Annotated in this window: 104 protein-coding genes, 2 tRNA genes, 2 rRNA genes and 1 pseudogene (1 of these 109 running past the window's edge); 30 read left to right on the top strand and 79 right to left on the bottom strand. The window is 55.5% G+C overall.

Translation table 11 applies throughout. The features are described 5' to 3' along the window. The 4 genes from proB to gpt all read right to left on the bottom strand — a co-directional run. Positions 1 to 481 carry the 5' end (the start) of a glutamate 5-kinase gene (proB, locus tag ACTJJ1_RS13970; RefSeq protein ID WP_006323805.1) on the bottom strand. 623 nt of this gene lie to the left of the window's left edge, so the window shows 481 of its 1,104 coding nt (coding positions 1-481); it begins with the start codon at positions 479 to 481; its stop codon lies off the left edge, out of view. A 240-nt stretch (positions 482 to 721) separates the two neighbouring features. After that, positions 722 to 1,123 carry a sigma factor-binding protein Crl gene (gene crl, locus ACTJJ1_RS13965; protein ID WP_004949084.1) on the bottom strand — a complete coding sequence of 134 codons (402 nt, stop codon included), beginning with the start codon at positions 1,121 to 1,123 and terminating at the stop codon, positions 722 to 724. 60 nt (positions 1,124 to 1,183) lie between these two features. Next, positions 1,184 to 2,431 carry an esterase FrsA gene (frsA, locus tag ACTJJ1_RS13960; RefSeq protein ID WP_004949083.1) on the bottom strand — a complete coding sequence of 416 codons (1,248 nt, stop codon included), beginning with the start codon at positions 2,429 to 2,431 and terminating at the stop codon, positions 1,184 to 1,186. 141 nt (positions 2,432 to 2,572) lie between these two features. Next, on the bottom strand, positions 2,573 to 3,031 hold the full coding sequence (gene gpt, locus ACTJJ1_RS13955; protein ID WP_004949082.1) for a xanthine phosphoribosyltransferase: 459 nt from the start codon (positions 3,029 to 3,031) through the stop codon (positions 2,573 to 2,575). Positions 3,032 to 3,355: 324 nt separating this feature from the next. Here gpt and pepD point away from each other — a divergent pair, with 324 nt between their 5' ends. After that, positions 3,356 to 4,816 (top strand): beta-Ala-His dipeptidase, encoded by a 1,461-nt coding sequence (gene pepD, locus ACTJJ1_RS13950; RefSeq protein WP_440834114.1) that lies wholly within the window; start codon positions 3,356 to 3,358, stop codon positions 4,814 to 4,816. 891 nt (positions 4,817 to 5,707) lie between these two features. On the opposite strand, the gene ACTJJ1_RS13945 is transcribed toward pepD, so the two are convergent. From ACTJJ1_RS13945 to tssH, 20 genes are all read right to left on the bottom strand, one after another. Beyond that, complete coding sequence (locus ACTJJ1_RS13945) at positions 5,708 to 8,647, bottom strand: autotransporter outer membrane beta-barrel domain-containing protein (protein WP_440834112.1); 2,940 nt, start codon at positions 8,645 to 8,647, stop codon at positions 5,708 to 5,710. Between the two features lie 25 nt (positions 8,648 to 8,672). Beyond that, positions 8,673 to 9,293: a LuxR C-terminal-related transcriptional regulator gene (locus ACTJJ1_RS13940; RefSeq protein ID WP_440834110.1), complete on the bottom strand. Its 621-nt coding sequence runs from the start codon at positions 9,291 to 9,293 to the stop codon at positions 8,673 to 8,675. Positions 9,294 to 10,517: 1,224 nt separating this feature from the next. Then, positions 10,518 to 11,003 (bottom strand): type VI secretion system baseplate subunit TssE, encoded by a 486-nt coding sequence (locus ACTJJ1_RS13935; RefSeq protein ID WP_440834400.1) that lies wholly within the window; start codon positions 11,001 to 11,003, stop codon positions 10,518 to 10,520. Positions 11,004 to 11,007: 4 nt separating this feature from the next. Continuing rightward, positions 11,008 to 11,805 (bottom strand): type VI secretion system accessory protein TagJ, encoded by a 798-nt coding sequence (locus ACTJJ1_RS13930; protein ID WP_440834108.1) that lies wholly within the window; start codon positions 11,803 to 11,805, stop codon positions 11,008 to 11,010. A gap of 17 nt (positions 11,806 to 11,822) precedes the next feature. Beyond that, on the bottom strand, positions 11,823 to 12,662 hold the full coding sequence (locus tag ACTJJ1_RS13925; RefSeq protein ID WP_440834107.1) for a TagK domain-containing protein: 840 nt from the start codon (positions 12,660 to 12,662) through the stop codon (positions 11,823 to 11,825). Positions 12,663 to 12,666: 4 nt separating this feature from the next. Then, positions 12,667 to 12,930, bottom strand: a complete 264-nt coding sequence (locus tag ACTJJ1_RS13920) for a PAAR domain-containing protein (RefSeq protein ID WP_440834105.1) — start codon at positions 12,928 to 12,930, stop codon at positions 12,667 to 12,669. 70 nt (positions 12,931 to 13,000) lie between these two features. Next, complete coding sequence (locus ACTJJ1_RS13915; protein ID WP_440834398.1) at positions 13,001 to 15,337, bottom strand: type VI secretion system Vgr family protein; 2,337 nt, start codon at positions 15,335 to 15,337, stop codon at positions 13,001 to 13,003. A 60-nt stretch (positions 15,338 to 15,397) separates the two neighbouring features. After that, complete coding sequence (locus ACTJJ1_RS13910; protein WP_440834103.1) at positions 15,398 to 16,090, bottom strand: T6SS protein Cts1T; 693 nt, start codon at positions 16,088 to 16,090, stop codon at positions 15,398 to 15,400. A 29-nt stretch (positions 16,091 to 16,119) separates the two neighbouring features. Next, positions 16,120 to 19,947, bottom strand: a complete 3,828-nt coding sequence (gene tssM / locus ACTJJ1_RS13905; protein ID WP_440834101.1) for a type VI secretion system membrane subunit TssM — start codon at positions 19,945 to 19,947, stop codon at positions 16,120 to 16,122. 11 nt (positions 19,948 to 19,958) lie between these two features. Further along, the gene (gene tssL, locus ACTJJ1_RS13900; RefSeq protein ID WP_440834099.1) at positions 19,959 to 21,326 is read right to left on the bottom strand and encodes a type VI secretion system protein TssL, long form; all 1,368 of its coding nucleotides are present in this window, start codon (positions 21,324 to 21,326) and stop codon (positions 19,959 to 19,961) included. Further along, positions 21,326 to 22,672, bottom strand: coding sequence for a type VI secretion system baseplate subunit TssK (tssK, locus tag ACTJJ1_RS13895; RefSeq protein ID WP_062789736.1), 1,347 nt, complete (start codon positions 22,670 to 22,672; stop codon positions 21,326 to 21,328). Before tssK ends, tssL begins: the two co-directional genes overlap by 1 nt. Positions 22,673 to 22,675: 3 nt before the next feature. After that, positions 22,676 to 23,212, bottom strand: coding sequence for a type VI secretion system lipoprotein TssJ (gene tssJ, locus ACTJJ1_RS13890; RefSeq protein ID WP_440834097.1), 537 nt, complete (start codon positions 23,210 to 23,212; stop codon positions 22,676 to 22,678). Between the two features lie 145 nt (positions 23,213 to 23,357). Beyond that, positions 23,358 to 23,843, bottom strand: coding sequence for an Hcp family type VI secretion system effector (locus ACTJJ1_RS13885; RefSeq protein ID WP_440834095.1), 486 nt, complete (start codon positions 23,841 to 23,843; stop codon positions 23,358 to 23,360). A gap of 187 nt (positions 23,844 to 24,030) precedes the next feature. Continuing rightward, a complete protein-coding gene (tssC, locus tag ACTJJ1_RS13880; RefSeq protein ID WP_440834396.1) occupies positions 24,031 to 25,530 on the bottom strand; it encodes a type VI secretion system contractile sheath large subunit in 1,500 nt (499 codons plus the stop codon). Between the two features lie 15 nt (positions 25,531 to 25,545). Continuing rightward, on the bottom strand, positions 25,546 to 26,070 hold the full coding sequence (gene tssB, locus ACTJJ1_RS13875) for a type VI secretion system contractile sheath small subunit (RefSeq protein ID WP_062789730.1): 525 nt from the start codon (positions 26,068 to 26,070) through the stop codon (positions 25,546 to 25,548). 91 nt (positions 26,071 to 26,161) lie between these two features. Next, complete coding sequence (locus tag ACTJJ1_RS13870; protein ID WP_440834092.1) at positions 26,162 to 26,749, bottom strand: fimbrial protein; 588 nt, start codon at positions 26,747 to 26,749, stop codon at positions 26,162 to 26,164. Beyond that, positions 26,740 to 29,382 (bottom strand): fimbria/pilus outer membrane usher protein, encoded by a 2,643-nt coding sequence (locus ACTJJ1_RS13865; RefSeq protein ID WP_440834090.1) that lies wholly within the window; start codon positions 29,380 to 29,382, stop codon positions 26,740 to 26,742. The genes ACTJJ1_RS13870 and ACTJJ1_RS13865 overlap by 10 nt, the downstream gene beginning before the upstream one ends. 86 nt (positions 29,383 to 29,468) lie before the next feature. After that, positions 29,469 to 30,215 carry a fimbria/pilus periplasmic chaperone gene (locus tag ACTJJ1_RS13860; RefSeq protein ID WP_440834394.1) on the bottom strand — a complete coding sequence of 249 codons (747 nt, stop codon included), beginning with the start codon at positions 30,213 to 30,215 and terminating at the stop codon, positions 29,469 to 29,471. Positions 30,216 to 30,340: 125 nt separating this feature from the next. Further along, positions 30,341 to 30,883, bottom strand: a complete 543-nt coding sequence (locus ACTJJ1_RS13855; protein WP_440834088.1) for a fimbrial protein — start codon at positions 30,881 to 30,883, stop codon at positions 30,341 to 30,343. Between the two features lie 77 nt (positions 30,884 to 30,960). After that, complete coding sequence (gene tssH, locus ACTJJ1_RS13850; RefSeq protein ID WP_440834392.1) at positions 30,961 to 33,657, bottom strand: type VI secretion system ATPase TssH; 2,697 nt, start codon at positions 33,655 to 33,657, stop codon at positions 30,961 to 30,963. Between the two features lie 436 nt (positions 33,658 to 34,093). Here tssH and tssF point away from each other — a divergent pair, with 436 nt between their 5' ends. Genes tssF through ACTJJ1_RS13815 form a run of 7 tightly spaced genes read left to right on the top strand, consistent with a single transcriptional unit; the run spans position 34,094 to position 42,832 of the window. After that, entirely contained in the window at positions 34,094 to 35,974 is a 1,881-nt protein-coding gene (tssF, locus tag ACTJJ1_RS13845; protein ID WP_440834086.1) for a type VI secretion system baseplate subunit TssF, read from the top strand. Then, positions 35,971 to 36,999 (top strand): type VI secretion system baseplate subunit TssG, encoded by a 1,029-nt coding sequence (gene tssG, locus ACTJJ1_RS13840; protein WP_440834084.1) that lies wholly within the window; start codon positions 35,971 to 35,973, stop codon positions 36,997 to 36,999. Before tssF ends, tssG begins: the two co-directional genes overlap by 4 nt. A 53-nt stretch (positions 37,000 to 37,052) precedes the next feature. Next, positions 37,053 to 38,138, top strand: coding sequence for an ImpA family type VI secretion system protein (locus tag ACTJJ1_RS13835; RefSeq protein WP_440834390.1), 1,086 nt, complete (start codon positions 37,053 to 37,055; stop codon positions 38,136 to 38,138). Between the two features lie 23 nt (positions 38,139 to 38,161). Next, positions 38,162 to 39,130 carry a fimbrial protein gene (locus ACTJJ1_RS13830; RefSeq protein WP_440834082.1) on the top strand — a complete coding sequence of 323 codons (969 nt, stop codon included), beginning with the start codon at positions 38,162 to 38,164 and terminating at the stop codon, positions 39,128 to 39,130. Positions 39,131 to 39,157: 27 nt separating this feature from the next. Beyond that, the gene (locus ACTJJ1_RS13825) at positions 39,158 to 40,504 is read left to right on the top strand and encodes a GlcNAc-transferase family protein (RefSeq protein ID WP_440834080.1); all 1,347 of its coding nucleotides are present in this window, start codon (positions 39,158 to 39,160) and stop codon (positions 40,502 to 40,504) included. Beyond that, positions 40,498 to 42,327, top strand: a complete 1,830-nt coding sequence (locus ACTJJ1_RS13820) for an OmpA family protein (protein WP_440834079.1) — start codon at positions 40,498 to 40,500, stop codon at positions 42,325 to 42,327. Before ACTJJ1_RS13825 ends, ACTJJ1_RS13820 begins: the two co-directional genes overlap by 7 nt. A 13-nt stretch (positions 42,328 to 42,340) precedes the next feature. Next, a complete protein-coding gene (locus tag ACTJJ1_RS13815) occupies positions 42,341 to 42,832 on the top strand; it encodes a DcrB-related protein (protein ID WP_062789714.1) in 492 nt (163 codons plus the stop codon). Between the two features lie 133 nt (positions 42,833 to 42,965). On the opposite strand, the gene dinB is transcribed toward ACTJJ1_RS13815, so the two are convergent. Beyond that, positions 42,966 to 44,027, bottom strand: coding sequence for a DNA polymerase IV (gene dinB / locus ACTJJ1_RS13810; protein WP_440834077.1), 1,062 nt, complete (start codon positions 44,025 to 44,027; stop codon positions 42,966 to 42,968). Between the two features lie 237 nt (positions 44,028 to 44,264). Between dinB and ACTJJ1_RS13805 the strand changes: the two genes are divergently transcribed. After that, positions 44,265 to 45,161, top strand: coding sequence for a glycerophosphodiester phosphodiesterase family protein (locus tag ACTJJ1_RS13805; protein WP_440834075.1), 897 nt, complete (start codon positions 44,265 to 44,267; stop codon positions 45,159 to 45,161). Between the two features lie 37 nt (positions 45,162 to 45,198). Here the strand turns inward: ACTJJ1_RS13805 and nqrM are convergent, their stop codons facing one another. The 8 genes from nqrM to ACTJJ1_RS13765 are packed head-to-tail and all read right to left on the bottom strand — an operon-like array spanning position 45,199 to position 52,308. Further along, entirely contained in the window at positions 45,199 to 45,426 is a 228-nt protein-coding gene (gene nqrM / locus ACTJJ1_RS13800; protein WP_004949075.1) for a (Na+)-NQR maturation NqrM, read from the bottom strand. Between the two features lie 7 nt (positions 45,427 to 45,433). Continuing rightward, entirely contained in the window at positions 45,434 to 46,465 is a 1,032-nt protein-coding gene (locus ACTJJ1_RS13795; protein WP_037430295.1) for an FAD:protein FMN transferase, read from the bottom strand. Continuing rightward, positions 46,466 to 47,689, bottom strand: coding sequence for an NADH:ubiquinone reductase (Na(+)-transporting) subunit F (nqrF, locus tag ACTJJ1_RS13790; protein ID WP_440834072.1), 1,224 nt, complete (start codon positions 47,687 to 47,689; stop codon positions 46,466 to 46,468). A 15-nt stretch (positions 47,690 to 47,704) separates the two neighbouring features. Next, the gene (gene nqrE / locus ACTJJ1_RS13785) at positions 47,705 to 48,301 is read right to left on the bottom strand and encodes an NADH:ubiquinone reductase (Na(+)-transporting) subunit E (RefSeq protein ID WP_004949072.1); all 597 of its coding nucleotides are present in this window, start codon (positions 48,299 to 48,301) and stop codon (positions 47,705 to 47,707) included. Between the two features lie 6 nt (positions 48,302 to 48,307). Beyond that, a complete protein-coding gene (locus ACTJJ1_RS13780) occupies positions 48,308 to 48,937 on the bottom strand; it encodes an NADH:ubiquinone reductase (Na(+)-transporting) subunit D (RefSeq protein ID WP_004949071.1) in 630 nt (209 codons plus the stop codon). After that, a complete protein-coding gene (locus ACTJJ1_RS13775) occupies positions 48,930 to 49,724 on the bottom strand; it encodes a Na(+)-translocating NADH-quinone reductase subunit C (protein WP_122288753.1) in 795 nt (264 codons plus the stop codon). Before ACTJJ1_RS13775 ends, ACTJJ1_RS13780 begins: the two co-directional genes overlap by 8 nt. Then, a complete protein-coding gene (locus tag ACTJJ1_RS13770) occupies positions 49,714 to 50,955 on the bottom strand; it encodes an NADH:ubiquinone reductase (Na(+)-transporting) subunit B (protein ID WP_006323795.1) in 1,242 nt (413 codons plus the stop codon). Before ACTJJ1_RS13770 ends, ACTJJ1_RS13775 begins: the two co-directional genes overlap by 11 nt. Positions 50,956 to 50,958: 3 nt before the next feature. Further along, the gene (locus tag ACTJJ1_RS13765) at positions 50,959 to 52,308 is read right to left on the bottom strand and encodes a Na(+)-translocating NADH-quinone reductase subunit A (protein ID WP_440834068.1); all 1,350 of its coding nucleotides are present in this window, start codon (positions 52,306 to 52,308) and stop codon (positions 50,959 to 50,961) included. Between the two features lie 595 nt (positions 52,309 to 52,903). Here ACTJJ1_RS13765 and dpaA point away from each other — a divergent pair. Beyond that, on the top strand, positions 52,904 to 53,671 hold the full coding sequence (gene dpaA / locus ACTJJ1_RS13760) for a peptidoglycan meso-diaminopimelic acid protein amidase (RefSeq protein ID WP_004949063.1): 768 nt from the start codon (positions 52,904 to 52,906) through the stop codon (positions 53,669 to 53,671). Here dpaA and ACTJJ1_RS13755 read toward each other — a convergent pair. Together ACTJJ1_RS13755 and lpcA are read right to left on the bottom strand one after the other, a co-directional pair. Further along, positions 53,606 to 54,409, bottom strand: coding sequence for a class II glutamine amidotransferase (locus ACTJJ1_RS13755; protein WP_004949060.1), 804 nt, complete (start codon positions 54,407 to 54,409; stop codon positions 53,606 to 53,608). The genes dpaA and ACTJJ1_RS13755 overlap by 66 nt on opposite strands. Before the next feature lie 96 nt (positions 54,410 to 54,505). Further along, the gene (gene lpcA / locus ACTJJ1_RS13750; RefSeq protein ID WP_004949058.1) at positions 54,506 to 55,087 is read right to left on the bottom strand and encodes a D-sedoheptulose 7-phosphate isomerase; all 582 of its coding nucleotides are present in this window, start codon (positions 55,085 to 55,087) and stop codon (positions 54,506 to 54,508) included. A gap of 245 nt (positions 55,088 to 55,332) precedes the next feature. On the opposite strand from lpcA, the gene fadE reads away from it, so the two are divergent. Together fadE and ACTJJ1_RS13740 are read left to right on the top strand one after the other, a co-directional pair. Beyond that, the gene (gene fadE, locus ACTJJ1_RS13745) at positions 55,333 to 57,789 is read left to right on the top strand and encodes an acyl-CoA dehydrogenase FadE (RefSeq protein ID WP_041416764.1); all 2,457 of its coding nucleotides are present in this window, start codon (positions 55,333 to 55,335) and stop codon (positions 57,787 to 57,789) included. 288 nt (positions 57,790 to 58,077) lie between these two features. After that, a complete protein-coding gene (locus ACTJJ1_RS13740) occupies positions 58,078 to 58,230 on the top strand; it encodes a Hok/Gef family protein (protein ID WP_004949052.1) in 153 nt (50 codons plus the stop codon). Between the two features lie 91 nt (positions 58,231 to 58,321). Here ACTJJ1_RS13740 and mtnK read toward each other — a convergent pair whose 3' ends face one another. After that, positions 58,322 to 59,521, bottom strand: coding sequence for an S-methyl-5-thioribose kinase (gene mtnK, locus ACTJJ1_RS13735; protein WP_004949050.1), 1,200 nt, complete (start codon positions 59,519 to 59,521; stop codon positions 58,322 to 58,324). 144 nt (positions 59,522 to 59,665) lie between these two features. Here mtnK and mtnA point away from each other — a divergent pair, with 144 nt between their 5' ends. After that, entirely contained in the window at positions 59,666 to 60,694 is a 1,029-nt protein-coding gene (gene mtnA / locus ACTJJ1_RS13730) for an S-methyl-5-thioribose-1-phosphate isomerase (RefSeq protein ID WP_006323790.1), read from the top strand. Between the two features lie 35 nt (positions 60,695 to 60,729). On the opposite strand, the gene ACTJJ1_RS13725 is transcribed toward mtnA, so the two are convergent. Genes ACTJJ1_RS13725 through ACTJJ1_RS13715 form a run of 3 tightly spaced genes read right to left on the bottom strand, consistent with a single transcriptional unit; the run spans position 60,730 to position 62,569 of the window. Next, the gene (locus ACTJJ1_RS13725) at positions 60,730 to 61,272 is read right to left on the bottom strand and encodes a 1,2-dihydroxy-3-keto-5-methylthiopentene dioxygenase (protein WP_004949046.1); all 543 of its coding nucleotides are present in this window, start codon (positions 61,270 to 61,272) and stop codon (positions 60,730 to 60,732) included. Further along, positions 61,269 to 61,958 carry an acireductone synthase gene (gene mtnC, locus ACTJJ1_RS13720; RefSeq protein ID WP_004949041.1) on the bottom strand — a complete coding sequence of 230 codons (690 nt, stop codon included), beginning with the start codon at positions 61,956 to 61,958 and terminating at the stop codon, positions 61,269 to 61,271. Before mtnC ends, ACTJJ1_RS13725 begins: the two co-directional genes overlap by 4 nt. Then, positions 61,955 to 62,569, bottom strand: a complete 615-nt coding sequence (locus ACTJJ1_RS13715) for a methylthioribulose 1-phosphate dehydratase (protein ID WP_004949040.1) — start codon at positions 62,567 to 62,569, stop codon at positions 61,955 to 61,957. The genes mtnC and ACTJJ1_RS13715 overlap by 4 nt, the downstream gene beginning before the upstream one ends. A gap of 162 nt (positions 62,570 to 62,731) precedes the next feature. Between ACTJJ1_RS13715 and ACTJJ1_RS13710 the strand changes: the two genes are divergently transcribed. Further along, positions 62,732 to 63,892, top strand: a complete 1,161-nt coding sequence (locus ACTJJ1_RS13710; protein ID WP_004949036.1) for a pyridoxal phosphate-dependent aminotransferase — start codon at positions 62,732 to 62,734, stop codon at positions 63,890 to 63,892. Then, positions 63,880 to 64,653, top strand: a complete 774-nt coding sequence (locus ACTJJ1_RS13705; protein ID WP_004949034.1) for an amidohydrolase — start codon at positions 63,880 to 63,882, stop codon at positions 64,651 to 64,653. The genes ACTJJ1_RS13710 and ACTJJ1_RS13705 overlap by 13 nt, the downstream gene beginning before the upstream one ends. Before the next feature lie 42 nt (positions 64,654 to 64,695). Here ACTJJ1_RS13705 and ACTJJ1_RS13700 read toward each other — a convergent pair whose 3' ends face one another. The 10 genes from ACTJJ1_RS13700 to ACTJJ1_RS13655 all read right to left on the bottom strand — a co-directional run bounded on the left by ACTJJ1_RS13700 (position 64,696) and on the right by ACTJJ1_RS13655 (position 73,404). Continuing rightward, on the bottom strand, positions 64,696 to 66,048 hold the full coding sequence (locus tag ACTJJ1_RS13700; RefSeq protein WP_004949032.1) for a nucleobase:cation symporter-2 family protein: 1,353 nt from the start codon (positions 66,046 to 66,048) through the stop codon (positions 64,696 to 64,698). Positions 66,049 to 66,123: 75 nt separating this feature from the next. Continuing rightward, on the bottom strand, positions 66,124 to 66,459 hold the full coding sequence (gene uraH / locus ACTJJ1_RS13695) for a hydroxyisourate hydrolase (RefSeq protein ID WP_004949031.1): 336 nt from the start codon (positions 66,457 to 66,459) through the stop codon (positions 66,124 to 66,126). Beyond that, positions 66,452 to 66,952, bottom strand: a complete 501-nt coding sequence (gene uraD, locus ACTJJ1_RS13690) for a 2-oxo-4-hydroxy-4-carboxy-5-ureidoimidazoline decarboxylase (protein ID WP_440834061.1) — start codon at positions 66,950 to 66,952, stop codon at positions 66,452 to 66,454. The genes uraH and uraD overlap by 8 nt, the downstream gene beginning before the upstream one ends. Then, complete coding sequence (gene hpxK / locus ACTJJ1_RS13685; protein WP_062791670.1) at positions 66,952 to 68,208, bottom strand: allantoate amidohydrolase; 1,257 nt, start codon at positions 68,206 to 68,208, stop codon at positions 66,952 to 66,954. The genes uraD and hpxK overlap by 1 nt, the downstream gene beginning before the upstream one ends. Beyond that, positions 68,208 to 69,449 carry a pyridoxal-phosphate-dependent aminotransferase family protein gene (locus ACTJJ1_RS13680; protein ID WP_440834059.1) on the bottom strand — a complete coding sequence of 414 codons (1,242 nt, stop codon included), beginning with the start codon at positions 69,447 to 69,449 and terminating at the stop codon, positions 68,208 to 68,210. The genes hpxK and ACTJJ1_RS13680 overlap by 1 nt, the downstream gene beginning before the upstream one ends. A 46-nt stretch (positions 69,450 to 69,495) precedes the next feature. Next, a complete protein-coding gene (locus tag ACTJJ1_RS13675) occupies positions 69,496 to 70,239 on the bottom strand; it encodes an amino acid ABC transporter ATP-binding protein (RefSeq protein WP_004949026.1) in 744 nt (247 codons plus the stop codon). Beyond that, positions 70,220 to 70,876, bottom strand: coding sequence for an amino acid ABC transporter permease (locus ACTJJ1_RS13670; protein WP_004949024.1), 657 nt, complete (start codon positions 70,874 to 70,876; stop codon positions 70,220 to 70,222). Before ACTJJ1_RS13670 ends, ACTJJ1_RS13675 begins: the two co-directional genes overlap by 20 nt. Further along, the gene (locus tag ACTJJ1_RS13665; RefSeq protein WP_004949021.1) at positions 70,876 to 71,541 is read right to left on the bottom strand and encodes an amino acid ABC transporter permease; all 666 of its coding nucleotides are present in this window, start codon (positions 71,539 to 71,541) and stop codon (positions 70,876 to 70,878) included. The genes ACTJJ1_RS13670 and ACTJJ1_RS13665 overlap by 1 nt, the downstream gene beginning before the upstream one ends. Positions 71,542 to 71,553: 12 nt before the next feature. Further along, positions 71,554 to 72,297 (bottom strand): transporter substrate-binding domain-containing protein, encoded by a 744-nt coding sequence (locus tag ACTJJ1_RS13660; RefSeq protein ID WP_440834388.1) that lies wholly within the window; start codon positions 72,295 to 72,297, stop codon positions 71,554 to 71,556. Between the two features lie 267 nt (positions 72,298 to 72,564). Further along, entirely contained in the window at positions 72,565 to 73,404 is an 840-nt protein-coding gene (locus ACTJJ1_RS13655) for a MurR/RpiR family transcriptional regulator (RefSeq protein ID WP_006323781.1), read from the bottom strand. A 144-nt stretch (positions 73,405 to 73,548) separates the two neighbouring features. On the opposite strand from ACTJJ1_RS13655, the gene ACTJJ1_RS13650 reads away from it, so the two are divergent. The 4 genes from ACTJJ1_RS13650 to hpxZ are packed head-to-tail and all read left to right on the top strand — an operon-like array spanning position 73,549 to position 77,138. Next, positions 73,549 to 75,135, top strand: coding sequence for a gamma-glutamyltransferase family protein (locus tag ACTJJ1_RS13650; protein WP_409442991.1), 1,587 nt, complete (start codon positions 73,549 to 73,551; stop codon positions 75,133 to 75,135). Positions 75,136 to 75,159: 24 nt separating this feature from the next. Continuing rightward, positions 75,160 to 75,351 (top strand): oxalurate catabolism protein HpxX, encoded by a 192-nt coding sequence (hpxX, locus tag ACTJJ1_RS13645; protein WP_006322394.1) that lies wholly within the window; start codon positions 75,160 to 75,162, stop codon positions 75,349 to 75,351. Beyond that, positions 75,348 to 76,748, top strand: a complete 1,401-nt coding sequence (locus tag ACTJJ1_RS13640; RefSeq protein WP_440834055.1) for an AtzE family amidohydrolase — start codon at positions 75,348 to 75,350, stop codon at positions 76,746 to 76,748. Before hpxX ends, ACTJJ1_RS13640 begins: the two co-directional genes overlap by 4 nt. A gap of 3 nt (positions 76,749 to 76,751) precedes the next feature. Further along, positions 76,752 to 77,138: an oxalurate catabolism protein HpxZ gene (gene hpxZ, locus ACTJJ1_RS13635; RefSeq protein ID WP_004949013.1), complete on the top strand. Its 387-nt coding sequence runs from the start codon at positions 76,752 to 76,754 to the stop codon at positions 77,136 to 77,138. A 185-nt stretch (positions 77,139 to 77,323) separates the two neighbouring features. Here the strand turns inward: hpxZ and ACTJJ1_RS13630 are convergent, their stop codons facing one another. Next, positions 77,324 to 78,208: a siderophore-interacting protein gene (locus ACTJJ1_RS13630; RefSeq protein WP_004949011.1), complete on the bottom strand. Its 885-nt coding sequence runs from the start codon at positions 78,206 to 78,208 to the stop codon at positions 77,324 to 77,326. A gap of 5 nt (positions 78,209 to 78,213) precedes the next feature. After that, positions 78,214 to 79,437 (bottom strand): MFS transporter, encoded by a 1,224-nt coding sequence (locus tag ACTJJ1_RS13625; protein ID WP_202291472.1) that lies wholly within the window; start codon positions 79,435 to 79,437, stop codon positions 78,214 to 78,216. A 137-nt stretch (positions 79,438 to 79,574) separates the two neighbouring features. On the opposite strand from ACTJJ1_RS13625, the gene ACTJJ1_RS13620 reads away from it, so the two are divergent. From ACTJJ1_RS13620 to ACTJJ1_RS13600, 5 genes are read left to right on the top strand one after another with little or no spacing between them, the layout of a single operon-like run. Continuing rightward, positions 79,575 to 81,320, top strand: coding sequence for an IucA/IucC family protein (locus ACTJJ1_RS13620; RefSeq protein WP_004949005.1), 1,746 nt, complete (start codon positions 79,575 to 79,577; stop codon positions 81,318 to 81,320). After that, positions 81,317 to 82,267 carry a GNAT family N-acetyltransferase gene (locus ACTJJ1_RS13615; RefSeq protein ID WP_440834052.1) on the top strand — a complete coding sequence of 317 codons (951 nt, stop codon included), beginning with the start codon at positions 81,317 to 81,319 and terminating at the stop codon, positions 82,265 to 82,267. Before ACTJJ1_RS13620 ends, ACTJJ1_RS13615 begins: the two co-directional genes overlap by 4 nt. After that, positions 82,264 to 84,012 carry an aerobactin synthase IucC gene (iucC, locus tag ACTJJ1_RS13610; RefSeq protein WP_440834050.1) on the top strand — a complete coding sequence of 583 codons (1,749 nt, stop codon included), beginning with the start codon at positions 82,264 to 82,266 and terminating at the stop codon, positions 84,010 to 84,012. Before ACTJJ1_RS13615 ends, iucC begins: the two co-directional genes overlap by 4 nt. Further along, complete coding sequence (locus ACTJJ1_RS13605; protein WP_004948999.1) at positions 84,009 to 85,337, top strand: lysine N(6)-hydroxylase/L-ornithine N(5)-oxygenase family protein; 1,329 nt, start codon at positions 84,009 to 84,011, stop codon at positions 85,335 to 85,337. The genes iucC and ACTJJ1_RS13605 overlap by 4 nt, the downstream gene beginning before the upstream one ends. Before the next feature lie 35 nt (positions 85,338 to 85,372). Further along, positions 85,373 to 87,568, top strand: coding sequence for a TonB-dependent siderophore receptor (locus tag ACTJJ1_RS13600; protein WP_041416758.1), 2,196 nt, complete (start codon positions 85,373 to 85,375; stop codon positions 87,566 to 87,568). Positions 87,569 to 87,623: 55 nt separating this feature from the next. On the opposite strand, the gene puuE is transcribed toward ACTJJ1_RS13600, so the two are convergent. Genes puuE through ACTJJ1_RS13585 form a run of 3 tightly spaced genes read right to left on the bottom strand, consistent with a single transcriptional unit; the run spans position 87,624 to position 90,071 of the window. After that, a complete protein-coding gene (puuE, locus tag ACTJJ1_RS13595; RefSeq protein WP_006323769.1) occupies positions 87,624 to 88,562 on the bottom strand; it encodes an allantoinase PuuE in 939 nt (312 codons plus the stop codon). A gap of 19 nt (positions 88,563 to 88,581) precedes the next feature. After that, positions 88,582 to 89,325 (bottom strand): allantoin racemase, encoded by a 744-nt coding sequence (gene hpxA, locus ACTJJ1_RS13590; RefSeq protein ID WP_440834047.1) that lies wholly within the window; start codon positions 89,323 to 89,325, stop codon positions 88,582 to 88,584. After that, complete coding sequence (locus ACTJJ1_RS13585) at positions 89,322 to 90,071, bottom strand: GntR family transcriptional regulator (protein ID WP_004948991.1); 750 nt, start codon at positions 90,069 to 90,071, stop codon at positions 89,322 to 89,324. Before ACTJJ1_RS13585 ends, hpxA begins: the two co-directional genes overlap by 4 nt. Before the next feature lie 166 nt (positions 90,072 to 90,237). Between ACTJJ1_RS13585 and ACTJJ1_RS13580 the strand changes: the two genes are divergently transcribed. Next, complete coding sequence (locus tag ACTJJ1_RS13580; RefSeq protein WP_004948989.1) at positions 90,238 to 91,698, top strand: NCS1 family nucleobase:cation symporter-1; 1,461 nt, start codon at positions 90,238 to 90,240, stop codon at positions 91,696 to 91,698. 45 nt (positions 91,699 to 91,743) lie between these two features. On the opposite strand, the gene ACTJJ1_RS13575 is transcribed toward ACTJJ1_RS13580, so the two are convergent. Both ACTJJ1_RS13575 and dnaQ read right to left on the bottom strand, forming a co-directional pair. Then, positions 91,744 to 91,820, bottom strand: a tRNA-Asp gene (locus tag ACTJJ1_RS13575). Between the two features lie 146 nt (positions 91,821 to 91,966). After that, positions 91,967 to 92,707, bottom strand: a complete 741-nt coding sequence (gene dnaQ, locus ACTJJ1_RS13570) for a DNA polymerase III subunit epsilon (RefSeq protein WP_004948987.1) — start codon at positions 92,705 to 92,707, stop codon at positions 91,967 to 91,969. A gap of 72 nt (positions 92,708 to 92,779) precedes the next feature. On the opposite strand from dnaQ, the gene rnhA reads away from it, so the two are divergent. Then, positions 92,780 to 93,247, top strand: a complete 468-nt coding sequence (gene rnhA, locus ACTJJ1_RS13565) for a ribonuclease HI (RefSeq protein WP_006323762.1) — start codon at positions 92,780 to 92,782, stop codon at positions 93,245 to 93,247. Here the strand turns inward: rnhA and ACTJJ1_RS13560 are convergent. Beyond that, positions 93,244 to 93,963, bottom strand: coding sequence for a class I SAM-dependent methyltransferase (locus ACTJJ1_RS13560; protein ID WP_004948984.1), 720 nt, complete (start codon positions 93,961 to 93,963; stop codon positions 93,244 to 93,246). The genes rnhA and ACTJJ1_RS13560 overlap by 4 nt on opposite strands. Before the next feature lie 44 nt (positions 93,964 to 94,007). Between ACTJJ1_RS13560 and gloB the strand changes: the two genes are divergently transcribed. Together gloB and mltD are read left to right on the top strand one after the other, a co-directional pair. Further along, on the top strand, positions 94,008 to 94,763 hold the full coding sequence (gene gloB, locus ACTJJ1_RS13555) for a hydroxyacylglutathione hydrolase (protein ID WP_004948982.1): 756 nt from the start codon (positions 94,008 to 94,010) through the stop codon (positions 94,761 to 94,763). A 71-nt stretch (positions 94,764 to 94,834) separates the two neighbouring features. Beyond that, positions 94,835 to 96,220 carry a murein transglycosylase D gene (gene mltD / locus ACTJJ1_RS13550; protein WP_170865750.1) on the top strand — a complete coding sequence of 462 codons (1,386 nt, stop codon included), beginning with the start codon at positions 94,835 to 94,837 and terminating at the stop codon, positions 96,218 to 96,220. Between the two features lie 63 nt (positions 96,221 to 96,283). On the opposite strand, the gene ACTJJ1_RS13545 is transcribed toward mltD, so the two are convergent. Together ACTJJ1_RS13545 and ACTJJ1_RS13540 are read right to left on the bottom strand one after the other, a co-directional pair. Next, positions 96,284 to 97,078, bottom strand: coding sequence for an endonuclease/exonuclease/phosphatase family protein (locus tag ACTJJ1_RS13545; RefSeq protein WP_013811593.1), 795 nt, complete (start codon positions 97,076 to 97,078; stop codon positions 96,284 to 96,286). Between the two features lie 249 nt (positions 97,079 to 97,327). Continuing rightward, positions 97,328 to 98,503: an MFS transporter gene (locus ACTJJ1_RS13540; RefSeq protein ID WP_004948976.1), complete on the bottom strand. Its 1,176-nt coding sequence runs from the start codon at positions 98,501 to 98,503 to the stop codon at positions 97,328 to 97,330. A gap of 107 nt (positions 98,504 to 98,610) precedes the next feature. On the opposite strand from ACTJJ1_RS13540, the gene yafC reads away from it, so the two are divergent. Further along, complete coding sequence (gene yafC / locus ACTJJ1_RS13535; protein ID WP_004948974.1) at positions 98,611 to 99,498, top strand: DNA-binding transcriptional regulator YafC; 888 nt, start codon at positions 98,611 to 98,613, stop codon at positions 99,496 to 99,498. Positions 99,499 to 99,540: 42 nt separating this feature from the next. Here the strand turns inward: yafC and dkgB are convergent, their stop codons facing one another. The 17 genes from dkgB to ACTJJ1_RS13450 all read right to left on the bottom strand — a co-directional run bounded on the left by dkgB (position 99,541) and on the right by ACTJJ1_RS13450 (position 114,018). After that, positions 99,541 to 100,344, bottom strand: coding sequence for a 2,5-didehydrogluconate reductase DkgB (gene dkgB, locus ACTJJ1_RS13530; RefSeq protein WP_004948973.1), 804 nt, complete (start codon positions 100,342 to 100,344; stop codon positions 99,541 to 99,543). Positions 100,345 to 100,485: 141 nt separating this feature from the next. Beyond that, positions 100,486 to 101,715 (bottom strand): beta-ketoacyl-ACP synthase, encoded by a 1,230-nt coding sequence (locus ACTJJ1_RS13525; protein WP_440834041.1) that lies wholly within the window; start codon positions 101,713 to 101,715, stop codon positions 100,486 to 100,488. Continuing rightward, positions 101,712 to 102,443 carry a 3-ketoacyl-ACP reductase FabG2 gene (locus tag ACTJJ1_RS13520; protein ID WP_122288764.1) on the bottom strand — a complete coding sequence of 244 codons (732 nt, stop codon included), beginning with the start codon at positions 102,441 to 102,443 and terminating at the stop codon, positions 101,712 to 101,714. Before ACTJJ1_RS13520 ends, ACTJJ1_RS13525 begins: the two co-directional genes overlap by 4 nt. Continuing rightward, positions 102,440 to 102,913 carry an ApeP family dehydratase gene (locus ACTJJ1_RS13515; protein ID WP_440834039.1) on the bottom strand — a complete coding sequence of 158 codons (474 nt, stop codon included), beginning with the start codon at positions 102,911 to 102,913 and terminating at the stop codon, positions 102,440 to 102,442. Before ACTJJ1_RS13515 ends, ACTJJ1_RS13520 begins: the two co-directional genes overlap by 4 nt. Beyond that, positions 102,910 to 104,079, bottom strand: coding sequence for a beta-ketoacyl-[acyl-carrier-protein] synthase family protein (locus tag ACTJJ1_RS13510; protein WP_440834037.1), 1,170 nt, complete (start codon positions 104,077 to 104,079; stop codon positions 102,910 to 102,912). Before ACTJJ1_RS13510 ends, ACTJJ1_RS13515 begins: the two co-directional genes overlap by 4 nt. Then, positions 104,079 to 104,651, bottom strand: coding sequence for a DUF3261 domain-containing protein (locus ACTJJ1_RS13505; protein WP_004948962.1), 573 nt, complete (start codon positions 104,649 to 104,651; stop codon positions 104,079 to 104,081). The genes ACTJJ1_RS13510 and ACTJJ1_RS13505 overlap by 1 nt, the downstream gene beginning before the upstream one ends. Beyond that, on the bottom strand, positions 104,651 to 106,972 hold the full coding sequence (locus ACTJJ1_RS13500) for an MMPL family transporter (protein WP_440834035.1): 2,322 nt from the start codon (positions 106,970 to 106,972) through the stop codon (positions 104,651 to 104,653). The genes ACTJJ1_RS13505 and ACTJJ1_RS13500 overlap by 1 nt, the downstream gene beginning before the upstream one ends. Then, on the bottom strand, positions 106,947 to 107,552 hold the full coding sequence (locus ACTJJ1_RS13495; protein WP_004948960.1) for a LolA family protein: 606 nt from the start codon (positions 107,550 to 107,552) through the stop codon (positions 106,947 to 106,949). Before ACTJJ1_RS13495 ends, ACTJJ1_RS13500 begins: the two co-directional genes overlap by 26 nt. Beyond that, a complete protein-coding gene (locus tag ACTJJ1_RS13490; RefSeq protein ID WP_004948959.1) occupies positions 107,549 to 107,977 on the bottom strand; it encodes an acyl-CoA thioesterase in 429 nt (142 codons plus the stop codon). Before ACTJJ1_RS13490 ends, ACTJJ1_RS13495 begins: the two co-directional genes overlap by 4 nt. Beyond that, entirely contained in the window at positions 107,974 to 109,686 is a 1,713-nt protein-coding gene (locus tag ACTJJ1_RS13485) for a glycosyltransferase family 2 protein (protein ID WP_440834032.1), read from the bottom strand. The genes ACTJJ1_RS13490 and ACTJJ1_RS13485 overlap by 4 nt, the downstream gene beginning before the upstream one ends. Beyond that, positions 109,677 to 110,021, bottom strand: coding sequence for an ApeI family dehydratase (locus ACTJJ1_RS13480; RefSeq protein WP_004948957.1), 345 nt, complete (start codon positions 110,019 to 110,021; stop codon positions 109,677 to 109,679). Before ACTJJ1_RS13480 ends, ACTJJ1_RS13485 begins: the two co-directional genes overlap by 10 nt. Next, positions 110,018 to 111,391: an AMP-binding protein gene (locus ACTJJ1_RS13475; protein ID WP_440834029.1), complete on the bottom strand. Its 1,374-nt coding sequence runs from the start codon at positions 111,389 to 111,391 to the stop codon at positions 110,018 to 110,020. The genes ACTJJ1_RS13480 and ACTJJ1_RS13475 overlap by 4 nt, the downstream gene beginning before the upstream one ends. Further along, complete coding sequence (locus tag ACTJJ1_RS13470) at positions 111,358 to 111,942, bottom strand: hypothetical protein (RefSeq protein ID WP_122288771.1); 585 nt, start codon at positions 111,940 to 111,942, stop codon at positions 111,358 to 111,360. The genes ACTJJ1_RS13475 and ACTJJ1_RS13470 overlap by 34 nt, the downstream gene beginning before the upstream one ends. A gap of 15 nt (positions 111,943 to 111,957) precedes the next feature. Next, positions 111,958 to 112,209 (bottom strand): acyl carrier protein, encoded by a 252-nt coding sequence (locus ACTJJ1_RS13465; RefSeq protein WP_004948952.1) that lies wholly within the window; start codon positions 112,207 to 112,209, stop codon positions 111,958 to 111,960. Between the two features lie 9 nt (positions 112,210 to 112,218). After that, a complete protein-coding gene (locus ACTJJ1_RS13460; protein WP_004948950.1) occupies positions 112,219 to 112,479 on the bottom strand; it encodes a phosphopantetheine-binding protein in 261 nt (86 codons plus the stop codon). A gap of 4 nt (positions 112,480 to 112,483) precedes the next feature. Further along, positions 112,484 to 113,302 (bottom strand): lysophospholipid acyltransferase family protein, encoded by an 819-nt coding sequence (locus ACTJJ1_RS13455; protein WP_004948948.1) that lies wholly within the window; start codon positions 113,300 to 113,302, stop codon positions 112,484 to 112,486. Further along, a complete protein-coding gene (locus tag ACTJJ1_RS13450; protein ID WP_409443528.1) occupies positions 113,302 to 114,018 on the bottom strand; it encodes a beta-ketoacyl synthase chain length factor in 717 nt (238 codons plus the stop codon). Before ACTJJ1_RS13450 ends, ACTJJ1_RS13455 begins: the two co-directional genes overlap by 1 nt. A gap of 284 nt (positions 114,019 to 114,302) precedes the next feature. Between ACTJJ1_RS13450 and ACTJJ1_RS13445 the strand changes: the two are divergent. Then, positions 114,303 to 114,675, top strand: a pseudogene (locus tag ACTJJ1_RS13445) (hypothetical protein). Positions 114,676 to 114,866: 191 nt separating this feature from the next. Here the strand turns inward: ACTJJ1_RS13445 and ACTJJ1_RS13440 are convergent. The 3 genes from ACTJJ1_RS13440 to ACTJJ1_RS13430 all read right to left on the bottom strand — a co-directional run. After that, positions 114,867 to 114,943: transfer RNA gene (locus ACTJJ1_RS13440), tRNA-Asp, on the bottom strand. A 95-nt stretch (positions 114,944 to 115,038) separates the two neighbouring features. Continuing rightward, positions 115,039 to 115,154: ribosomal RNA gene (rrf, locus tag ACTJJ1_RS13435) — 5S ribosomal RNA — on the bottom strand. Positions 115,155 to 115,259: 105 nt separating this feature from the next. Continuing rightward, a 23S ribosomal RNA gene (locus ACTJJ1_RS13430) occupies positions 115,260 to 115,343 on the bottom strand; the annotation flags it as partial.

The following is a 115,343-nucleotide window of genomic DNA, read 5'->3' as shown; positions in this document are numbered from 1 at the left end:
CGGCCAGGATCGCCGCCAGCGCCGACAGGTTGTCGTTGTCGCCCACCTTGATTTCTGCGGTCGCTACCGCGTCATTCTCATTGATTACCGGCACGATACGGTTGTCCAGCAGCGCGGTCATGGTGTCACGCGCGTTGAGGAAGCGTTCGCGGTCTTCCAGATCGGCGCGCGTCAGCAGCATCTGCCCGACGTGAATGCCGTAAATGGAGAACAGCTGTTCCCACAGTTGGATCAACCGGCTCTGGCCGACCGCCGCAAGCAGCTGCTTGGAGGCGATGGTGGCGGGGAGTTCGGGGTAGCCCAAATGTTCGCGCCCGGCGGCAATCGCGCCGGAGGTGACGATAACGATGCGGTGACCCGCTGCATGCTGTTGTGCGCACTGGCGTACCAGTTCGACAATATGGGCACGGTTAAGACGCAGCGATCCGCCGGTCAACACGCTGGTGCCCAATTTCACAACCAATGTCTGGCTGCCGTTCATAGTGTTTCTGCCGTGTAATATACCCGTCATCTTTCAAGCTGCAGCGTTGTTGGCTGCTCACACTCACCCCAGTCACTTACCTTAGTAAGCTCTTGGGGATTCCTGCGCTTGCCGCCTAGCTGCAACTCGAAAGCTATAGGGTATGATGAGAATAAGAGTGCAAAGGACTTTGTAACAGGAGAGACGCGTTATGCCAACAGGCACAACGCGAAATCAGCACAATACTGTAGTCAAACGGGGTCAGGCGGAGAGTTTAATCGGTTTTTCTTTGAAATCATCGGCCGGTTCAAGCGCCAGCTCCATCGTCGCCAGCAACTCGCCCAAGCGGCGATGGAAATCACGCAGGGTGGTTTCCAGCTTGGTTTTTACTTCAGTATCTTTAATCTTTTCCGGCGTCCAGCGCCCGTCCTTATCAAACAGACCGAACTGATAAGCATAAGTGAAACGCGCCTCTTCAGCATGCAGCTCGATCCACCATCCCCAGAACTCACGCTTCTCTGGCGCGGGTTTGACATTGACGCAAACGGCTAAACAATCAAAGAAAAAACGGTCGTTCTCGCACTGCCCTTCACGCAGGTACGGCCCCAAGCTGGCAAAACGTTTCATTAGTCGGCTTTTAGGGTGACCACTAGGTAACGTCATTCTTTAACCTCCTCAATGTAGACCACTCTTTTTAACAAATTGTTAAAATTTAGCAACAAATTAACGCATTTTATCTTTCATCCAGTGGGCCATTTGCAGCAAGGCCTTGTGGAAACTGCTATACACCGGTGCACGTGGAATAGCAATTAACTTGCCGTCCATCGAGGACGACGCGATCAGTTGCGCCTCCTCTTTCGGGCTGAGCGGGTCCTGATCCCAGTAACCTGCCAGCATCGGCGTCGGGCAACGGCGGCCCAGCAAACCCTGGGTTTTCAGCGAATAGCTGTTCAGCTCCACTCTCAGCACGTTATCCGAGGCGTTGGCCATCCCCATCCGGCTGGCGAGCACGTCCATATACATGTCCGGCACGTCTCGCTGGCGGCCGGCGTCGCATAACAGGCTGTGGACCACCGGCCCCAGACAGGCCACGCCACGCAACCGCTGCGGCTCCAGATAAGCCAGGCGCACCGCCACGTTGGCGCCGAAACGGAAGCCAAATGCGGTAACGCGCTGATGGTCGATCCAGGGCACCGAAGGCAGTTGGGCCAGCACCTGCTGATGCAGGAAGCTGGAATCCTGCGTCAACTTCCACTTATAAGAAGAACCGATGGAAGGCATATCGATGGTCAGCATGGCGATGCCGTGCGGCGCCAGGTACTCGCGGAACAGGCGGTGGTAGTCGGTCTGCAGAGTATCCAGGCTGCCGCACATCAGCACCGTCGGGAACGGTGCCTCGCCCTTCTCCGGCAGGTGCAGGAAGCCGGTAATACTGCTTCCCCCGTCAATGCGGAACTCCAGCTCCTTGAGCTGATAAGGCAACAGCAGCGCGGCCTCTTCGTAAGCGCGGTTGGCCAGCGTCTCGGCCTGTTCGGCCAGTTCGTCGCCTTTCAGGTGCGGGTAGCCGGCGATGCTGTAAAAGTTGACGGCATTGAGCCAGTACTGGCCGCCGATCAGCGGATCTTGCTGTTCCAATGCCCGCTGCTGCCAGAGCATGCCCTGATGCACCCACTCGTAGATCCAGTTGCCATTACGGTAACCGATCACGGTATCGAGCAGTTTGTCGTTGGTATGTTCCACGTCGGCGACCGCAATACGCGCCAGCACTTCGTTGATTTCGATCGGATCAACGCCGCGCCAGGCCCACAGCAGCGGGTTGAGCATACGATACCAGTTGCTGACGGTGTTGCCTTCCAGCGTGGAGTGCAGATCGGCGCCGGTTTTGTTGCGCGCACGCAGCACCAGCGTCGAGGTCTCGGGGTGTTTAAATGAGGGTTTGAACAGGATTTCAGAAAGGTTGGCTTGTGCCATGGTAACAACAGCCTCCGTAAATCTGGCCGTAGGCCGCAAACAGCCTACTTAACTGGAGGTAGTGTACCTAACTCTGGGACGATAAACCAAAATAACGAAAACGCCCGGCATAACCGGGCGTTTTACTGGCGTGAGCGGGGATTAACGGCCGCCGATCGGTGGCACGAAGGTCACCGCCATGTCCCACGGCTGCTCGATCCAGGTATCCTGCGGGATATCGACCACATAGTCGTCCACCAGCGGGCGACCTGCCGGTTTGGCGAAAATAGTGACGAAATGCGCTTTCGGGTACATGTCGCGGATCGCTTTCGCGGTGCCGCCGGTATCCACCAGATCGTCGACCACGATAAAGCCTTCACCGTCGCCTTCGGCGCGCTTGAGTACCTTCATTTCGCGTTGGTTGTCATGGTCATAGCTGGAAATGCAGACGGTATCCACGTGGCGGATGCCCAATTCGCGCGCCAGTAAGGCCGCCGGCACCAGGCCGCCGCGGCTTACGGCAATAATGCCCGTCCATTGGTCAGCAGGCAGCAGGCGGTGAGCCAGTTTGCGCGCTTGCATTTGCAGCATGTCCCAGGTAACAACGTATTTTTCGCTCATAAAATGGTATCCCAGCCAGCAATGGTGTGGCTTACTCGTGATCAGGGGAAAAAAGGTTGCGCGAGATTATAGAGACTGGTTGAGCCGAATACCAGTTGTACTGTGGAAATCATAAGTATTTCGTCTGGTGATTGATCCTGCATAAACCAACAATCACACGTCAAATATGTGCATTCCCTCCCTTAAACAGTGCAATAGGGTACGCGCGCGCCCCTGAATAAAGTGATATTCTCTGGAGATCGTGCCAAAAACGCACCGATGCCAATCCACCCTAACCGAGCGGCATTCACGCCATGCTGAGAATGCTGTCACAGGAGACCTATAGTGTCTGAATTGTCTCAACTTTCACCACAGCCGCTGTGGGATATTTTTGCCAAAATCTGCTCTATTCCGCATCCTTCTTATCATGAAGAAGCGCTGGCACAGCACATCCTCGCATGGGCCAAAGAGAAGAATCTGCATGCCGAACGCGATCAGGTGGGCAATATCCTGCTGCGCAAGCCGGCCACCAAAGGCATGGAAAACCGTAAACCGGTTGCCCTGCAAGCGCACCTGGATATGGTGCCGCAAAAAAATAACGACACCGTGCACGACTTCGCCAAGGATCCGATTCAGCCGTACATCGACGGCGAGTGGATCAAGGCGCGCGGCACCACGCTGGGCGCCGACAACGGCATCGGCATGGCTTCCGCGCTGGCGGTGCTGGCTGACGACAGCGTCGAACACGGCCCGCTGGAAGTGCTGCTGACCATGACCGAAGAAGCCGGCATGGATGGCGCATTCGGGCTACAGCCTAACTGGCTGCAGGCGGATATCCTGATCAACACCGACTCCGAAGAAGAAGGCGAGATCTACATGGGTTGCGCCGGCGGTATTGATTTCATCACTACCCTGCCGTTGCAGCGCGAAGCGGTACCGGCCGGCTATCAGACGCTGAAACTGACGCTCAAGGGCCTGAAAGGCGGCCACTCCGGCGCCGAGATCCACGTGGGCCTGGGCAATGCCAACAAGCTGCTGACGCGCTTCCTGTTCGCTCATGCCGCAGAACTGAACCTGCGCGTGCTGGATCTGAACGGCGGTACCCTGCGCAACGCTATCCCGCGTGAAGCCTCTGCGGTGGTTGCCGTGCCTGCGGTAAAAGCCGACGCGCTGAAAGCGCTGAGCCAGGCCTTCCTGAGCACGCTGCAAAACGAGCTTTCCGCCAAAGAGAAGAACATCACCGTGCTGCTGGAGCCGGTTACCAGCGCCTCTCAGGCGTTGACCGCCGACAGCCAACAGCGTTTCCTGGCCCTGCTGAACGCTACGCCAAACGGCGTGATCCGCATGAGCGACGCGGTAAAAGGCGTGGTGGAAACCTCACTGAACGTTGGCGTGGTCACCACCAGCGAGAACGAAGCGGAAATCATCTGCCTGATCCGCTCGCTGATCGACAGCGGCAAAGATTACGTGGTCGAGATGCTGACCGCACTGGGCCAGTTGGCCAACGCCAAAGTGGCGCCGAAGGGCGGTTACCCAGGCTGGCAGCCGGACGCGGACTCACCGGTCATGCATCTGGTGCGCGAGATCTATCAGGATCTGTTCAACAAGACGCCGAACATCATGGTGATCCACGCCGGTCTGGAATGCGGTCTGTTCAAAAAACCGTACCCGAACATGGATATGGTGTCGATTGGGCCAACCATCACCGGGCCACATTCGCCGGATGAGCAGGTACATATCGAAAGCGTCGGCCTGTACTGGAAGCTGCTGACCGCGCTGTTGAAAGCGATTCCTGAGCGCGCGTAATTAAAGCGTTACACGCGAGAAAGCCCGTTAGGGACCTAATGCCGATCGGTTAAGGTCGGCTGATCCACTCTTTATACTGCATAAAAATCCGGAAGCGTTTCTGTTTCCGGATTTTTAGATACGGCGAAAAATGCAGTCGCCGTCTGCCACACCACCAACAAAGCCCCCCCAGGGCCCATCGTGAAGACGGTTTTTCACAAGAGGATTTTTCCACCTGTCACTTGCCGGCCATTTCAGCTATAGGCTCGCCAATAAACGAAATTCATCTTATGGTTGCCATATCCACATAACCAGCCCCAACGCAGCCCCCCAGAACATAATGCAGAGCAACACGGAACCAACCCAAATACCCTTACCACTGAACCACCAATCCAGGGACAGCCATTGAGTACTCAACGAACACCAACATCTATAAATATAAGCCCGCATCATTTCTTCTCCTTATGAAATATGTCATTACGCAATGCTAATATCGTCAGAATATGTTAGGTACGAAGAGCGGTATTCTCCGCACCTGCACGGGTTTATAAGGCAATATCGCGCCAAAGCATCCTGGCGGTGGAATCATCCTGCCGCCCCTGGACACATAATAATCTGACATCATGTCGATAGCTTCTGTCAGGTATTCTCGATGTGCATTACACACTACCGAGCATTCCTCATGAATCAACGGCCATGCCGTACCAGCGTTCTCCAGAGCCCCTTCTTTTCATTAAAAAAGCTAAAATAAAATAAGGGGTTAAATAAAAATCATTAATTCCACTCGCAATTTCAAGAATATACCCTGTGCCTAATCCTTAAAAATACGATGACTACACCAATACTTTTCCGTTAACATTCCTGTTAATAGAGAAAGATGTCAGGCAGGCAAACCCACCTGACGGGTTTGACTTAAAAGTGGTATTTCATTCCAAGCATAGCGGTATTGTCGTTATAACCCACATCACCCATTTTCACACTTACGTTGCCCCAAAGATTCAGGCGAGGATTAATTTTCCCTTCCAACCCCACTTTAGCCTCGGCCAGGTTTTTTGTTCCATTCTGGCGAATACGCACGTCATCCATTTTGGTCGCAAAATGGCGCGTATTGTGCAACCAGTTCAGTTCGATATAAGGCTGGAATTCGCGCTGCTTGCCGTTATCTTGCGCGTGATGGCCTTTAAGGTAAGTTTTAATGCCCAGCCGAGTCATGATATTCCCATCCCCCTCACCGCTAACCTGTGTCCCATTGGCTTCCTGAAGGTTGTCAGCTCTTACTCCCATCCATACGACTTGGGCCTGTGGCTGAATAAACCACTCATTCAGCGTGCCATGGCTCCCCAGGAATTGCCCAATTTTCCATGTATAGCCCCCCTCCAGTGAAGCGGTAATCCCATGAGATTTATAGTTCTCATTCGCCAACTTCTCACCGCTAACGTCGTTGTTGAACCAGCTGTACAGTAGCCAACTGTCCAGATAAGCGCCGGCAGGCTTTTCATTGTTCGCATACCAAGTGGCGTAGCTCCCTACACTGTAGCCATCAACGGAACCTTTCGAACCGTAGCCACTTACCTGGTTACGGGAAGCGCTATGGTTATTGCCATAACCCGCCATGAAGCCGATATGCCAGCGATCCAGTCCATCCGTGCTCCAGCGTGCAACATCGCCACCAATTTGAGTCATGTAACGGTTACTCTGGGTTTTCAGTTGCCCGCTGCCATCGCGCCAGGCATTACGCCCGCCGAGCTGACGTAACCACAGGCTGGTCACCTCCGGCTGGCCGGTCAACGCATCAATATATTGGGTTTCCCCCAGGCGATCATGCAGAGTCATCATAAACAGGTTATTAGCCGCCGCCAGGTTGGCCGTGTAACTCCCCCCTTCAGGGCGAACAATCGAAGGCTTTGTCGGCTGCGGATCTGGCATTGGCTCAGGTGCAGGTACGGATTCCGGTTCTGGTATAGGTTCTGGTATAGGTTCTGGTATAGGTTCTGGCGCAGGCTCGGGGTTAACCAGGTTGCTGGTCAAATACCAACTTTGCCCCTTTTTGATCAGATCGTAATCGTAAGCACCGGCAACGATACGATCCGTTTTGACAAAACGGCCCCAAGAGGTGCCACCGACATCGACAATCTTTACTCCCTCAATAGTTTGTGCGCCATGCCCACCAAGATCATTAATGGAAACATTAGTCGCTCCCTGCTGCACATCCCCGGCAACAATAAGTTTATTGGCCGGTGAATCATCGGCGCCCAGCAGGCTATTCATTACCAGTGTTCCATTGTTACCGGTGTAATCCCCCAACACCGTCAAGGTGTCGAATTTGTTCCGATCGGAAAAGACAACAGTACCATTATTGCTGAGTTGTCTAACAACAGAACTGTTATTCATATTCCAGGTGCTACTGCTATCAAGTGCCAGTGATGATGCGTTATTTACTGCACCATTCAGCACGGAGCCAGAGCTGAGATTAACGTTTACCGAATTACCCGGGTTCGCCACCGCGATATCACCGTCTAGCATGCTGTTGCTAGCATTGAGTGATACGTGGCTGTAGATGTTATTGGCCGGCTCGAGGACATCTTCATAGTTGCTGACGGTCATAAGCTGGTTATTTCCGCTGCTAAGAACGGAATCTTTCACCTCCAGCGCCAGATCGGTAGTGTTGACGTCAATCACCTGTGCCAGCTCGCTTTTGAGCAGAACATTATCCAGTAACACGTTATTGCTTAGCGGCGTGGTAGAGGAGTAGCCATTTACGTACAACCCCACAGCGCCTTCGCCTGAGGCAGTAATAAGGCTGTTGCCAATGTTCAGTGAGCCCGCCCTACTCCACAGCCCAAAACCCTCTTTGCCTGCAGTTTCGATTCGCACATTATCCGCGGTTATTTGCGATCCTGGATAGGCCAAGAGGCCCGGAGCAAGCTCGCCGCGTGTAATAATCGTGCTGTTTGTCAGCGTACCCGTCCCGCCAAGCGCGGTGAAAAATCCCGCGCTTCTTGCTCCGGCGGTAGTAACAGACAGTTCATCACCCTGAACCTGTTTTTCTGTATAGAGGCCATAGGCATTTCCCCCCAGCGTTTCAATGGTGCTGTTTGTGATCTTCGCAGCCCCTTGCTGTGCATTGACTGCGATGGCGCGCTCCCCCTTCGTAGTGATAACTGCATTATTCATCATTACCGAAGAATCTTTTGAGGCAATCCACACCGCATCGCTGTACACGCCTTGAGTGGCGAAGCGCCCCCCTTCGACATCAATTTTCGCAGCCATATTAGCGTTTAATGCATAGCTATTATTATCCAAGGTACTGGCGGCGACATTATTTAGCGCCAACTCTCCCGCCATCACCCTAATGGCATCACCTCCGGCGGTAGTAATAGTACTGTCGTTAACCTGAGCTATTGCAATACTCTGAGACGTGGACCAGACACCATCCAGAACCAGCCCCAGCGCACTTTTCTGCCCCTGGACAGTGATGTTGCTCAGTACAGCTTCGCCGTTGTTCGCCAGATAAATGCCGGTACCGGAACTCCCGCTAACGTTAATTTGTAATTCCTGCGCGGTGAATTTACTGTTATCGATCCAGGCGCCGCCGCCACGGCTGCCTGAGCTATTTAACTGTAATCGCGTGGCTGTAAAATCGGCCCCATTCTTTGCCTGAATGATGAAATCACCGTTAGTATTATTTTCGAGTGTCAGGTCATTGATGGAACGGACGGTTCCATTTGCAATAATGGTGTCGTTGTTTGCCGCCCACACATAAGACCCAGAGGCAAGAAACAGGGAGGAAACATACAGCGGACTATATAATAGCAAGCTAATATTCCGTTTTTTTTTAATACAATCATTCATAGTTAACTCCTTTTAAGTAGAATGTTTATAAGCAAAAAGTATTCCGTTCGTCACACTGACACTTTGCAATAAACGAAGCATAGCGATAGAACTCTGCTTGATTCGCCACGCCCATTTTTCGACTCGCGTTTCTATAATGCGTGCCTATTGTTTTTTTCGAGCGATTCAGGATTACTGATATTTCTGTGCTGTTGTATCCCCGACCTATCAATATCATTACATCATTTTCAGTATCAGAGAGCTGCGCGTACTTTTTTAAACCGAAGCTCCAGTACGACTCCTCCTTATTGATAATCATATTATAATCTGCGCGAGCTATCATCAGTATCTTGGAAATCTTCCTGGAAATATCATTTAGGGTTTGGCTTTTGGCCCAAAACGGGACATGGATAGTGATTTTATCAACGTCTTTCTGCTCTGTTTCATTTTTGCCGGGAATATATTTTTTGTCGAAAACATTGATCGTCACCATGTCATCACGGAAGATTATGTTAGCGATATCTCTGTTACTTTCCAGTGAAGGCAATAAGAAACATGCCTCATTTAAACCTTCGTCTTTGAGTTGCTTTAAGATTAAGAAACTCAACCCCGACACCTGGTAAAAGTTAGAATCCATTAATAATATATTTAACATATTCACGCCCATGCACTGCGATCTCCATTCAATTGCAATCTATAACAAAAAACATACCCAGACACCTTTAAGGCTCATTCCTTTAAATGGCATTGATTATTCATCCAGGCTGAGACCTCTCAGCCGTCAATGAAGGTATCTGTTGTTATAAACATGATGTAATCCATCACATCCCGTATAGCGTCGTAACGTTACTCATTCTGTTTTCAAGCTTAATGTTGCAAAGGAGGTTATCTTCATGCCGATAACGTCGATATATCCTGCTGAATACTGCATCCTTTGAACGTGGTGGAACATTACGGAACTCTTCGGCCAGCCTCATCAGCGATAACCAAGTTTGCATGGCCCGATTAATATCGGATATCAGTCAACCGCAGGCACTACTCTGTGACACACTGAGCTGACGGTTTAACTGATTTAGGTACGACAACAACCGGTTTCAGGCGTAAAGACGCTCAGGATAAGTCAGGTATAGCGGCAGATCTGATTCACTGGCGTGCCTGCCTTCTTCCGTTTTACCACCCGGTTATGACGCTACTGATTTTCAGGATCACGAAAGCGAGCGTTTTTAATAATTCTTTGTCGCTTTCAGCTGCCCGGCGTGCTTTCGTCACGTTAAATACAGCGTTGTTTAGATTAATGGTACGTCATGCGGAATGAACCCACTTGACCTCGCGGTGATACTGCCCCCCCTCTCTCTCTGGAGAAAAGGTGAGCCAACCCTCATATTACCTGAACGTTTATGAACGTGGCTTGCTTTAAACATACTCCTAAGACTACCTTTTATTTTAAGGGAGGGAAAGTATCTGGGGGATTCTTAAACAAACATATAGCTTCCAATATGGATATATAGGATACATATAGATAAAAGCGGGGTTTATGTAACTAATCTATAGAAAATATTTAGATTAACACCTGTAACATTACTAAAATAAATAGAACTATTTACCTTCGTTATAGCGACACAGACATTTTTTACCCCACAACACAATCAATACACAGAGAAAAAACAAAAATATCGCAAAGTAAAAAAAAACAGCACAATAGACCAATAAAATAAAGTACACGGCAAATATCAAATAAATTTCAATACAATTTTAATATATAAATTATTTATTTTTTAATAATATGAATTGAATAATGAAATACATTTTTTGGGGTCGCTAGCCGTGGAAATCCGCAGCTAGCTACCCCAAGCTAAAATGTGAATAAAGACGAGATCATTTTACGATCCGCTTACCGCAGTTTTAAATCGACCTTTTCTGACTCAAAGTCATAACGGCCGCTCATGCAAAGATCAACCGGATGGGGTTTCCAGTAAATCAACCCCCTAACTTCGAAGAGAATGACAGCATGTCGAGCCACAGTGTCTTTTTCCTGCAATGAGCGTACAAGTAGAGTTTCGGGAAGAATGCGTGGTTCAAAACGTAAAATTGTGTTACGAATAGCTTTCTCTATAACGCTCCAGTTTTGGTGATTTTCCTGAGTACCAATTAATGCAGGAACACCATAATTAAGCACCGACTCTATGACGTTTTTATAGCGGTATTCATCAAGCGTATCTTCAATATTGGTATGATTAATCAGATCGGCAATATCTTTTTGTACCAGACTGCGCATCCCTTTTATATCAATAGGCCTTGCGCGATCGTTCGGGCTTTTGGGCTCATCGTCTTGTAGACGTTCCAACAAAGTGGGAAGATATTGCCTATTTTTTCCAATGAAATTATCCGAAAACAATGTCGCTAACTTCCATAATTGAATGTTCACTGACATTGGTAGTCAGAACCTTACGTCCACTACCGGTAAAGAGAATATCGGACAATGTCGCCCACTCTGTTTTTAATCCCAGCTTACAATCTTGTGAGTCGCTATTATTGACAGGATAACGTGCCGGAATAAATCCGTGATAGACTTCGCCATCGATTTTAAGAGTTGATGGGATCCACAAGAGATCGAGTAAATCTCCTGGCGTTGATACGCTCAACTGCTGTAGAGAGGAAAAGGGCAGCCAGCGATATCCCCCGGCATAAATAAACTCACAAACCGGCCCAATGCGGCTATCGCTATCCGCTATCCAGGAAAATTCTCCCAGCGTATCGCTTTTTCCGGCGCTTTCAGGCGCAAGTTCGAAGGCTTCCTGACGAGATATTTCCGCCTGCTCTCCTTTCCCCGCATAGTGCTCCGCATTGGCTTGCTGTAATTTTGCCATCCACTCCGGGGTATCTCCCTGCAAGGTTACCGCGGGACGCTTGCCAGTTAATATCTGCATACGCTGCATTTCACTGAACACTAAATTCTTATACAGTTCGGTCTGCTTTTGTAACCCTTCATCCAGCATCGCCAAGGTTTGAAGCTGCAGCAGAGCCTTATCCCAAACGCCTTCAACGCAATACAATTTGAACAGCACTTCCCTTGCTTTCAAATCCTGTGGGTGCTCTTTTACCTGTGCCAGTACCTGTTCGAATATTTCATCCAGCGAGGCGTTTTTTAATGCCTGAGAGAGAAAAGTAAAATCCTGCATACTAATTCTTCCTTAGATTAATAGTGAGAGTCCAAACCAACTTTGTAAAAATCCTGAAATACCAGTTCAGGCACTGTATATTTTCCTTTAGCAGTAATATGTTCTGGGGAGAGGGATTTGAGAAGATCCACTTTTTCCTCTTCGCTGAAGATGTCATCAAAATGGTCACCTGTATCAAGCTCAGACCACACTTTTTCCATAAGAAAATCCCTTGCGACAATGCATTCGGTTAAGGTCTTTTCTTTAATCTTTTCCCTGATAATGTCAAAACGATGATCGGTCTTGATGATATGGTTGACCAGCTCGTTTCCCCCACCGTAGTACCCGCCATCTTGCTCCCACCAGATAAGAAAGCGTTTATACTCCACTTCCAGCGCCTTCAGAACATCCTCCCCCTTGTCCTGAGCCAGTATCACTTCGTTGAAATAGCGCAGGTCATTAATATAATTTCCTCCGTTGGGAAGGATCTCCTCAACTTCAGGAACCTTGTTTGCGGCCTGCCATGATCCATTCGGATAAATAAGCTGATAGAACCCCTGCTCATCCACCTCGTCAGTGCCGCCTGTCATCACCAACTTAAAGTGGCCTACCTGAATTTTGCTTTTATCTCTCAGCGGATGAACGCTTCCGTACTGGAGCTCAACCCCATCCAGCCGGCAAACGAGGTCGGCGCATAAATTCAGGATCACGGGTCTGGCCATATGCCAGTAAAAAGCAACAGTATCCTGCTCGGCCCCATTGCCATGGGGCCCGAAAACCCCACTTGAGACATCTAAAACTGCGGCATTATCTGCCGTCAGGTTTCCGAGCAGTGCGATAGGCTGGCGCGATGGCGGCCACTCAAAATGAATATTCACATCGTCAGCCTATATACACATCGCCGGAGCCTGTCACCACAACCGCACCGCAACCCGTTACATCGCCAATCCGCACTGCGGGAAGGCCGTTAATGTAGACGCTGCCTGAACCTGTCACAACAGGTGCTGCGCCGTGTCCCAGGGCACAAGGCGCAATGCTTGTACCGACCATTGCGGCGGAAAGACCATTAATATAGACATCACCGGAACCAGTGCATATTGCGCCGCCGTGCGCGGTGGCATCACCAACTCGCCCTGCGTTTTGCATGATTAACTTCCCTTGATAAAACATATGGATCGACGACGAATACACTCCGTCGTCGGGTTTAAATGAACCGTTAAGGTTCTATCGTTGCACTACCTGTCGGGGTCGGCGTTGGCGTCACCGTCGGGGTTGGGGTCGGCGTTGGCGTTACCGTCGGGGTTGGCGTTGGCGTCACCGTTGGCGTTGGCGTTGGCGTTGGCGTCACCGTTGGGGTTGGCGTTGGCGTTACCGTCGGCGTTGGCGTTACCGTCGGCGTTGGCGTTGGCGTTGGCGTTGGCGTCACCGTTGGGGTCGGTGTTGGTGGTTTAGGCGTAGGCAGCGGTGGTAGAGGAATAGTTACGCCGAACAGGCCGCGAATCTGCGGCATTCCCGGCAGACCAATCATGCCACCACCGCCGCCGCCGCCGCCACCGCCACAGTTGCTGCCGCAATCGCCCGGGTTGATATCCACCTCGCCGCCCTGGATAACGACCTTACTAGAACCGATAATTTTGATTTTACTCGCAGAGATGATCAACTCACCACCTGCTGTGAAGGTCATCGCACCACCGGCTACCATGGTGCTTGCGCCACCAACGGCAAGAGAGTGGTAGCCACCAACGTTGACCTGGTGGGCGCCGCCAACGGAAAGAGAGTGATATCCCCCTACGGTTGTCATAAATGCGCCGCCCACATTGATCCCTTTGGCTCCGATAACGTTATCGCTCTGGCACCCGCCAACCTGGATAGCCAGCGCCGCCCCAATCATGGCATTGCTGTTACCGACCACGTGAGACATATAGTTCGCACCAACGAACAGTTTTCGCGACACACCAACGTTAACGTTGGAATTCAGACCAATGGTCTGGTCTTCGTTGTGCTTGGTAAGGCGGCTCATATTCCGCTCAGCCTGTTCCCAATACTGCTCAAGGCCCGGCTTATCTTCAAAACGAATGCCGTTAAAATTACTGCGCCCCCCGCCGACGGTGCGGCTAATCAGCCCGCTTTGCGTCGCATTAACGGGCAGATCCCACGGTGGCATAGTGACGTTGTTGTAAAGGCTACCGGTAATCAACGGCCTGTCGGGATCGCCATTGATAAAATCAACAATCACTTCATGCCCGATACGTGGAATGTAAATCCCGCCGAAATTATTCCCCGCCCAGGCCTGGCTGACTCGCAGCCAGCAAGAGTCCGACTCGCGGTTTTTACCGTAGCGATCCCAAAGGAAACGCACTTTTACCCGGCCGTATTCATCCGTCCAGATCTCCTCCCCCGGAGGACCAACGATAATGGCAGTTTGCGGGCCGCTGGTTTTGGGCTTATCCACGCTCATCGGATGGCGGTAAATTTTAGTGGTCGGTTGAACGGTAAAATCGCACTTGTAGCGGAATTCATCCCGCGATGCCAACTGGTCTACTTCCTCTACGACCAGGTGACTGCGCAGCACCATATATTCACGGTTAGCCTTATCAACGGGATAGTTCACCAGTTTGAAATCGCAGCCGCAGGCAATACCACGCAGTTCTCCGGAGCCTTCACAACGTGAACCTAAAGCTCCCCGTTCCTCCATACGAACGCGCGCCAGTTGCTCGCCGATATTTGGCTGTTCATAATCACCTGGCCAGTGGAATATCTCCATCTGGTTAAAACTGGTCTTACGCGGCTTACTGTCCAGTGCCATAATATCCGCGCGTGATTTGGTAAAATCATAGTCATTGGTAACCCATTTCCCGGAAGTGATGGTCTCCTGGAAATGAAACTGACTGATGTATTCCTGATCCATCTTCGGACGATCGGGGGCATACTGAATATCGTGGTAGGCTTCACTCGGGAATCGCTTATGCGCACCAACATTATCAACTAAAATCAGCTTGTGATTTCTTCCGCTGTGCTCGAAAAACCAGTAAATCCCCCACTCTTCCATTAATCGCTCAATGAAATCGAAATCCGTTTCCCCATATTGAACCTGGAAATCGAGCAGGGGATAGCTTCCCGCCAGACGTTTTTCAAAGAGAAAGTTATAATCACCCAGCACTTCGTCAATAATATCCACCACGGATTTTTGTTGGAATATTTTGAAATCTGAAGTTAATTCTGCAAGATGAAGCCAAGGACGAATAATAAACTCATAAAGCGCCTGATAACCGTCACGCCCCACATAACGGGCTTTCTGTACCATGCCAGAAATTTCGCGAACATCTTTGCCAATCCCAACAAGATCGCCCAAGCCATTGCCATCAAGTTCAATTTCAACAGTCATCTCTTTGCCGATCAAAGATTTCAGATCGACATTTGACGCCGCCTGCCAGGGAATAAGTGGATCAGCAGGCGTTTTAGCAGTAATCACATAGGAATAAAGCGAAGAAAGTGACTCTTCACCCTCCAGTTTTGAGATTACCAACGCCGGCACGCCAAGCAAAACCGGCATCGCCGAGCTGCTTAATTTAATAGTACGTGACATATAATCACCTGATGCTTTGTGAATATCTTAGAATGACGCGTTAGGCGATTTAGCCTCAGCGCGTCGTAACGGAATTCTCTGTGAATCCAATATGTTCCTGTGCCGACTTTGCCGCCAAATCCAGATACCCGCCTCCTGCTGAACACAGCCAGGCCAGTTTTTCCACGGCATAACCTCGACACCGTCACTGCTGCGAATGTGAAAGTCTTCCTGTGCTCCCTCCCTGAGTAACACCTGAGAATGATTTTTAAAGCGCCAGGCAGGCGTCAAGGCAAAAGACTCCCAAAAAGGGGAGTAAGCTCGTTTTAATGCTTTGACCCATTGCCATAGCGGCCGCCAGTTTTTTTCTACCAGATCATTTTTCTGCACATTATTTAAAATCCGCGCAGCCCAGAAAGTCAGTGGGAATTCAGCGCACATATTTCTCTGCAGCCACTGATAAGACACTGCGCTATATACAACAGCGAGTGATTCCTCTCCCTGCTCACCGCGAAAGACCATAAACGCACCGGCGTAGTGATATTTACTCCGTAGCGCTGAAGAAGAAATAACAAAGCACCACGGATAGTTTTCTGGTAAATAACCCTCTAGCATTAAGGAGCCTATGTTTGGAAGTATTTGTTGGGTAATAATGGAGCGCACCTCTCGCTGCCTCCTACCCAACCTGCGAAATAGGCCTACACGTGATTCATCAACAAGTAAATACAGGCGTAGCGACATAGTTCCCTCTAGCGTATGGTTGCCACTTTTTAATCATCGCCAGGGCAGCGGAAATCTTTCAGCAAATCCATAGCAAGTCTGTCTTTGAAATTCAATCCGGAGACCTCTATACGCACTCGGCGCAAGTCCAGATCGTAAACCAAGACCGTTTCCCCCGAGTCGGTATAAACAATATCGCTGGCACTATCCAGCCAACGGAATAATGACCACGGGCCACTAAACGTCAGCGCAGAAGACCCAAAAGTGACACGCGGGGTAGCATTAAACGTAATTCTCGATGCCATGCGCGATGCAGGCCAGATTACCGGTGTGGGTGATACCGGCCAGTGTGCGTAATTCACCTGTTTACCGTCGAAATTCATATTCAGTTGAGTAATCGCCGGATCCAGATAAGGAACGGAGACCTCAAAAGCGAGCGCCAGTTTCCGGCCACCCTCCCCCTGGAAAAAGGCATCGCGAATGTCTACCACACGCTCGAAAACATCCAGCATATCCGCATAGCTGTCATCCGTATCGCCTTTGTAGCGCCACGGATGAGAGGAGGTATCCACTTTATCCGCCAGATTTTTCTTGAAGTATTCATCTGCCAATCCGCCCGCTGCAAAGAAACGCTCAAAGTCAGCCAACTTCACCTCTCGCTGGCTAGCAGCAAACGGATAACGCCCTGCCAGCGTAGTGCGGCATACCCGGCCAAGAGAGTCTTCGATGCCTTCATTACTTTTGGCAATAGCTTCACGGCTGGCACGACGATAGGCATCGTCCATCAGCGGACCGATCAGATTAGGCAACGGATCGGGCCAGGTTTGAGATTCCGCGCTAATGTTCAGAGCCGTATTTGACAACGCCATCGAGTTACCGTTTTTCAACGCATCGTCATAAATGACGAACAACGTATACTGTTCGCTCAATGCTCCCATTAGTTTGTTCAACTCCGAGCCTCCCGATGCCAGACGTTCATTTCCCGCCGGCTCGTTGCTGCCGGTGACGAATTCGCGCAACGGGGCAAAATGATTATCTACCCGCTCTCTTAGCAGCTTCTTTTCCGCCGCGGCCCAGGCGAGATTCACTTTGGCTACCGCGTTTAAGATCTGTCCCTTATTATTGACGTTATCGAGCAACGATTTACCCTCCTTCCCCACCAGCGTGGTTTCCGCTACGGCGCGGCGTACCAGGTTAGCGAGTGGAGAATCCGCCGAACTCAACGTCCTCAGCATGTAAACATTCGCAGCTACCCCGGCCGTGCCGTAGTCCAGTTGCAGAACATCCGTTTTAATGCGGATGTTGCTCAGAAACTCTTGCCAGTGTCGGGTGTACTCATCCAGGTAGAGCGCCAGGATCTGCTGTTGAACCGGGTTAACCAGCACGCCGTTGTCCGCGACTTTCACCGGAGGCAGCGAGGCGTTGTCGCTTCCTTTGCCCAGAACCCAGGCATCCTCACGTTCTAGCCACATCAGGCCTAGATCCATTTTTTTTTTAAATAGCTCGTAATAGCCCGCCCGGGTAAACAGGCCGGGGATGGACGTCGTCCCCCTTTCGTCTGCCAACGAAAAGAGCTCGCCGCCCCGCGATTTTGCCATCGCGCTGAGCGTCAAATCGGCCGGAGCATCCTGCGCCGCCGAGTCCTTGATGCGTTCGTAAAGGCGACTGGCCTGGTCCTGACGTTCCAGCATCGCCCGCGCATATTTCACCAGCCCCTCATCCGCAGCCTGGCCATAACGCCGCCACTCGGGCGAGGCAAAGAGATTCGTCAGATGCGAGACGAAGGTACTGCGCTCTTCGTAAGGCTGGAGCTTACCGTTCATTTCCCACAGTCCGGTGATGCCGTTGATCATATATTTCTGATCGAACTTCCCTTGAGCAAACACCTGTAGATAAAGCTTTAGTCGGCCATAAATCTGCTCTGACTTACCGTTATCAATCGCTTCCTGCAGCGCCTGGGTAGCCTGCTGCTCAATCTGTGGCAGCAAGAGCCTCTGAAGGAAGAACTGGTACAGCGAGTCTGAAGCGTTCACCACATCCGTACCGGTATACAGGCCATAGCGCCACTCCATAGCCGGGTTGAAAATATCCAGCGTGCCGTATTCCGGAAGATACTGTGACAATGTCAGCAGGCGGGGAAGCAGCTTGTCATTGGAGGTTTTGACAAAACGGTTAACTTCGGTGCTCAGTGCGCCAACCTTTGTCTCCACGGCATCCAGATACTCAGTATTGTGACGGTAGCTGTTATAGAAGCCATTCAACAGGATAAAGGCCACAAAGAGACATAGTGTATGTCCCAGAAAACGCTGCAGGCGATACTTCGATTCGTTAGCCAGATTATGACGCGCCAAATCAACGTCTTTTACGATGACGTCGCTGAACAGCTGTTTAAGGAAATACTGCCGGCCGTAGGACACATCGTTGATAAGAAAATCACGATCGCCTTGCAGGGCAGCCAAGGAGGCCGTTGCCGTCGGGGTTTTATTCTCAACGTAATTGAACCATTTGCGCATAATGCTCTGGTTATTCAGCAGACTAAAATCAACCGGCTGATGGCTACTTGAGAAATAAATGCCGCGCAACAGGGTATAGCTCTGCGTTTCATCGTAACGGGAGGCAAAAAAGATGTTGTTAACCACTTCGGCTACCATGCCGGAAAGCAGGTGAAAATCCTGAGGCAACGCATACATTTTCTTGCGATCGCGATTGTCATACTCTTCCTGCTGACGCACGATCATCTCCCGCTCGATACGCTCTTCAAGCAACAAAAACTCTTCTTTTATCTGGTCATGCAGCTCAGACACGGAAGTGGTTCTGCCATTACCGTACGGGAAAGTGCACCCCCAAATCTGTTCGCGCTCCTTCTCGGTCAGGATCCTGAAATACTCCGCAAACCCTGGCAGTTGATCTAGCTTGGTGACCAACACATACACCGGGAAACGTACGCCCAGCGTCTGACGTAAATCGTCCACTCTGGCGCGCAGGCTGGCCGCCAGCTCAAACAGCTCCGCTTTGCTGCGCCCCATGACATCGGCGGCGGAAAACGTGACCACTGCGCCATTCAGCGCTTTGACCGGGCGGTGCTTTTTAAGGGCTTTGAGCATCGCACGCCATTCGTTGAGATGCTTTCCTGGCTCACTAACATATTTCCCAGAGGTATCGATATAGATGGCATCATTGGCAAACCAACATTCGCAATTACGCGTCTGCGGCGCTGATTTACCGACCTGGTTAAGCTGTTCCGGCAGCGGGAAGTTCTGCCCGGAAGCCAGAATAGCAGACGTCTTCCCTGCATTTTCGGTGCCGAGAATCATGTACCAAGGCAGAATATCAAGCGGCTTACGCGCCAGAAACACGCGCTGGAAAAAGGAGAGGTTGCTGCGATTTTTATTAACGTAATCGACCGCATTACCGATAGCGGAGACAACTTCAGAGGTGTCATTCTCCTCTGCTGGAGCTTTATTACGGACAAATTTATCGAGCAGCGCCGGGTTATCTTTTAACGCCAGCAACAGCAGCCACAGACCATACAGCAGTGTAATCAGCAATATAGTTGCGATAACTGCCAGTCTGACGCTGATCGGCGCTAACGGGTGTTTTTCCCCCACCAGCAAGAAGGGGCCAAGAACCCAGACCAGTACGCAAAGCGCAGCGGTAATGACAATGAAGACCGGCCAACGCAACCAGCAGCTCACCAAGCAAAACACCGCCAGCAGGATGAAGATAATACGCGATTCAATGCTTAGCAAAGGACGCGACTCGCCAAATCCAAAGAATGGCCCAAGGAACCAGATAGCGGCGACCAATAGTCCAATACAGCACACTATCAGCAGCGCCTTCAGAAACCGCGCCGCGAAGACTCTATTAAAATAAGACATTGTTGCTCTCGTTAATACGTGACAAAAAACTCTACGCGGCGATTCTTCGCGCGCCCCTGAGGAGTGGCATCGGAGGCCAGCGGCTGGTCATTCCCAACCCCTTTAACTTTCACCTTGCTCTCAGGCAATCCTGCCGCAATGAAATAGCGGGCCACTTCCGCCGCACGTTTTTCCGACAGCACAACGTTATTGGGCAATCCCGGTCGGTCAATAGGCGTTGCATCAGTATGGCCAACAATAACGATATCTCCGTTGACACGGCGAACCTCCCGGGCCACACGTTCGATGACCTTCACCATTTCCGGCTGGACCTTGGTCGAGCCTGATAAAAACAACGAATCGCCCTTCAGCACGACTTTGCTCTGCTTTTGGGTTTCATCAACGCTGAGCAACTGCTGCTGAATTTCGTTACGAAGTAAAATGGCCAGCCTCAGACGCATTTTCACCTGCGGCGTGGTCGCATTAATGTTTTGCATCGCGTAGATATCATTGGTAATGCGATCGCCACGCACGGACAGCCAGTACTTGCACCAGATAAAAGCGGAAACCACCAAGACGCCCGCGCACATCGCAGTCAGCCTTACCGGAACTATCAGTTTCTCGCGCCGCGCCGCGCCATGTGGCTGCATTCCATGCGGCGACAGTACCGGCTGGGTGGTATCGCGGGTACTTTGAATCAGGGTCAGCAGGCGCTGACGGATTTTTGTCAGTTGGCGATCGCCATCTTCAATGATGCTATAGCGTCCCTCGAAACCTAACCCAAGAATGAGCAACAGCACCTCGAGCACATCAGCAAACTCAGTGGGGTTCATGGAAAGACGACCGATAAGCAGGAAGAATTTGTTCCCGCCATCGTTGTCCCCCTCAAAATGGTTCAACAGGTTGCTCTGCGACCAGCCGGATTCCAGCCCCCACGGCGCGGTATGCGCCGCTTCGTCAAGCGCAGTACAGAGACAATAACGAACTATCGCCATCTTTTTCCACGGGATGTTCACTTCGTCGCAGACAATACTGAACAGATTGATCTGGCTTTTAAGCGTATTTTTCAGGATCTCGACGTGGGAAATGTCGGTAATCTGCTCCGGCATATCGCTAAGCGCACGCAGCAGAGGCTGAGCCGCCTCCAGCAGCGGATTCTCAGCCTTGCTCACTTTCAGCATTCGCTGCTGTACGCTCTCGCTTTTCAACACCCGCTCATTTTTGTACGACTTATCGTCAACGCCAGGCACTGCGCTCTGGCTAGCCTGAGTGATGGCAGGCTCCTGAATCCAGTCACCCTGCTCATCAAGAAGGAATTTTCCCTGCGCTTGCGGAGAGTTTGTTTCCTCGAGAGCCTGTTCGGAAGAAGCCGCTGCCTGCTGGCTAATATCGTCTTTCATCAGCCCCTGATTCCCCAGAGTTCCATTTTCAAGCCGGGAAACTCACCGGCAATGTGCAGCGCCAACGCGCCTGTGGCCGAGATCCTCTCCCAGAAAGGTCCGTTTTTAAGCAACTCGAAATAGACATAACCCGTGCTGTAAGGAATTTGACGCGGCGGAACCGGCAACCCCTGCAGCACCAGCCCTGGCAAGTGCGAACGAACCAATTCATGCAACTGTTGCGGGGCGCTGATTTTGGCTTGTGCCTGAAACTGCTGCTGCAGGACATCCATTGGCATCTGCGCGTGCACGGCCAGCACCAGGTTCGAGAACGAACGCAATTCAGTAGGCAACATCGATGCCGACCAGACGCCATTGCCTTTGGCGTGCAGATCGATGAGCTGCCCTGCCCGTACCAGAATCTGATTAAGCAAGTCATTCACGTCATCCACCAGCGGACGAATAGAAGGATAAAGTCGAGCATGGTCATACCCCGGCGCACTTTTTGGGCGTCGGGTTTTGGTGCGGACAAAGGTCGACAGCTCCCCCGCCAACTTGGCCAATTCTTCATAAAGCACAATCGGTGGCAGCTCGGGGATATGACGCAGGTGATCGAGGATCGGCTCATACTTGTTGAAAATTTGCAGCAGCAAATAGTCAACGATTTCCGCACTGGCACTAGCTTTGCCGTCTGAAGAGGACAGGCGGCTCGCCAACATCTCTGCGCGCATTTTCACCAACCCGTTCAGGTGCGTCAGCCATTCACTAAGCAGAGGGTTGGCTGCGTAGCCGGTCACTGGGGGAATATAATCCTCCAGATGCAACAGCACGCTCCCGTCCGGCTGAATCGCCTTCACCCTGGTCAACGCCAGGCCGATCCACGATTCGGTCATCTCCGCCTGCGAAACCAGTTTCAATCTGAGTTTGGCAAGCTGTACCGGTTTCGGCCCCTGGCGAATAGAGTTGGTATCGCAAAGCTCGGCTTCCTGCGCACGAAAACGCGCCAGTGAACTGGCGTCGTGCTGGCTGAAAATGGTTTCATCGCTGTTATCAAGGCGCAGCGGCACGGCCAGATAGATACTCTTACCCAGATGCTCAGGCAAAATCGTTAGCGGTTCCGGCAGATCCGCGTGATCGGGGATGTCAAAAGGCGTGCCATCCGGTAATACACCACGCGCGGAACGAAGAACCAATTTCCCATAGCTCAGCGCTTCACGGTCGATTTCGTATTGCGAGAATCCCCAGTAAAAAGGGCTCAGCGTCGAGGCGCGTTTATGCGCGTAATATTCAAAATAACGTTCTTGCTGTTGAAAAAGTTGCGGGCGTAGAAACAACCCTTCACTCCAGACGACTTTATTCGTTCTCACGGCTTAATCCATTTTTTTGATTGTAATTGCTGTTTTTTGGAAGTGAGCATTCAATTCAAGCGAATCATCGCTAAAAAATTTCCGCCACCACGACTTTTTCTTTTTTGGTAAGTCCCAACTCACCAGCCAGAGCGAATCGTTAAGATCGCGATATGCACCAACAAACCCGAGGGTTCTGGCATCGCTGTCTGGTTTGATTAAAACAGCGCGCGATTCTCCAGGCTGTAGTATCGCCTCATAAATTTTTGAAGCTGCGCTTTGCACAGGCTTACTACTGCCATCAACAATTTCAAAAAAATCTGCATTACTGAAAACATCCGTTTCTTTTACATTGAAGATAAATATATTTAGTGGTGCCGACCTTCCCTGCCCGTTGGGGTTAATATCTTTGTCTGCAATCAGATTTATTTTAATTTCACCGGCTACTGGCTTAGGTTCTTTGCTACTGCTGCAGGAGGCTAAAACGACTGTCATCAATATCGCCACTGCCCCCGTCAGCATACCCTGCCGATATTTTGTTATTTCTGTTCTGCAAAACATATCCCCACCTACGCAATCTATTTTTCTGAACGATTCATTTTTTTGTTGGTGACTAATCAGATAACCCTGGTGCCTGTTACCTCTCCGTCTGATGGGAGTTTTGCCGCCGAAGCGGCAAAACTCTTTTTTAGTTTACCCGGCAGTATTAGCTGCGCAGGTTAGCTTTAACGTCGTAGCTGGTAGAGATAACACCAGATTTAGCGCCTTCAGCATTTTGCATCACATAATCCTGAGTCACTTTAGTGAAGGCAAAGGTCACTCTTTCACGCGGACGAGTTTCATCTTCACGGGAACCGGCCGTTTCAACACGAGTAATAATTACATCGGTGAATTTAATGGTCAGGTATTCCAGAGGATCGCCACCCGCTTTACGTACCACAAACTGAATGTCTTTGATGTGTTTACCAGACAGACAGTAGCTCAGCAAATTGGTGCTGGCTTTGTCGACATAGTGCTCAAAGCAGAAGTCGTCTACGGTTGCTTTACCGGAACCGCCGCCAGAACCACTGTGCATATTTGAATGCTGAGAGCTGGACCACTGCCATGAAAGCACTTCGATTTCATTTTTATGGAAAGCATCCAGGGACTCGCCTTCGATGCCGTTAATTTTAATAAACATATCCTGAGCCATAATATTTCCTTTATCTGCTCTCATTGAAAAAGTTACACAGGGTGTAACAGACTAGATTAAGACAGGGGAATATTTATATCTAAATAAAATATCACCCCTGGCTTTTTCGGTGCGCAAGAAACCCCGGCGTAGCCGTATTTACCAAGAAGAATAAAAATAAGTATTCTTCAGATTTTACTTATCGAGATTAAGCTACATCTTTAAGCGAAGGTAATTTAGCAACCATACGCAGAGAGACGGTCAGCCCTTCCAATTGGAAATGCGGACGCAGGAAGAACTTCGCCTGGTAATAACCTGGGTTACCCTCAACGTCTTCCACCACCACCTCTGCCGCAGCCAGCGGACGGCGGGCTTTGGTTTCCTGAGAAGAGTTTGCCGGGTCGCCGTCTACGTAATTCATCACCCAGTTATTCAACCAGCGCTGCATATCTTCACGCTCTTTGAAGGAACCGATCTTGTCACGCACGATACACTTCAGATAATGAGCAAAGCGCGAACAGGCAAACAGGTAGGGTAAACGGGCAGAAAGGTTCGCGTTTGCCGTAGCGTCCGGATCGTAATATTCCGCAGGTTTCTGCAAGGACTGAGCGCCAATAAATGCCGCATAGTCTGTATTTTTACGGTGCACCAGTGGAATAAAACCATTTTTAGCCAGTTCAGCTTCGCGACGATCGGAAATCGCGATTTCAGTCGGACACTTCATATCCACGCCGCCATCGTCAGTCGGGAAGGTATGACACGGAAGATCTTCCACTACACCGCCACTCTCAACACCGCGGATCATGGTGCACCAGCCGTAGTTTTTGAACGAACGGTTGATGTTTACCGCCATCGCATATGCGGCATTAGACCAAACATATTTGCTGTGATCCGCACCGTCAGTCGTTTCTTCAAAGTTAAAGTTATCGACAGGATTGGTGTCGATCCCATACGGCAAACGGGCGAGGAAACGCGGCATCGCCAGGCCGATATAACGAGAATCCTCAGACTGGCGCAGCGAGTTCCATGCTGCGTACTCCAGGTTTTGAGTGAAAATTTTCGTCAGATCACGCGGGTTAGCCAACTCTTGCCATGAATCCATCTGCATCACAGACGGCGAAGCGCCAGTGATAAATGGCATATGGGCGGAAGCGGCAACCTTGCCCATAGAAGAAAGCAGATCCACATCCGGTGTGCTGTGATCGAAGTGATAATCTGCCACCAGACAACCGTAAGGTTCTCCGCCAAGCTGACCATACTCTTCTTCGTAAATTTGCTTGAATATCGGGCTCTGATCCCAAGCGATACCTTTATAGCGCTTCATATTACGTCTCAGGTCTTCTTTTGAGATGTCCATAAAACGCAGCTTCAGCTTTTCATCGGTTTCGGTGTTATAGACCAGGTAGTGCAGGCCACGCCATGCGCTTTCCAGTCGCTGAAACTCTTCGTGATGAAGGATCAGGTTTATCTGTTCAGAAAGCTTGAGATCGATTTCCGCGATAATCGCCGCGATGTTTTTGTACGCATCGTCTGCAATGGTGATCGAGGTGGTCAATGCCTGCTCGGCAAGGGTTTTCACCGCGATTTCAACTGCCGTTTTCGCCTGATCAGATTTCGGCTTAAACTCACGGGTCAGCAAGGCATTAAAATCATTTTGCGTTGTGGCCTGCGTCGTAGCCTGTTTATTTGTTTCTGCTTGAGTTGCCATCATTCTCTCTCTACATCACTTTTGGGACGTGGCTTCATCAGCCTGTTTTGGCTTAGGAGTCGAAGCCAGCGTATTCAACAGCGACTTATCTTTAAGCACTTTCATTACCAGACTTTCCGCGCCTGCCTTGCCGTCCATATAGGTTTGCAGGTTAGCAAGCTGAGTACGCGCCTCAAGCAACTGCGATAATGAATCGACTTTGCGGGCGATGGCATCCGGAGCAAAATCATCCATGCTCTCAAAGGTCATATCGACCATCAGTTGCCCTTCGCCTGTTAAGGTATTAGGCACCGCGAACGCCACTCGAGGCCGCATGGCTTTCATACGTTCGTCAAAGTTGTCGATATCAATGCTCAGGAATTTCCTGTCCGTAACCGGAGGCAGCGGCTCCAGCGGCTTACCAGACAAGTCAGCCAAAACACCCATAACAAACGGCAGCTCTATTTTCTTTTCACTGCCATAAATCTCCACGTCGTACTCAATCTGTACGCGTGGCGCACGATTACGTGCAATAAATTTTTGCGAATTACTTTTGCTCATAGTAATAAATACTCTTTAATAACCGTTTATGGATAAACTGTCGTTCGCTTGATGGTTAACGTTAAGATAATTATCCAGCCTCGTCCCTCTATTATTTATAAACAAGCTCAACCCCTGCTACTGCATGAACTTTTCCTGCAGTAACGGCTGAGTCCCCCTTTGCATAATAGCTCGTTGTAAATCTGTGACTCAATGGTTCGCCAGTAGAGGAGATAAGATACTCCTGCCCTGACTCAGCATTGTTAATAATAACCGGTGAGTCATTTTCTTTTCGTAGCCTGATTTGTACGTTGCGACTGAGCAGCGTACCTTTATCATTTATTAAATTACCGGTTTCTGCATCTGCACCAGTAACGCTACTGTTAAAAAATACCGTCACCGTCCGACTGGCAGGGCAGTCCTTCAATGTAATATAAAAGGGCATGCTTCCTGCTTCATTGCCATTTTTGTTGAGAGATTCCACCGCCACTCGCGGCAAATTAACCACTTCATTACTGCTGGCGTTATTAATTACTACATTGCATGTTTCGTCTGTATATTTACCAGTAAAATATACATTTATTGAACAATCCGTCAAGCAAGCATTTGCCGAAAATAACAGTTGCCCAGCAATTAATGTCGCATATAGAGAAATACGGAAAAGCTTAATGCCCGGTGTAGTCGTAATGATTAATGACATAGAACCTCCACCTGAGTAATTGCGCCTAAAGCGCTATTAATTTTATGGGCAATGTTGCCATCAGAATAAATGGTACAAAGGCGTTTGCCGGATGTATTTTTAACATACAGATTATTCTTCCCTGCTTGCCAGCCGCGAACAAATGCCATCCCCCCCTGCCCAATAATGCCGAGACTGTTGTTGTTTTCATCAGCCATATCGGCGCCAATTGGCAAAGGTTTACCTTGTTTATCACGTACAATTAATACTACGGGGTCGCCAACCATGGTTTTAACATCGACTTTCACTGCTGCCCCCATACGAGGAATAACGGTACTTTCACTTTCCAATACATCAACCGTATCCGGAAGCCCCTGGGTGTTCACCGCAACGGTATTCTCGCGATAGGGCGTCAGGGAGGGCACGATGGCATAACCGTTGGCATCAATCCTTGAACCATATCCGTTAAGCATTCTGGCACCTTCAGCACCCGGCGCGTTCACCAGCGCAAACGGATAATCCCCCAAACGTGGGCCAGCCGTTATCCCACCGCCGTGCGCCACCAGGCTACCGTTCGCCGAGAACGAAAGCTGACGTGATTTATTCCCAACCGAAGCTGTGGACCCCAATTGCCCCACCGGGGAGTTATAGTTCAGGTTGCCGTTAAAGGCCGCTTGGGAAGCATCATTCTTCGCGCTGGAAACCGAGGTCCCGACGCCGTAGTTCAGCTCATTTTGATCCCCCTGACTACCAATGGCGTTTGCCTGAATCGAGTTGGCACCGCTGCTGTCGTGAGAAACGGAAGAATAAAGCGAGCTAAATGCGGGTTTATCAACAATGCTGCGTTGTCCCAAGGGAACGCTGACGGAAAACATCACGCTATCCACATCATGCCCGCCGCTGTTATATGACCGTGAAGCCGAAACTCCCCAAGAAAAATGACGCTCGGATTTATTATACGAAAGCATGTACTGGCTGGTAGGCGAGCGACCATCCCAGTAATTGTAAAAATTTCCGGATAAATTTATCCTTCCGCCCTGCCACAGTGGCTGACCCACGCTGAGGGTGAATCGCTGCCGGGTACGATAATCCGCCATATAGCGATCGTTCTTTTCCCCATAGCGATCCAGCGCTGCATCTCGCAGACTGTAAAAACCACTCGATGAATATCGGTAGGCGGCCAGAGTGATGTCGGTTGCTGTAGACTCCACATATTTGCTGAACCCAACATTGAAACTGTTACCGGAAGCAACTTTGCCACTTCCCAGGTCGCTGCGTGCACGGGTAACGTCCATCGACACGCCGCCCAATGGCGTGTTAAATGCGTGCCCTAGCCCCAACGCAACATAATTGTCAGAAAGCTGGCCGCCACCATACAACGTATACATATTGCCGATGCCGTACTGATAAAAACCTTGTGCCATCCCCGGTTTTTCTAATAGCGAACCATCCTGCAGTTTGCCTACGGTTAGGCCAAAACGGGCCACGCCATCATGCAGCAGCATAGGTGGGGCCGAGAAAGGAACCACCTGAGTTCTCTGACGGCCATCAGCCTCGGTTACCGTGACCTGTAGATCGCCGCCGTAACCCATGGCGCCAATATCACTGATTTCAAAAGGTCCTGGCGGCACCGTAGTTTCATATAAGGTCAGGCCACGCTGGATAATCTGCACTTTTGCGTTACTTTCAGCTACGCCGCGCACCAAAGGGGTGTAATACCGTAATCCATCCGGCAGCATTCGATCATCGGACTGCAGTTGAATGCCCCGAACAGTCAGACTGTCGAACAGATCACCGCTGGTCGTACTGTCGCCAAGCGTCAACTGGCTTTTCAACACCGGCACTTCTCGCTGAAGATAGGTGAACTGAGACTGAGTATGCGCCGAAGCATCGCTGCTCCAGTTCGTATTGAGTCGCTTGCGCAAACGCCAGTCGTAAAAGTTCAGGCCCGCCAACAATCCTAAATTGCCACTGACGGAGTGGCCGTCATTACCGCTGAAGCTATCGGATGCCTGCTGAACATAGAAGTTAGAGTTATAGTCCAGCAGCCCCGCAGTAATGCCTGAATCCCAGGAGCTCGGATCGGTATAACCCCGCGGGTACTGCACCAGATACGCCTGAGGCACCACCAGATCGAGATGAAAATCCCCGGACACATAATTGGCTTTCGCGCCGCTAATCCACCGATCAATCATGGCGCACTGCGCTTTTTCTTCGGCGCCGCTTTTATCGGCTACCTTCGACACCGGTTCGGCCGCAGTCTTAATGCCCAGGCGGGTCAGTTCTTGTTGATTAAAACAGGGTTGGGCACTAATTCGCCCTTCAACCGACGTGAACACCACTTTACGCTGCCCCCGGTTTTCACCATTCACAGAGACAGAGACTGCATATTCACCGACGGGAGCCGGGTTTTCTTGATAATATTGCGTGACATCAACGCTAAGGCCATGAATGAATGCGCCATTAAATCTCACATTTTCAGAACGAGTTTCGCTTTCAGCACCTACAGGCAAATGTCCGGCATTGCTCTGAGCAAATACAGAAAAACTAATCCCTAAAGAAGTAATAAGGATATGACGGACCGCATACGCTATCTTAGATACGCATATCGCTCGTCGTGCATATTTTTTTATTTCTCTCGGTTTCACTTCCATGTCTCCCTGAACACAATACGTGGATTACAGACCCCACATAAAACAGCCATCCTAGCCCGAACGGATAATCTAAAATTATTATAAGCCTACTGTTTTATTGTTAACTCTTTGCCTGACGAGGCGGTCAAATTATATTCAACCACACTGCCATAATCACTAATCATGTTAACATTCACGCTGCTCACGGCAGCCGGTGCATTACCTTTACTTTCCAGTAAGAAGTCTTTGCTCCCAAACGGCGGAATCATATCAACATCCAGAGGGTATTTAACACCATTGGAGATTATTGATGCCGAATCGAACGAGAAGTAATACGGCGTAGGGTTGGTTACCTTAATGCCTTTAGCCGGAGAAATAATTTCCCAATGCATTTTTTCAACCTCCTGTGTGCTGCTACTTTTTAGCACCGTAGGCCGGTAGAAAATTTTAATCCGCGTTCTGAAAGCCAGTTCAAGATGATCGGTTTCCTTCGCCGTTTCTTTCATCGGCGGAATTTCCAGCAGGTTAAACCAAAATACCGACTCTCGGTCCTGTGGCAGGGTCATACCGTTATAAATAATACGTATGCTTTGCCCCTTTCCCGGTTCAACGCGATAAACAGGCGGCGTGACGGTAAACGGAACTTTTATGCTATTAATATCATCATTCGCACTGCCGTCGTCGACCCAAACCTGCGCCAGCAAGGGCATATTTCCCTTGTTGGTGGTTCTAACGGTGTGCTCACGCTCAGCGCCCGGAAAAATAATACGGGTACCGGAAATTGTCATGCCGGCAAAAGCCATCTGGCTCGTTAAAGCCAGAAAGACAAGAGCATTGGTTAATTTTGAAAAAATTTTACGTTGATATTTCATAGCACTACCCTGCACGTGTCCATCCCATCTGATAAAAGGTAAACAGGAACGTTTCTTAATAAGGGGCTAAAATTCGCCCCCCGGTTTCAACCTAACAGGCTGGTTTATTACGGATAAGCCACGGTATAACGCGCTTGGGCATAAACCAGGCCAGCCGTGGTAGCAGCCGTTGCGTAATAACCACCGTAGTAGCGCATAGTGGCTTTACCGCTGACGACATTCGCCGCTGCACCGGTTTCACCCAGCTTCAACTGCTTCTCGTCCGAGTTGTACAGACGAACCTGAACGTTTGTCGCTTTGGTGCCAGTACCCGAATATTGGTTGGTCAGGTTACCGGTGGTGCTATCCACACCGCTGCTGCTAATGGCTTCAAAATGCGCGGCAACTTTAGTAATGCCTTCCGGGCATAGTTCAACACTCAGATCGAAACCTTTGGAACCGGCACTGGTACCGGCAGCGTTAAGGGTCTGAATGGCAATTTTTGGCAGTTGAACCTGGCGGTTAACGGAGTCGCTGACAATGGAGCAGGTACTGGTAATCAGTTCGCCGTTAAAAGTGACAGTACCCTGGGTGACTTCGTTCGCAGCCAGTGCGGAAGTGGATGCTGCAGCCAGCACCATCGCGCACAATGTTAATTTTACTTTATGCATTTAATAATTCCCTATATTTATATTATCCAAATAAATTTAACGATTGATATATCGTTTCCATACCATCCTGATTTAAATTATTCCGTCGGCACACCCTCCATTTGCATCACAATATCAATCCCCTTCTCTTGTGAACAATTGACATTCATCGCTATTTTTTCATTTTCAGACTTGGAATCGCCCGCCATGTTTAAAACGGCAGTACCAATTTTTGGCAGAATATTTTTTTCAATGAAACGGATCAGCATCCTTGCTCCAGTTTCAGCGACCGGGCATTGGTTAACTATGTACTGTACCAGTTCCGCACTGAAGGTCAGCGCGATACTGTAATGCGCTCTGGCACGTTCAGCGATGCGCTTAAGGTGGATATTGACAATATGCTCCAGCGAGGTCGTTGCCAGCGGCAAATAAGGTATGACCGTAACGCGCCCCAAGAAGGCTGCCGGGAATACTTTCAGTAATGCCGGCTGCAACAACGCCAATAAGCCTTCTTCATTCGGCATCGAGTCCGGATCGGCACAGGTGTTGCTGATTATTTCGCTACCCGTATTACTCGTAAGTAAAATAACAGTATTACGGAAATCAATCTGGCGGCCTTCACCGTCTTCCATCGAACCTTTATCGAATACCTGGAAGAACAGCTCATGCACATCCGAATGTGCTTTTTCCACTTCATCGAGCAAAATGACGCTATAGGGTTTACGGCGAACCGCTTCGGTTAATACGCCGCCTTCCCCATAACCCACATAGCCCGGCGGGGAACCTTTTAGCGAAGAAATCGTATGCGCTTCCTGATATTCACTCATATTAATGGTGATAAGGTTCTGCTCGCCGCCATAAAGCTGGCTAGCGATCGCCAGCGCCGTTTCTGTTTTCCCTACGCCAGATGGCCCCACCAGCATAAATACGCCAAAGGGTTTTTGCGGGTCAGCAAGCCCAGCGCGCGCCGTTTGAATGCTCTGGCTCAGGCAGGTCAACGCATATTGTTGGCCAATCACTCGTTCCGAGAGGCGCTGCGGCAACTCCATCACAGCGCTAACGTCATCCTTCAATACTTGTCCTACCGGGATCCCCGTCCAATTCGCCACAATAGAAGCGACCACGCTGGCATTGACTTCTGCCTGGACCAGCGGCTGCTCGCCACGCATTTCGCTCAGTGTGACTTCCAGTTCATTCAAGCGTGCCTGTAAATACTGGACTTTTTCCGTTTCGTAGACCGCTGAGCCTTCCGCTGTGACGGCCAAAAGCTGTTGGCGCGTATCGACAATGTTGGCAACCAGTTCGCATTCCTGCGCCCAGCGGCGATCAAGAAGCTTCGCCTCTTCCGCATGATCGTCGATAGCGTTCTGAATAGACTCAATGCGTTTGCTGTCTTCTTTGCCGAAACCGATCGCTTTTTCGAGTAGCGAAAGCTCTGCCTGCGCTGACTGACTGAGGAATTTCAGCATCTGCAGTTCCGCCGGCGGCGCATGCTGTGCAACGGCAACCCTTGCGCAGGCAGTATCCAGCAGGCTGATGGCCTTATCGGGCAACTGACGAGCGGGAATATAGCGATGGGAAAGACGCACCGCTGCACGAATCGCCTCATCCATGATCCAGACGCCGTGATGCTTCTCCAGCACCGGCAACAAACCGCGCAGCATAGCGATAGCCAGCTCTTCGGAGGGTTCTTCTACTTGCAGTACCTGGAAACGTCGCGTCAGAGCCGGATCTTTTTCAATGTGGCGTTTGAACTCGCTCCACGTAGTCGCACCAATCGTACGCAGTTGACCGCGCGCCAACATGGGTTTCATCAGGTTGGCAGCATCGCCTGTTCCGGCGTTGCCACCCGCACCGACCAACGTATGGACTTCATCGATAAAGAGAATCACAGGTTCAGCAGAATTGACGGCTTCTTCAAGCACCGCTTTTAAACGCGCCTCAAATTCGCCTTTCATGCTGGCGCCCGCGGAGAGCGCAACCACATCAAGCGTCAGCAGGCGAACGTTTTCAAGCGACGGGGGAACTTCGCGGGCGGCGATCGCCAGCGCCAGTCCTTCCACCACAGCGGTCTTACCCACGCCGGCTTCCCCGGTCAGCAACGGATTGTTCTGGCGGCGACGCAGCAGGATATCCACCATTGTGTTTATCTCTTTATCACGCCCCAGAACCGGGTCAATCTTCCCTTCACGCGCCAGTGCTGTCAGATCCGTCGAATACTGCGACAGACCGCCGCCCTGCGTTGATCCCATTGAATTACTGGCTTCGCCAGGAACACCGGCTTCACCAGGAATAACCGCCCCCCCGGCTAAATCGCTTTCTTCGGCCGAATCACGAATGATATAGCCGAGATCTTTACTCAAATGCTCCAGCGGAATTTTTTCGAACACCGAGGAAATGGCAAACAGCGCACGGCGTAGCTCCATAGTCGTGAGCAGTGCAATCAGTAAATGGCCGCTGCGGATGCAATTATTGTGGCACTCCAGGCTGGCAAAAACCCATGAACGCTCGATAGCCAGTTCAATGTGGTATGAGAAATCGGAGATAGAGCTCGCCCCTGCAGGCAGGCGAGTTAACGCCTGAGCGAAATCACGCTCCAGCATTTCAGCATCCACTTCAAAATGCCGGATAATGTGCTTAATATCGCTATCTTGCTGTTGATATATTTGATTTAACCAGTGCACCAGCTCAACGTACGGGTTACCACGTAGTTTGCACAACGTAGTCGCGCTCTCCACGCTTTTAAATAAGATAGTGTTCAGCTTACCGAATAGGTTTTTTCTGGTTATCGCCACGATAAAACTCACTCTGTTTTAATTCAATTGTTGTTATCAGCCCATCCACTTTTTACACAGTAGAACAGGAAGCCGTGTTGCAATATGAACTTGCATGACGGAACGTTGCTTTCGAACCATTGTAATTAACAAAAATGGAAATAAAACCCATCAATTCAACACACACCAAATTTTGAGAATTGAGCCCGGTAGATATTCTTAAGAGCATGGGGGTAATCTGATATTTTAAGAATTATGCCCGAGAGGTATTCTTAAAACTGCAACTTGAATTAATAATCTCGTCGTAAATTTTTTTTTACTTTATAAAATTGCTACCGTTAAAGATGAAGAGGTCAGCTCAGTAGACACTAGGGAGATATGTTTATCTTGATTCTGAGTGTTTATCTCCGGATCTACAAAAAATTTCTTTTCGCCATTATAATTGACAGGATGCCAAGTGGAACACAACTTCCTAGACTACTACAACCGGGAACTGACATTCGTCAGGGAAATGGCGCAAGAATTTGCCGAGCGACATCCTAAAATCGCAGGGCGCCTGGGGATGCACGGTATTGAGATTGCAGACCCTTACGTGGAGCGCTTAATTGAGGCATTTTGCTTTTTATCTGCCAGGACGCAGATCAAACTTGATGCCGAATTCCCTAAATTCACCCAGCGGTTACTGGATATTATCTATCCGAACTATAACTCACCGACGCCTTCTATGGGCGTCGTCCAGTTGAAACCGAATTTAAGTGAAGGGGACTTAACGCATGGCTATAAAATTCCTACGCAAAGCGCTTTCTATAGCCGAATCCTGCCTGGCGAAATGACCCGTTGTGAATTCAGGAATAACCAGAATGTTACACTCTGGCCGCTGGAGATCGCAGAAGTCAGACTCACATCCGTACCGCCAGATATTCCTAACCTGGAAAACTATCGCCTCAAGCATCACCAGTTGAAAGGTGCCCTGCGAATTAAACTCAAACTGCAGGGCGATCTGGTTTTTTCAGAGTTAAAAGGTTTGAATGAACTGCCTTTTTACATTCATGGCGACGAGCGTGTCGTTTCTCACACCTTTGAATTACTGCACGGTAGCCATGTTGCAATGGTAATTCGCAGCGGAGACAGAGAGAAACCGCAGTACCATGTTATCAATAATCAGCCTCTTAAATTTGAAGGCATGGATCCTGACCAAAGCCTTCTTCCCTTGCAATGGAATATGTTCCATGGCCACACACTCATCCAGGAGTATATTTCCTGTCGTGAAAGGTTTTACTTTTTCACTATCACCCAGCTGGCCACAGCACTGGAAGGAAATGACTCTAACGAAGTTGAACTCATTATTCTGCTGAACAGGCTGCCGCAGGATTTAATCTCACATGTGGATAGTTCACGCTTTTTGCTCTTTTGCACGCCGGTGATCAACCTGTTCCCGAAACGGGTAGATCGAATCGAAGTCAACCGGGCGCTGAACAACTTTCATATTGTTCCAGACCGCAGTCGTCCGCTCGATTACGAGATTTTTTCCGTTAATAAAGTGCTTGGCCTACAGGCGGAAACCAGCGAAGAGCTGACATTTAATCCGCTTTATCAGACCCGACACAGCGACAACGGGAATTTCGGACGCTACTTCTCCGTAAAACGCGGAGTCAGGGCAAAAGAAAGCACCAGCCGTAAATACGACACCCGTACACCTTACAGCGGCACCGAAATTTTTATCTCATTGGTCGACCAACAAGAGGCACCCTATGGGGAGCAAATTCGCTACCTGCTGGTTGAGGCGACGGTAACCAATCGTGATTTACCCCGTTTGCTAACCAGCACGGGCAGCTTTGATCTCACCATGTCAGATTCCGTCCCCATTCACGGAGCCCGGTTTGTAAGTTCACCCAGTACCCCACGTTCCCCCTTCGCCATGGGCGAGTCTGCCTGGCGCCTGATACGCCAGCTCAGCTTTAACTACCTGCCTCTCTCCGACATGGACCATGCTCAGGGCGGCGAGTCGCTACGTAACATGCTGCGGCTTTTCACTACCGCGGCCGATTTGGATTCGGTAGCGCAAATTAACAGCCTGGTAGGGTGCAAAACCGAGCCGGTAGTGCGCCGCTTGTCAGATGAGGGGTTGCTGGTTTATGGACGGGGGGTGTGCTGCAGCTTAACCGTAGATGAAGAGGGATTTTCCGGGGTTAGCCCCTACCTCTTTGGCCTGATAATGGAAAACTATCTGGCACGCCACGCCGCCATAAACATCTTTACGGAAACTGAACTGCATTCAATGCAGCGTGGCTTAATCGCACGCTGGAAAGCACGGCCAGGCAGGCGAGGCGTACTATGAATGACTTCGACGCATCCCTGCAACCGACGTCACCGGCGGGTCTGGACAACTGGTACGATGAAAGTAAGCCCTGGGAAGCCGGTTTTATCAGTATCATGCGGGCCATTGCCGCACACACGCCAGACTCACCTCCGCCGGGTAAGGCCACGCTGCCTTCGCAGGAAAGCTTCCGGCTTGGACAGGTTGCCAGCATGGCGTTCTCACCGCGTGAGATCTCCGCCATTAGCCAGCAGGACGAAAAAATCAAGCTCCAGCTGTTTGGCTTAGGCATTTGGGGTGCGCAAGGCGCAATGCCGCTTCATCTTTCCGAATTGGCCTACTCCCGCTACGAGCAGCACGATAAAACTCTTATCGACTTTGTGGATATATTTCACCACCGAGCGCTCAGCCTGTTTTATCGCGCCTGGTTTTTATCGCAGGACACGGCCTCACTGGACCGCAAAGACGATGAACGTTTCTCGTTTTATGTCGGCAGTCTGGTAGGACTTGATCCTGCCGAACTGCCCTCTGGACCGCTTCCGATTCATACCCGACTGGCCTCTTCAGCACACCTTATTCGCGAAGCTCGCAACCCGGACGGTTTACTGGGCGCAATGCAGTATTACTTCGAAGTGCCTGTTCGCATGGAGGAGTTTGAGCTGCAATGGATTTTTCTTGAAGGCAAAGATCAAACCGTACTCGGCGACGATCGCTACGCCACGCTATTGGGCGACGGAGCCATTCTCGGTAACACGGTGCAGGACAGACAATACAAATTCAAATTGCTGATGGGCCCCTTGACGCTAGCCCAATACACACTGTTCAGTCCCTGGGGCAGTGACTTGTCGGTGCTGCGCGAACTGGTGCGCAGCTTTATTGGTTTTGAATACGCGTGGGACGTACAGCTGGTGCTGGCCGCCAATCAGGTCCCGCAAGCCACGCTGGATGGCAGCCATCAGTTGGGTTACGCCTCTTGGCTTGAGCGAAACACATGCGATACGCCAGTCTTCGGCATGAGTTTCGAACCAGAAATGTATCACCGCTAGCGGCTCCCTTCGGGACGATGAGGCCGCCACTCATGGATGAAAAAGAAGTCGTTATGAATCAGAGATACAACCTGACTTGTTCAGATTATTACCAACACCTTATGCAACCCATCGAGGGGAACGCCCCGTGCGGCGAGAGCCTCGACTATGATCCCGCTTTCATCATGCTGCAATCCAAGCTTCAGCCCAAGCTGGGTGTTGAGTACGGCAGTTTTTTTGAGGCCGCTGAACCGATTAACTGGGCGGAAACCGAGCGTGAATGCCTCGTCCTGCTGAAAAAAAGCAAGGATATCAGGCTGATAATCATCCTGATACGCTGCCGGTTACGCAAGATTGGCCTTCTGGCCCTGTCGGAAGGCACCGAAGCTCTGCATGCCTTGCTTCACGCCTGGCCGGACGACCTCCATCCGCAGCTTCTGGACGAGGGAGAGTTTGCCCCCATTCTGCGCGCCAATGCCTTTGCCGAGCTGGAAGACGCTACGGGCCTGCTGGCAGACTTGCGGAACCAGTCGCTGCCCAAAGCTTGCGGGCTGCAAATCACCATCAAGGAATTTGAGAAGGCTCATCAGGTTCCACGTGAGGAAGGGGCACTCTCTGACACCGCCGTCGCCGCACTGATCCATGAATGGCACATCAGCGCACGCGAAGGTCTTCGTCCGTTGACGCAAGCATCTCACTTCGTACTGCAGATCAAGAAAACGCTCGCAGAAACGCTGGTACATGACGCGCCCGAGCTTGATGGGCTGGAGAATATTCTGGGGCTATTCACCCGCGAGTTTGGCAGTGAACTGCCCGCTGAAGCTGAAATCTTGCAGGAGACTATCCCCCAAGCGTACGCCGAGCAAGACGCCTTACCTGCACCCGCCGTTGAAACTCCTGTCGCCACTGAGAGCGCTAACCCCTCTCTCCCTACAGCTGCGATATGTGCAGCGCCAGAAACGCGCCGCGGTATTGGCAGCCGCGCCGACGCGTTACACCGCCTGCAGGAAGTTCGCAGCTGGTTTGCCATGACCGAACCCAGCAGCCCATTAATTCAGATGCTGAAGTACGCCGAGGACAGCATCGGTAAAAACTTTGCCGACCTCTTAAAAATGTACCCCCCTGAAATTATCGCACTGATGAATCAAGAGAAGGAATAATGATGTTAAGGATCTCTCTCATTATGCTCTCAGCGCTCATTCTGTCGCCAGGTGCTGAGGCTGTCTGTACACTTGCCCGCGGCGCGCCAACCCCGCTGGCTATTCCGTCACAAGTGATTCATATTGCCGCCGATGCGCCAGTAGATACCTCAACACCTATCGCTCAGTACGATAGCCCGGCGGTGGGGCGGGACATTGGCTACGATGAATGTATCACCGGTACGGAATACGGCAAACGTACGCTGAACCTGTTTGGCCAAAACGCCTCGACAAAAATCTACCAAACCAATATTCCAGGTATCGGCATTAAATTGCTCGCGAGCAATGGCTCCGCTTTCGGTAACTTTCCTTCAACCAGCTACCTTAAATTTCCGAACGGCGAAACAATAGGTACTCTCGATATCCCCTCACAGTCTTACTATCGCATCCAGTTTTTTAAAACCGTCGATAATCTGCGCCTGAGCAACCCTTTGGGCGATATCGTTCTGCCACCCGGTACCATTGCTTACAACTATCTGATGACGGCAGATCCTGCCTCTTTCACCATGAATCTGACCATCGGCGAAATGAAAGTGATCAGCACACCGACCTGCACTGCCGATAACGCGAAAATTATCAACTTTAACGATGTGACCCCTTCGCTGCTGAGCAGCGGCGTCACCCGCAATCTGGACTTCGCCATTACCTGCAAAAGCGACTATGGCTCCTATTCCGCCAAAGCATCGATTATCACAGGAACCCCCTCATCGGACGCTTCCTATATCCGTGTAGAGGATGCTCTGGGCAACAAAGACCGGCTGGGAATAAGAATCACCGATAGTTCCGGTAAAACGATAAAGGTCGACGGCAGTACCTCAGAACAAAAAACCGGTATCACCAGCCAGGGCCCCGCAGAATTTTCCTGGAACGCTACGTTGATTGCCACTAACAAGTCCGCCCCTGCCGGCGGAGTCTTCTCCGCCAGGGCGGAAATCGTTTTTGATATTAAGTAATAGAGTCTTTTCATGGATCGAGAATATATGAATAACCCTGCAACAATTTTTATCAGCATCGCCAGCTATCGTGATCCGGAATTATTGCCCACGCTGCGGGATATGCTGCGGCACGCTGCTCACCCTGAAAATCTCCATATCGCCATTTGTTGGCAGGATGATGAAGATCTGGAGATTTTCGAACAAGCCGGGCTGGAATCTGTGGGTAGCCGAACCGTCGCTGGCTCTGAAGCATTGGCTTATCGCTATCGCCAGGCTCGAATCGACATTATTAGCGTACATTATTACGCCAGCAGGGGAGCCTGCTGGGCACGCAGCCTGGCAGAAACGCTGTTTGAGAACGAAAGCTATTTCCTGCAGATAGATTCCCATTGCCGCTTTACCCCCCACTGGGATGAAGAAATGATCGCCATGCTGCACCAACTGCGTGCAAAATCAGCGCTGCCCATTATTTCTTCTTATCCCCCCGCTTATTCCCCTGGAGAAGACGAAGAAGCGAGCAAGAAGGCTTACGTCAGCCGTTTAATCTTCCGTGAATACAATCCGCAGGGAATACCGATGTTCAGTTCCACGCCCTTTGAGGCAAGCGCACCGGTGCGCGGCAGCTACCTCGCAGGCGGGTTCATCTTTACCAGCGGTGATTTTGTTAAAACCATCCCTAACGATCCGCAGATTTTCTTCGCCGGCGAAGAAATCGCCATGGCCGTGCGCTCATTCACGCACGGATACGATATCTACCATCCGCACAAACCGTTGCTCTGGCACTACTACCAACGTAAAGAACACAACAAGGTCTGGGGCGATCATACCAATCAGGCTAAGGATGAGGGTGTGGTCGAGAAAGCGTGGTGGGAAAGGGACAACATCTCGAAAAATCGTGTCAGAACACTGCTGGGCCTGGAGCCTGACAACGCCGCCAGTCTGAGCCCTTACGTGCTGGGAGGCCAGCGAACCCTGAGGCAATTTGAGTATCAGGCGGGCATTTACCTGAAAAATGGCACGGTGTTACCTGAAGTAATGGCGCCAGAATTGGTGAACTTTTTCACCGATGTCCCCACTGACGAAAACGAATGGATCAGCCGTCAGTCCGCCTACCACAATAAAGCCCTCACGCTGAATAAGTCGGAATACAGTACCAGTGAACCGGATATGAGCGACCTGCATTTGAGCGTTTATAACGAGCAAAATGTCCTGCTGTATAAGCGCACGCTGGGGATCGCGGAGCTTGAGACGTTACGGGAAAAATCGCCAAATGACGAACTGACCCTTTCAATCGAATTCAAAACCGCCGGCACGGTTCACCCCACCGTCGTACGGGTATGCCCGTGGTCCACAACGTCGGGCTGGGGTGCCATCACGGAGAAAGCATGGTGAAAAGCGAAACCTTCTTTTGCAGGTTGATTGGGATCGATACCCTGTTCTCTTTCGACGGGATCATTCCCTCCGCCGCAGATTTCCAGCTCAAGCTAACCTCGTTGATAGAGCAGCTCAATAAAGCTCTGCTGGCGGAAAACCAGCTGCAGGCAGAGAGCGAAGCGCTCTGCCAAGCCTTGTGCGGTTATTTCGACAGGCGTCTCACCAACGACCCGCAGAATAACTCGTTATCCTGGCAACGTTATTCGCTGATGCATTACTTTTACGGCTACAACGAAAGCAAAAAGGCCCCATCCTTACCCGATCAGTTGGACGCCTTATTGCATAGCGACAGCGAAGTGATTTTCCGCTACGCCTGGAAACTACTGGCTCTCCTGATTCAGGTAGAAGGGCAAACTGAAGCCTTGGTTTCGCTCCGTTCAGCCTCCCGTGCCCGTTACTTTTCCCGCGTTCGCCCCGGCTTAGCGTCAGCGAAATCAGAACCCACCCTCTGGGGAACGCAAAACGATACGCTTCCGGATTCGCCGCGCCTGATGGTGTATGTCATTGGACCGTTTGCCGGTAAATGGTTTAGCCAATCCGACCTTTCCACCAGTAACGACAGTGGGATTGTTTGGGTTGTCGCTGAGCACGCGACGTCGCTTGTTAAACGACTCGCGCATTTGAAGGAAAACCACAGCTCGATAGCTACCCTCGCCTTTTTCCCGCTGCTTGCCGACGGGTTTCAAAACAACGGGATCATGATTGAACAAATTACCGCGTGGCAGTATGCCTTTTCTTCCACACGGCTTCCCGAACACCTGCCTTGCATGCTGGGGTTGTATACGCGCCTGAGTCAACAGCGCTACCCACACGATCCCGATCGAGCAATCTGGACCGGAGGTTTGGTGGCTCCCCCCTACGGAGGTCTGAAGTTGGAACCCCGCCTTGTTGAGCTGATTGACGAGCTTGATGCCAGCGATGACGGCAACGATATTTACGCCGTACAGCGACACGCGCTGGGCTCTACGTTCGTAGCCTGGCTTGCTGAAAGTCGGATAATGAATGTTCTGCAAACTATGTTTGACAGTACACAGCTGGATCTCGCCGGCGTTACGCTGGCCGACCACGGGCAAGGATTCACCCGCCACGGCGCATGGTCCCTTTGGCTTGCGGAGAAGTACAGTATTCTGCCGGGCCTTTCCGCTTCAATTGCTATGCCTCCGCTGCCTGTTATTCCCCTCCCGCCGAGGGTGGAAACAGCACCGCCTCTCCCCGGGCCTGTTCCGACGGTCATTGCATTAAAACCAGCCCGTCGACGCTGGCCGAAAATCACCGCACTCCTGATTCTGTTCACTTGCCTGGCGGGCGGATTGAGTTATTACCACTGGCCACATTGGGGGGAAATACACGACCCGTTGACCCAGCTAAAACCGTTTCGAGCACTCCTCAAGGAGCCCACTCCGGCCTCAAACGTCATCCAGTACACATTAAGTGGCACCGCTCCGCTGTTTGAAAATGGCAGCAGTAACCTGATGCCCGACAGCGAAAAGATGCTCGCTGAAATCGTACCAAAGATGGTTCGTACCCCAGAACAAATGTTCCTCATCATCGGCCATTCGGACAATACGGGATCCGCCGCCGTCAATCTGGCGCTTTCAACCGAGCGAGCCCGGGTCATTCGGGACTGGCTGGTTGAACACGGCCGCCTGTCAGCCAGTCAGTTTATCGTTGAAGGCGCGGGAAACTCCCGCCCGGTGGCCAGTAACGACACCCAAAAAGGACGGGCGCAAAACCGCCGCGTCGAGATCATCCCGTTATCAACGCAAAGCAATAAGGATTAAGAGAAACCCGCTTATGAGCAAGAAACCAATGTCCTACCCTATTAATGAAGGCACTTTCGTGACGCTGGAAAATCCAGAAGATCAGTCGATTAATATTCTTCGTTATATGGACGACGACCATAACCCCTACAACATTCTGATTAACCGCGCCACGCTGGAAACAGATCAGACCGTGGATGACTTTTGCGAAAAACAGTGGGAGAAAATGAAGCGTTCCGTGCCGGGATTCGAAGTGGAAGGGAAAAACCTGAAACATGAAATTGGCCCTGCAAAGCTGCCCGTGCTGCAGACCGCCAATAAATTCCTGGAGGACGGTGGCTGGGTCCGGCAGGTATCGTCCATTATTACGCTGCCTTGGCACCCTCAGCTCAACCCAGACTCTCGCAAACTGTTGGTGTTTACGTTGGCGGCAAACAATGATTTTACCGAAGCACAGCGCAAACATTACGTGCGTATTATCAACAGTTTTATTCCTGTAGAAGCCCCAATCAGCGTCGAAAATTGAGTCTTCTCCTCGTGCTGCACCAAGCCCCTTTTGGGGCATGGTGCAGTAATTCCGGACACGACAATAACCTGCAGCGTAGCCTGGCCGTGATCCTTGGCTCATCAAGGAAAGTCCGCACCTCTCGCCGGCCTTTTTATTCCCACGGCAGCAACAGTTGCCGCTCAAGCTGCGGATCCAGCAGCGTTACGTGCAAGCCCACCAGCCGTACGCCACGGCCTTCCCGCCGCTCACGCCACGCCTGCCGCGCCACGTTGAGCAAATCGTCTTTATTCAGCACCGGCCAGACGTGTTCCTGAGTGGTCTGCTGAAAATCCTGAAACTTCAGCTTCACGCCCTGCCGCGCGATATGCAGATCCGGTTTCACCTTGCGCAGCCGCATTTCCAGCTCGGGATAGAGCTTGTCGACAATCAGCGCCTCGCAGTCTTCCCAGTCATGAATGTCTTCCGCCAGCGTGCGTTCCACCCCCACCGATTTACGCAGCCGCTCCGGCGAAACCTCGCGCAGATCAATGCCCTGGCAGCGCTCCCACAGCACCCGGCCAAACTTGCCGAAGCGCTTGAGCAGCAGCGCCAGATCGTACTGCTGCACATCTGCGCAGGTGATCAGCCCCACTTCCTCCAGCCGTTTGGCGGTCACTTTACCCACGCCGGGGATTTTGCTCAGCGGCAGTTGCTGCAAAAAAGCCGGCACCTGCGCCGGCGTGATGACGTATTGCCCGTTCGGTTTGTTCAGCTCCGAGGCAATTTTGGCGAGGAACTTGATCGGTGCGATGCCCGCAGAGGCCGTGAGATTAAGCTCTTCGGCAATCGCCAGGCGGATTTCCTGGGCGATCAGCGTCGCCGAACCGTTGCACTGGGTGCAGTCGGTCACGTCCAGATAGGCTTCGTCCAGCGACAGCGGTTCAATCAGCGGGGTGTAGCGGGCAAAAATTTCGCGAATGTGCAGCGAGGCTTCCTTGTACGCCGCCATGCGGCCTGGCAACAGCTTGAGGTGGGGGCACAGTTTGAGCGCCATCGCCGTCGACATCGCGCTGTGCACGCCATAGCGGCGTGCTGGGTAGTTGGCGGTGCTGATCACTCCGCGTCGGTCGGCGCTACCGCCAATCGCCAACGGAATATCGCGCAGGCTAGGATCGTCGCGCATTTCTACCGCCGCGAAGAAGCAGTCCATATCGACATGAATGATTTTACGCATCGCGCCTCCAATAACACTGTATAAGTATACAGCCAATAATCGAAAGCTCAAGACTCGGTGGACATGGAAAAAACGGCGTTTGAGCCAGATATTTCCGCGTTGTTAAAAAAGCTTAATTTTTCAATAGTATGATTTCCGCTGACTTACTCTCTCATCCTTGTACCCTATGGATTTCATGTGGCGGCTCACAAGGCTGCGGCTCGAAAGACGACGGGTACATCATAAAAGGTATTCCGCATGATCAGGTTTTCCCATTTGCTGTTGGCTTCCGCACTGTCGCTGGTTTCGCTGGCGACGGGGGCCGCCGTCGGCCATGCCCCAGCCATTATCGCCCACCGCGGCGGCACCGCAGACGCGCCGGAAAATACCCGCATCGCGATTGAAACTGCCCTGAAAAATGGCGCCGACGCCATTTGGATTACGCTGCAGCAATCCAAAGATGGAGCGATCGTGCTGTACCGTCCTTCAGATCTCAAAGCATTGACCAACGAACAGGGGCCGGTCTCCGCCCATACTGCCGAACAACTGGCCAAAGTGGATGCCGGCTGGTCATTCGCAAAAGGTGAAACCCATCCGTTTCGCGGCAAAGGCATAGGTATCCCGCGTCTGGACGAGATCCTGGAGGCTTTCCCCAAGGTGACCTTCTATCTGGATATCAAGTCGCCGGACGCCGATCCGACGCAATTTGGCAAAGCGCTGCTGACAACGCTGGAGAAGGCCGACAGCCTGAACCGCACCCGCGTGTATTCTACCGATGCCAAATACCTGCAAGCGCTGCCGCCACAAATCAAACGCTTTGAAAGCCGCGACGAAACCCGCACCCTGCTGGCCAATGTCACCATGGCGCACCAGTGCGAATTGAAAGCGGATAATCAGCAACCGCGCTGGTACGGGCTGGAGCTGAAACGTGAAGTGGAAGTGGTGGAGAAATACACGTTGGGCGAAGGGCGCTCGAAAGCGTTTCTGACCTGGGATAAAGAGTCGATCGATTGTTTCCGTTCGCAAGGTCCGGCGCATATCATTTTGTTCGGCGTTAATTCACCGGCGGAATATCGGCAGGCACTGGCGCTGGGGGCCGACGGGGTGATGGTCAACTCACCGGACGAGGCGAAATCCTTTCGCAAGGCCAAATAGCCGGTAAAAAAAGGGGCGCCACGTGCACCCCTCGTCTTCAGATGATCCGGTGTTTTTCCAACTGCCGCCTCCGCAGCGCCTCTTTGGCTTCGCGCTTCTTGCGCGCATCACAAGGCTCCGGGCAGTCGCAGACCTTTTCCATCCCCAGCGAAGTGATGCCGCCGCAACTGCCCTGCAGGCTTTTGCGCTTGAACACATAGCCCAGCGACATGCCGCCGATCACCAGCAGAAACAGCACGAAGGTGGCGATAAATACCGTCAACATAGCGGCCTCACAAGATCTTTTTCAGATAGGGTTTAAACGCCTCAGAGTAGCGCTCTTCAAATCCGTTGGCGGTTTTCACAATCATGAACACCGGGATCCCCATCAGGTTGGCCAACGCCATACCTCGTTCCGGCCCCAGCACGTTCAGCCCGGTCGACAGGCCGTCGGCGGCCATGCAGGTCGGGCTCAGTACGGTGACCGAAACCAGATGATGATGGATCGGCCGGCCGGTGATCGGATCTATGGTGTGCGAGTAGCGCACGCCGTCTTGCTCAAAGTAGTTGCGGTAATCCCCTGAGGTGGCGATTGATATCTCGCCCGGCTGGATCACCAACTGCGCTTTTTGCTCCACGCCGGCCGTCGGCCGCTCAATGGCGATACGCCACGGTTTTTTCTCGCCGTTGTGGCCGCGGGTACGCACCTCGCCGCCGATATCCACCATGTAATTTTTCACCTGCTGCGATTGCAGGTACTGGGCTATCACATCCACGCCATAGCCTTTGGCGATGGACGAGAGATCGACATACAGTTCCGGAATGTGTTTCACCAGCGCGTTGCCCTGCACCGACAGTTTGTCGATGCCGGTCCAGGCGCGGCGCTGTTCCAGTTCGGCAGCGCTCGGCACCTTGTCCGGCCGCCCTTCCGGGCCAAAGCCCCACAGATTGACCAGCGGCCCGACGGTCACGTCCAGCGCGCCGTCGGTCACGCGGTTAATGCGCAACGCTTCCAGCACCACCTCGGTCGTCGCGGCCGAGACTGGGAAAGGCTTGCCCACCTCGCGGCTGGCGTTGAAGCGGCTCAATTCCGAGCCCGGCCGGTAGGTGGACATTTGATCGTTCACCAACTCCAGGCGTTTATCGATCTCCGCCTGAATTCTGGCCGCCGACGGCGTGCCTTCGCCGGTGACATAACGGATCGAATAAGAGGTCCCCATGGTTTTGCCATCGAGATTCACCTGCTCCGGCCCGCACCCGGTCAACAACAACGTGGCGCCCAACGCCAACGTCGTCATCCAACCCTTCATTGCCCCTATGCGCATTTAGCCACCAAAGTCATCCAGCATGATATTTTCATCTTCGACCCCCAGATCTTTCAGCATCTTGATCACCGCGGCGTTCATCATCGGCGGGCCACACATATAAAACTCGCAGTCTTCCGGCGCCGGGTGGTGCTTCAGATAGTTCTCCAGCAGAACATTATGGATAAAGCCGGTGTAGCCGGTCCAGTTATCCTCAGGCTGGGGATCGGACAGCGCCACGTGCCAGGTGAAGTTTTCATTCTCCGCCTGCAACCGGTTGAAATCATCCTCGTAGAACATTTCACGCAGCGAACGCGCACCGTACCAGAAGGTGATTTTGCGCTTCGAGTTCAGGCGATTGAGCTGATCGAAGATATGCGAGCGCATCGGCGCCATGCCGGCGCCACCGCCGATAAAGATCATTTCGGCATCGGTGTCTTTGGCGAAGAACTCGCCGAACGGCCCGGAGATGGTCACCTTGTCGCCGGCCTTCAGCGACCAGATATAGGAGGACATAATGCCCGGCGGCACTTCCGGCGCGCGCGGCGGCGGCGTGGCGATACGCACGTTGAGCATGATGATGCCCTTTTCATCCGGGTAGTTCGCCATTGAGTAAGCGCGCACCGTGGTGTCGTTCACCGCCGAGCGGTAGCGGAACAGGTTGAACTTGTCCCAATCGCCGCGGTACTCCTCCGGCACGTCAAAATCGGCATAGCTGATGTCGTGGGCCGGCGCTTCTATCTGGATAAACCCGCCGGCGCGGAACGGCACATCCTCGCCATCGGGGATTTTCAGCTTCAGCTCTTTGATAAAGGTGGCTTTGTTATCATTGGAGATAACCTCGCACTCCCACTTTTTCACGCCAAAAATCTCTTCCGGCAGCTCGATTTTCAGATTCTGCTTCACGTTCACCTGGCAGGCCAGGCGGCAGCCTTCTTTCGCTTCGCGCTTGTTGATGTGCGAAAGTTCGGTCGGCAGGATATCGCCGCCGCCCTCTTTAATCACCACCCGGCACTGGCCGCAGGAGCCGCCACCGCCGCAGGCCGAGGACACGAAGATCCCCTGGCTGGAGAGCATGTTCAGCAGCTTGTCGCCCGCCGGGGCGTGAAAACTCTTGCCCTGATCGCCGTTAACTTCCACCGCAATGTCACCGGTGTTCACCAGCTTTGATTTGGCGAACAGGATCAGCAGTACCAGCACCATAACGATGCCGGTAAACATCGCGACGCCTAAAATAATTTCCATAGATTCTTCCCGCCTTTACAACTGAACACCGGAGAAGGACATAAAGCCCAACGCCATCAGCCCGGTGGTGATAAAGGTAATGCCCAGACCGCGCAGCCCTGCGGGGACGTTGGCATACTTGAGTTTTTCGCGGATCCCCGCCATCGCGACAATCGCCAGCATCCAGCCGGTGCCGGAGCCGAAGCCGTACACCACCGATTCTGCGAAGTTGTAGTCGCGTTGCACCATAAAGGACACGCCGCCGAAAATGGCGCAGTTCACGGTGATCAGCGGCAGGAAAATGCCGAGTGCGTTGTACAACGACGGGAAGAAGCGATCGAGGATCATCTCCAGAATCTGCACCAGCGCTGCGATCACGCCGATAAAGGTAATGAAGTTGAGGAAGCTCAGATCGACGCCTTCCATCAACGCGCCATCGCGCAGCACCAGGTTGTAGACCAGGTTGTTCGCCGGCACCGAGATGCCGAGCACTATGGTCACGGCGATGCCCAGACCGAAGGCGGTCGATACCTTCTTCGACACCGCCAGGAAGGTACACATCCCCAGGAAGAACGCCAACGCCATGTTCTCGACGAACACCGCGCGCACAAACAGGCTGATATAATGTTCCATCGGCCGTTACTCCTTTTCGATCTGTGCAGGCTTCAGGGTGCGCAGCACCCAAATCAGCAGGCCGATGATAAAGAACGCGCTCGGCGCCAGCAGGAACAGGCCGTTCGGCTGATACCAGCCGCCGTTCTGCACCGTATCCAGCACCGGAATGCCAAACAGCTTGCCCGAGCCAATCAGCTCGCGCAGGAAACCGACCAGCACCAGGATCACCCCATAACCCAGCCCGTTGCCGATACCGTCCATAAAGCTTTCAATCGGCGGCGACTTCATGGCGTAGGCTTCGGCGCGCCCCATCACGATGCAGTTGGTGATGATCAGGCCGACAAACACCGACAGTTGCTTGGAAATCTCGAACGCATAAGCGCGCAGCAGCTGATCGACCACAATCACCAGCGAGGCGATAATCGCCATCTGCACGATGATGCGCACGCTGTTCGGAATATGGTGACGGATCAGGGAAATAAAGAAGCTGGAGAACGCCGTGACCAGGGTCACCGCGATGGTCATCACCACCGCCGTTTCCAGCTTGGTGGTCACCGCCAGCGCGGAACACACCCCAAGAACCTGCAAGGCTATCGGGTTGTTGTCAAACAGCGGCCCGAGCAGGACCCGCTTAATCTCTTTGGAATCAGCCATTTTTCAGCGCTCCTTCACGAACTTTTTTCAGGAATGGGCCAAAACCTTGCTCGCCCAACCAGAAATCAAAAGTGTGCTGCACGCCGTTGGAGGTCAGCGTGGCGCCGGACAAACCGTCCACCCCGTGCTCATCCCCCTGACGCGCCCCGCCTTTCACCACGCGGATCGCCGGCTTGCCGTCGTTATCAAACAGCTTTTTACCTATCCACTGCCGGCGCCAACCGGCATTCTCAACTTCACCGCCCAGGCCCGGGGTTTCCCCCTGATCGTAATAAGTGATGCCTTTCACCGTGTTGCCGTCGCTGTCCAGCGCCACAAAAGCGTACATCATCGACCACAGACCGGTGCCGTAGACCGGCAGCACGATTTGGTTCACCGCCCCGCCGTTATCGCGCACCAGATAGATCTCCGCCCGGTTGCTGCGGCGTTTGATGCCGGCCGGATCTTCGCCCGCCGACAAAGCGACGCTTTTGGCATCGTCGCGCAGCGCAGCGGCCAGATCGAACGCCGCCGCATTGCCCGCCACAAACTCGCCGCTGTTCAAATCCAGCAGGCGCGGTTCGATACGCTGGGTGAACAGCGCCTTGACCTGCTCGCCTTCCATCTTCGGCTGTAACAGACCGGCCACGTCGAGGATATTGCGCTGCTTGTCGAGCAGCTTTTGCTCTTGCTGTTTGGACTTCAGGCCGACGGCGGAACCCGCCACCACCACCGAACACACCAGACACAGCAGCAGCACCACCAGCAGCGTTTTACCGATAGTGTCGTTTTTAGATTCATTCGCCACGGGCTTTTCTCCGCTTGATGTTGGCCTGCACCACCAGATAATCGAACAGCGGCGCGAACAGGTTGGCGAACAGGATCGCCAGCATCATGCCTTCCGGGTAGGCCGGGTTGACCACCCGGATCAACACGCACATCACGCCAATCAGGATGCCGTACCACCACTTTCCCTTGTTGGTAAAGGCGGCGGAAACCGGGTCGGTGGCCATAAAGATCATGCCGAAGGCAAAGCCGCCCAACACCAGGTGCCAATACCACGGCATGGCGAACAGCGGGTTGGTGGCGGAGCCGATGCTGTTGAACAGGAAGGCGGTTGCCATCATGCCGAGCATCACGCCGGCGACAATGCGCCAGGAAGCCACGCGGCCAAACAGGATAATCGCGCCGCCGATCAGGATCATCAGCGTGGAGACCTCACCTACCGAACCTGGGATGTTGCCGAGGAAGGCATCCATCCAACTGATCGACTGGCCGGTAGCCACGTTGCTCAGGCTGTGCGCCCCGCCCACGCTCCACTGCGCCAAGGGCGTAGCGCCGGAGAAGCCGTCGGCGGCGGTCCACACCAGGTCACCGGAGATTTGCGCCGGATAGGCGAAGAACAAGAAAGCGCGCCCCGCCAGCGCCGGGTTGAGGAAATTGCGCCCGGTGCCGCCGAAAATCTCTTTCGCCACCACCACGCCGAAGCTGATGCCCAGCGCCGCCTGCCACAAAGGCAGCGTTGGCGGCACAATCAGCGCGAACAAAATAGACGTGACGAAGAAACCTTCGTTAATCTCATGCTTGCGGATGACCGCGAACAGCACTTCCCAGAAACCGCCGACGAGAAACACCACGGCGTAGATCGGCATAAAGTAGCAGGCGCCCAGCACCATTTTGCTGATCCAGCCGGCATCCGCCGCCAGCGACGCCCCCAGCCATTGCGCCAACCGGTAATGCCAGTCGCCCGCCAGCACCTGTTGCAGCTGATCGCCGCTGTACAGATGGTGCAGCGCCGGAATGGCCTGCTGGCCGACGTTGTACATACCCCAGAACATCGCCGGGAATACCGCCAACCACACCAGGATCATCATGCGTTTCAGATCGATGGCGTCGCGCACGTGCGAAGCGCCGCGCGTCACCAGACCGGGGGTGTAAAACACCGTGGTAGTCGCTTCAAACAGCGGGTACCACTTTTCCAGCTTGCCGCCCGGCGTGAAGTGATGCTCGATCTTGTCAAAAAAGTTCTTCAGGCCCATCGGTTATCCTTCCTGCTCAATCTTGGTCAGCACGTCGCGCAGCACCGGCGCATATTCATACTTGCCCGGACAAACGAAAGTGCACAGCGCCAGATCTTCCTCGTCCAGCTCCAGACAACCCAGCGCCTGCGCGCTGTCGGTATCGCCCGCCAGCAGATCGCGCAGCAGCAGAGTCGGCAGAATGTCCAGCGGCATCACCCGTTCGTAGTTGCCGATCGGGACCATTGCGCGCTCGCCGCCGTGGGTGGTGGTCGAGAAGGCGAACAGCTTATTTTTCAGGAAATGGCCCAGCGTGGTGCGGGTAATGGAGAATTTGTCCGGCGAAGGCGCGATCCAGCCGAACAGCTGTTTATCACGCCCTTCCTGCAGCACGCAAACCTGCGAGTGAAAACGGCCGAGATACGCATTCGGGCCGGCGACATGAGTACCGCTCAGTACCGAGCCGGAAATCACCCGGTTCTCGCCGCTTTTAAGGCGACCGGCGGTCAGTTGCTCAATGCTGGCGCCCAACCGGGTACGCAGCAGCACCGGCAGTTCCACCTGCGGCCCGGCCAGCGCCACCACCCGACGGGTGTCGAGATGGCCGGTGGTGAACAGCGTGCCGATGGCGATGACGTCCTGATAGCCGATATGCCAGACGGTTTTTTTCAAACTGACCGGTTCGAGGAAGTGAATGTGGGTGCCCACCAGCCCGGCGGGATGCGGGCCGGCGAATTCGTTGTAGGTTATCTGCGCGCCAGGCTGTTTGCCCAGATTCGCACCTGCGGCGTGGCAAACGTGCAACTTGCCGTCGGTCAGGCGCGCCAGCACCGCCAGCCCGGCGTTAAAGGCCTCCCGTTGCCCGGCAATGATCACCTGCGGATCGGCGGCCAACGGCTGGCTGTCCATGGCGGTCACGAAGATGGCGCGCGGGGTGGTGCCGGGACACGGCGTTTTACTGAAGGGGCGGGTGCGCAGCGCGGTCCACAGGCCGCTGGCGATCAGTTCGCCTTCAACCTGCTCTCGCGGCAGCTCCGCCAGTTCGGCGACCGGATAATGAGCGAACTCAAGTTGCTCGTCACCGCCGTTTTCTATCGCAATCACCACGGACTGCAACACGCGGCGCTCACCGCGGTTGATTGCCGCAATGCGCCCGCTGGCGGGAGCCGTGAAGAAAACCCCGGGGTTCTTTTTATCTTCGAACAACGCCTGGCCTTTCTTAACGGTATCGCCTTCCTGCACTAACATGGAAGGGCGCATGCCGACGTACTCTTCCCCAAGCAGGGCAACATGCTGAACTGGTGGGCCGTCCTGAATCGCCTGAACCGGGGCTCCGGCAATGGGCAGATCTAACCCTTTTCTGATTTTAATCATAGGATTTATACGATGTTGGCTAGGTTTACACGTCTTACCGGCCCCAGAGGCTGGCGCTGACGATGCCTGGATGATGAGACTGCAACGGCAGCCTCCGGGTTAAGCGCAACGGCATCACGCTCAACATGAATTTTTTCGCGCCGATAAAATGGGGTTACGCACATTCCCTTGATTAACTCCCGCCGGCCTCGTTCGGCACGATAAAAAAGGTTTTCTCGACAAAAACGCTGTTAATACTTTGTTGCCGCAGAACCCATGTTATCGCCATGGAGATAAGCTCGAGGCCTTCTTATGCAACTGCAACAACAGGTTAATTGGAGACGGAATATTAACATTTTTCACCACTTTGTTCTGCGTTGAGCAGTGACCTGAGTCAAGCAAATGCAATTAAATTTCTGCTGTTTTGCATTACCAATCGTTAAAAACTGCCTGTCGATTCACTTTTATCGAAGTTTGTAGTTTTTTTATACATATCGCATATTGCTAAAAAAAAACACACTGGTAATCTGGCGGTGTTTTAAAGCAGTAAAACAATAATCAGTGGCATGCCGGCCGAGTTCATTGAGCCAGCAGATAAATATAAGCAGGAATAATAATGAGCAAAATCGCGCTGTTGTTTGCGATGCTTTTTTCTATGCCGATGATCACGGCCTGCAGCGCCAGCGAGCAGGTTCCCGAGGCACCGGTAGTTAAACAGCAATTAGTAGGTTCACCGGTCTATATTCAGATCTTCAAAGAAGAACGCACGCTGGAATTGTATGCCAAAATGGGCAATGAATTCCGTCTGGTGAACTCCTTCCGCATCTGTAATTTTTCCGGCGGGCTTGGCCCGAAACGCCGTGAAGGCGACTTCAAAAGCCCGGAAGGTTTTTATAGCGTCGACGCACGCCATCTGAAACCCGACAGCAAATATTATCGCGCAATAAATATCGGCTTCCCGAACGATTACGACAAGTCGCAGGGTTATTCCGGCGCTTATCTGATGATCCACGGCGAATGTAAATCGATTGGTTGTTACGCGATGACCAACACCTATATGGATGAGATCTACCGTTACGTAGAAGCCGCATTCGCTTATGGTCAGAACCGGATCGATATCAGCATCTATCCGTTCCGCATGACCGAACAGAACCTGAAGCGTCACCGCTCATCCAGCGATATCGCCTTCTGGAACCAGTTGAAACCGGGCTACGACTACTTCGTCAAGAATCACCTGCCGCCGGTGGTCAGCGTCTCCAATGGCCAGTACGTGCTGGGTCAGCCCGTCATGAGCAGCAACCAGATGACGCAGTACGCGTCAACGGCTCCCGCTGCCAGCACCAACCCCTTCGCTCAAACCAAGCCGCTCACCGAAGTGAAATAATGCGAACTCGCCTGGCGCAATCTTGTGCCAGGTTTCATTCGCCGTCAGCGGTTGGGTAGCAATCACGGTGACCACATCGTCAGGTGTGGTCTGCTGCTGAAAATCAATCTCCACATCCTGATCGAGCAACGTGGCTTTGCCAAACGGCGCGCGGCGGGTGATCCAATATAAGTTGGTGGAGCAGTAGGCCATCACAAAACGCCCGTCCGACAGCAACATATTGAATACCCCTTTCTTGCGCAGTTGATCCGCCAGCAAAGCGATATAGCGGAATACCGGCGGCCAACGGCTCGGGGTGCGCGGGTATTTCAGGGAAAGCTGATGCAGCAGCCAGCAGAACGCATATTCGCTGTCAGTCTGACCCACCGGGCGGAAGGTACCGGTTTCCAACTGGCGATAGCCTTTCAACTGACCATTGTGCGCGTAGGTCCAGTTGCGGCCCCACAGCTCGCGGGTAAACGGGTGGGTATTTTCCAGCGCCACTTCACCGCGGTTGGCCTGGCGGATATGCGATACCACCGCGCAGGATTTGATCGGGTACTCCTGCACCAGGCGGGCGATCGGCGAATCGAAACTCGGTTGGGGATCCTTAAACGTACGGCAGCCGTTCCCTTCATAGAAGGTAATGCCCCAACCATCTTTATGTGGCCCGGTACGGCCACCGCGCTGAACCAGCCCGGTAAAGCTAAAGCAGATATCGGTCGGTACGTTCGCGCTCATCCCGAGCAGTTCACACATCGCTTGCCACTCCTTACCCACACTGGCACTGTCTATGCGGGCGCAACATGCAGCGCCCCTAAAAATGTCGCGGGGGCGGCATGCCCCCTGAAGCCATTACGCTTTAACCATCTCTTTTTCAATCAGCTGAATCAAGATGTGAATCGCTTTGATATGGATTTCCTGAATACGGTCTGCGTAGCCGAAGTGCGGTACGCGGATTTCCACATCGGCGGAGCCGGCCATTTTGCCGCCGTCTTTACCCGTCAGGGTGATCACTTTCATCCCTTTGGCGCGCGCCGCTTCGATAGCTTTAATGATGTTGCCCGAATTGCCCGAAGTGGAAATGCCCAGCAATACGTCGCCTTCGCGGCCTACCGCTTCCACGTAACGTGAGAACACGTATTCGTAACCGAAATCGTTGCTGACGCAAGACAGGTGGCTGACATCGGAAATGGCAATCGCCGGATAGCCTGGACGGTTTTCGCGGTAGCGACCGGTCAGCTCTTCGGCAAAGTGCATGGCGTCACAGTGAGAACCGCCATTGCCACAGGAAATCACTTTCCCACCGGCTTTAAAGGAATCGGCCAGCAGCACTGCCGCGCGTTGAATGGCGTCGATATTGGCATCGTCATTGATAAATTTCGCCAGGGTATCGGCCGCTTCGTTCAGTTCACTGCGAATAAGGTCGTGGTACATGAGGAACCTCTTGTTATCGTCAATCTTCCGCTCCGCAGTGTACCGGATCGGGGAAAAACCGAGAAGCACTGTGAGCCAAACAGCGCGCCGGTTGAGGTACGAGTGAGGTTTTTGATTATTGATGCGCTCAGTTTGTGACTTAAGTTGTAATTAAACTGTAAATGCATTGATAAAAATATGGGGTTGTACTAAAACCTATTACATACATACAACAGGTCAGACCTCTTACTACTTCGGAGCTTCTTATGATGGTTCTTAGTATTGTTGTTTTACTGGCACTCATTGGTGTGGTGTTTTATCACCGAGTGAACCTCACCCTCAGTAGCCTTATTCTGCTGGCATATACCGCCGCCATGGGCGTTATCGGCCTGTGGACCTTCTGGATGCTGCTGCCGCTGGCGATCGTCCTTCTGCCGCTGAACGTGACTTCCCTGCGCCGTTCGATGCTGTCCGCTCCGGCTCTGCGCGCGTTCCGCAAGGTAATGCCGCCGATGTCCACAACCGAGAAAGAAGCGATCGAAGCCGGCACCACCTGGTGGGAAGGCGATCTGTTCCGCGGCCAACCGGACTGGAACAAGCTGCATAATTATCCGAAACCGCAACTGACCGCCGAAGAACAAGCGTTTATCGACGGCCCGGTGGAGGAAGCCTGCCGCATGGCTAACGACTTCCAGATCACCCATGAACTGGCCGACTTGCCGCCGGAACTGTGGGCCTATCTGAAAGAACACCGTTTCTTTGCGATGATCATCAAGAAAGAATACGGCGGCCTGGACTTCTCTCCTTATGCTCAGGCGCGCGTGCTGCAAAAACTGTCCGGCGTTTCCGGTATTCTGGCGATCACCGTCGGCGTGCCAAACTCCCTCGGCCCTGGCGAGCTGCTGCAACACTACGGCACCGACGAGCAGAAAAACCACTACCTGCCGGGCCTGGCACGCGGCGACGAGATCCCTTGTTTCGCCCTGACCAGCCCGGAAGCGGGTTCAGACGCCGGCGCTATTCCGGATGTCGGCACCGTCTGCATGGGCGAGTGGCAAGGCGAACAGGTATTGGGCATGCGCCTGACCTGGAACAAACGCTATATCACGCTGGCGCCGGTCGCGACCGTGCTGGGCCTGGCGTTCAAACTGCATGACCCGAACCGTCTGCTGAGCGACAACGAATCACCCGGCATCACCTGTGCGTTGATCCCGACCAGCACCCCAGGCGTTGAAATCGGCAATCGCCACTTCCCGCTGAACGTACCGTTCCAGAACGGGCCAACCCGCGGCAGCGACGTGTTCGTGCCTATCGATTACATCATCGGCGGGCCAAAAATGGCCGGCCAGGGCTGGCGCATGCTGGTTGAGTGTCTGTCGGTAGGCCGCGGCATTACCCTGCCTTCCAACTCGACCGGCAGCGTGAAGTCTATGGCGCTGGCCATTGGCGCTTACGCCCATATCCGCCGTCAGTTCAAGATCTCTATCGGCAAGATGGAAGGCATCGAAGAACCGTTGGCGCGTATCGCCGGTAACACCTATGTGATGGATGCGGCGGCAACGCTGATCACCAGCGGCCTGATGCTGGGCGAGAAACCGGCGGTGCTGTCAGCCATCGTGAAATACCACTGTACCCACAGAGGCCAGCAGGCAATCATTGATGCAATGGATATCGCCGGCGGTAAAGGCATCATGTTGGGCAAATCCAACTTCCTGGCCCGAGCCTACCAGGGCGCACCGATCGCCATCACGGTTGAAGGCGCCAATATCCTGACCCGCACCATGATGATCTTCGGCCAGGGCGCCATCCGCTGCCATCCCTACGTACTGGACGAAATGGCGGCTGCGCAAAGCAATGATCTGAACGCCTTCGACAAATCGCTGTTCGGCCATCTGGGCCACGTGGGCAGCAGCAAGGTACGCAGCTTCTGGCTGGGCCTGACCAATGGCCGCACCAGCAGCACACCGACCAAAGATGCGACACGCCGTTACTACCAACAGTTGAACCGTCTGAGCGCGAACCTGGCGCTGCTGTCGGACGTCTCCATGGGCGTGCTGGGCGGCAGCCTGAAACGCCGCGAGCGTATCTCCGCCCGCCTGGGGGATATCCTCAGCCAAATGTACCTGGCTTCCGCAACGCTGAAACGTTTTGAGGATGAAGGCCGTCAGAAAGAAGATTTGCCGCTGGTGCATTGGGGGGTGCAGGACAGTCTGCATCAGGCAGAACAAGCGTTGGACGATCTGCTGCGCAACTTCCCGAACCCTTTTATCGCCGGCGTGATGCGCTTCGTGATCTTCCCGTTCGGCCGCGTGCATACCGCACCTTCTGATCGTCTGGACCACCAGTTGGCCAAGATTATCCAGCAGCCGTCCGCAACCCGCAGCCGCCTTGGACGCGGCCAGTACCTGACGCCAAGCGAGCATAACCCGGTTGGCCTGCTGGAAGCCGCGCTGGCAGACGTCATTGCCGCCGAGCCGATTCACCTGCGCCTGTGCAAGGAAAGCGGCAAAAACCTGCCGTTTACCCGCTTGGATCGCCTGGCGCAGCGTGCGCTGGAAGAGGGCAAGATCAGCGCCGATGAAGCGAAGATCCTGGTGAAAGCCGAAGAGAGCCGCCTGCGTTCCATCAACGTAGATGACTTCGAGCCGGATGCGCTGGCGGCCAACAAGCCGGAAAAGCCGGTAGCGACGTCTAAACGCCAGCAACACACCGAAGCGGCGTAACAGCGTTACTCCCGTTCATCCAGGGGCGATCATTATCGCCCCTTTTTCTTTTTGTGGCACAGCAAAATGCGCGGCGGCTCGCAGCCTTGCCAGAACGGCTAATTTAACTTCGGGAATAATCGGATAGACTGCGTAGCGGGTGCTCTGGATCTTTCTTTCCGGGGCATAAGCAACGGATAGAAAGAGAAAGGCCCCGAGTCGATATTATCAACCCGAGGCCACTCTGAATGTCTAGCAACATCAGGTTAGCCTCTTACCCGCCGGAAGGCAAGGATAAGGAGGTCAGAAATGCAGCAGGAACGGGTCGTTCTGAGGCTGATGATTATCTGCATGACGCTGATTGCGTTCATGTTGATCACTCGCGGTTCGCTATGTGAACTGCGCATCAAACTGGGAGACACGGAGGTTGCGGCCATTTTGGCTTACGAATCCGAAGGGTAAGGCAACCCAACGGCGGGGTTCGCCCCGCCCGTTGGTTGTTAGGCAGAGATCCATGAGCACCCTCTTCCTGCCGGCGGTGCCCAAACAACGCCTAGCCGTTCTGGCGGATACGCGCCAGCAGTGCGTCGATATGCTCAATCTGCGCCGCGTTGACGATCAGCGCACGGCCCAGGTTCAGGGCGCTGCGCTGGCATTCGGCGCGCATTTCGGCATCGCTGATGCTGTCCAGATCGGCGACGTGTGCCAGGCCGATAGTGCGGCGGATCAGCTCGCTGCCGCAGTAACCTATGGCATCGGTCCATACCTGCTGCAGAAACTGTTCGGCATAGCCCGGCACCGCCAGCGCTATCTCGCGGGTTTGCTGGTGGCACAGCGCCAGGAAGCGATCGGCAAAAATCAGCCAAAGTTCACGCACATCCTGCAGGCGTTGCTCCCGCCCGGCGGCGGCATCGCGCGGCCCTAACAGGCCCGGCAAACCGCAGTAATTCAGCAACAGGTTACCCAACGCGCTGCCGACGTCAAAACCTATCGGGCCATAGAAACCAAACTCGGCATCTATCGCCTTCAGCTTGCCTTCCGCAACAAAAATCGAGCCGCTGTGAATATCGCCGTGCAGCAGCGCTTCCGCCTTGCTGAGGAAACGGTGCTTCAGCCCGGCCACCGCCAGCCTCAACGCGGTATCGTCACGCAGCGCTCGCACCTGCGGCAACAGTGCCTCGTCGAACTGGTTGCGTTCGTGATCGATATAAGGATCGGTAAAGAACAGATCTTCGGTGATCTGGCACAGTTCAGGGTTGGTGAAGCGGCTGACCTCAGCCTTTTTTTGTTGCGCCGTCTGGTAAAAATCGGAGGTATGAAACAGGGTTTGCGCCAGATATTCTGCCAGTTGTCCGGCCGCCAACGGGTAATAGTGGCCTTTGATCAGCTCGTTGCGCCAGATATGGTGATCGGAAAGATCCTCTTGCACCATCACCGCCAATTCAGGATCGTGATGCAGCACCTTCACCGTATGCCGTGGGCAAACGCTGCCGTGTATCAACAGGGTTTCCGCTTCAATGCGCGCCCGATCCAGGGTCAGCGGCCAGGATTCGCCCACGCAGCGTACGTACGGCAACGCCTGCTTGACGATCACCCGGCTTACGCCGTCGCGATCGCGGATTTTGAACACCAGGTTCAGGTTGCCGTCACCAATCTCGTCAGCGCTCACCAGCGCCTGCGGATCGGCCAACTGCCCGTATTGGCGGGCATATTCAACGGCATCGGCAGCAGTAAAGGTACGATAAAGCGACATTCCCAACCCCTCTGATTTTTCTCACTGACACAGCGATGTTATTTTTTTAGACGTAAAAGCATTTGGACGTCTATACATCCGTATGGCATGTTGGCAGAATACCTTTTCAGATGCAATAACAACGCAACAAGGATTTAACTGCCGATGCAATCGCTTAACACCACCAGTTTGACCCTGAGTGACAACCGACTTTGGATCCTCGATCAGCAGGCTTTGCCGCAGGAAAAACAGTGGCGCCAATGTGACACCGTAGAAGAGTTGGTCGATCACATCCTCACCTTGCGGGTACGGGGCGCACCGCTTATCGGCCTGTCCGCCAGCCTGTTGCTGGCGCTGCTGGCGGAACGCGGCCTGCCGCGTGAAGAACTGGAGCAAGCGTTGGCCACCTTACGCGCCTCGCGCCCGACGGCGGTGAATCTGATGAACAATCTGGACCGCATGAAGCAGGCTCTGGCACAACCGCTGTGGGTGCCTGCGATGGTGGAAGAAGCGTTGCGATTGGTGGAAGAGGACCGTAAGTTGTGCGAGCGGATTGCTGACCATGGCGCGGAACTGGTGCAGCCCGGCAGCCGCCTGCTGACCCATTGCAATACCGGTGGTTTGGCGACCGCCGGCGTCGGCACGGCTATCGGGGTGTTGCTGCGCGCCCATCAGCAAGGGAAAGTACAACAGGTGTGGGTCGACGAAACCCGTCCATTACTGCAAGGCGGTCGCCTCACCGCCTGGGAACTGGGCGAGCTCGGCATTCCCTACCGGCTGATTTGCGATTCGATGGCCGCCAGCCTGATGGCGCAGGGCCAGGTAGATGCCGTGTGGGTTGGCGCAGACCGTATTGCCGCCAACGGCGACGTCGCCAACAAGATTGGCACCTACAGCCTGGCGGTGCTGGCGCACTATCACCGCATTCCGTTCTACGTGGCCGCTCCGCACACCACCCACGATCCGCACTGCCCGAACGGCGCGGCCATCCCGATTGAGCAACGGGCCGCAACCGAAGTGACCGGCGTGTCCGGCAGTTTCGGATCATGCCAGTGGGCACCTGCCGATGCCCCGGTTTATAACCCGGCGTTTGACGTGACGCCTGCGGCGCTGATTAGCGGTTGGGTGTTCGACAGCGGCGTGATTACGCCGCAACAGGTCAATGACGGGATCTTCCAGCAGGCGCTGGGGTAATCAATAACGGGGCGCGAGAACCGCCCCGTTAAACGTTAATCCAGGCGCGGATAGGCATCGGCGATCCTGTCGCCGGTAAAATGCGCGACCCAACCTTCCGGATTATCGAAGACGCGGATCGCGGTAAAGTTGGGCGCCGACCCCATATCGAACCAGTGACGGGTATTGGCCGGTACCGAGATCAGATCGTTCTTCTCGCACAAGATCTGGAAGATCTTGCCATCCAGATGCAGGCAGAACAGCCCCGCGCCGGCCACAAAGAAGCGCACCTCATCTTCGCCGTGCGTATGTTCGGAAAGAAATTTGCTGCGCAAGACTTCGCGTTGCTCATTATCCGGACGCATGCTGATCACGTCCCAACTTTGATAACCTTTCTCCGCCACCAGCCGATCAATCTCGTGCTGATAGGCGGCAATCACCGCCGCCGGCTCCGGGTTTTCACCCAGTTCGCGATCCGCCTGCCAGCGCTCGAAGCGCACGCCAATTTGCGCCAGTTGCCGTTGAATAGCCTCGGCATCCTGGCTTTGCCATAACGGCTGCTGCGGCTCTTTATCGCTGAAAATGGTCAATCCACTCATGAGGCAAACTCCCCTAAATCGATCTGATCAAAACGGTTAACCTGCGGGTGCCGGCTCTGCGCGTCGGCATCGTCGCGGATCAACTGGCAAGTACGCCAGCCTGCGGCGCGTGCGGCGTCCAACTCTTGATGAATGTCGGAAAGGAACAACAGCTCGTCGGGCGCAATGCCGATTTCAGCGGCAATATTTCGGTACGAAGCGGTTTCACGCTTGGCGCCGACGTGGGTATCGAAATAGCCGCTGAACAGCGGCTGCAAATCCCCGGCGTCGCTGTAGCCGAACAGCAGCTTTTGCGCCTCCACCGAGCCGGAAGAGTAGACGTACAGTTTCAGCCCTTGCTGCTGCCAGGCGGCCAGTTGCCCAGCCACTTCCGGATACAGATGGCCGCGAAAATCACCGTTCCGGTAGCCGCTGCGCCAAATGATGCCCTGCAGCGCCTTCAGCGCGGTAGATTTGCGATCTTCATCCATAAAACGGTACAGCGCGGCAATCAGTTGCTCAATGTCCGCTTGCGGCTGGTCAATCTCCTGCCGCAGAGCGGCCAGCGGTGCAGCCACTTCGGCATCGGCGGCGTGCTCACGGAGAAACTCAGCCAGCCGCTCACGCGCATAGGGAAACAGCACCTGGTGCACGAAGCGGATATCGCTGGTGGTGCCTTCAATATCGGTGACGATGGCGCGGATCATTTAGCCTCCAGTAAACGGCGTTGCAGTTCGCACTGGAACAGGAATTCCAGCCCTTCAAGGTGACGACGGGCTTCCGCAACCTGGCGGCCCCAGCAATACAGGCCGTGTCCACGAACCAGAAAACCGTACTGCAGTGGCGTCACTTCGGCATAAGCCGCCACGCGCGCCGCAAGCCGCGGAATATCCTGATCGTTATCGAAAATGGGAATGATCACGCTGTCCAGATGGCTGCTCTGGCCACCGAGCGATTTTTGCATTTCATAGCCCTGCAACACGAGGCCATCGCTGCGCTCAACGCGCGACAGTACGGTCGCATTCACCGAATGGGTGTGCAGTACCGCACCTATCTGCGGATACAGCCGGTAAATCAGGGTATGCAGGCCGGTTTCCGCCGAAGGCGTGCGACCGCTCGGCACATGATTGGTCGCGGTTTCCACCAGCAGGAAGTCCGTTTCGGTCAGGCTGCCTTTATCCTTGCCGGATTCGGTCACCAGGCAGCGTTGATTGTCGAGACGCAGCGACATATTGCCGCCGGTCGCCGGGCACCAGCCCTTTTCGCCAATCCAGTGGCAGGCAGCCAGTAGCGCTGTAAGTTGCGGATTTTCTGTCATTATTTTTCCCGGTCAGTAAGGTCGTCCAGCAGGTGAAGCTTAGAATGATTTGCTTATATAGTTAGATCATTTCTTCATTTAGCCATCTAAGCGTCTTGATTGCCAAATACTAACATCGTGTTATATTGACGGCAACCTAAGCGCCAGGAGTATTAGCCTGCTATGAGCACGTCAGCATTGATTCCCGACAGTAAATTGCCCGCTCTGGGCACCACCATTTTCACGCAGATGAGTGCGCTGGCGGCGCAGTATCAGGCGATCAACCTGTCGCAGGGCTTCCCCGATTTCGATGGCCCGGATTATCTGAAAGATCGCCTGGCCTGGCACGTCAGCCAGGGTGCCAACCAATATGCCCCAATGACCGGTGTTGCGCCATTGCGCGAAGCCATCGCCGAGAAAACCGCCGGGCTGTACGGTTGGCTGCCGGACGCCGCCTGCGAAATCACGGTGACGGCCGGCGCCACTGAAGCGCTGTTCGCTGCCATCAGCGCGTTGGTGCGCCCCGGCGATGAAGTGATTTGTTTCGACCCGAGCTACGACAGCTATGCGCCGGCGGTCACGCTGTCCGGCGGCATATTGAAGCGCATTGCGCTACAACCCCCTGCGTTCAGCGTGGACTGGCAGCAGTTTGCCGAATTGCTTTCGCCACGTACCCGGTTGGTGATCCTCAATACGCCGCACAACCCGTCCGCCACCACCTGGCAGGCGGAAGATATGCAACAGCTGTGGCATGCCATTAGCGATCACGAAATCTATGTGCTGAGCGACGAAGTGTATGAGCATATTTGCTTCGCCCAGGGCGGCCATGCCAGCGTGCTGGCCCATCCGCAACTGCGGCAACGTGCCATTGCGGTCTCCTCTTTCGGCAAAACCTTCCACATGACCGGCTGGAAAGTGGGCTATTGCGTGGCCCCCGCCGCGCTGAGCGCCGAAGTCCGTAAAGTGCATCAATACCTGACTTTCTCGGTCAATACCCCGGCACAGCTGGCGCTGGCGGATATGCTGCGCAGCGAGCCGGAGCATTGGCAACAGTTGTCGGCGTTTTACCGCGCCAAGCGCGATCGCTTCGTGCAGGCGCTGTCAAACAGCCGACTGGAAATTTTACCCTGTGAAGGTACATACTTCTTGCTGGCGGATTACAGCGCGGTCTCCGATTTGGATGACGTCGCTTTCTGTCATTGGTTAACCGAGCACGTGGGCGTGGCGGCAATTCCGCTGTCGGTCTTCTGTGCCGATCCTTTCCCTCATAAATTGATCCGGCTGTGCTTCGCTAAACAGGACGCCACGCTGGATGCGGCTGCGGAGCGGTTATGTCGACTTTAAAAATTACCCTGTTGCAGCAACCGCTGGTCTGGCGCGACGGCGAAGCCAACCTGCGCCATTTCGATGAGCAGTTGGCACCGCTGACCGGCCGCGATCTGATCGTGCTGCCGGAAATGTTCACCACCGGTTTCGCGATGGACGCCGGGGAAAGCGCGCTGCCGGAACAACAGGTGATCGCCTGGCTGCACGGCTGGGCCAGCAAAAGCAACGCTCTGGTCGGTGGCAGCGTGGCGCTGAAAACTGCCGAGGGCGCGGTCAACCGTTTCTTGTTGGTCGAACCGAACGGCCGGGTGCATGCTTACGATAAGCGCCACCTGTTCCGCATGGCCGGCGAGCACCTGCATTACCGCGCCGGTAAAAAACGCGAGATTTTCGAATGGCGCGGCTGGCGCATTCTGCCGCAGATCTGTTACGACCTGCGCTTCCCGGTGTGGTCCCGCTACCAGCAGGATTACGATCTGGCGCTGTACGTCGCCAACTGGCCGGCGCCGCGCAGCAAACATTGGCAAACGCTGCTGGCCGCACGCGCCATTGAGAATCAGGTCTACGTGGCCGGCTGCAACCGCGTTGGCGAAGACGGCAACGGGCTGAACTACAGCGGCGACAGCCTGATCCTCAGCCCGCAAGGCGAAACTCTGGCGCAGGCGGAACCGGGCGCCGCCGCACGGTTGGACGCCGAACTGTCGCTGGAAAACCTACAGAGTTACCGCAGCGCTTTCCCGGCCTGGCGCGATGCCGACAGCTTCCTGCGGCACGATTGATCCTTTGATCCTTACGGGCGCAGTCTGCTGCGCCCGCTCTCTTCAGGAAAGCTCCTCCTCAGTCGCATTTTTCTCTGCCGCATCGATCCGGTTGAACAACAGATTCAGCAACAGCGCCGCCAGACACGACGCGCTAATGCCAGAATGCAGCAAAGTGCGGACCCAATTCGGGAACTGATCGTAAAAAGTCGGCATCACAATCGGGATCATGCCGAAGGCAATCGCCGTCGCCACCACCACCAGATTCATGTTGTCCTTATACTCCACCTTCGCCAGAGTGCGAATGCCGCTGGCAGCCACCGAACCGAACAGCACCACGCCGGCACCGCCCAATACCGGCAACGGAATGCAGGCCACCAGCCGCCCCAGAACCGGCAACACGCCCAGCAGCACCAGAATGGCGCCCCCGGCACTGACCACAAAACGGCTTTTCACGCCGGTGATCGCCACCAGGCCGATATTCTGGGCAAACGAGCTTTGCGGAAATGAGTTAAATACCGGCGACAGCGCGCTGGAGAGCATATCGGCGCGCAGCCCCTTGGCGATACGACGCGAATTGACCGGCGAACCCACAATTTCCCCCACCGCCATCAGCCCGGCTGTGGTTTCCGTCAACAGCACCAGCACGATCAACAGCATGGACAGGATCGCGCTCAGCTCGAAGGTTGGCCAACCGTAGGCGAAAGGTTCGGGGAAGGCCAGCCACGGCCCGTTGCCCACGGCGGCAAAGCTCACTTTCCCCGCCAGCGCCGCCGCTACGCAGCCCACGGCCATCGCCAGCAGTACCGACAACCGCTTCAACGTCGGGGAACCGATCTTATTGAGCAACAAAATGACCGCCAGCGTGAAAGCGGCCAGGCCAATATTCCCGGTCGCCCCCCAATCCGCCGCCTTGGCGTTGCCGCCCATCGCCCAGCGCACCGCCACCGGCATCAAAGACAGGCCGATCACCGTCACCACGGTGCCGGTCACCACCGGCGGGAAGAAGCGGATAATTTGCGAGAAAAACGGCGCGATCAACAGCCCCGCCAGCGAAGCGGCGATCACCGCACCGAATACCGCAGGCAGCCCGCCGTCCCCAGTGACGATAGTCACCATGGTCGCCACCCCGGCGAAGGAAACGCCCTGCACCAGCGGCAGGCGTGAACCCAGGCCGGGCAGGCCGAGGGTTTGCAGCAACGTCGCCAGCCCACTGACAAACAGCGCCGCCGTCACCAGCATGCCAATCTGCGGCGCGCCTAAACCCGCAGCCGAGCCGATGATCAAGGGTGGCGCGATAATTCCACCGTACATGGTTAAAATATGCTGCAGGCCGAAGGCAAAGGTTTTTCCCAGCGGCAGTTTTTCATCTTCCGGGCAGCACGAGGCCGCACCCTTATCCTGAGACAGAGCCATATTTCCCCCCGTTGACTGGGTGATTGAATCCGGGAGCGCGGTACGCCGCGCCCGAGGGTACGTCAGTGGATCAGATCAACTGCCGCGGTAGGTCGAGTACGAATAAGGGCTGATTAACAGCGGTAAATGGTAATGCTGCGTCGCATCGCCGACGACAAAATCGATAATCGCCGTGGCATACAGCGTATCGCGCCGGCCTGCGGCAAAATAACCGCCTAGATCGGCATACAGGCGGTAATGTCCGGCGGTCAGGCCATCCGGCGTCAGGTAGCGCGCACGGCCGTCGGCATCGGTATGGCTTTCGGCCTGCATCCGCCACTGCCCGTCGTGCTCTCTCTCCAGCCACACCCGCACGTCTGCCGCAGGTTTACCGAGAGAAGTGTCCAGAATATGGGTGCTGATATTACTCATCGCTCAGTAACTCCTTAAAACGCAGCATCACGATTTCGCGCAGCTGTTCGGCGGTTTCCCGCTGCTCCTGCTCCGCATTGTTGTCCAACCGACGTTCCAGCTCACGCAATATAGTATGGCCATCGCGGCCGGCGGCGCGGATCAAAAACACCTGACCAAATCGCGCTTCATAACGCCGATTGCCTGCCAGCAGCGCCTCGGTCAGTGCGGCGTCCTCCGTATTGACCGCCGCCTGCTCTCTCTGGGAAAACTGCGCCTCACGGCCTGCCCCGTTGGCGCGCTCACCAATGCGTGGATGCTGTGCCAACGCCCGATTGACGTCCTCCTCCTGCCAGCGCTGTGACGCCTGCCGGGCAAGCTCCAGTGCAGCATCAATGCCGGCGAATGGCCGGGCGGCAATTACCGCACCGATCCAGGAAGGAATATCCACGCAGGGGCGCAGCAACCGCTCAGCTTCCAGCGGCGACAGCCGGTTAAACGCTTGCAAATCCATCAGGCTTCCTCCCAACTGCCAACCGTCTGGCAGTAGGCCTGAATCGCCAACGCCACATCGGCTTGAGTGACGGCCTCAGCCGGATGATGGCTGATACCGCGATCGCAGCGCACAAACAGCATACCCACCGGCCAGCAGGCCGCCACGGCTATCGCATCGTGCCCGGCGCCGCTCGGCAGCGCCATACTGCGGCCTTGTACCTGCATCACGCCGTCCTGCCAACGCCGTTGCAAATTTGCATCACAGGCTGTTGCATTTATGCGGTAAAACTCTTCGCTGGCAAAACTCAGCCCCCGACGCGCACAGATCGCCTCAGCCTGTGCCAGCAGTTGCACCAGCAACGCCGCCAACGGACCATCATCCGGGCCGCGCACGTCGAGAGACAGTTTTACCTCGCCGGGGATGACGTTGACCGCTCCCGGCAGGCTTTCGATTCTGCCGACGGTGGCCACCAGATGCGGATCGCTGGCCGTGGTGATCGTCTCGACGGCCACCATCCATTCTGCCGCCGCCGCCAGCGCGTCTTTGCGTTGCCCCATCGGCACGGTGCCCGCATGGCCCGCCTCGCCGGTAAAGGTGCAGTTGAGCCGGCGAGCGCCGTTGATTGCCGTCACCACCCCCAGCGCCAAATCGGCCGCCTCCAGGCATGGCCCCTGTTCAATATGCAGCTCCAGATAACCGCAGATATCCCGTTGCGCACGCTTAGCCTCACCCACCGCAGCAGGATCCAACCCAAACTCGCGCAGCGCCTGCGCCATGCTGATCCCCTCGGCATCGGTCCGTTCCAGCCACTCGGCAGGCCACTGCCCGGTGATACCCCGGCTGCCCAACAGGGCAACGCTAAAGCGGGTGCCTTCTTCATCGGCGAAGCCAATCACCTCCACCGCCACCGGCAAACGCCGCTGCTGCCGGTGCAGATGCGCCACCACTTCCAGTGCGGTCAGTACGCCAAGCATGCCGTCGTAGCGGCCGGCATTGCGCACCGTATCCAGATGCGAACCGAGCAGCAACGCCGGTGCGCCTGGTGTTTGGCCTTCGTAACGGCCGCAGATATTGCCGACGCTGTCCTGATGCACAGTCATGCCAAGGGTACGCATCCAGTCGCCCACCAGTTGGTTGGCGCGCCGATGTTCCGGCGACAGATAGACCCGCGTCAGCTGGCCCGGCGTGGCGCTGATCGCCGCCAGCGCATCGCAGCGCGCCATGACGCGAGCCGCCGCCTGTTCCGCCTCCTGGGCGGTTAACAGCGCCGCCATCAGCGGATCCCGGCGTCGTAGGTATTCCAGGCCGCCTGCAAGGCTTCGCCCTGCGTGCTGGCGAAGCCCAGCCGGTTCAGCACCGCCTCCAGCGCGGTCAGGGTCTGCAACACGCAGTCTTTGCGTGCGTTGTAACCCATGGTGCCGATACGCCAGATCTTGCCCTGTAGCGGGCCGAACGAGGTGCCGATCTCGATGGCGAAATCATTCAGCATCATCTGACGCACCTGCTCGCCGTGAACCTGTTGCGGGATCACCACGCCCAGCACGTTGTTCATGCGGTTATCGAGATCGCCGAACACCTCCAGCCCCATGCCCTGAATGCCGGCCAGCATCGCCGCGCCGTTCAGTTTGTGGCGGGCGATGGTATTTTCCAGCCCTTCTTCCAGGATCACCCGGGCGCATTCGCGCGCGGCGAACAGCATGCTGGTGGCTTCGGTATGGTGGTTCAGCCGCTCCGGGCCCCAGTAATCCATGATCATGCCGAGATCGAAATAGTTGGAGTAGATCATCTCGTCGTCGCCGTCGGCATGGTCAACCGTGCGAATGCCCTGCTCCACGCATTTACGGCGGCGGACGATCTCTTCAAACTGCGGGCTGAGGGTGACGGGCGAACTGCCGGACGGGCCGCCCAGGCATTTCTGCAGGCCGGCGGATACCGCGTCCAGCCCCCAGGCGTCGGTTTCCAGCGGGTTGCCGGCGAAGGAGGCGGTGGCGTCGGTGTAGAACAGCACGCCGTGGCGGCGGCAGATGTCACCCAATTCTTCCAGCGGCTGCAACAGGGTGGTGGACGTATCGCCCTGCACCGTCAACAGCAAGCGCGGGCGCACCTTCTTGATCGCGTCTTCAATCTGATCGGCGCTGAACACCTCGCCCCATGGCACCTCGATGGTGTGCACCTCGGCACGGCAGCGGCGGGCAATTTCGCACAACAGATGGCCGAAACGGCCAAACACCGGCACCAACACCTTGTCGCCGGGGCGAATCGAGGAGATCAGCATGGCCTCAATACCGGAACGCGAGGTGCCGTCCACCAGCATGGTCCAGCGGTTTTCGGTACGGAACAGCGCGCGGTACAGCTCCATCACCTGATTCATGTAGCCGGTCATCGCCGGATCGTACTGGCCGATCAGCTGGCTCGACATGGCGCGCAACACGCGCGGATCGGCATTGATCGGCCCCGGCCCCATCAACAGGCGAGCCGGCGGATTAATCTGATCGAACTGGGTGATATCTAGCATGTTCATTCCTTACCCACTTAATAAGTTATTATTCCACTCACCCCGGTCAGGCCTCTGTCAGCCCACGGACCGAAGCGATAAACTGTTTTAATTCCTGCGTTTGCGGATTAGCGAACAGCGTGCGGCTGTCGCCCTGCTCCCAAACCTTGCCCTGGTGCATAAACACCACCCGATCACCGACCTCGCGAGCAAAGTTCATTTCATGGGTCACCAGAATCAGCGTCATGCCCTCTTTGGCCAGTTGCTCCAGCACCTTCAGCACCTCGCCCACCAGTTCAGGATCCAGCGCCGAGGTAATTTCATCGCACAGCAGCACCTTAGGGTTCATCGCCAGCGCCCGGGCAATCGCCACGCGCTGCTGCTGTCCACCGGAAAGATTGGCCGGTGAATAGTGCATTCGCTCGCCCAGTCCGACCTTGTTCAACATCTCCTCCGCCAGTTCGCGGCATTCGGCGGGGCTTTTTTTCAGCACCCGGCGCGGCGCCAACATCACGTTCTCTAACGCAGTCATGTGCGGGAACAAATTAAAGTTCTGAAATACCATGCCGATGGAGCGGCTGATTTCACGCGCCTGCGAATCGCGGTCGGTAATGGTCATGCCGCCCAATTTGATGCTGCCTTCCTGATACCCTTCCAGCCCATTGATACAGCGCAACAGCGTGCTCTTGCCTGAACCGCTGCGGCCGATAATCGATATCACCTGGCCCATGTCGATATCCAGATCCACGCCCTTCAGCACATGGTTCTGGCCGTAATATTTCTGAACCTGATTAATTGTGATGAGCGGCATGGAATTTTTTCTCCAGATAATGGCTGTAACGCGACAGCGGGTAACACATCAGGAAATAGCCCAGCGCGACCAGGCCAAACACTTTAAACGGCTGATAAGTGACGTTGTTCAGCATGGTGCCGGCCTTGGTCAGCTCGATAAAGCCGATGATCGAGGCCAACGCGGTGCCCTTGATCACCTGCACCGAAAACCCGACGGTGGGTGCGATGGCGATACGTACCGCCTGCGGCACAATCACCCGCCCCAGAGTCTGGCCAAAACTCAGCCCCAGGCAACGCGACGCTTCCCACTGCCCTTTCGGCAGGGCAGCGATGCTGCCGGACCAGATATCCACCAGAAAAGCGCTGGTGAACAGTGTCAGCGCCAGCGCGGCGGCAGCCCAGGGGCTGACGTCGATGCCGAACAGCGCCAGGCCGAAGAACGCCAGGAACAGCTGCATTAGCAGCGGCGTGCCCTGAAACAGCTCGGAATAGAAGCGGACAAAACGCATCGCCCACTTGCGCTTGCTCAGGCGCAGCAATAACAGCGGCAGCGTCACCAAAGTACCGCCGAAGAACGCCGTCAGCGACAGCAGCAACGTCCAGCGCGCCGCCAGCAGCAGATTGCGCACAATGTCCCAGTCGGTAAAAGTCAGCATCAGCCCTGGCTCCCCAAAAAGCGCCGTCCGGCGGCCAGCAACAGCTGGCGCATCAATACCGATAACAGCAGATAAAACAGTGTCGTCACCAGATACACCTCAAAACTGAGGAAAGTGCGCGACTGGATCAGGTTGGCGGCGAAGGTCAATTCTTCGAACGACACCTGCGACACCACCGATGATCCCAACATGACGATAATGCACTGGCTGACCAGCGCCGGATAAATTCGCTGTAACGACGGCGGCAGCACAATGCGCAGAAACGTCTGGCTGCGGCTGAACCCCAGCACTCGCCCGGCTTCCCACTGGCCTTTCGGCGTCACCTGAATGCCGGCGCGAATGATTTCGGTGCTGTAGGCGCCCAGGTTGATCACCATCGCCAACAGCGCCGCCTGCCCGGCGGTCAGTTTCCAGCCCAGGCTAGGCAGGCCGAACACGATGAAGAACAGCTGCACCACAAACGGCGTATTGCGCACTACCTCGACGTAAATGCCCCAAATATGGCTAAGCAGGTTAGCCTTGCCGCTGCGGATCGCCGCGCCGCAAATCCCCAGCGCGACGCCCATCAAAGTGGCCAACGCCGTCAGCTCGATGGTGGTCAGCAGACCGGCCAGCAGTTCGGGCATATAGGGCCACAGAGCGGGAAAATTCAGCTGATAGGTCATCAGGCGCTCCCGTTATGCACCAAGGTTGGCAGGCAGCGGCGCTTTCAGCCATTTTTCCGACAGGCCGTTCAGGGTGTTGTCCTTCAGTGCCTGTTCAATCAGCTCATCCACTTTCGCTTTCAACGCCGGTTCACCCAGGCGCAGGCCAACGAAGCACGGCGAGTCTTTCAGCATAAACTTGGCGACCGGCGCTTTGGTCGGGTTCTGCCGCGCGATGGCGCTCACCACCAGATTGCCGGTGGCGATGTACTGCACCTGGCCGGACAGGTAGGCCGACAGCGTGGTGTTGTTATCCTCATAGCGCTTGATCTGCGCGCCCTTCGGCGCGGTATCGCTCAGCACCATGTCTTCGACCGCGCCGCGCGTCACGCCGACGGTTTTGCCGTCCAGCTGTGCGGCATCGCCCAGCACCGCCTCTTTCGGCCCGAAGACCCCGAGGAAGAACGGCGCATAGGCGCGGCTAAACGCAATGGTCTTCTCGCGTTCCGGGTTTTTGCCCAGGCTGGAGATCACCAGATCGACCTTGTCGGTTTGCAGATAAGGTACCCGGTTGGCGCTGGTGACCGGCACCAACTGCAACTTAAGTTTCATCTTGTCGGCCAGATAATGCGCCATGTCGATGTCATAACCCTGCGGCTGCAGATCGGTGCCCACGGATCCAAACGGCGGGAAGTCCTGCGGCACAGCCACCCGCAGCACGCCGCGCTGCTGGATCTCCTGTAATTGATCCGCCATCGCAGAGGCGGCCTGCGCCATCAGCAAAACCACACCCAATGTCGCTACCCCGATTTTCTTGAAGTTCATAGATTATCCCCGATGGTGAAGTGATGAAACAAAAGATTCTTTGATTATCACTTTGCAACTAATGTGCCAATTAGCCGCGCGGGGAACGTTCTGCTTTATTGCCCGTAAGTTAAGGCATAAGGAGGGGATTTCCCCTGCCGCTGCAGCGGCGGAGGAAAGGCATAAAGTGGGGAAAAATGCGCACCATCAAAGTGCAAAAGCACCAAAATAGCGCTGAGATCAGCGCTGTTCCAGCTCGTCCAAATCGTTATACAGGTCGGCGATCTGATGAATGCGCTGCCGCCCTTGCGCCAACGTCTCGTGCAGCAAAGCGTTGCTGAGCAGGTTAGCCAGGCTCATGGCGGCGGAGTAGCTGTCAAAGGCGGAAACGCTGTCAAGCGGCGCCGCCAGATGCCAGCTCGCCAGCGGGATCAGCGCCTGCGCCTGCGGTTCGCACACCAGCAGCGTCGGCACCTGCTGGACCTGCAATTGCGTTAGCAACGCCCGCAACTGGCGCGGTCGGCGGCGAAATGCCACCACCACCGCCACATCCTGCGTACTCAGATCGACCAGTTCTTCGGCCAACGTCTGCCCAGGCTGTGGCACCAACAACACATTTTCGCGCACCTGCATCAGTTGCTGGCGCAGGTGCATCGCCACCGGATAGCTGTTGCGAAACCCCATCAGCACCACCCGCCGCGCCTGGACCAGCGCGGCGATCACCGCGTTGAACTGGTTTGCATCAATATGGTTCACCCAGTGCGTGAGATTGGCCATTTCCTGCTTGTAGTGGCGCGCCAGCAGGGTGTTGCCCTGCACCGCATCGCGGTTATCGGTCAACGGCATGCCGCTCTGGCGCAAGGTGCGCAGTTCGTCGCGCATTTCGCGGTAGCTTTGGTAACCCAGCCGTTTGAACAAACGGCTGACGGTAGCCTTGGAAACACCGCTCAGGCGTGCCAGCTCGGCGCTGTTGTAGCTGATCAGGTCATCGAAGTGATCGAAGATAAAATCGGCCACCCGCTGTTCCTGCGGCGTCAACTGCGGGTATTCACTGCGCAGGCGTTCATCAATCTGCTTCATCGCCACTCCTGCTGTAACGTTCGTTTCAGCGGAACATAACACGGCCAATCCACCCGCTGGCAAGCAATTATTGTCCCCCGGAAAAATATGGAACGCCTCTTGCTTGTATTGAATCAGATGCTGACCTCAAAAAAGGGCCAAGAAATGATTAACAGCAACACCGCGCCATTGGGCATGGCGGTCACGCCGCATCACCTCGCCAGCGAAAGCGCGCTGGCGGTCCTGCGCGAAGGCGGCAACGCCATTGAGGCGATGGTCGCCGCGGCCGCCACTATCGCGGTGGTTTACCCGCACATGAACGGCCTGGGCGGCGACGGTTTCTGGCTGATTGTTCCGCCGCAGGGCGATCCGGTCGCGATTGACGCCAGCGGTGCCGCCGGTTCCCTGGCTACGCTGGATTTCTACGCCGGTGAAAGTCATATTCCGCACCGTGGGCCGAAGGCGGCGCTAACCGTGGCCGGCACCGTCGGCGGATGGCAAGCCGCGCTGGATTACTCCGCCGAATTGGGCAATGAGCCGTTACCGCTGCCGCGCCTGTTGGCCGATGCCATTCGCTATGCGGCGGACGGCATTCCAGTTACCGCCTCGCAGGAAGCCGCCACCCGCAGCAAATATCATGAATTGGCGGAGCTGGAACATTTTGCCCGCACTTACCTGCCGCACGGGGAAATCCCTCACGCCGGCCAACGTTTCTGCCAACCGCAACTGGCAGATACCCTGATCGCGCTGACCGAAGACGGGTTGGACAGCTTCTATCGCGGCCCACTGGCGCACAGCATGGCAGAGGATATGGCCCGACTGGGCATGCCACTCACCGCGCAGGATCTGGCGGATTACCGACCCCGCCGCCGCACGCCGCTGCGGCTGGAGCATCAGAAAGGCGAAGTTTTCAATCTGACGCCGCCCACTCAGGGCCTGGTGTCGCTGGCTATCCTCGGGCTGACCGATCGGCTGCCGCTCGCCGGCCAAAGCGAAGGCGCCGTGGTGCACGGCATTGTGGAGGCCACCAAGCTGGCTTTCGGCCTGCGCGATCAATTCATCACCGATCCTCGCCATATGACGCAGGATCCGCAGGCGCTGCTGGAAGCCGAGCATTTGGATGCGTTGGCCAAACGCATCGATCCCCACCAGGCTGCCGCCTGGGGGAAAGGCAAAGGCCCGGGCGACACCGTTTGGATGGGGGTGATGGACAGCAGCGGTCTGGCGGTGTCCTTTATTCAGAGCATTTATCACGAATTCGGCAGCGGCGTCGTTCTGCCGCACAGCGGCGTGCTGTGGCAAAACCGCGGCGCGTCATTCAGCCTGGATGCCGCCCACCTGTTGGCGCTGGCGCCAGGCAAACAGCCGTTCCACACCCTTAACCCAGCCGCCGCACGCCTGTATGACGGGCGTACCCTGGTCTATGGATCTATGGGCGGTGACGGCCAGCCGCAAACCCAGGCCGCGGTATTTGTCCGCCACGTGGTGCAAGGGTTGCCGCTGCAACAGGCCATCAGCGCACCGCGCTGGCTGCTCGGCCGCACCTGGGGCGAAAGCTCGGACTCCCTGAAGCTGGAGGGCCGTTTCAGCGCAGAAACCGTGGAGTATCTGCGCCGGCGCGGCCATGAGGTGGAGTTGCTGCCCGATTTCAGCGAAGCGGTCGGCCATGCCGGCGCCATCGTTCGTCATACCAACGGCATGCTGGAAGGCGCTTTTGACCCGCGCAGCAACGGCAGCGCCGCCGGCTTTTAGACACCATGTTAAAGGGGAATATCTATGAACAACCTGCCTGCCACCGACTGGGCGGCCTATATCAGCCAGATGGAGGCGATATTGGCTCTGGAAATGGATGACGCGCGCCGCCAGGAGCTGCTGACCCAGTTCAACCGCATCGCCGCGATGGCGGAACCGCTGATGGCCTTCCCGCTCGATCAACGCCTGGAGATTGCCGGGGTGTATCGCGCATGAATCCGTTAAGCGCACTATCGATCGCCGAGATCCGCGCCGCCCTTAAACAGGGGGCGATTTCCGCGCGCGAAATCGCTCAGCAAACGCTGGAGAATATCGACACGTTCAACCCTTCACTGAACGCCTATACCCACATCACCCGCGAGCGGATGCTGAGTGAAGCCGATCACCTCGATCGCATCCGCGCCAAGGGGCAAACGTTGCCAAGCTTGGCTGCCATCCCCTACGCGGTGAAAAACCTGTTCGACGTCACCGGCGAAACCACTCTGGCCGGTGCCAGCCTGTTCAGCGACCGTGCGCCCGCCAAACAAGACGCCTGGGCAGTGGGCAAACTGGCGGCACAAGGAGCGCTGCTTTCCGGCATGCTGAACATGGATGCCTACGCCTACGGCTTTACCACCGAAAATAGCCACTACGGCGCAACCCGCAACCCGCACGACACCACGCGCATTGCCGGCGGATCTTCCGGCGGCTCGGCGGCCGCGGTCGCCGCCGGGCTGGTGACCTTCTCGCTCGGCAGCGACACCAACGGCTCGATCCGCGTGCCCTCGTCGCTGTGCGGCATTTACGGGCTGAAACCGACCTTCGGCCGCCTGTCGCGCGGCGGCAGCCAACCCTTTGTCGCCAGCCTGGATCATGTGGGGCCTTTCGCCCGCCGGGTGCGGGATCTGGCGGCGGTGTACGACGTGATGCAGGGCACCGATATCGAAGACCGCTTTCAGGCGGAAAAACCGATCACCCAAACCGAATCGCTGCTGCCACGCGGCCAGCAGGGGCTGCGTTGTGCGGTGCTCGCAGGCTATTTCCAGCAGTGGTGCAATGACGACGCCAAAGCCGCCGTGCAACAGGTCGCGATGGCGCTGGAGGCCTGTGCCGAGGTTGAGTTGCCGCAGGCTGAACTGGCGCGTTCGGCGGCGTTTATTATCAGTGCCGCCGAGGGGGGCAATCACTATCTGCCGCAGTTGCGCAGCCAGCCGGAACGCTTTGAGCCGCTGTCGCGTGAGCGACTGTTGGCAGGCGCCATGCTGCCCGCAGCCTGGTATGTACAGGCGCAACGCTTCCGCGCCCATTTCCAACAGCAAGTGCTGCCGCTGTTTGAACACTGGGATATTCTCATCGCCCCGGCAACGCCGTGCAGCGCTACCAGCCTTGGTCAGGAAACGATGCGCATCAACGGCACCGATCTGCCGATCCGCGCCAGCATGGGCATGTTGACGCAGCCGATTTCGTTCCTCGGCCTGCCGGTGGTGACGGTGCCGCTGAAAACCGCCTCGGGGTTGCCCATCGGCCTGCAACTTATCGCCCCGCCATGGCGTGAAGATCTGGCGCTGCGTGCCGCCTATGCGCTTGAGCAACGCGGCGTGGCGAACTGTTCCTTACCGGTAAAACAGGGTTAACGAATGAAAAGTGAATATATCGACCGGCCGGCGGTGCTAGCTGAAGTGAACGCCGCGTTTTATCGCTATGAACAGGCGCTGATCGGCAATGACATTGACGTATTGGATGAGCTGTTCTGGCACGACGGGCGTACCGTTCGCTACGGCGCGACGGAAAACCTGTACGGCATCGATCAGATCCGCGATTTCCGGCGGCAACGGCCGTCGCAAGGGTTGGATCGCCTCCTGGAGAACACCGTCATTACCACCTACGGTGATGATATGGCGGTTGCCAGCACTGAGTTTCGCCGCCCGGGCAGCGAACGCGTCGGCCGCCAGATGCAAACCTGGGTCAAGCTGGCCTGCGGCTGGCGCATCGTGGCCGCGCATGTGAGTGTGATGGCAGAATAAGTCACCGTGCGTAAAAATTGGACAGCCTGACGCCATGAGCCGCTAAAGATATGGCACCTGAATTCAGGACATGGCCTATCGATTTCGGCAATAGCGGTTATCTTGTTCTGTATCGGTTTAACGGCGTAACCGCCGTTATTTTGGCTATTCGCCACCAAAGCGAAACCGGGTATTGATGCCGCGACTCAACACCAATAAGCCATAAAGTTAACGGTAGAGCGGTCCAGATCGCGCTCGCCGATCAGGTAACGACGCAGCGCCTTCACCGCAGAAGACTCCGCCGCCACCCAGGCATAGAAACCCTTCGCGCCCTCTGCGCGCTCCCAAAGCAGTTCGCCGCCCAGGCTGTTTTCCGCCAACGACTGCGCTTGCGCGCGCGCCGATTCAGGAATGGTCACCCGCTGGCGCACCGATTCCACCAGCAGCGTGCCGTGCATCTGCTGATGCCCGACGTCACGCGGCAACCAATACACCTCAGCGAACGGGAAGCGGTCCATATTCAGGCAATCGCTCGCCAGCGGCACCTCAAAGAACGCCTGCACCTGCGGTGGGTTGGCCTGCTGCGCGAGTTGTTCCAGAATGCCCATCGCCGCCGGCACCGCCGTTTCATCGGCAATCAACAACGCCTGCCGCAGATGCGCCGGCGGCGCCCATTCGTAGCCGCCGCTGTCGCCGTCAAAATCCGCATTGGGGGCCACCGCCTGAAGGGTATCCCCCGGCTTGGCATGGGTCGCCCAGGCGGAGGCCGGGCCGTTCACGCCATGCAGCACAAACTCGACGTCCATCTGATTGTGTTCAGTGCGCAGCGCTCGCAGCGTGTAGGTACGCATAATCGGGCGCTGCTCTTTCGGGATCGCCATATAATGGCGATACCAGTCATCGCTGTTTTCCAGCCGTGGGATCTGGCCATCGTCGGCCGGGAACAGCAGTTTGATGCGCTGATCCGGCGCCTCCAGCTTCATGCGGTGGACATCCGGGCCTTCGAAAACGCAGCGCAGCAAGGAAGGCGATACGTTTTCTTTTACTTTCAGTGTGATATCAAAAATTCGGTAACTCGATGCGCCGGACATATCTGTTACTCTCCCGCAGAATGTAGCTGAATACGCTGCCGGCACCATAGCCAGCCGCTGATACCGCCCAGCAGGACGGCCATCATCAGAGCCGCTGCAATCAGCTGTGACTCGCCATAAAATCTTGCCACCACCGGCACCATCAACGCGCTCAGACCGTAGCCCAGCGTATGGCTGGTAGCGATAGCCCCGGCGCCTTTGCCGGTGGATAATTTATCGTTCAGCATCAACTGATAGCCTGGCGTCGCCATCGCCGCACCGAAGGAAGCCAGCGCGCAACCGAGATAGAACAGCGCCAGCGGTTGGGCGCACATCAACCCTAATCCCGCCACCATCAATACCGCCGCAATCAACAGCAATTGCGGCGCGCTAAAGCGCTGCGGACGCACCACCAGGAACTGCGCCAGCAGCGTACAGGCCGCCGCTACGCTGAGCAACACGGCAACATGGTGGCTGACGGTCGTGGCAGAGTGGTTGAACAAACGGGTCAGATGCGGCGCCAGGCCGAGCTGCATCAGGCTGACCGATGCCGCCAGCAACAGCGCGCAAAGCAGATAAGGCACCATGGTGAGACGCAGGCGATTTTGCTGCTGCGCCACCGGCGGCAAGGGCGGATCGTTATGCTGGCGGCACACCACCAGCAAGGCGATTAATGGTGCAATGGCCATCAGCCACAGCGGTGCCATCGGATGAAGGGACAACGCCAACGCGGCGCACAGCGGACCCAGCAACCGCCCGCAGCTTAGCCCGGAGCTGATGGTCGCCAGCGCCGACATGCGCTGTTCGTAGCCGGCACGCTGCAATGCCCAGGTTTGGCTGGCGGGCACCATGCCGGACACCGTCAGCCCATAGATAACGCGCGCCACGATCAGGCCGCCCAACCCCGCCATCGGTGAAAGCCAGCCGGCCGCCAGCCCCCAAACGGCCAATGCCAGTAAAGCAAAACTGAACAAATAACCGGCAAGCGCCATCGTCACGACAAACTTGCAGCCGCGAACTTCAGACTGTCGCCCCCACCAGGGAGAACCGACCAGAAACAGCATAGAGCCGAGCGTCAATAGCCCGGCCCAGACGGAAAGTGACAAGTGGGTCATACTGACCAACACCGGTAACGCCACCAACAGGCCGTTTTGCCCGATGCCCAACAGACCGGCGCACAGCGCCAACGGCCAGTTTGAAGGAGACGTATTCCCAGGTGCGAGAGATTTAGCGGAAGGTGAAATACTCATCAAAAGTAAGGTTACCGTTAATGAAATTATATGGTTATGAAAAAATCATTGAAAAATTGTATCATAGGACGATTGATAACAATAAATATTATTGATATAAGAATCATTCTCAATTGATTCTCAGCGAAAATCGGATCATGACTCTCCAGTTTGAAACCGCGGCGACCGACGTGGCTGCCCAATGTTTTCTCAACGCACTGATGCGTGAAACCCAGGACTGGCAAATCGTTCCAGCCGCCAGCCACCAACAGTATCCGCAGCTCAACATTCCGCTTTCATCTACCCAAGCTATTCGCATTGCCTTACGCCATACCTCGCCCACACAACATCATCAGTATCTTTTCCCTGCCCATCTGCATCAGCAGGACGATGGTGCTGGCGTGGCGCTGAGCATGGAGCAACTGGTCACCCTGCTGCTGGAGAAACCGGCGATAAAAGGTGAGCTGCCCGATGAAGCAGTGGCGCGTTTCCGCCAGCGAGTGCTGGAAAGTCATGATAATACCCGCCAGGCCATTGATGTCCGGCTGGACTGGCCTTCACTGCGCGACAAGCCGCTGAACTTTGCCCAGGCGGAGCAGGGTCTGCTGGTCGGCCACGCCTTCCACCCGGCGCCGAAATCCCATGAACCCTTCGATGAGCAGCAGGCGCGCCGCTACCTGCCGGACTTTGCCGCCAGCTTCCCGCTGCGCTGGTTTGCCGTCGATAAGCGCCACCTGTGCGGGGACAGCCTGAACCTGACGCTGCAACAACGCCTGCAACGTTTTGCCGCCGAAAGCGCGCCGCAGCTGTTGGCGCACTTTACCGATGACGTGTGGCTGCTGCCGATGCATCCGTGGCAGGCCGACCATCTGCTGACGCAGACATGGTGCCAGGATCTCGCCGCGCAGGGATTGCTGAGCGATCTGGGCGAAGCCGGCGAACGCTGGCTGCCAACCAGTTCCTCACGCTCGCTGTACAGCGCGGGCAACCGCGACATGATCAAATTCTCCCTCAGCGTGCGCCTGACCAATTCGGTGCGCACCCTGTCGGTTAAAGAAGTAAAACGCGGTATCCGCCTGGCCCGGCTGGCGCAAACGCCGCGCTGGCAAGAGCTGCAAGCGCGCTATCCGACCTTCCGCGTGATGCAGGAAGACGGCTGGGCCGGCCTGCGATCGGCGGACGGCGCAGTCCAGGAAGAAAGCCTGATGGCGCTGCGCGATAACCTGCTGTTCGACCAACCGCATAGCCAAACCAACGTGCTGGTAACGCTGACGCAGGCGGCGCCGGATGGCGGTGACAGCCTGCTGGCCGCCGCAGTGCGCCGTCTGGCCGCCCGCCTGAATCTGCCGCTGCAACAAGCCGCCCATGCCTGGCTGGACGCCTACTGCCAACAGGTGTTGTTGCCGCTGTTCAGCACGGAAGCCGATTACGGGCTGGTGCTGCTGGCCCACCAACAAAACATTCTGGTGGAGATGCAGCAGGATCTGCCGATCGGCATGCTGTACCGCGACTGCCAGGGCAGCGGCTTTACCCGCGATGCCGCGCCGTGGCTGGAAGAGATTGGCGAAGCCGATGCGGAAAACCGCTTCAGCGAACAGCAATTGCTGCGCTACTTCCCTTACTACCTGCTGGTGAACTCCAGCCTGGCGGTGACCGCCGCGCTGGCTGCCGCCGGTTTCGACACGGAAGAAAGCCTGATGGCCCGGGTACGCGACGCGCTGAGCGGCCTGCGCGCCACGGCCAAAAACACCCTGTGTCTGGACTACGTACTCGACAGCAGCCACTGGAACTGCAAAGGCAACTTCTTCTGTTACCTGCACGACCACAACGAAAATACCATCGTCGATCCGGCGGTGATCTACTTTGATTTCGTCAATCCACTGCGCCAGGGAGCCGCCCAATGATGCCGCAAGCCAAACTGATGCATGCCGGCAGCGGCTTTCGCTGTGAACGGCTGGAAAAGGAGCTGCAACTCGGGCTGGGCCTGGACGGCAGCGCAGTGCTGCACTATCCCGGTTCCCTGCCGCAAGGCTGGCTGGTGCAGGCGCTGGACCAATTGCTGATAGCCGCACCGCAGTTGAGCGGCATCACGCTGCCCTATGCGCAATGGCGCGAAGAGCCGCAGGCGCAGGCGCTGTTCGCGCTCGCAAGCGGCGACTATCTAGCACGCGAGACGTTTTATCAGTTGCCGCTGTGGCTGGGCGCGGACCGCAACTCTGCCTCCGCTCAGATGCTGTATGACGCCGAACGCAGCCTGTGGTACCCGCAACGCCCGATGCGGCCCAATGGCGAGGTCTATCGCCGTTACGATCCGCAGCTTAAACAGACCCTGAGTTTCCGGCTGCCGGAAGTAGAACGCGATGCAGGGCAATTCACTCGTTGGATGAATTCGCCGCGCGTCGATGCATTCTGGGAAATGAGCGGCCCGCTCGAGACACAGGCCGCCTACCTGCAACGCCAGCTGGATTCCAGCTACTGCTATCCGTTGCTGGGGTGTTTCGACGATCGCCCGTTCGGTTATTTCGAAGTCTATTGGGCGCCTGAAGACCGCATTGGCCGCCACTACCGCTGGCAACCGTTCGACCGCGGGCTGCACATGCTGGTCGGCGAGGAAGATCGCCGTGGCGCGCACTATATCCGCAGCTGGTTGCGCGGCCTGACCCATTACCTGTATCTGGACGAACCGCGCACCACGCGGGTAGTCGCCGAGCCGCGCGCCGACAATCAGCGCCTGTTCCGCCACCTGCCGACCGCCGGTTACCACACCGTAAAAGAGTTCGATTTCCCGCACAAGCGTTCGCGTCTGATCATGAATCAGCGCGATGAATTCTTCCGGGGGATCGGCTTATGACCACCGCAGATTACGCCAACTGGCAACGGGTCAACCGCCAGATGATCGCCAAGATCCTGGCCGAGCTGGAATACGAACGCACGCTATGCGCCGAACAGCATGACGGCCAATGGCGCATCGCACTGGGCGACGCCAGTTATACCTTCAGCGCCGAACGCGGCATCTGGGGCTGGTTACACATCGACGCCGCCAGCCTGGCCTGCGATCGCCAGCCGTTGGCGGCCGACCAAACGCTGCGCCAGCTGGCGCAGGTGCTGAAAATGGACGATGCGCAGATCGCCGAACATCTGGAAGATCTGTACGCTACGCTGCGCGGTGATATGCAATTGCTGTCCGCCCGCCACGGCATGAGCGCGCAGGATCTGATTGCGCTCGACGCCGACTCGCTGCAATGCCTGCTGGCCGGCCACCCCAAGTTTATCTTCAACAAAGGCCGTCGCGGCTGGGGTCTGACCGCGTTGCAGCAGTATGCGCCCGAATATCAGGGCCAGTTCCGGCTGCACTGGGTCGCGGCCAAACGGGGCAGCTTTGTCTGGTGTGCCGACGATAACTACCCGCTGGAAAACCTGCTCGGCAGCGCCATGACAGGCGATGAACGCCAGCGCTTTGACCGCCGCTGGCGTGAGCTGGAGCTGAACGATGACTGGATCCCGGTGCCGTTACACCCATGGCAGTGGCAGCAAAAGATCGCTTTGCACTTCCTGCCGCAACTGGCCGAAGGGGAACTGGTTGAGCTGGGCGAGTTTGGCGACAGCTATCTGGCGCAGCAATCATTGCGCACCCTGACCAATGTCAGCCGCCGTTCTGCGTTCGACATCAAGCTGCCGCTGACCATTTACAACACCTCGTGTTACCGCGGCATTCCGGGCAAGTACATCAGCGCCGGGCCGGCAGCCTCCCGCTGGCTGCAGCAGGTGTTTGCCGAAGACAGTACGCTGCGCGCCAGCGGTGCCGAGATCCTCGGCGAGCCGGCCGCAGGCTATATGACGCACCAAACCTACGCTGCTCTGGCCAAGGCGCCCTATCGCTATCAGGAAATGCTGGGAGTGATTTGGCGCGAGAACCCTTCGTGCTATCTGCGGGACGGCGAGCAGGCCATTCTGATGGCGACGCTGATGGAAACCGATAACCGCGGCCAGCCGCTGATCGGTGCCTACATCGCCCGGTCCGGCTTGAGCGCCGAGGCCTGGCTGCAACAGATGTTCAGTGTGGTGGTGCTGCCGATGTACCACCTGATGTGCCGTTACGGCGTAGCCCTGATCGCCCACGGCCAAAACATCACGCTGGTGATGAAGGACCATGTGCCGCAACGGGTGCTGCTGAAAGACTTCCAGGGCGATATGCGCCTGGTGGATCGGGACTTCCCGGAAGCGGCCTCGCTGCCAAAGGTGGTGAAGGACGTTACCGTGCGCCTGTCCGCCGACTATCTGATCCATGATTTGCAAACCGGGCATTTCGTCACCGTGCTGCGTTTTATCTCGCCGTTGATGCAGGCCTGCGGGGTCAGTGAATCCCGTTTCTATCAACTGCTGGCGCAGGTGCTGGAGCGCTACATGGCGCAGCACCCGGACATGGCAGAACGCTTCGCCCTCTTTGATTTATTCAAACCACAAATTATTCGCGTGGTGCTCAACCCGGTGAAACTCACCTATTCGGAGCAGGATGGCGGCAGCCGCATGTTGCCAAACTATCTGCAAGATCTGGATAACCCTCTTTATTTGGTCACCAAGGAGTTTGCCCAATGAATCAGCCTCTGGATTTCATCGGCATCGGCATCGGCCCCTTCAACCTCAGCATCGCCGCACTCGGCAGTGAAGTCGCCGGCTTTAACGGCAAATTCCTGGAGCGCAAACCGCACTTTTCCTGGCACCCCGGCATGATGGTACCGGACTGCCATATGCAGACCAGCTTCCTGAAAGATTTGGTCAGCGCGGTGTCGCCCACCAATCCGTACAGCTTTCTTAACTACCTGGTGAAAAGGAAGAAATTCTACCGTTTCCTGACCACCGAGCTGCGTACGGTGTCGCGCGAAGAGTTCGCCGATTATCTCGACTGGGCCGCCAACGGGCTGAGTTCGCTCGAGTTTAGCCAGGATATTCAGAGCGTGGATTTTGACGATCGGCAGCGCCAGTTTGTCGTCACCACCCAGCGCGCTACCTACCGAGCGCGCCATGTCTGCCTGGGCATCGGCAAACGCATCAAACTGCCGGACTGCGTTACCGAGCAAAACGACCGCTGCTTCCACGCCAGCGAGATGACCTTGCGCAACCCGGATTTGACCGGCAAACGCGTCACCATCGTCGGCGGCGGCCAGAGCGGCGCCGATCTGTTCCTGAACATTTTCCGCGCCGAGTGGGGCCAACCGGCGCAACTGAACTGGATCTCGCGCCGCAATAACTACAATGCGCTGGATGAAGCGGCGTTCGCCAACGAGTACTTCACGCCGGACTACGTCGACAGCTTTTATGGCCTGAACGACAGCGCCAAGCAACGCATGTTGACCGAGCAGAAAATGACCTCCGACGGCATCACCAGCGATTCGCTGCTGGCCATCTACCGCGCGATGTATCACCAGTTTGAAGTGCTGCGTGAAAAACCCTGGGCACGCCTGCTGCCAAGCCGTTCGCTGGCGGCGATCCACGCTCAGGGTAACGGCTATCAGTTGGTGACCCATCACCACCTCGATCAGGGCAAAGAAACTTTCGATACCGATGTGGTGATCTTCGCCACCGGTTATCAGCAGGATCGTCCGGCGTTCCTCGCCCCGCTGGCGGAGCGTCTGCTGACCACGGCCGATGACCAATACCGCGTTGCGCCCGACTTCACCCTCGAGTGGCAGGGCCCGCAGGAAAACTGCCTGTTTGCCGTCAACGCCGGCATGCACAGCCACGGTATCGCCGAACCCCAGCTCAGCCTGATGGCCTGGCGGTCGGCACGTATTCTCAACCGGGCTTTAGGACGCGACCAGTTCGATTTAACGTCCACCCCGGCTGTGATCCAATGGCGCAGTCAGCAACCGGCCACCCCGGCCCGCGCTGAACACGTCATGCTCAATTACACCGAGTTTTAATGACACACCAACATGGGAACACTGGAAAAATAACGATGAAACGCAAACACCTTTGGGTATTGAACCCGTGCCTGCTGGCGATGCTTGCGCCGGCGGCCTGGGCAGAAGAACAAAAAAGCGAAGATCAAATGGTGGTATCCGCCAGCCGCTCGCACCGTAGCGTGGCAGAGATGGCGCAAACCACCTGGGTGATTGAAAGCCAGGAAATTGAGCAGCAGGTCCAGGGCGGCAAGGAGATCAAAGATATCCTGGCGCAACTGATCCCGGGCATGGATGTCAGCAGCCAGGGCCGTACCAACTACGGCATGAACATGCGTGGCCGTTCGATGATGGTGATGATCGACGGTGTGCGTTTGAACTCTTCGCGCAGCGACAGCCGCCAGTTGGATTCCATCGATCCGTTCAACATCGAGCACATTGAGGTGATTTCCGGCGCCACCTCGCTGTATGGCGGCGGCAGCACCGGCGGCCTGATCAACATCATCACCAAGAAAGGGCAAAAAGAGAAACAGGTTGAGCTGCAGGTAGGCGGAAAAACCGGTTTCGGCGGCCATAACGATCACGACGAGAATGTGTCGGCGGCGGTCAGCGGCGGCAACGATAACGCTTCGGGCCGCCTGTCGGTCTCCTATCAGCGTTACGGCGGTTGGTACGACGGCAAAGGCAATGAGGTGTTGATTGATAACACCCAAACCGGGCTGCAATATTCCGATCGTATCGACGTGATGGGCACCGGCACCATTAACATTGACGATCACCAGCAGTTGCAGGTGACCACGCAGTATTTCAACAGCGAGTCGGACGGCAAGCACGGTCTGTATCTGGGGAAAGATTTCTCGGCCGTGACCGGTGCGGGCCAGGCCTCCAACGGCAGCAACCTCAATTCGGATCGTATTCCGGGAACCGAACGCCACCTGATTAACCTACAATACTCCAACACCGATTTCTGGGGCCAGGATCTGGTGGCGCAGGTCTATTATCGCGACGAATCGTTGACCTTCTACCCGTTCCCGACGCTGACCAGCGGCAAAGTCACCAGCATCGGTGCCTCACAGCAGAAGACCGATTTTTACGGCGGCAAACTGACGCTGAACAGCAAGCCGATTGACGCCCTGACGCTGACTTACGGCGTCGACGCCGAACATGAAAGCTTCAACGCCAACCAGCAATTCTTCAATCTGGCCAAGGCGCAGCAATCCGGCGGTATGACGCTGGAAAATGCCTATAACGTCGGCCGCTATCCTGGTTATACCACCACCAACCTGGCGCCGTTCCTGCAGGCCAGCTACGACATCGATCCGATGTTCACCCTCAGCGGCGGCGTACGTTATCAGTACACCGAGAACAAGGTGGACGACTTTGTCGGCTATGCGCAGCAACAAGGGATCGCCAACGGTCTGGCGAACTCCGCCGATGCGGTGCCGGGCGGCAAAACCGACTACAACAACGCCTTGTTCAACGCCGGTTTACTGGCACACCTGACCGAACGTCAGCAAGCATGGATCAACTTCTCGCAAGGCTTTGAGATCCCGGATCTGGCGAAGTACTACGGTTCGGGCACTTATAAGCTGGTCAACGGGCACTATCAGTTGCAGAAAAGCGTCAACGTTAACGACTCCAAGCTGGAAGGCATCAAGGTCAACGCCTACGAGTTGGGTTGGCGCTACACCGGCGATAACCTGCGTACCCAGGTCGCTGCCTATTATTCGCTGTCGGATAAAACCATCTCGATCAACAGAACCGACATGACCATTAACCTGGATTCGGATAAACGCCGGATTTACGGGGTGGAAGGTGCGGTGGATTACTTCTTCGATAACAGCGAATGGAGCACCGGCACCACCTTTAACCTGATCAAATCGGAAACCAAAACCGACGGCAAGTGGGAGAAACTGACCGTCGACACCGCCAGCCCGTCGAAAGCCACCGCCTACGTCAATTGGGCTCCAGGCGACTGGAATCTTCGCATGCAGTCGCAGCAGACGTTCGACGTTTCGGACGCCGACGGGAATAAAATCAACGGTTACAACACCCTCGATTTCCTCGGCAGCTACGCGTTGCCGGTGGGGAAAGTCAGCTTCAGCGTGGAAAACCTGCTGGACAAGAATTACACCACCGTCTGGGGCCAGCGTGCGCCGATCCTTTACAGCCCAACCTACGGCTCGCCAGAGCTGTACAGCTATAAAGGCCGTGGCCGCACCTTTGGTCTGAACTACTCAGTGCTGTTCTGATCCTGCTCAGGGCGCCTCTACGGCGCCCACATCAATCGACCCGTGCCGGCACGGGTTATTTTTTGAAAGGGTGCTGCGCCACCCAATGTTCGGCGATATCCTGCCGCCGGCATACCCAGACCCGATCGTGCTGTTCGACATAATCCAGGAACCGCTGCAACGCGCGGAACTTGCCCGGACGCCCCAGTAAGCGGCAGTGCATGCCGATCGACAGCATCTTCGGCGACGCTTCCCCTTCGGCATACAACACGTCAAAGCTGTCTTTCAGGTAGGTATAGAACTGCTCGCCGGTATTAAAACCCTGCGGCGAAGCAAAACGCATGTCGTTGGCCTCAAGCGTATAAGGCACGATCAGATGCGGTTTTTTCTCGCCATTGGCGCACTGCACTTCGGTCCAGAACGGCAAATCGTCGCCATAATAGTCGCTGTCGTACAGCAAACCGCCCTGTTCCACCACCAGCCTGCGGGTATTCGGGCTGTCGCGGCCGGTATACCAGCCGAGCGGCGCCTTGCCGAACAGATCGCTCAGTACCGAGATCGCCCGCTGCATATGCTGCCGTTCGGTCGCTTCGTCCATATTCTGATAGTGGATCCAGCGCCAGCCGTGGCTGACCACATCATAATTGGCGTTTTTTATCGCCTCGACCACCAGCGGATTGCGCGCCAGCGCCATCGCCACGCCAAACACCGTCAACGGCAGACCGCGGCGTTGGAATTCATTATGGATACGCCAGAACCCGGCGCGCGACCCGTACTCGTACAGCGACTCCATCGACATATGCCGTTCGGGGTAGCTGGCCGCGCCAATGATATCGGACAGGAACTGTTCGGACCCGGCATCGCCATGCAATACGTTGTTTTCCGCGCCCTCTTCGTAGTTGAGTACAAACTGGACTGCGATACGCGCCTGCCCCGGCCAGCGAGCATGCGGCGGCCGGCCGCCATAGCCCATCAAATCACGGGGATACTCTTTATTGAAGTCATACTCTTTCATCGCTGCTTCTCTCTGCCGATTACCCGTTAAAACAGCCAAACATGCCGGACAAGGGTTTGACCAGCGGGAAATCCAGATCGCCGTGCTTGCTGGTGCTCAGGCCCAGCGCATGCAGCGACTCGATCATTTTCACCGCAGCGCTGACGCCGTCGATCACCGGGATCCCCAGCTCCTGCGTCAGTTCACGAGCCAAATCGGCCATGCCGCCACAGCCGAGCACTATCGCCCCACTGCCGTCGTGTTGCTTTGCTTTAATGCACTGTTCGCGTACTTTCTGCTGAGCCAGACCGCTGCCATCTTCCAGCGTCAACACCGGCAGATCGATAGCATGCAGCGCGGCGCAATGGCGCTCAAACCCATATTGATGCAGTAAGTGGCGTGCAATGATCAGCGTGCGCGGCAGCGTGGTGACGATAGAAAAACGCGTCGCCACCAGCGTCGCCATATGCATGGCCGCTTCGGCGATGCCAACCACCGGCCGGCTTGCCAACTCACGCGCCGCCAACAGGCCCGGATCGCCAAAACAGGCGATGATATGGCCATTGACGCCGGCTTCGCGGCCGAGTTTGACCTGCTGCAAAACACCGATCGCGGCAATCGCTTCGTCGAAATGCCCCTCTATCGACGGTGCTCCCTCTTGCGGACAAACCGCCAGGATCTTGGTGCCCGGCGCAGCCACCGCGCGGGCGGCACCGGCAATGGTCGCCGTCATGGCCCGGCTGGTGTTCGGGTTGATAACCTGGATTACGCAATCGGCGGTCATAAAGGCTCCTGCAAACCGGTTTTGGCAAAAATACGGGCAAAATCAGGGGTTTCATCTCCCCCCTGACTAAACCTCAGGTTCGCCACAATATCGTCAAAATGGCGGGCCATGTGATCCACCAGCGCCGTGCAGTCCTTGCGGCGCAGCAGCGTCAGCAGATCGCTGTGATCGTGACAGCGGCAACCCTGCTGCCAGGGTGCACCGTAAACGGCAATCACCAGTGATGAGCGCAACGTGAGCTGCGAGACCATTTCTGTCAGTACGTTATTGCCGGCAATCGCCTGTAATTGAACGTGAAAGGCGGCAGACAGACGAATGGCCGCCGCGCCGTCCTGATCGCGGTGCGCCTGCTGTTCCTGCGCCACGATGCCTTCCATCGCCAGCAGATGTTCTTCGCGACAGGCGGCAACCACCGGCGGCAAATTGGCGCACTCCAGCATTTTGCGCGTCTGGAAAACGTTCACCGCCTCATCCTGTCCCGGCGTTGTCACCTGTGCACCACGCTTGGGCAGGTGGGTAACCAGCTGCACTGCGGCAAGGCGCTGCAGCACCCGCCGGATCCCGGTGCGGCTGACGCCAAAGGTCTCCGCCAACGCCTCTTCCGGCAATTTGCTGCCGGGCAGCAGCCGGTGTTCGACAATCGCCTTCACCAGCTCGTTGTAAATATGATCGTCTTTATCTTCAGTGAAATAAGTGGCTTGTTGCCCGAGCCACGCGGCGTTGACGCCGATCGTCGTGCCGATCATTTTGCTGCTCCCTGTACCGTTAGAGAATCAAATCGTATACAATATTAAGATATTTTGTATACAAAAAAGAGCAATCTGGCCTGAATCCTGCAAAAGCCTTCTCAGCAATCTTTGCCAAAAAACAGATAACCACATCCGGGTGACGTTCTTGAGAGGAGCACGATTTATGCCAAACCCTAATGAAAATTACAGCCCAAAGCTGTGTAACGACGATCTGGCGCCAACGCGCGATCAGAACTGGAGCTGGTACAACATCTTTTCCTTCTGGATGTCGGATGTACACAGCATGGGCGGCTATGTGGTAGCCGCCAGCTTCTTCGCCCTCGGTCTGTCGAGCTGGCAGGTACTGATTTGCCTGCTGGTGGGGATCTGTATCGTGCAGTTTTGCGCCAACCTGGTCGCCAAACCCAGCCAGCTCGGCGGCGTGCCTTACGCCGTGCTGAGCCGCCAGGCGTTTGGCGTGTTCGGCGCCAATATCCCGGCGGTGATCCGCGGGATGATCGCCTTCGCCTGGTACGGTATACAAACCTATCTGGCTTCCAATGCGCTGATGCTGACGTTGCTGAAATTCTTCCCGTCGCTGGAGCCGATGACCCAGCCGCATTTCCTCGGGCTGTCGCAGCTTGGCTGGTGTTGTTACATCACCATGTGGGTGTTGCAGGCGATGGTGTTCTGGCATGGCATGACGGCGATCAAGCGTTTTATCGATATCGCCGGGCCGGCGGTTTACGTGGTGATGTTCGCGTTGGCCGGCTGGATTGTATACCGCGTCGGTTTCTCCAACCTTTCCCTCACGCTGGCGAGCAAAAACCTGAGCGCCGGTGAGCAGGGCTGGCTGATGCTGACCGCCACTGCGCTGGTGGTGTCTTACTTCTCCGGCCCGTTGCTGAATTTCGGCGACTTTACCCGCTACGGCAAAAGCTTTGCCGAAGTGCAGCGCGGCAACCGCTGGGGCCTGCCGTTCAACTACCTGCTGTTCTCGCTGGTCACCGTGGTGATCGTTTCCGGTACCCTGCCGCTGTTCGGTCAGTTGATCACCGATCCGATCGAAACCGTCACCCGTCTCGACAGCGATATCGCCGTGGCCCTTGGCCTGCTGACCATGATTGTCGCCACCATAGGCATCAATATCGTGGCCAACTTTGTGTCGCCGGCGTTTGATTTTTCCAACTGTTCGCCGCAGAAAATCAGCTTCCGCACCGGCGGGATGATCGCCGCCGTGGGCTCTTTCCTGCTGACACCGTGGAACCTGTTCCAGTCGCCCGAGCTGATCCACTACACGCTGGACGTGCTGGCGGCCTTTATCGGCCCGCTGTTCGGCATTCTGCTGGTGGATTTTTACATCATCAAACGCGGCGAACTGCACGTCGACGATTTGTACAACGCTACGCCGGGGGGACGTTACTGGTATAAGAACGGTTTCAACCCGAACGCTATCTGGGCGCTGGTGCCGTCGGTGATTATCGGGCTGGCGATCAGCTTTACGCCCAGCCTGCATGAGGTGGCGAACTTTAGCTGGTTTATCGGTGCCGCACTGGGTGGGGGATGCTATCGGATCATTGCCCGCCGCGAATGGGCAGCCAATCAGTCAGTGACCTTCGCTAAAAGGCAGTTGAGCAAAGATTAAAACAACGAAGCCCTGAGTTATTGCTAACTCAGGGCTTCTTAATGTTGGCGGAACGGACGGGGCTCGAACCCGCGACCCCCTGCGTGACAGGCAGGTATTCTAACCAACTGAACTACCGCTCCGCGCCGTTCAACTCTTGCGAGAGGAACGAGGCGCATATTACGGTTGAGCTTCTATTCCGTCAATGCCTTTTTCTTACGAAATTAACCGTTTGCGCAGTTTTTCAGCTAAGGCGGTTAAAAAGCGCGTTTTCATGCCGGGAACGCCGTTATTCCGCTTCCGCACGCCACAGGCAACTGCCGCCCTTTTTCGCCACCAAATCCAGTCGCGCCTCATGGGCAACCACTTCTGCATCGCTGGCATAGACCACTTTCATCGCCGTCGCCGGACGGACAATGCGCTGTATATCCTGCGTCGAGTCGTTATGCTGCGTGTCGCCTTCCATCTGGAACGCCATCGACGTCTGGCCGCCGGTCATCGCCAGATAAACTTCCGCCAGGATCTCGGCATCGAGCAATGCGCCGTGCAGCGTACGCTTGCTGTTGTCTATCTCATAACGGCCGCAAAGGGCGTCAAGGTTGTTGCGCTTGCCCGGGAACAGGCGGCGCGCCATCAACAGGCTGTCAGTGATGGTGCAGAAGGTGTCGGTCTTCGGCAGCCCCTTCTGCAACATGCGGAATTCGTGATCCATAAAGCCGATGTCGAACGACGCATTATGGATGACTAACTCACCGCCACGAATGAAGTCGATGAACTCATCGGCGATTTGGTCGAACGTGGGCTTATCCGCCAGGAACTCGTCGCTGATGCCGTGAACCCCGTAGGCTTCAGGATCCACCAGCCGATCAGGTTTGACGTAAACGTGATAGTGGCGGCCGGTCAGGCGACGGTTAATCACTTCCACTGCGCCAATTTCAATGATGCGGTGGCCTTCGTAATGCACCCCGAGTTTGTTCATACCGGTGGTTTCGGTATCGAGGACAATCTGTCTGGTGGTTGTAGAGATCATATTGCAGTGCTCACAGCGCTCGTTTATGTCAGACTTGGCTTTTATAAAACCGATAGGAAGAGTCTACCAGAGATGCTCAAACAGGTAGAAATTTTCACCGACGGCTCCTGCCTTGGCAACCCGGGCCCCGGTGGTTACGGCGCTATACTGCGCTATAAGCAAGTTGAGAAAACCTTCAGTGCGGGTTACCGCCTGACCACCAACAATCGCATGGAGCTGATGGCGGCGATTGTCGCGCTCGAAGCCCTGACCGCCCCCTGTGAAGTGACGCTGAGCACCGACAGCCAGTATGTGCGCCAGGGCATTACCAGTTGGATCCATAACTGGAAAAAGCGTGGCTGGAAAACAGCCGATAAAAAACCGGTCAAAAATGTCGATCTTTGGCAGCGGTTGGACCTGGCCATTCAGACCCACACCATCAAATGGGAATGGGTTAAAGGCCACGCCGGCCACCCGGAGAACGAACGCTGCGACGTGCTGGCGCGCGATGCGGCCGGCAACCCCACGCAGGATGACGTGGGTTACAAACCGGAAAATTAAGGCAGCTTGCGGTAACTCTTGGTCGCGCCGACGGCGCGGCTGAGAGCCGGTTTTCTGGCCCCTACCTTCATCGGCGTTGGCGTCAGCGGCAAGGTGCGTTTACGCGCGACAATCACGCTCATGCACCCCAGCGCCGGCAAATGCGTACTTAAAAACGACCCGCCTTTGCGCTGCCACGGCAGTACATGAAAGCGCGCCTGATGCAGCACTTCATAATTCAACAGGCTGAGCCAGTCCAACAGGCGCATTTGGGTAAACATGCGGCTGACATAGGGCTGACGATGGCGTAATCCGGGCACCAGCTTGCCCAATCCCAACAGGCTGAACGGGTTGAAACTGCTGATCACCAGCCAACCGTCGTCAATCAATACGCGATCGACTTCGCGCAGCATGCGGTGCGGATCGTCGGCATAAGACAGCGTATGCGCCAGCAGGCAGGCATCTACCGATTTGGCGGCGAACGGCAGCTGGTAAGCATCCGCCAGCACCTGCAGGTTTTCCCCTTTCAGGCTCACATTCACCTGATGCGAAATGGCGCACTTGTCGGTCGCCAGGCTGGCGCTGAGGTTACCGAGTTTCAGCAGGTGAAAACCGAACAGCTTCGACCACCAGGGTTGCAACTGCCGCTCGAGCGCCTCACGATAGTATTCCCCCCACGGCATTTCCGCCCAAGACTGTGGGCCGGCGAGCTTTTCTAGAGTATGGGCTGGTTTCATGATTTATTATCTTCTTTCAAGCCGTTGCCAACATGAGGTCCAACATGAATCTTATCAGCATTCCCGCCTTCCAGGACAATTACATTTGGTTATTGGATAACCAACAAGGGCATTGCGTCCTGGTCGATCCCGGCGAAGCGCAACCGGCGCTTGACGCGTTGGAACGCCTGAATCTGAAGCCTGATGCCATTCTGCTGACCCATCATCATCACGATCACGTCGGCGGCGTAGCGCAAATTGCGGCGCGCTATCCTGGCTTGAAGGTCTATGGCCCGCAGGAAACAGCCGACAAAGGAGCAAATCACATCGTTCATGACGGTGAAACGATCGAAATCAACGGCCGCCAATACGCCGTTATCGCGGTTCCCGGACATACGCTGGGCCATGTAGCATTCTATAGCGCACCTTATCTGTTCTGCGGAGACACGATTTTCTCTGCCGGCTGCGGCAGGCTGTTTGAAGGAACGGCCGAGCAAATGTACAACGCATTTCAACAACTCGCGCAACTTCCCGATAACACCTTAATTTGCTGCGCGCATGAATATACTCTTTCAAATCTTAAGTTTGCGCGCGCTATTTTGCCGGAAGATCGAGAGATTGAAACATATCAACAACAAGTCGAAGCGTTAAGGGCAAAAGGCCAGCCCAGCGTCCCTGCAAGGCTACAAACAGAGCGTAAAATTAACCTATTTTTACGATGCCATGACACTGATTTACAAAAGAAATTAGGCTTTTATACACCACCAGACCATCTTCATTCGGTTTTTTCCGAATTACGCCTGCGGAAAGATAACTTCTGAGCTTTTAGTTGTGTTATTTGACGAAGCAAAGTATGATTGCTCGTCTTTTAAGCAACTATATTGACACACACATGAAGGCTAAAGCGATATTTCTCGCCTCAGTCTTGCTAGTGGGGTGCCAGTCATCCAGGCAGGATGCACCGGCCCCAGAACAGCATGCACAGAGTTTGTCTTCGGCAGGTCAAGAAGGTGAAGCAGGAGAGTACACAGCGAATGGTCGAGCGAGCTCGGCGCGGTGGCTAGATAACAATAGTGGTGCCGCGCAACAGAACCTGTGGAACTTCATTAGCGACGAGCTGAAGATGGAGGTTCCGGAAAATTCCCGGATCCGTGATCAAAAAAGAAAGTACCTAAAAAGTAAGAGCTATCTCCACGATGTAACATTACGGGCAGAGCCGTACATGTACTGGATAGTCGGGCAGATTAAGAAACGTAATATGCCGATGGAACTGGTACTGCTACCCATAGTGGAGAGCGCTTTTGACCCACACGCCACGTCAAGTGCCAACGCCGCAGGGCTATGGCAAATCGTGCCGCAAACGGGTCGCAATTATGGTTTGAAAAACAACCAGTGGTATGACGGGCGACGCGATGTCGTGGCCTCGACGACTGCTGCGCTTGATATGATGCAGTACTTGAACCGCATGTTTAACGGTGACTGGTTATTGACCATTGCCGCTTATAACAGTGGTGAAGGCCGTGTCATGCAAGCGGTTAAGGCAAACAAACGCCAGGGTAAGCCAACCAATTTCTGGGCATTGTCGCTTCCGCGTGAAACGTCAATTTATGTCCCGAAAATGCTGGCGCTGAGCGACATCATTAAAAACAGCAAGCAGTACGGCATCAATCTGCCAAAGACTGATAACACCCGTGCGCTGGCTCGTATTGATGTCGGACAGCAAATACAGTTAACTCAGGCGGCTGAGATGGCTGGGCTTTCAATTACCAAGATGAAAGCTTATAACCCCGGTTACAAAAAAGGCGTTACGGCACCCAACGGGCCCCATTACATTATGGTTCCTAAAGGAAATGCCGATCAGCTGAAAGACTCGCTGGCCGATGGCCAGATCGCGGTGACTCAGCCAACGACGCAGTTGGCGAAGAACAGCGGCTTGTCTGGTAGCAGCTCGTATAAAGTGCGCTCCGGCGACACGGTATCGAGCATTGCCAAGCGGTTGAACATTAAAACCAGCGATTTGCAGAGTTGGAACAACTTGCGTGCCAAGAGCGCTTTAAAAGTTGGGCAAACCCTGCAAGTGGCCAGCAACACTGACAGTAACAGCAGTATCACCTATCAAGTTCGTAAAGGTGATTCGCTTGCCAGTATTGCACGTCGTCATCGCGTCGATATTACCGACGTGATGCGTTGGAATTCAACGCTCGGCAAAGGCAACAGCCTGCAACCCGGTCTGAAACTGACCTTGTTTGTAAGCAACAAAATGACGCCGGATACCTAAATTTCCGGCACAAAAAAAGCACCCTTCGGGGTGCTTTTTTATTGGCTGAATGCTGAGCGCTCATTACCAGTGCGGCTTGTCTGCCTCAGGATGAAACTCCACCAGCAGAGGGTTATGATCCGAAGCGCTGGTCACCAGTACGGATGCCTCCGCGACCCCCATATTGCGATAAAAGACAAAGTCCAACGGGCGGCCAAAAGCTTTCCGGCGGTGATCGTCGGTGAAATTCACTTCGCGCAGCGCCATATCGCTGGCGAACTGATACAGCGCATTGATGCGTTTGCGGCTCCAGGCATTAAAATCCCCGGCCATGATCACCGGCCCATGGTGATTAGCAATTTGCTCACCGATTGGCCCCAGTTGCTTACTGTATACGTCCACACCCAAGCTAAAATTCACCGCATGGATATTTACCACCATCAGCAATTGGCCGTTAAACAGCGGATAGACGGTAATCAAGGCCGACTTGGCTAACCGCAGTAGCGGTTCACGCTCACGCAGCGGGCAGCAGTAAACCGGGTGAGCCGCCGCCAGCGTCATCACGCCTGAAGGATGTTGAGGCAACGCAAATGCCGGCACCTGATCGGCCGCCAGATAGTTGGCAGTGGCAAAGCTCACCAGTTCAGGCGTAGTTTGCGCTTCTTGCAACAGCACCAGCTGCGCATCCTTGCCATAGTTTTTCAGCACCGAGAGCCAGTCCGCCCGCTGCTGTTTAAAGATATTCCACACCATCACCCGCAACGCGCCTGCCGTGGGCAATGCGGCCCCGGGCGGCAGCGGCTGGTTGATGGCACCAGGGAAAATTCGCTCAACTGGCTGGCCTGCAACATACCTCATTGCATAAGTTCGTTTCGGCACGCTATTCGCCTATTTCCCATGAGGATGAAACTGACGGTGACATTCCCGCCAACAATGAATCTATTATACGCCTGCCCTCACCTGACAGCATGGCTTTTGCGGGGTATATCCTTTTCAGTTATAGGGGCCTGAAACAGGGAATTCAATGTTCTGACAGTATATGTATGTAAAGGTTAGCGACGATGAGTGAGAAATGCGAAAAGGCCCGCAAAATGAACTGCGGGCCTGAATAGCGTGAAAGCATGGGGATCAGGCAGGCTGCTGCTGGTACTTCTTATCCAGACGCCCGCTAAGGCCAACCAGCAACAGGGCCACCAGCACGATCAACGCGCCAATCCACGGCGTTTGCGCCAATCCCAGGGTAGCTACGGTCTGGCCGCCAATCACCGACCCCAGCGCAATGCCCACGTTAAATGCCGCAATATTCAGACCGGAAGCCACATCCACCGCGTTCGGCGTGTACTGCTCGGCTTTCTGCACCACATACACCTGCAAACCCGGAACGTTGCCGAAGGCAAACACGCCCATGACGATCACCGTTATCAACGCGGCAATGCTGTGGCCGGCAGTAAACTGGAACGCCAGCAGCAGAGCGGCCAATGCGGCAAAGATAAAGCTCAGCGCGCGCACGGCGCCATGACGATCCGCCAGTTTGCCCCCCCAGATGTTACCGAACGCCACCGCAATGCCATAGGCCAACAGGATCCAGCTTACCGCCGGAGCGGAGAAACCCGCCAATTCCTGCATCATGGGCGCCAGGAAGGTAAAGGTGGTGAACACGCCGCCGTAACCGAGGGCGGTGATGGCGTAGATCAGCAACAGGCGCGGATGGGTCAGTACTTTAAACTGCTCGCCGATACTGGCGCTGGCCTGATTCTTGATATTGTTCGGGACCAGAATGATGCTGGCCACAGTGGCAATAACGCCAATCAGTGATACCGCCAGGAAGGTTTCGCGCCAGCCGAAGTGCTGGCCGATAAAGGTCCCCAACGGCACCCCGGTCACCAGCGCCACGGTCAGGCCGCCGAACATGATGGCGATCGCCGAGGCGGCCTTCTCTTTCGCCACCAGGCCGGTCGCGATAGTAGAGCCGATTGAGAAGAATACGCCGTGCGCCAGGCCGGTCAGCAGGCGAGCAACCACCAGCGACTCATAGCCTGGAGCCTGCCAGGCCAGCAGGTTGCCGAGGGTGAACAGCACCATGAGACCGATCAGCAGCAGCTTGCGCGGCACGCGGCCGGTCAATGCCGTCAGCACCGGTGCGCCAATCGCCACGCCGATAGCATAAATGGTTACCAGCAGCCCTGCAGAGGGCACGGTAACGCCAAGTTGCTCTGCGATGGTCGGGATCAAGCCGACTATCACAAACTCCGTGGTGCCGATAGCAAAGGCACTGATGGTCAATGCAAGTAATGCGAGAGGCATGTTTATTTACTCCAAATAGCGTTCAGGTTGATGACGGCTATTATCTGCCCATGCTTAAATGATAAAAATGTTCAAAGTTTCAAATTAATTTTGCCAATGGAGCAACAATGAAGGCCAATTCCGATGAGTTGATCACTTTTGTCACCGTGGTGGAAAGCGGCAGTTTCAGCCGGGCGGCTGAGCGGCTGGAACAGGCCAACTCGGTGGTCAGCCGCACGGTCAAGAAACTGGAAGCCAAGCTGGGCGTGACGCTGCTAAATCGCACTACGCGGCAAATCAGCCTGACGCAGGAAGGGGAAAACTATTTCCGCCAGGTGCAGAAGATACTGAGCGATATGGCGGCGGCAGAAAATACGCTGATGGAAAGCCGCCGGCGCCCACAAGGGCTGCTGCGCATCGACGCCGCTACGCCGGTGGTGCTGCACGTATTGACGCCGCTGGTGGCGGAGTTCAGGGCTCGTTACCCGGAGATGTCGCTGTCGCTGGTGTCGTCAGAGAACTTTATCAACCTGATAGAACGTAAGGTGGATATCGCCATCCGCGTGGGTGAACTGAGCGACTCCACCCTGAAGGCGCGTAAACTGATGACCAGCTATCGGCGCGTGCTGGCCTCCCCCGCCTATCTGGCGCAGTACGGCACGCCGCAGACGGTGGAGGCGCTGGAACGGCATTGCTGTATCGGTTTTAACGATCTGCCCAGCCTGAACCGCTGGCCGCTGGCCTGTACCGACGGCCGTCAACTGGAAATCACGCCGGGGCTGACCACCAACAGCGGTGAAACCCAGCGTCATCTGTGCCTGCACGGTAACGGCATTGCCTGCCTGTCGGATTTTATGATCGACGCGGATATAGCACGCGGCAATCTGGTGCCGATTCTGGTGAAAGAGACCCTGCCGGTAGCGATGCCGATCAATGCGGTGTATTACAGCGACAGTGCGGTCAGCAACCGCCTGCGCAGCTTTATCGACTTCGTCAGCGAACGCCTGGCGCAATAAAAAAGGCGCCCTTGGGCGCCCTGATGCACATGTTCCGGAACCTTAATCCCAGTTCGGCGCCAGGCCTTCCGGGCTAACCAAACGGCCATTGCTTTCCAGCGTAGCCATCTCCGCCATTTCTTCCGCAGTCAGCGTCAACTGCTGCGCCAGCAGGTTGCTGGCCAGGTTTTCACGCCGAGTGGAAGAAGGGATCACCGCATAACCCAGTTGCAGCGCCCAGGCCAGGATAACCTGAGCGGGGGTCGCGTTGCGCCGCGCCGCGATAGCCTTGATAGTTTCATCCTGCAGCGCTTTGCCATAGGCCAGCGTCATATAGGAGGTGATGGCAATGCCGTGCTGCTGAGCAAACTCAACCACCTGGCGGTTCTGCAGATACGGGGATAGCTCAACTTGGTTAGTCGCGATCTGCTCCGCACCTACGGCATCGATCGCCTGCTGCATCAGGTCCAGGGTGAAGTTGGACACCCCGATTTGGCGCGTCAGCCCCAGTTTTTTGGCTTCCAGCAGCTCAGCCATAAACTCGGCAACGGGGACTTCGCCATTGGGTGACGGCCAGTGGATCAGCGTCAAATCGACGTAGGTTGTTTGCAGCTTACTCAGGCTCTCTTGCAGGCTCGGGATCAATTTGCCCTTCGCCAGATTGGCGATCCAAATCTTGGTGGTGATGAACAACTCGTCGCGCGGTATGCCGCTGGCGGCAATTGCCTGGCCCACTGCCGCTTCGTTTTCGTAGATCTGCGCGGTATCAATCGCGCGATACCCCAACTCCAGCGCAGTGCCGACCGAGTCGATCACGACCTGATCCTGAAGACGGAAAGTGCCTAAACCAAATGCAGGGATGCTCATAATGTTATTCTCTCATTAGGATGTTGATGCGATATGGGAGGATTATGGCAACTGTTTTGTTGATCAAAAACGCCCTATTGCGCATAAGACTTTTGATTCAACGACAACAATAACCGGAGCGAGCGCCCCGGTTTGCAGGAATTACGCCCAGCGACGCAGGATCAACGAGGTGTTGATCCCCCCGAACGCGAAGTTGTTCGATTGCACGAACTCGGTATCAATTTGCCGATATTCACCCATGATGTAATCCAGATCGCCGCAGGCACTGTCCGGTTCACTGAGATTGATGGTCGGCGCAAAGCGGCCTTCGCGCATCATCTCCAGCGTCATCCAGGCTTCCAGTGCGCCGCAGGCACCCAACGTATGGCCAAAATAGCTTTTCAGCGAGGAGATTGGCGTGCGGTTGCCAAAAATCGCCGCCGTTGCCTGGCTTTCCGCTATATCGCCGCGATCGGTCGCCGTACCGTGAGCGCTGATGTAACCGATATCGCCGGTCGCCAGCCCAGAGGCCTTCAGCGCCTGCTGCATGCAAATCTGCATGGTTTCCCGCTGCGGTTGGGTAATATGCGCCGCATCGCAGTTGGTCGCAAAAGTGATAATCTCGCCGTAAATAGTGGCGCCGCGCGCCTGCGCATGCTCCAGCGACTCAAGGATCAAGGTTCCGGCCCCCTCGCCAATCACCAGGCCGTCGCGCTGACGATCAAACGGGCGTGGCGACATATCCGGGCGATCGTTTTGCTGGCTGGTCGCAAACAACGTATCGAACACCGCCGCCTCCGAAGGACACAGCTCCTCGGCTCCGCCCGCCACCATCACCGTCTGATAACCGTGGCGGATGCTCTCGTAAGCGTAGCCAATCGCCTGGCTGCCTGAAGTACAGGCGCTGGAGGTCGGGATCACCCGTCCCCGCAGGCCGAAAAACAGGCCGGTATTCACCGCTGCGGTGTGCGGCATCATCTGCACATAAGTGGTGCCGGTGATATTGTTGGTGTGTTTTTCCGTCAGCATGGTGGCGAACTCGCTGACCGGTTTGGTGCTGCCGGTAGAGGAGCCGTAGGCGATGCCGGTCTCGCCGTTGGTCAACACCGCCTCACCCAGCAACCCGGCCTGCTCAAGCGCCAGTTCGGTCGCACGGGTAGCCAACAGTGAAACGCGCCCCATCGAACGGATGCGCTTGCGCGTATAATGCTCCGGCAGCACGAAATCATCGATCGGCGCGCCAAGGAGGGTGTTCAACCCCTGATACTCTTCCCATTGCGCCATATAACGCACCGCATTCTTACCCTGCTTCAGCCGGCCGGACACGTCCGCCCAGTTATTGCCGAAAGCGGTAACGCCCGCCATGCCGGTCACAACCACTCGCTGCGTCATACCATTCCTCCGTTAATGGAAATGACCTGCCGCGTTACGTAGCCGGCAATATCTGACATCAAATAGCTGGCCAGCCCGGCCACCTCTTCCGCCGAACCCATGCGTTTGAGCGGGATGGCACGCATCGCTTCAATCAGCGCCGCCGGCTCCATGTCAATCATGCCGGTGTCAATCAGGCCCGGAGCGATGCAGTTAACGGTAATTTTGCGTTTCGCCAACTCGACAGCCAGCGCCTTGCAGGCACCGATTATGCCGGCCTTGGCCGCGCTGTAGTTGACCTGCCCACGGTTACCCATTACGCCGGAAACCGACGACAGCGCAATGATTCGCCCGCCTTTGCGCAGGCCAATCATCGGCATGACGCAGGGGTGAAGCACATTGTAGAAGCTGTCGAGGTTAGTGTGGATCACCCCGTCCCAGTCCTCTTCGCTCAGTGCCGGGAAAGCGCCATCGCGGGTAATGCCCGCATTGTTCACCACGCCGTAATAGGCGCCGTGAACCTCAATATCTTGCTCAAGCTGCTCGCGGCATTGGGTGCGGTTGCTGATATCAAACTGAATCAAACGCCCTTGCCCGCCGGCGGCGACAATTTGCTGCAGCGTGAACTCTGCCCCGGTTTTATCGCGGTGGTAGTGAACGACGATCAAAAAGCCATCCGCAGCCAGGCGGCAGGCAATAGCCTGACCGATCCCTTTACTGGCGCCGGTGACTAAAACGGAACGCATCATGCGTTTCCCCTTAAGGTAGTCAATTGGATTATTTCTTGTTGATCAGGCTGATAGGTATTCAGCCTGCCCTGTGCGACCCGCACATTATCGATACCGATTTCACATTCGAAACTGGCCAGCTTTTCGTCTTTCAGCAGTTGCTGCACGCTAACCCGCAGTTCGCTGCCGGCAGGAAATACCGGCAATTCGCAGTAGATGGCGCGCCCGCCGAGCAGCATGCCAAGCTGCGGTGGTTGGGCATGCTGCCTGCCATGCCAGCCGCTCCAGACGCCGATGGCCTGCGCCATCAGCTCAATGCCGTACCAGCCAGGCAGTGCGCCCTGCGCATCAAGAAAGGGAGCCAATACGCCGTCAGGGCTGACCGTCACCGCGCACTGAGCGTGCTCCTCGCCTACCTCAAGCACCCTTTCCAGCAGCACCATCGGTGATGCGTGGGGCAAATAGTATTCCGCAATGTGATAACGACTCATGGCGCATCCCCCAGCAACAGGCAGGCATTATTGCCGCCGAACGCAAACGAATTCGACAAGATAGCGCGCTGGCGCAACGGTTGCTGCCGGGAAACCAGACCTATCGGTGCCAGCTCGCCATCGCAGGGCGAAACGCTGAAATCCTGCTGCGGCAATGGCAATGGCTGGGTCAATAACAACCAGCTCAGTGCCGCTTCTACCGCACCGGCGGCACCCAGCGTGTGGCCGGTGAGGTGCTTGGTGGAGCTGCACGGCGTCTGCGCGCCAAACAGGCGATTCACCACCTGAGCTTCTACCCGATCGTTAAGCCGCGTCGCGGTGCCGTGCAGATTGATATACCCGATCTGTTCGGCGCTCAAACCCGCCTGCCGCAGCGCCATGTCGATAGCCCGTTCTGCACCGGCGCCTTCCGGATGCGGTGCCGACATATGCCAGGCATCGGAAGACTCACCGACACCCAGCAAGGCGACGGCTGCCGGCTCACGCGTCAGCAGCATGAGCGCAGCGGCCTCGCCAATATTGATGCCGCTGCGCCCGGCGGCGAATGGCGTGCAACGCTCCGCCGACAGCGACTCCAGGCTGTTGAAGCCGTTGATCGGCATCTGGCACAGACTATCGGCACCGCCCACAATCGCCGCATCCACCAGCCCGGCGTCAATCAGGCGTTTACCGCTGATGATGGCGCGTGCACTGGAGGAACAGGCGGTAGACAAGGTGTAGGCCGGGCCACGGGTAGCAAGAAAGGCGCTGAGGAACTGGCCTGGGTCGCCCAACTCCTGCTGCTGATAATCATAGCCCTGCGGCCACTGCCCTGCCTGATGCCGTTGCAGCGCCAGCTCACCTTCGTGAATGCCGGAAGTGCTGGTGCCCATGATCACCGCAACGCGTTCGGCGCCGTAGCGGGCGATGGCCTCATGCACCGGCGCCTCGATTTGCGCCAATGCGGCCAACAGCAGGCGGTTGTTGCGAGAGTGATGGCGTTTGAGCGGCTCGGGAATGGCGGGCAGCTCGCCCTGTACGTTACCGAACCAGGAGGGCGCGCCGCCAAGCAGCCACTGCGTCTGCCTCTGCATGCCAGGCGCTACGCCGCGAGCCAAATTTTCCGCGATCTGCGGCAGACTGCCACCCAGAGCGTTCACCATCCCTACGGCAGTGAAATAGATCATTATTCGCTCCCCAGATTCTGAATGGTGATGCGGTAATGGAAAGCGGATTGGGCTATCGACAGCGGGTTGCGTTGGCCATGGGCTTGCTGATAACGAATTTCACTGATCGTCGCGCCGCGATCGTCATACAGACGGCGCACCTCCGGCCGATCCTCCAACCGCCATCCTGCAGGCAGCAAGGGCTGCCAGTCGGCCGCTGGCCAATAGCTCAGCATGATATCGGCCAGCACCTGGCTGGCGGGCGGCAGTTCACCCGTTTTGATCAACTGCTCGGTGTGGATCCCCTGGCGATCATAGGTCAGGTTGAACAAGCGGATGCCCAGCGGCGACATCCCCACCAGTTGCAGGCGGCGGCCGTCGGCATTGAGCAGCACCAGCATCGAATGCCGCTGTCCCTTCACTTCGGCGGTCAATAACTGTTGCTGGCTGATCGGTTGCTCTAACACCGGCGGCGGCAATGTCACCCGCGTGCCGGGTTTCAGCCACGCCTGCGGCAAGGTGGGATCCTGCGAACCGGCACAGCCGGCCAGCAGGGTTGCCAACATTAACAGCATCATTCGTAAGCCGCGCATCAGGCTTTTCCTCTTTTTCTTTTCGTTGCTAACGTCAGCGGTGCCAACAGAAATGCCACGGCGATACCGCTGCTTAGTACAATGCCAAAACTGCTGATGGCCTGAGTATGGCTCAGTACCAGCATGCCAAAGGTCAGTTGGGTGGTGAAGACCGCCATAAAGATGGCGAACATCGAGGTGGTCGGCGTGCCCCGGGGATTGGTGAAGAACAGCGTATAGTTAATGCCGATCCCCAAGACCAATATCAGCGCCAACAGCGAAAACAGATTCAGCGAATGGCCACTCAGCGCCAGCACCGCAATGCCGCACCCCAGCGACAACAGCGTCGGTACCATGCAGCGCAGGCCGTGCCCCAACCCAAAACGCCACAGGTAGATCAGTGCGATCGCCGCCACCGACAGCGCCAGCAGGTACGAAAGATACAGCCGGTACTGGCCGAACAGTTCGCTGAATTCGGTTTTCCGGTCGATCCAACCGGTGCCCGGCACCTGCCCAGCCAATGCCTGCATCGCCGCGCTGTTTTGCACGCCGTTGACCGGAACCAGCGCCGCACTGCGGCCATCAGGCAACGTCAGCCAAAGCAGACGCCAGCCCTCGCTGACCACGCTGTCCAGCCACTGTTGCGGCGTCACCCAATCAGCGGTCAAGTCAGGCGCATTCAGCGTCAGTTCCGCCTGCTGCAACTGCGCCATCACCTGTGGCGCTATGCGTTGCAACAGGGTGACGTTTTCCTGCTGACGCTGATGCGAAGGCAGCGGCAGCAAGCGATAATCCGCCAGCACGCCTTGCCGTTTGGCCTGTGCCAGCTTGGGTTGCAACAACTCCAGCCGCTGCAGCAGTTGTTCGCCATTGGCACCGTACACCACCAGCCATTTCTGATCGTTATGTTGGCCGGTCAACGCGGCGATACGCTGTTCTTGCTGCTGCAACGCCACCGGCAACGCCTGCAGTTGGCCGATATCGTCATCCACTTTCAGTTGGCTGAAACCGGCAATAATGACCAGCAACGCCGCGCCGGGCAGCCCGTAGCGCAGCAGTGGCCGATGGCGCCAGGCGTGCAGCCAACGAAGGATGAGCGCCAGCCCCGGCGCCGGACGCACCGGCAGCCGACGCGACAGCTGCGGATACCAGCAGATCACGGTAATGCAGGCGGCGCTCAGGCCTGCGGCGGCAAACACCGCCAACTGCTGCAAGCCCGGGAACGGCGCAATCAACAGCGCCAGATAGGCGACCACGGTGGTCAGCAGCGCCATCGACAGTGCCGGCAGCAGTTTTTGCAAACTGGCCAGCGGCGTCGACTGCTGCCCATGCACCCGACGCTCGGTCAGAAAATAGAGCGCGTAATCTGCCGAAATGCCGACGATGCTGATGCTCAGCACCAGCGTCATCAAATGAATTTCACCAAACGCCAGCAGCGTGGCGACGGTGCCCGCCAAGGCGCCGATCCCCACCGACAGCGCACAAAGCAACAACGGCAGTACTGAGCGGAACATTAACAGCACCAGCAGGAAGACTCCCGCCACCGAGGCCAGACCAATGGTCGAAATATCGTGTTCAGCCTGCTGGCTGGCGTAGTTGCTGTAATAGAGCGTGCCGCGGTTCAATACTTCGGCGCCCGGCCAACGTTGTTGCAGTTGCTGTTGCAACGCCGTCAGTTTATCTACCGTGCTTCGTGCGCTGCCGATGTCATAAGAGGAAGCGCCAAGCTCGGCGTGCAGCAGGTACCAACTGCGCCCCTGCGGGTCACGCGCCACCAGCCAACCGTTTGATAAGCCCAGTGAACCGCCGTTGCGCTGCTGCGCCAACTGCGAACCACGCACCAACATCAGCGGGTCGTTAGCCAGTTCCTTGCCGCTGACGCCGGCGAAGGCCGAGTAAAGCTGGCCGAGGATCCACTGGCTTTGCGCCTCCGGCCCCTGCCTCAGCCGTTGCCGGGTGGCATCGTCCAGCAACACGTTGCGGTGCTGATAAAAAAATCGTCCCCACTGCTGCTGGCGTTGCGCGTCCATCGGGCCGCCAACCTGCTGCAATTCCGGCATCTGCCGCAATTGCTGCCACCACCAGCTCACTGCGGCGCTGTCCGCACCTGGCGGTGGACTCACCAGCCACATTAATTGGCGATCGAGCCGGCGGCTGAAGCCGTCGGCCAGTTCATCGGGCACGCCCGCCAGTTGCTGCTTCGGCAATAACGCCAGCACACTGCTGTTGATCTGGCTACGGGGCAGCAGCCAGCACAGCGCCGCGAGCAATATCAGGCAAATCGCCAACCAGCCAAAGGCCAACCGCCGATGCTGTTCAGGACGCAAAACGCTGTTGCTCATCAACGGTCAGTTCCTGCGGCGCCGTACGTTGATTAAAGAAGCGAATGTGCGTGGCATCGCTTTGCATATCGTCGATATCAATGGTTTCCAGGAATTGCTCCCCATTGAGCGTAATGCGTTTAAACAAGCGATCGAGCGGCGTGGTTTTTGGCGTCAATATCAACCGCCATTTGTTGTGCCCCAGATCGCTGAACTGCAAGGCAAAGTTTTGCTCCAGCGCCTGGCTGTCGGCGTGGAACAACGCGGTCAGCAGGTGGTTGAACTGGAACATCTGCGGATTGTTATCCGCCGTCACCACCTGCGGAGGCTGGCCGGCCAGGGTTTGCACCATGCGTTTATCGTCCAGCAACAAGGTCAGCGGGAAAGGTTTCTGCTGTGACCACCACAGCCCTTTTTGTTGGGAAATCAGCAGTTCGCCGCTCGATTTCAGCGGTTTCGCCATACCGCTGATGCTGCGCTGTTGCTCGAACTCGGCACGCAACACCGGCTGTTGGCCGAATCGCTGCTGCAACTCCGTCAGCGTGACCGCCTGGGCGCTCAGGCTGAACAGGGCGAAGACCATCAATAACCAACTTTTCATTGCTCGCCCCCGATGTTATCCAACAGTATCTGCGGTGAAACAAAGCACATCTCTTTGCTTTCAACATCCACCGCCACCTGGATACTGTGCCCGCGGGTGGTGGTTTTGCCGCTTTGCGCATCCAGGATACGGTAACCAATGCGCAGACGGTTTTCGTACTCCTCCAGTTCGGCGCAGACGATGATCCGTTGCTCAAACAGCACCGGCGCAATGTATTTCACCCGCGTATCCACGATCGGCCAAACATAACCCGAAGCCTGCATCTGGCGATAACCGTAATTGAACTGTTTCAGCAAGGCTTCGCGCGCGATCTCAAAATAGCGAAAGTAGTTGCCGTGCCACACCACGCCCATGGCGTCGGTATCATGGAACGGGATAGTCATCTCAATCCGGGTGGAAAAACGCGGATCCTCTTTTAGTTTCATGTCTCAGGCTCCTGTTGCGCCGACGGCCACGCCGCCAACTGCCAGAAATCGAAAAAATTGAACCAGTCGAGCGGCGCCAACAGGCAATAGTGCTCGAGCCGCGCGGCATAATTATCTACCGCCTGCTGCAATGCCTGGTGGCGCTGGCCGCGGGGTAACAGCAGCGGATCGGCAAAGGGTTCGAAATACAGGTTCAGCCGCCCCTGTTGCTTGAGGCCGAACATCAGAAATACCGGGCAGCGCAGCGCGGCAGCCAGGACGAACGGCCCCTGCGGAAAAGGCGCCGGCTTGCCGAGGAAATGGCTCCACACCACGCGCGGCCGTTCGCCACGCTGATGTTTTCCGGCGGAGGTACGATCGCCGACAATCGCCACCCATTCACCGGCGTTTAGCTTGTCTTGCAGGCGCATGGCTGTTTCCGGGCCCAGCGAAGTGACCTGAATCAGATTCAGATTGGCACGCGGATTCACCTCTTTCATCACCTGGTTGAAGCGTTCGGCATGTTCGGTAAACACCAACGCATTGACCTTAACGCTGGCATCCAGCTCGCCCAGCGCACGACAGGACTCGATATCCCCCAGGTGCGAAGCCAGGATCAAGGTCCCTTGGCCGGAAGCGATCTGCCGCTCGAAGCCCGCGCGATCCACCAACTGAATGTCATGCAGTTCCCCCCGCCAGCTTGCCAGCTTATCGAGCATCGCATCGCCGAAGCGCATAAAGTGACGGAAACTGTTGAGCGGTGCGGGCAAGGCTTGTTGCCTGTCCTGTGCGAACTGCCGCAGGCGTTGCAGATAGTCGCGCGATGCTTCGCGCTGAGCGCGGCCGGTGAGCCAGAAGTAGCCAATCACCGGGTACAGCAGCAGTTGAAATGCCCGGCGGCCAAATAGCCGGTAAACCTGCAGCATGAGCCGGATGCCCCACAGACCATGGCGCTCTTCGGTTGCCGACCAGTGCAGTGATCTCGCCGGCTTGCGACGCAGCAGGCGTGGAATACGCGGCAACATGCCGAAAAACAAACGGGTGTGCATCCAGGAAATACGCAGGTTGTCGCGCAGCGCGTCAAAATGGGAAACGCCATCGGCCGGATAGGTGACGCGCGTCGGCAGGAAACGGCTCGGCACGCCTTGCCAATAGAGCCTGACCATCACCTCGGTATCGAAATCCATGCGCTTGCCGAGCGGATGACTCTCCGCCAGCGCCAGCGTCGATTCCACCGGGTAAACGCGAAAACCGCACATGCTGTCTTTCAGCGACAGCGACAGGGTTTCTATCCACACCCATACGTGAGTGACATAGCGGCCATACAGCCGCGCCTTCGGTACCGAGCTGTCGTAGACCGGTTGACCGGAAATCAAACATTCGGGATGAGCGCGCGCTTCGGCGATCATGTCCGGGATATCGCTCAATTGATGCTGGCCGTCGGCATCCACCTGCAAAGCGTGACTGTGGCCCTGGCGATGCGCCCATTGCAGCCCAGCGATCACCGCCGCGCCTTTGCCCTGATTTTGCTCCAGCCGCAGCAGTTGAACCCAAGGTAACTCAGCCGCCAACCGTTGCAATTCATCGGCGGTAGCGGCAGCGCTGCCATCATCCACCACCAGGCACGGCAGGCCATAACCGGTCAGCGAGGCAAGTACGTTGGCCATCATCTGCCCATGATTGAAACAAGGGATGACAATGCAAGGAGAGAACGGCGCGCTCACTGACATAGCGAAATCTTACCGCTGCTGGCGGTAGCCTCACCGAGGCGATAGCTGAACAACAACTTGTGGCGCGCCGGTTGCCATTCAAGTAACAGCAATACGCTCTGCTCCGGTAACAAAGGCTGTTGAAACTTGACGACGTCGATACCTTTGAACGGCGCCTTGATGCCCAATAGCTGATGCGCATACTGCATCGCCCAGTTCACTTGGGCCACGCCGGGCAGGATCGGCTGCTCAGGAAAATGACCGCGAAACCAAAACAGCCCCTCGGGCAGACGCAATAACAGGCTGGCGTGGGTCTCATCGCTCACCTGCTGTTGCAGTACCTCAGGTTGCATCATAAAAACAGCTCCTGTAGTTCGGCATAGGCGCGTTTGCCCTGCGGGTTAAGCGGGATGACATCAATAATGCGCCAACTGCGCGGCAGCGCCACCGGCTCCAGCCATCTGCGCAGCGCCTGGCGCAGTTCTCGGGTGAAAGCCCCTTCGGACACGCGTTGCCGGCGAGCTTCACCGTGCGGGGAAAGCACTATCGCCGCCGCCAACAGGGTGCGCCCTCTTTGCTGGAGTGGCAGCACTGCGGCATCGGCGACCTCCGGCAAGGCTTTCAGGCGGCGCTCAATTTCCGTCAGCGACAGACGTTTCTCTTCTACCTTGATAATCCGATCGGCGCGGCCATCCAACTGAAACAGCCGGCCATTCGGCGCGAGCTGGATAATATCGCTCAGCGCCGCTTCACCGCTATCAGGTATCAGCGGCGAGGCTACGTTGACGCTTTTATCCGAATTAACCCTTAGCTCAATGGACGTAAACAACCGCCAAAGCTCTGCCTCCTTGGTTTGCCTGCGCCAGGCCAGCATGCCGGTTTCGGTGGTGCCGTAAATCTCCAGCGGCAGCACCTTCAGCATTTGCCGGGTAAGCTGCGCTTCGGCAAAGGTTAGCGGGCCACCGGCGGAAAACACCTGGGCGCAGGCTGAAAACGCCAACCGGTTATCCAAACGTTTAAGCCACGCCGGGCTGCTGACAAAAATCAGACGCCGTTCCTGATGCCTGGCAATCAGTTGCTCATGATATTGCGTCAGCTGCGCATCAAACGGCAGGCCGAGCGCCAGCGGCAGGAACAGGCGGAAACTCAGGCCGTACATATGCTGATGAGACACCGATGCCGCCACGCAGCAGCCCTGAAAGACTTCGCCCCACTCGGCGGCCAACAGTTCGCTCTCGCGATCCATGCAGGCGACAGATTTGATTACCGCCTGCGGCCGGCCGGTCGAACCTGAGGTATAAATAATAAATCGGGGATCCTGAGGCCAGGCGGGCAGCGGGATATCCGCCACAGAGTCCTCTGTCACGCTCAGAACCGGCGTACCGGGATTGAGAGGGAAATCGGTCAGCAGAGCGTCGTAATCCGCCCGCTGCTCTTTGAGGATAGCTTCACGCTGGTGACCGAAGATCACCGGCAACCTGGCGGCATAAAGCGATGCCAGCCAGGCAACGGCAAAACGATAACTATCCTCAAAACACAGCGCCCAGCGGCGTTCTTCCCTGCCTGCCAGCCTTGCGGCCAGGGCGGCGACATCGCGGCGGAATTGGCCAAGGCGCAGTGCCTGCGGGCCACGCCAGGCAATAAGCAGCGAATCATCCCGATCCGCGCTGAGCCACTGGCTCATCGGTAAACTCAGGCGCGCCTGATCCTTTTCCTGACTATCCATTCAATACCCATTAATGCCCCCATCAGCAGATAACTGATGCCGCCGTTGTACAGCGTCCAGAGCGCTATATCGCCTGATAGGCAGCTTGCCAGCGCTATTGCGCCATTAACTATAAAGAACCCGCACCAGACCTGAGTCACCCGTCGGGTATAAGCCACGCCGGTGGCGCCTAATTGCGGTTCGGTAATTCGTGCCAGCCGTTCAACCACCGTGGGCGGCGAAAACAGGGAGTAGGCAAACAACAAAAGCAGTAAAACGTTGACCAACACCGGGTAATACAGCAACCAGTGGCTCTGTTTTAGCCCCCAACTGGCGAGTGCCAGCAGGATACCTACTCCGGCTAACGCCTTGCCCAGCCACATGTGCCGGTGCAGGTTGCCGCGCAAAACCAACAGCCGCAACGCAAAAACCGCCGCCAGTAAGGGTGCCAGGATTGTGGTTCCCCAACGTGTCAGGCCAGCCCACACCGCCAGGGGATAAAGCAACAGCAGCAGCCAGGTCAGGCTCTGCAGCAACCGCAAAACAGGGTTCAGCCAAGAAGCGGTTCTCATCTTAGCGCCGCGGGGTTAACTGTCTGATTTCAGCAGTTCATCGATAGCGTCAACCACGTCCTGCACGGTACGCACCGACTTGAACATTTCCGGCTTAATCTTCTTGCCGGTGGTTTTCTGCAGATGCACCACCAGATCTACCGCATCAATGCTGTCCAGTTCCAGCTCTTCGTAAAGGCGAGATTCCGGTTTAATATCATCAGCATCCAGTTCAAACAGTTTGACCAGCAGCGCCTGAATTTGCAGGTAAATAGCTTGCTTATCCATGAAAACCTCTTATTTGCTACGCAGTGCAGAAACAAACTTCACCAGCGTTTCCACGGAATAAAAATGTTGGCGCATGTCTTCGCTTTCAGCTGACAGCACCACGCCATAACGGTTCTTTAATGCCAGGCCCAATTCCAACGCATCAATCGAGTCCAGGCCCAGTCCATCACCAAACAGCGGTGCTTCGGCGTCAATCTCCTCCGGCGTCATACCTTCAAGATTGAGCGTATCAATGATCAATTGCTTGATTTCGGTGCTCAATAAATTCATTCCACTATTTCTCATTATTTATAGAGTCTGACTGTAAAGCGTCAGTTAAATGCTGGGTTAATCTTCTTGCCGCAAGGGCGGGAGAAACGTCATCCGCACGAATAAAGGTACGAGTTTCGATCTTATCCTGAACGGTGATATGGAACTGAGGTTTTATCGGCGGAATGTTATACCATTTACCCTGTTTCGTCAGCATGGGCGGGCGACAGTGAATCTGTACCACCCTAATGTCACACTGGCTGCGCAGTGCTATATTTGCCGCCCCTCGCTGTAGTGTGAGAGCCTTGCCTGGCGAGGTACGTGTCCCCTCAGGAAAGATCAGGATAGTCCCGCCGCTAGCCAGACGTTGCCGGCATTGTTCCAGTAAACGATCCGACTCCGCATTGGCCAGGTAACCCGCCGCCTTTATCACGCCGCTGACAAACACATTATTCAGCAGGGCTTCTTTAACGATGCAGTCGCAGCGCGGCATGCGCGAAGCCAGCAGCACATAATCCAGCAGGCTGGGATGGTTGGCGATCACCAGACAACCGCGATCCTCTTTGAGGCGCTCGGCACCGTCGAAACGGTAATCCAGTACGCCCAATAAGCGGGTAGTGCCCAGAAAAAAGCGAAAGCTGTTTCGGATCGAATTTTGCGTCAGTTGGCTGCGGCGCGCAGGATCGCGCACTGCCAGACGCATCAGGTTAAACCAGATGCCGGACAGCAACAGCCCGCCGAGGCCGAAAAGCGAAAAACACAAACCGGTGGCGATAATCCGCCAGAAACGGTTCACCCATGAAGATTGCTCGGGGATTTGTTCAGCAGGTATAACCCTGACCATCAGCGCTCCCACATCCAACAGTGCTGCGGGCCAGGCACCGTGAATTCTTTATCTGCGCCAAGCCAGCCACGCAAAAATGACAGGCTCTGTGGTTCCTTACGGCGATCCAGGCCAGGCCTTACCGTACGACAATTCAATGAATTGCCGCTTTCAAGCAGCAGTGCGACCGCATAGGGGAAGGGATTCGCCGGAATGAAAGGCTGGTAAACCTCCGGTACGATACCGTCAAAATCAATTAATAGCACCCGCTCGGCACTGCCGGTGGCCAACACGGCCTGGGCTTCAATCATCCCCTGTTGAAAACTGTCCTCACCCGCAGCCAGTGAGGTGGTCGGTAAGGTATTCTTCGCCGTAATGGTCAACCACCCTGCTGCTGTGTTGTGCACCGACATGGCAAAATCTGTGGGTGACAATGGCTGTTCCTGATGCAGATGCTGAAGAATTTTGTGCGTACGCTCCAGCTCACCATGACGACTGGTAAAAATCGCCATATCCGCCTGATGGTCGTTTAATAAGATCAGCCCGCTCTCGACGGCCAACCGCGTTCCAGCACTCATCCGCCGTAGCGACATCATCGGTATATGGGAACATGCGGGTAACACACCCCGGTATTCAGCGGAAAAATGAGTATCTGTAGCCCACTGGCGCCATGCTTCACGCGTTCCACGATCGGGAGCCATCGCCCACCAACTGAGTATATTCATGCCGCCCGCCATTAATGCCATTACAGGTCATAAAAATTCCGTGCGTAAATTTATTATATTTAACCCAATAATGCATGCGCAAAATTCCTATTTTTGCTCGGCATATTCGATTAAATGATTAAGCTTAGTTATAGAGGTAACGCAGAGAGAATTAAGCATCGTAAAATTATCACGATAAAAATCATCCATATTTATCGACAATGGTTCTTGTTGGTACCTTAATGAAGGTAACACCTCGCCTAAAACATTATAATAGCTAATGTATTTGTTATTTACTATCACTCAGGGAAAAGAGTATGAAACCCTTAACACGCATTTTAGTGGGCATATTCGTCGCCGCTCTGGCTAGCGGCTGTGCAGGTACCGCTCCAGTGCAAAACATCAACCAAAGCATTGCTGGCAACCACAGCGAAGTTCAGGTACGTCGGGCTGAACCGTGGCTGGATTATCAACCCGGTCAGTGAGGGTGTTATCGATGGAAAAATATTGTTGCGTGGACACAGAGACGACATCCATATCGCTTACAGTACAAATCGTTACCAGATTAGGTATGTGGGAAGCAACAATATGGATGCCAAAGAGGGTAAGATTCATTCAAATTACAATCGCTGGAAGGCTAATCTGAATAAGGACATTCAGTTAGAACTGGCACGGCAGAATATTAAATAACATTCGGTAAGGTACATCATCCAGTAAAAGTAATGATGTCGGGCATATTATTCTTTATGTTAGCGTTAAATTCAGACAATTATTTATCAATAATTGTCTCTCATCGCATAAAACACGCAACGATATTTCGATTATGACAAGTTTTCAATATGAAAAAGCCCTGAGTCATAGACTCAGGGCTTATCAATAAGTGGCGGAACGGACGGGGCTCGAACCCGCGACCCCCTGCGTGACAGGCAGGTATTCTAACCAACTGAACTACCGCTCCACCGATTCTTTTACGTTGCATCTTTCGATGCAGGCAAAACCGCACTTGGCGATCCTGCTCATTACCAGGTGTCATGCTGATAACGTTTATTTGATGCCTGGCAGTGTCCTACTCTCGCATGGGGAGACCCCACACTACCATCGGCGCTACGGCGTTTCACTTCTGAGTTCGGCATGGGGTCAGGTGGGACCACCGCGCTATTGCCGCCAGGCAAATTCTGTTTCATTCCAACCGCTACTCCCGTAGCCATCAGAACCAATCTAAGAACATCGCTGAAAATCAAAAACCAATCTCTCTAAAACACCTTCGGTGTTGTAAGGTTAAGCCTCACGGATCATTAGTACTGGTTAGCTCAATGCATCGCTGCACTTACACACCCAGCCTATCAACGTCTTAGTCT

This window comes from Serratia sp. 22264 (assembly GCF_052045345.1).
GTDB classification, from domain to species: Bacteria; Pseudomonadota; Gammaproteobacteria; order Enterobacterales; family Enterobacteriaceae; genus Serratia; species Serratia plymuthica.
The sequence above is the reverse complement of the archived record's forward strand: the minus strand, read 5'-3'. Positions and strand labels throughout refer to the sequence as shown.

Coding starts and splice junctions, on each gene's coding strand:
- crl (WP_004949084.1), bottom strand. CDS start 1,123: ATGACGTTACCTAGTGGTCACCCTAAAAGCCGACTAATGAAACGTTTT.
- frsA (WP_004949083.1), bottom strand. CDS start 2,431: ATGGCACAAGCCAACCTTTCTGAAATCCTGTTCAAACCCTCATTTAAA.
- gpt (WP_004949082.1), bottom strand. CDS start 3,031: ATGAGCGAAAAATACGTTGTTACCTGGGACATGCTGCAAATGCAAGCG.
- ACTJJ1_RS13945 (WP_440834112.1), bottom strand. CDS start 8,647: ATGAATGATTGTATTAAAAAAAAACGGAATATTAGCTTGCTATTATAT.
- ACTJJ1_RS13940 (WP_440834110.1), bottom strand. CDS start 9,293: ATGGGCGTGAATATGTTAAATATATTATTAATGGATTCTAACTTTTAC.
- ACTJJ1_RS13930 (WP_440834108.1), bottom strand. CDS start 11,805: ATGCAGGATTTTACTTTTCTCTCTCAGGCATTAAAAAACGCCTCGCTG.
- ACTJJ1_RS13920 (WP_440834105.1), bottom strand. CDS start 12,930: ATGCAAAACGCAGGGCGAGTTGGTGATGCCACCGCGCACGGCGGCGCA.
- ACTJJ1_RS13915 (WP_440834398.1), bottom strand. CDS start 15,337: ATGCCGGTTTTGCTTGGCGTGCCGGCGTTGGTAATCTCAAAACTGGAG.
- ACTJJ1_RS13910 (WP_440834103.1), bottom strand. CDS start 16,090: ATGTCGCTACGCCTGTATTTACTTGTTGATGAATCACGTGTAGGCCTA.
- tssM (WP_440834101.1), bottom strand. CDS start 19,947: ATGTCTTATTTTAATAGAGTCTTCGCGGCGCGGTTTCTGAAGGCGCTG.
- tssL (WP_440834099.1), bottom strand. CDS start 21,326: ATGAAAGACGATATTAGCCAGCAGGCAGCGGCTTCTTCCGAACAGGCT.
- tssJ (WP_440834097.1), bottom strand. CDS start 23,212: ATGTTTTGCAGAACAGAAATAACAAAATATCGGCAGGGTATGCTGACG.
- ACTJJ1_RS13885 (WP_440834095.1), bottom strand. CDS start 23,843: ATGGCTCAGGATATGTTTATTAAAATTAACGGCATCGAAGGCGAGTCC.
- tssC (WP_440834396.1), bottom strand. CDS start 25,530: ATGGCAACTCAAGCAGAAACAAATAAACAGGCTACGACGCAGGCCACA.
- tssB (WP_062789730.1), bottom strand. CDS start 26,070: ATGAGCAAAAGTAATTCGCAAAAATTTATTGCACGTAATCGTGCGCCA.
- ACTJJ1_RS13870 (WP_440834092.1), bottom strand. CDS start 26,749: ATGTCATTAATCATTACGACTACACCGGGCATTAAGCTTTTCCGTATT.
- ACTJJ1_RS13865 (WP_440834090.1), bottom strand. CDS start 29,382: ATGGAAGTGAAACCGAGAGAAATAAAAAAATATGCACGACGAGCGATA.
- ACTJJ1_RS13855 (WP_440834088.1), bottom strand. CDS start 30,883: ATGCATAAAGTAAAATTAACATTGTGCGCGATGGTGCTGGCTGCAGCA.
- tssG (WP_440834084.1), top strand. CDS start 35,971: ATGAATGACTTCGACGCATCCCTGCAACCGACGTCACCGGCGGGTCTG.
- ACTJJ1_RS13835 (WP_440834390.1), top strand. CDS start 37,053: ATGAATCAGAGATACAACCTGACTTGTTCAGATTATTACCAACACCTT.
- ACTJJ1_RS13830 (WP_440834082.1), top strand. CDS start 38,162: ATGCTCTCAGCGCTCATTCTGTCGCCAGGTGCTGAGGCTGTCTGTACA.
- ACTJJ1_RS13825 (WP_440834080.1), top strand. CDS start 39,158: ATGAATAACCCTGCAACAATTTTTATCAGCATCGCCAGCTATCGTGAT.
- ACTJJ1_RS13820 (WP_440834079.1), top strand. CDS start 40,498: ATGGTGAAAAGCGAAACCTTCTTTTGCAGGTTGATTGGGATCGATACC.
- ACTJJ1_RS13815 (WP_062789714.1), top strand. CDS start 42,341: ATGAGCAAGAAACCAATGTCCTACCCTATTAATGAAGGCACTTTCGTG.
- dinB (WP_440834077.1), bottom strand. CDS start 44,027: ATGCGTAAAATCATTCATGTCGATATGGACTGCTTCTTCGCGGCGGTA.
- ACTJJ1_RS13805 (WP_440834075.1), top strand. CDS start 44,265: ATGATCAGGTTTTCCCATTTGCTGTTGGCTTCCGCACTGTCGCTGGTT.
- nqrM (WP_004949075.1), bottom strand. CDS start 45,426: ATGTTGACGGTATTTATCGCCACCTTCGTGCTGTTTCTGCTGGTGATC.
- ACTJJ1_RS13795 (WP_037430295.1), bottom strand. CDS start 46,465: ATGCGCATAGGGGCAATGAAGGGTTGGATGACGACGTTGGCGTTGGGC.
- nqrF (WP_440834072.1), bottom strand. CDS start 47,689: ATGGAAATTATTTTAGGCGTCGCGATGTTTACCGGCATCGTTATGGTG.
- nqrE (WP_004949072.1), bottom strand. CDS start 48,301: ATGGAACATTATATCAGCCTGTTTGTGCGCGCGGTGTTCGTCGAGAAC.
- ACTJJ1_RS13780 (WP_004949071.1), bottom strand. CDS start 48,937: ATGGCTGATTCCAAAGAGATTAAGCGGGTCCTGCTCGGGCCGCTGTTT.
- ACTJJ1_RS13770 (WP_006323795.1), bottom strand. CDS start 50,955: ATGGGCCTGAAGAACTTTTTTGACAAGATCGAGCATCACTTCACGCCG.
- ACTJJ1_RS13765 (WP_440834068.1), bottom strand. CDS start 52,308: ATGATTAAAATCAGAAAAGGGTTAGATCTGCCCATTGCCGGAGCCCCG.
- dpaA (WP_004949063.1), top strand. CDS start 52,904: ATGAGCAAAATCGCGCTGTTGTTTGCGATGCTTTTTTCTATGCCGATG.
- ACTJJ1_RS13755 (WP_004949060.1), bottom strand. CDS start 54,409: ATGTGTGAACTGCTCGGGATGAGCGCGAACGTACCGACCGATATCTGC.
- lpcA (WP_004949058.1), bottom strand. CDS start 55,087: ATGTACCACGACCTTATTCGCAGTGAACTGAACGAAGCGGCCGATACC.
- fadE (WP_041416764.1), top strand. CDS start 55,333: ATGATGGTTCTTAGTATTGTTGTTTTACTGGCACTCATTGGTGTGGTG.
- ACTJJ1_RS13740 (WP_004949052.1), top strand. CDS start 58,078: ATGCAGCAGGAACGGGTCGTTCTGAGGCTGATGATTATCTGCATGACG.
- mtnK (WP_004949050.1), bottom strand. CDS start 59,521: ATGTCGCTTTATCGTACCTTTACTGCTGCCGATGCCGTTGAATATGCC.
- mtnA (WP_006323790.1), top strand. CDS start 59,666: ATGCAATCGCTTAACACCACCAGTTTGACCCTGAGTGACAACCGACTT.
- ACTJJ1_RS13725 (WP_004949046.1), bottom strand. CDS start 61,272: ATGAGTGGATTGACCATTTTCAGCGATAAAGAGCCGCAGCAGCCGTTA.
- mtnC (WP_004949041.1), bottom strand. CDS start 61,958: ATGATCCGCGCCATCGTCACCGATATTGAAGGCACCACCAGCGATATC.
- ACTJJ1_RS13715 (WP_004949040.1), bottom strand. CDS start 62,569: ATGACAGAAAATCCGCAACTTACAGCGCTACTGGCTGCCTGCCACTGG.
- ACTJJ1_RS13710 (WP_004949036.1), top strand. CDS start 62,732: ATGAGCACGTCAGCATTGATTCCCGACAGTAAATTGCCCGCTCTGGGC.
- ACTJJ1_RS13705 (WP_004949034.1), top strand. CDS start 63,880: ATGTCGACTTTAAAAATTACCCTGTTGCAGCAACCGCTGGTCTGGCGC.
- ACTJJ1_RS13700 (WP_004949032.1), bottom strand. CDS start 66,048: ATGGCTCTGTCTCAGGATAAGGGTGCGGCCTCGTGCTGCCCGGAAGAT.
- uraH (WP_004949031.1), bottom strand. CDS start 66,459: ATGAGTAATATCAGCACCCATATTCTGGACACTTCTCTCGGTAAACCT.
- uraD (WP_440834061.1), bottom strand. CDS start 66,952: ATGGATTTGCAAGCGTTTAACCGGCTGTCGCCGCTGGAAGCTGAGCGG.
- hpxK (WP_062791670.1), bottom strand. CDS start 68,208: ATGGCGGCGCTGTTAACCGCCCAGGAGGCGGAACAGGCGGCGGCTCGC.
- ACTJJ1_RS13680 (WP_440834059.1), bottom strand. CDS start 69,449: ATGCTAGATATCACCCAGTTCGATCAGATTAATCCGCCGGCTCGCCTG.
- ACTJJ1_RS13675 (WP_004949026.1), bottom strand. CDS start 70,239: ATGCCGCTCATCACAATTAATCAGGTTCAGAAATATTACGGCCAGAAC.
- ACTJJ1_RS13670 (WP_004949024.1), bottom strand. CDS start 70,876: ATGCTGACTTTTACCGACTGGGACATTGTGCGCAATCTGCTGCTGGCG.
- ACTJJ1_RS13665 (WP_004949021.1), bottom strand. CDS start 71,541: ATGACCTATCAGCTGAATTTTCCCGCTCTGTGGCCCTATATGCCCGAA.
- ACTJJ1_RS13660 (WP_440834388.1), bottom strand. CDS start 72,297: ATGGCGCAGGCCGCCTCTGCGATGGCGGATCAATTACAGGAGATCCAG.
- ACTJJ1_RS13655 (WP_006323781.1), bottom strand. CDS start 73,404: ATGAAGCAGATTGATGAACGCCTGCGCAGTGAATACCCGCAGTTGACG.
- ACTJJ1_RS13650 (WP_409442991.1), top strand. CDS start 73,549: ATGATTAACAGCAACACCGCGCCATTGGGCATGGCGGTCACGCCGCAT.
- hpxX (WP_006322394.1), top strand. CDS start 75,160: ATGAACAACCTGCCTGCCACCGACTGGGCGGCCTATATCAGCCAGATG.
- ACTJJ1_RS13640 (WP_440834055.1), top strand. CDS start 75,348: ATGAATCCGTTAAGCGCACTATCGATCGCCGAGATCCGCGCCGCCCTT.
- hpxZ (WP_004949013.1), top strand. CDS start 76,752: ATGAAAAGTGAATATATCGACCGGCCGGCGGTGCTAGCTGAAGTGAAC.
- ACTJJ1_RS13630 (WP_004949011.1), bottom strand. CDS start 78,208: ATGTCCGGCGCATCGAGTTACCGAATTTTTGATATCACACTGAAAGTA.
- ACTJJ1_RS13625 (WP_202291472.1), bottom strand. CDS start 79,437: ATGAGTATTTCACCTTCCGCTAAATCTCTCGCACCTGGGAATACGTCT.
- ACTJJ1_RS13620 (WP_004949005.1), top strand. CDS start 79,575: ATGACTCTCCAGTTTGAAACCGCGGCGACCGACGTGGCTGCCCAATGT.
- ACTJJ1_RS13615 (WP_440834052.1), top strand. CDS start 81,317: ATGATGCCGCAAGCCAAACTGATGCATGCCGGCAGCGGCTTTCGCTGT.
- iucC (WP_440834050.1), top strand. CDS start 82,264: ATGACCACCGCAGATTACGCCAACTGGCAACGGGTCAACCGCCAGATG.
- ACTJJ1_RS13605 (WP_004948999.1), top strand. CDS start 84,009: ATGAATCAGCCTCTGGATTTCATCGGCATCGGCATCGGCCCCTTCAAC.
- ACTJJ1_RS13600 (WP_041416758.1), top strand. CDS start 85,373: ATGAAACGCAAACACCTTTGGGTATTGAACCCGTGCCTGCTGGCGATG.
- puuE (WP_006323769.1), bottom strand. CDS start 88,562: ATGAAAGAGTATGACTTCAATAAAGAGTATCCCCGTGATTTGATGGGC.
- hpxA (WP_440834047.1), bottom strand. CDS start 89,325: ATGACCGCCGATTGCGTAATCCAGGTTATCAACCCGAACACCAGCCGG.
- ACTJJ1_RS13585 (WP_004948991.1), bottom strand. CDS start 90,071: ATGATCGGCACGACGATCGGCGTCAACGCCGCGTGGCTCGGGCAACAA.
- ACTJJ1_RS13580 (WP_004948989.1), top strand. CDS start 90,238: ATGCCAAACCCTAATGAAAATTACAGCCCAAAGCTGTGTAACGACGAT.
- dnaQ (WP_004948987.1), bottom strand. CDS start 92,707: ATGATCTCTACAACCACCAGACAGATTGTCCTCGATACCGAAACCACC.
- rnhA (WP_006323762.1), top strand. CDS start 92,780: ATGCTCAAACAGGTAGAAATTTTCACCGACGGCTCCTGCCTTGGCAAC.
- ACTJJ1_RS13560 (WP_004948984.1), bottom strand. CDS start 93,963: ATGAAACCAGCCCATACTCTAGAAAAGCTCGCCGGCCCACAGTCTTGG.
- gloB (WP_004948982.1), top strand. CDS start 94,008: ATGAATCTTATCAGCATTCCCGCCTTCCAGGACAATTACATTTGGTTA.
- mltD (WP_170865750.1), top strand. CDS start 94,835: ATGAAGGCTAAAGCGATATTTCTCGCCTCAGTCTTGCTAGTGGGGTGC.
- ACTJJ1_RS13540 (WP_004948976.1), bottom strand. CDS start 98,503: ATGCCTCTCGCATTACTTGCATTGACCATCAGTGCCTTTGCTATCGGC.
- yafC (WP_004948974.1), top strand. CDS start 98,611: ATGAAGGCCAATTCCGATGAGTTGATCACTTTTGTCACCGTGGTGGAA.
- dkgB (WP_004948973.1), bottom strand. CDS start 100,344: ATGAGCATCCCTGCATTTGGTTTAGGCACTTTCCGTCTTCAGGATCAG.
- ACTJJ1_RS13525 (WP_440834041.1), bottom strand. CDS start 101,715: ATGACGCAGCGAGTGGTTGTGACCGGCATGGCGGGCGTTACCGCTTTC.
- ACTJJ1_RS13520 (WP_122288764.1), bottom strand. CDS start 102,443: ATGATGCGTTCCGTTTTAGTCACCGGCGCCAGTAAAGGGATCGGTCAG.
- ACTJJ1_RS13515 (WP_440834039.1), bottom strand. CDS start 102,913: ATGAGTCGTTATCACATTGCGGAATACTATTTGCCCCACGCATCACCG.
- ACTJJ1_RS13510 (WP_440834037.1), bottom strand. CDS start 104,079: ATGATCTATTTCACTGCCGTAGGGATGGTGAACGCTCTGGGTGGCAGT.
- ACTJJ1_RS13505 (WP_004948962.1), bottom strand. CDS start 104,651: ATGCGCGGCTTACGAATGATGCTGTTAATGTTGGCAACCCTGCTGGCC.
- ACTJJ1_RS13500 (WP_440834035.1), bottom strand. CDS start 106,972: ATGAGCAACAGCGTTTTGCGTCCTGAACAGCATCGGCGGTTGGCCTTT.
- ACTJJ1_RS13495 (WP_004948960.1), bottom strand. CDS start 107,552: ATGAAAAGTTGGTTATTGATGGTCTTCGCCCTGTTCAGCCTGAGCGCC.
- ACTJJ1_RS13490 (WP_004948959.1), bottom strand. CDS start 107,977: ATGAAACTAAAAGAGGATCCGCGTTTTTCCACCCGGATTGAGATGACT.
- ACTJJ1_RS13485 (WP_440834032.1), bottom strand. CDS start 109,686: ATGTCAGTGAGCGCGCCGTTCTCTCCTTGCATTGTCATCCCTTGTTTC.
- ACTJJ1_RS13480 (WP_004948957.1), bottom strand. CDS start 110,021: ATGATGCAACCTGAGGTACTGCAACAGCAGGTGAGCGATGAGACCCAC.
- ACTJJ1_RS13475 (WP_440834029.1), bottom strand. CDS start 111,391: ATGGATAGTCAGGAAAAGGATCAGGCGCGCCTGAGTTTACCGATGAGC.
- ACTJJ1_RS13470 (WP_122288771.1), bottom strand. CDS start 111,942: ATGAGAACCGCTTCTTGGCTGAACCCTGTTTTGCGGTTGCTGCAGAGC.
- ACTJJ1_RS13465 (WP_004948952.1), bottom strand. CDS start 112,209: ATGGATAAGCAAGCTATTTACCTGCAAATTCAGGCGCTGCTGGTCAAA.
- ACTJJ1_RS13460 (WP_004948950.1), bottom strand. CDS start 112,479: ATGAATTTATTGAGCACCGAAATCAAGCAATTGATCATTGATACGCTC.
- ACTJJ1_RS13455 (WP_004948948.1), bottom strand. CDS start 113,302: ATGGTCAGGGTTATACCTGCTGAACAAATCCCCGAGCAATCTTCATGG.
- ACTJJ1_RS13450 (WP_409443528.1), bottom strand. CDS start 114,018: ATGGCGGGCGGCATGAATATACTCAGTTGGTGGGCGATGGCTCCCGAT.